The 114,883-nt window shown below is 67.9% G+C and carries 99 protein-coding genes (2 of these 99 cut by a window edge); 59 read left to right on the plus strand and 40 right to left on the minus strand.

The features are described 5' to 3' along the window. Together E5P2_RS04370 and E5P2_RS04375 are read left to right on the plus strand one after the other, a co-directional pair. A protein-coding gene (locus tag E5P2_RS04370; RefSeq protein ID WP_162565933.1) for an HpcH/HpaI aldolase family protein crosses the window boundary here: on the plus strand, nt 1-123 show its final stretch. It extends 567 nt beyond the left edge of the window; the window shows 123 of its 690 coding nt (coding positions 568-690); its start codon lies off the left edge, out of view; it ends in the stop codon at nt 121-123. After that, nucleotides 120-1,097 (plus strand): Bug family tripartite tricarboxylate transporter substrate binding protein, encoded by a 978-nt coding sequence (locus E5P2_RS04375; RefSeq protein WP_162565934.1) that lies wholly within the window; start codon nt 120-122, stop codon nt 1,095-1,097. Before E5P2_RS04370 ends, E5P2_RS04375 begins: the two co-directional genes overlap by 4 nt. Here E5P2_RS04375 and E5P2_RS04380 read toward each other — a convergent pair. Together E5P2_RS04380 and E5P2_RS04385 are read right to left on the minus strand one after the other, a co-directional pair. Beyond that, nucleotides 1,069-2,484, minus strand: a complete 1,416-nt coding sequence (locus E5P2_RS04380) for a sensor histidine kinase (RefSeq protein ID WP_162565935.1) — start codon at nt 2,482-2,484, stop codon at nt 1,069-1,071. The genes E5P2_RS04375 and E5P2_RS04380 overlap by 29 nt on opposite strands. Nucleotides 2,485-2,496: 12 nt before the next feature. Then, nucleotides 2,497-3,171 carry a response regulator transcription factor gene (locus E5P2_RS04385; protein WP_162565936.1) on the minus strand — a complete coding sequence of 225 codons (675 nt, stop codon included), beginning with the start codon at nt 3,169-3,171 and terminating at the stop codon, nt 2,497-2,499. Between the two features lie 110 nt (nt 3,172-3,281). On the opposite strand from E5P2_RS04385, the gene E5P2_RS04390 reads away from it, so the two are divergent. The 3 genes from E5P2_RS04390 (at nt 3,282) to E5P2_RS04400 (ending at nt 5,693) form a co-directional block, all read left to right on the plus strand. Then, nucleotides 3,282-4,373, plus strand: coding sequence for an LLM class flavin-dependent oxidoreductase (locus tag E5P2_RS04390; RefSeq protein ID WP_162565937.1), 1,092 nt, complete (start codon nt 3,282-3,284; stop codon nt 4,371-4,373). After that, nucleotides 4,370-4,984 carry an NADPH-dependent FMN reductase gene (locus E5P2_RS04395; protein WP_162565938.1) on the plus strand — a complete coding sequence of 205 codons (615 nt, stop codon included), beginning with the start codon at nt 4,370-4,372 and terminating at the stop codon, nt 4,982-4,984. Before E5P2_RS04390 ends, E5P2_RS04395 begins: the two co-directional genes overlap by 4 nt. A 130-nt stretch (nt 4,985-5,114) precedes the next feature. After that, nucleotides 5,115-5,693, plus strand: coding sequence for a MarR family winged helix-turn-helix transcriptional regulator (locus E5P2_RS04400; RefSeq protein WP_162565939.1), 579 nt, complete (start codon nt 5,115-5,117; stop codon nt 5,691-5,693). A gap of 18 nt (nt 5,694-5,711) precedes the next feature. Here E5P2_RS04400 and E5P2_RS04405 read toward each other — a convergent pair whose 3' ends face one another. The 3 genes from E5P2_RS04405 to E5P2_RS04415 all read right to left on the minus strand — a co-directional run bounded on the left by E5P2_RS04405 (nt 5,712) and on the right by E5P2_RS04415 (nt 8,883). Next, entirely contained in the window at nt 5,712-7,046 is a 1,335-nt protein-coding gene (locus E5P2_RS04405) for an MFS transporter (RefSeq protein WP_162565940.1), read from the minus strand. Further along, nucleotides 7,043-7,858, minus strand: a complete 816-nt coding sequence (locus tag E5P2_RS04410) for an alpha/beta fold hydrolase (protein ID WP_162565941.1) — start codon at nt 7,856-7,858, stop codon at nt 7,043-7,045. Before E5P2_RS04410 ends, E5P2_RS04405 begins: the two co-directional genes overlap by 4 nt. 179 nt (nt 7,859-8,037) lie before the next feature. Continuing rightward, on the minus strand, nt 8,038-8,883 hold the full coding sequence (locus tag E5P2_RS04415; protein ID WP_162565942.1) for a transporter substrate-binding domain-containing protein: 846 nt from the start codon (nt 8,881-8,883) through the stop codon (nt 8,038-8,040). Nucleotides 8,884-9,108: 225 nt separating this feature from the next. Between E5P2_RS04415 and E5P2_RS04420 the strand changes: the two genes are divergently transcribed. From E5P2_RS04420 to E5P2_RS04570, 31 genes are all read left to right on the plus strand, one after another. Then, nucleotides 9,109-10,119 carry an ABC transporter substrate-binding protein gene (locus E5P2_RS04420; protein WP_162565943.1) on the plus strand — a complete coding sequence of 337 codons (1,011 nt, stop codon included), beginning with the start codon at nt 9,109-9,111 and terminating at the stop codon, nt 10,117-10,119. After that, entirely contained in the window at nt 10,116-10,901 is a 786-nt protein-coding gene (locus E5P2_RS04425; RefSeq protein ID WP_162565944.1) for an ABC transporter ATP-binding protein, read from the plus strand. Before E5P2_RS04420 ends, E5P2_RS04425 begins: the two co-directional genes overlap by 4 nt. A 34-nt stretch (nt 10,902-10,935) precedes the next feature. Further along, entirely contained in the window at nt 10,936-11,790 is an 855-nt protein-coding gene (locus E5P2_RS04430; protein WP_162565945.1) for an ABC transporter permease, read from the plus strand. Between the two features lie 33 nt (nt 11,791-11,823). Next, nucleotides 11,824-12,459 (plus strand): 2-hydroxychromene-2-carboxylate isomerase, encoded by a 636-nt coding sequence (locus tag E5P2_RS04435; RefSeq protein ID WP_162565946.1) that lies wholly within the window; start codon nt 11,824-11,826, stop codon nt 12,457-12,459. Nucleotides 12,460-12,600: 141 nt separating this feature from the next. Continuing rightward, a complete protein-coding gene (gene dapF / locus E5P2_RS04440; RefSeq protein ID WP_162565947.1) occupies nt 12,601-13,476 on the plus strand; it encodes a diaminopimelate epimerase in 876 nt (291 codons plus the stop codon). Further along, entirely contained in the window at nt 13,473-14,162 is a 690-nt protein-coding gene (locus E5P2_RS04445; protein WP_162565948.1) for a DUF484 family protein, read from the plus strand. The genes dapF and E5P2_RS04445 overlap by 4 nt, the downstream gene beginning before the upstream one ends. Then, complete coding sequence (locus tag E5P2_RS04450; RefSeq protein ID WP_162565949.1) at nt 14,159-14,776, plus strand: YdcF family protein; 618 nt, start codon at nt 14,159-14,161, stop codon at nt 14,774-14,776. Before E5P2_RS04445 ends, E5P2_RS04450 begins: the two co-directional genes overlap by 4 nt. Then, entirely contained in the window at nt 14,760-15,776 is a 1,017-nt protein-coding gene (locus E5P2_RS04455; protein ID WP_162565950.1) for a tyrosine recombinase XerC, read from the plus strand. Before E5P2_RS04450 ends, E5P2_RS04455 begins: the two co-directional genes overlap by 17 nt. Then, nucleotides 15,773-16,975, plus strand: coding sequence for a class I SAM-dependent rRNA methyltransferase (locus E5P2_RS04460; RefSeq protein ID WP_162565951.1), 1,203 nt, complete (start codon nt 15,773-15,775; stop codon nt 16,973-16,975). The genes E5P2_RS04455 and E5P2_RS04460 overlap by 4 nt, the downstream gene beginning before the upstream one ends. A gap of 74 nt (nt 16,976-17,049) precedes the next feature. Beyond that, nucleotides 17,050-18,102, plus strand: a complete 1,053-nt coding sequence (locus tag E5P2_RS04465) for a CobW family GTP-binding protein (protein ID WP_162565952.1) — start codon at nt 17,050-17,052, stop codon at nt 18,100-18,102. Nucleotides 18,103-18,387: 285 nt separating this feature from the next. Further along, nucleotides 18,388-19,290: an RNA polymerase-binding protein DksA gene (dksA, locus tag E5P2_RS04470; protein WP_232080575.1), complete on the plus strand. Its 903-nt coding sequence runs from the start codon at nt 18,388-18,390 to the stop codon at nt 19,288-19,290. Nucleotides 19,291-19,317: 27 nt separating this feature from the next. Then, entirely contained in the window at nt 19,318-20,889 is a 1,572-nt protein-coding gene (locus E5P2_RS04475; protein ID WP_162565953.1) for an STAS domain-containing protein, read from the plus strand. Nucleotides 20,890-21,003: 114 nt separating this feature from the next. Then, complete coding sequence (gene hslV, locus E5P2_RS04480) at nt 21,004-21,549, plus strand: ATP-dependent protease subunit HslV (protein ID WP_162565954.1); 546 nt, start codon at nt 21,004-21,006, stop codon at nt 21,547-21,549. 4 nt (nt 21,550-21,553) lie between these two features. Beyond that, a complete protein-coding gene (gene hslU / locus E5P2_RS04485; protein ID WP_162565955.1) occupies nt 21,554-22,876 on the plus strand; it encodes an ATP-dependent protease ATPase subunit HslU in 1,323 nt (440 codons plus the stop codon). A 374-nt stretch (nt 22,877-23,250) separates the two neighbouring features. Further along, the gene (mraZ, locus tag E5P2_RS04490; RefSeq protein ID WP_162570338.1) at nt 23,251-23,679 is read left to right on the plus strand and encodes a division/cell wall cluster transcriptional repressor MraZ; all 429 of its coding nucleotides are present in this window, start codon (nt 23,251-23,253) and stop codon (nt 23,677-23,679) included. An 8-nt stretch (nt 23,680-23,687) separates the two neighbouring features. Next, entirely contained in the window at nt 23,688-24,611 is a 924-nt protein-coding gene (rsmH, locus tag E5P2_RS04495; RefSeq protein ID WP_162565956.1) for a 16S rRNA (cytosine(1402)-N(4))-methyltransferase RsmH, read from the plus strand. A gap of 5 nt (nt 24,612-24,616) precedes the next feature. After that, the gene (gene ftsL, locus E5P2_RS04500; RefSeq protein ID WP_162565957.1) at nt 24,617-24,964 is read left to right on the plus strand and encodes a cell division protein FtsL; all 348 of its coding nucleotides are present in this window, start codon (nt 24,617-24,619) and stop codon (nt 24,962-24,964) included. After that, complete coding sequence (locus E5P2_RS04505) at nt 24,961-26,715, plus strand: peptidoglycan D,D-transpeptidase FtsI family protein (protein WP_162565958.1); 1,755 nt, start codon at nt 24,961-24,963, stop codon at nt 26,713-26,715. Before ftsL ends, E5P2_RS04505 begins: the two co-directional genes overlap by 4 nt. Next, the gene (locus E5P2_RS04510) at nt 26,715-28,214 is read left to right on the plus strand and encodes a UDP-N-acetylmuramoyl-L-alanyl-D-glutamate--2,6-diaminopimelate ligase (RefSeq protein ID WP_162565959.1); all 1,500 of its coding nucleotides are present in this window, start codon (nt 26,715-26,717) and stop codon (nt 28,212-28,214) included. Before E5P2_RS04505 ends, E5P2_RS04510 begins: the two co-directional genes overlap by 1 nt. Then, nucleotides 28,211-29,680 carry a UDP-N-acetylmuramoyl-tripeptide--D-alanyl-D-alanine ligase gene (locus E5P2_RS04515; RefSeq protein ID WP_162565960.1) on the plus strand — a complete coding sequence of 490 codons (1,470 nt, stop codon included), beginning with the start codon at nt 28,211-28,213 and terminating at the stop codon, nt 29,678-29,680. Before E5P2_RS04510 ends, E5P2_RS04515 begins: the two co-directional genes overlap by 4 nt. 18 nt (nt 29,681-29,698) lie before the next feature. After that, nucleotides 29,699-30,877, plus strand: coding sequence for a phospho-N-acetylmuramoyl-pentapeptide-transferase (gene mraY / locus E5P2_RS04520; RefSeq protein ID WP_162565961.1), 1,179 nt, complete (start codon nt 29,699-29,701; stop codon nt 30,875-30,877). A 5-nt stretch (nt 30,878-30,882) separates the two neighbouring features. Continuing rightward, nucleotides 30,883-32,604 carry a UDP-N-acetylmuramoyl-L-alanine--D-glutamate ligase gene (gene murD, locus E5P2_RS04525; RefSeq protein ID WP_162565962.1) on the plus strand — a complete coding sequence of 574 codons (1,722 nt, stop codon included), beginning with the start codon at nt 30,883-30,885 and terminating at the stop codon, nt 32,602-32,604. Further along, nucleotides 32,601-33,899, plus strand: coding sequence for a putative lipid II flippase FtsW (ftsW, locus tag E5P2_RS04530; protein ID WP_162565963.1), 1,299 nt, complete (start codon nt 32,601-32,603; stop codon nt 33,897-33,899). The genes murD and ftsW overlap by 4 nt, the downstream gene beginning before the upstream one ends. After that, a complete protein-coding gene (murG, locus tag E5P2_RS04535) occupies nt 33,896-34,957 on the plus strand; it encodes an undecaprenyldiphospho-muramoylpentapeptide beta-N-acetylglucosaminyltransferase (RefSeq protein WP_162565964.1) in 1,062 nt (353 codons plus the stop codon). The genes ftsW and murG overlap by 4 nt, the downstream gene beginning before the upstream one ends. Then, nucleotides 34,954-36,408, plus strand: a complete 1,455-nt coding sequence (murC, locus tag E5P2_RS04540) for a UDP-N-acetylmuramate--L-alanine ligase (protein WP_162565965.1) — start codon at nt 34,954-34,956, stop codon at nt 36,406-36,408. Before murG ends, murC begins: the two co-directional genes overlap by 4 nt. A 20-nt stretch (nt 36,409-36,428) precedes the next feature. After that, nucleotides 36,429-37,376 (plus strand): D-alanine--D-alanine ligase, encoded by a 948-nt coding sequence (locus E5P2_RS04545; RefSeq protein ID WP_174262711.1) that lies wholly within the window; start codon nt 36,429-36,431, stop codon nt 37,374-37,376. 91 nt (nt 37,377-37,467) lie between these two features. Continuing rightward, nucleotides 37,468-38,250, plus strand: a complete 783-nt coding sequence (locus E5P2_RS04550; protein ID WP_162565967.1) for a cell division protein FtsQ/DivIB — start codon at nt 37,468-37,470, stop codon at nt 38,248-38,250. A 17-nt stretch (nt 38,251-38,267) separates the two neighbouring features. Beyond that, nucleotides 38,268-39,497, plus strand: coding sequence for a cell division protein FtsA (gene ftsA / locus E5P2_RS04555; protein ID WP_162565968.1), 1,230 nt, complete (start codon nt 38,268-38,270; stop codon nt 39,495-39,497). 246 nt (nt 39,498-39,743) lie between these two features. Continuing rightward, entirely contained in the window at nt 39,744-40,946 is a 1,203-nt protein-coding gene (ftsZ, locus tag E5P2_RS04560; RefSeq protein WP_162565969.1) for a cell division protein FtsZ, read from the plus strand. 85 nt (nt 40,947-41,031) lie between these two features. After that, entirely contained in the window at nt 41,032-41,955 is a 924-nt protein-coding gene (gene lpxC / locus E5P2_RS04565) for a UDP-3-O-acyl-N-acetylglucosamine deacetylase (RefSeq protein WP_162565970.1), read from the plus strand. Nucleotides 41,956-41,967: 12 nt separating this feature from the next. After that, nucleotides 41,968-42,144 (plus strand): hypothetical protein, encoded by a 177-nt coding sequence (locus tag E5P2_RS04570; protein WP_174262638.1) that lies wholly within the window; start codon nt 41,968-41,970, stop codon nt 42,142-42,144. Between the two features lie 3 nt (nt 42,145-42,147). On the opposite strand, the gene ruvC is transcribed toward E5P2_RS04570, so the two are convergent. From ruvC to E5P2_RS04610, 8 genes are all read right to left on the minus strand, one after another. Beyond that, nucleotides 42,148-42,696, minus strand: coding sequence for a crossover junction endodeoxyribonuclease RuvC (ruvC, locus tag E5P2_RS04575; RefSeq protein ID WP_162565971.1), 549 nt, complete (start codon nt 42,694-42,696; stop codon nt 42,148-42,150). A gap of 7 nt (nt 42,697-42,703) precedes the next feature. Then, entirely contained in the window at nt 42,704-43,780 is a 1,077-nt protein-coding gene (locus E5P2_RS04580) for a phosphatidate cytidylyltransferase (RefSeq protein WP_162565972.1), read from the minus strand. A gap of 6 nt (nt 43,781-43,786) precedes the next feature. Continuing rightward, nucleotides 43,787-44,431 (minus strand): lysophospholipid acyltransferase family protein, encoded by a 645-nt coding sequence (locus E5P2_RS04585; protein WP_162565973.1) that lies wholly within the window; start codon nt 44,429-44,431, stop codon nt 43,787-43,789. 25 nt (nt 44,432-44,456) lie between these two features. Further along, on the minus strand, nt 44,457-45,206 hold the full coding sequence (locus E5P2_RS04590; RefSeq protein ID WP_162565974.1) for a transglycosylase domain-containing protein: 750 nt from the start codon (nt 45,204-45,206) through the stop codon (nt 44,457-44,459). Then, entirely contained in the window at nt 45,203-46,048 is an 846-nt protein-coding gene (gene aroE / locus E5P2_RS04595; protein WP_162565975.1) for a shikimate dehydrogenase, read from the minus strand. Before aroE ends, E5P2_RS04590 begins: the two co-directional genes overlap by 4 nt. Before the next feature lie 10 nt (nt 46,049-46,058). Further along, entirely contained in the window at nt 46,059-46,916 is an 858-nt protein-coding gene (locus E5P2_RS04600) for an energy transducer TonB (protein ID WP_162565976.1), read from the minus strand. Continuing rightward, nucleotides 46,913-48,973 (minus strand): ribonuclease catalytic domain-containing protein, encoded by a 2,061-nt coding sequence (locus E5P2_RS04605; protein WP_162565977.1) that lies wholly within the window; start codon nt 48,971-48,973, stop codon nt 46,913-46,915. Before E5P2_RS04605 ends, E5P2_RS04600 begins: the two co-directional genes overlap by 4 nt. Nucleotides 48,974-49,133: 160 nt before the next feature. Then, nucleotides 49,134-49,724, minus strand: coding sequence for a YqiA/YcfP family alpha/beta fold hydrolase (locus E5P2_RS04610; RefSeq protein WP_162565978.1), 591 nt, complete (start codon nt 49,722-49,724; stop codon nt 49,134-49,136). A gap of 142 nt (nt 49,725-49,866) precedes the next feature. Here E5P2_RS04610 and E5P2_RS04615 point away from each other — a divergent pair, with 142 nt between their 5' ends. The 5 genes from E5P2_RS04615 to E5P2_RS04635 all read left to right on the plus strand — a co-directional run bounded on the left by E5P2_RS04615 (nt 49,867) and on the right by E5P2_RS04635 (nt 56,451). Continuing rightward, a complete protein-coding gene (locus E5P2_RS04615) occupies nt 49,867-50,598 on the plus strand; it encodes a response regulator transcription factor (RefSeq protein ID WP_232080576.1) in 732 nt (243 codons plus the stop codon). 8 nt (nt 50,599-50,606) lie between these two features. After that, nucleotides 50,607-52,442: a sensor histidine kinase gene (locus E5P2_RS04620; protein ID WP_162565980.1), complete on the plus strand. Its 1,836-nt coding sequence runs from the start codon at nt 50,607-50,609 to the stop codon at nt 52,440-52,442. Nucleotides 52,443-52,474: 32 nt separating this feature from the next. Continuing rightward, nucleotides 52,475-53,629 carry a rod shape-determining protein RodA gene (gene rodA / locus E5P2_RS04625; RefSeq protein WP_162565981.1) on the plus strand — a complete coding sequence of 385 codons (1,155 nt, stop codon included), beginning with the start codon at nt 52,475-52,477 and terminating at the stop codon, nt 53,627-53,629. Between the two features lie 44 nt (nt 53,630-53,673). Next, a complete protein-coding gene (gene tldD, locus E5P2_RS04630; protein ID WP_162565982.1) occupies nt 53,674-55,134 on the plus strand; it encodes a metalloprotease TldD in 1,461 nt (486 codons plus the stop codon). A 198-nt stretch (nt 55,135-55,332) separates the two neighbouring features. After that, a complete protein-coding gene (locus E5P2_RS04635) occupies nt 55,333-56,451 on the plus strand; it encodes a 3-deoxy-7-phosphoheptulonate synthase (RefSeq protein WP_162565983.1) in 1,119 nt (372 codons plus the stop codon). A 128-nt stretch (nt 56,452-56,579) separates the two neighbouring features. Here E5P2_RS04635 and E5P2_RS04640 read toward each other — a convergent pair whose 3' ends face one another. Together E5P2_RS04640 and mpl are read right to left on the minus strand one after the other, a co-directional pair. After that, nucleotides 56,580-57,089 (minus strand): cupin domain-containing protein, encoded by a 510-nt coding sequence (locus tag E5P2_RS04640; RefSeq protein WP_162570339.1) that lies wholly within the window; start codon nt 57,087-57,089, stop codon nt 56,580-56,582. Next, on the minus strand, nt 57,086-58,489 hold the full coding sequence (mpl, locus tag E5P2_RS04645; RefSeq protein ID WP_162565984.1) for a UDP-N-acetylmuramate:L-alanyl-gamma-D-glutamyl-meso-diaminopimelate ligase: 1,404 nt from the start codon (nt 58,487-58,489) through the stop codon (nt 57,086-57,088). The genes E5P2_RS04640 and mpl overlap by 4 nt, the downstream gene beginning before the upstream one ends. Before the next feature lie 66 nt (nt 58,490-58,555). Here mpl and E5P2_RS04650 point away from each other — a divergent pair, with 66 nt between their 5' ends. The 7 genes from E5P2_RS04650 (at nt 58,556) to E5P2_RS04680 (ending at nt 64,791) form a co-directional block, all read left to right on the plus strand. Beyond that, entirely contained in the window at nt 58,556-59,149 is a 594-nt protein-coding gene (locus E5P2_RS04650; RefSeq protein ID WP_162565985.1) for a hypothetical protein, read from the plus strand. Beyond that, a complete protein-coding gene (locus E5P2_RS04655; protein WP_162565986.1) occupies nt 59,146-59,679 on the plus strand; it encodes a TlpA family protein disulfide reductase in 534 nt (177 codons plus the stop codon). Before E5P2_RS04650 ends, E5P2_RS04655 begins: the two co-directional genes overlap by 4 nt. Nucleotides 59,680-59,793: 114 nt before the next feature. Then, nucleotides 59,794-60,258, plus strand: a complete 465-nt coding sequence (accB, locus tag E5P2_RS04660; RefSeq protein WP_162565987.1) for an acetyl-CoA carboxylase biotin carboxyl carrier protein — start codon at nt 59,794-59,796, stop codon at nt 60,256-60,258. A 2-nt stretch (nt 60,259-60,260) separates the two neighbouring features. Beyond that, nucleotides 60,261-61,610, plus strand: coding sequence for an acetyl-CoA carboxylase biotin carboxylase subunit (gene accC / locus E5P2_RS04665; RefSeq protein WP_162565988.1), 1,350 nt, complete (start codon nt 60,261-60,263; stop codon nt 61,608-61,610). A gap of 12 nt (nt 61,611-61,622) precedes the next feature. Continuing rightward, the gene (gene prmA, locus E5P2_RS04670; protein WP_162565989.1) at nt 61,623-62,507 is read left to right on the plus strand and encodes a 50S ribosomal protein L11 methyltransferase; all 885 of its coding nucleotides are present in this window, start codon (nt 61,623-61,625) and stop codon (nt 62,505-62,507) included. Between the two features lie 42 nt (nt 62,508-62,549). Next, nucleotides 62,550-63,839, plus strand: a complete 1,290-nt coding sequence (locus E5P2_RS04675) for a zinc-ribbon and DUF3426 domain-containing protein (RefSeq protein ID WP_162565990.1) — start codon at nt 62,550-62,552, stop codon at nt 63,837-63,839. A 49-nt stretch (nt 63,840-63,888) separates the two neighbouring features. Further along, on the plus strand, nt 63,889-64,791 hold the full coding sequence (locus E5P2_RS04680) for a carbohydrate kinase family protein (protein ID WP_162565991.1): 903 nt from the start codon (nt 63,889-63,891) through the stop codon (nt 64,789-64,791). Between the two features lie 67 nt (nt 64,792-64,858). Here the strand turns inward: E5P2_RS04680 and E5P2_RS04685 are convergent, their stop codons facing one another. The 8 genes from E5P2_RS04685 to E5P2_RS04720 form a co-directional block, all read right to left on the minus strand. Next, nucleotides 64,859-65,323 (minus strand): histone H1-like DNA-binding protein, encoded by a 465-nt coding sequence (locus tag E5P2_RS04685; RefSeq protein ID WP_162565992.1) that lies wholly within the window; start codon nt 65,321-65,323, stop codon nt 64,859-64,861. Between the two features lie 196 nt (nt 65,324-65,519). Continuing rightward, nucleotides 65,520-66,746 carry a ribonucleotide-diphosphate reductase subunit beta gene (locus E5P2_RS04690; protein ID WP_162565993.1) on the minus strand — a complete coding sequence of 409 codons (1,227 nt, stop codon included), beginning with the start codon at nt 66,744-66,746 and terminating at the stop codon, nt 65,520-65,522. Nucleotides 66,747-66,896: 150 nt separating this feature from the next. Then, nucleotides 66,897-69,812 carry a ribonucleoside-diphosphate reductase subunit alpha gene (locus E5P2_RS04695; RefSeq protein WP_162565994.1) on the minus strand — a complete coding sequence of 972 codons (2,916 nt, stop codon included), beginning with the start codon at nt 69,810-69,812 and terminating at the stop codon, nt 66,897-66,899. 349 nt (nt 69,813-70,161) lie between these two features. After that, nucleotides 70,162-70,758, minus strand: coding sequence for a 1,6-anhydro-N-acetylmuramyl-L-alanine amidase AmpD (gene ampD / locus E5P2_RS04700; protein WP_162570340.1), 597 nt, complete (start codon nt 70,756-70,758; stop codon nt 70,162-70,164). Next, nucleotides 70,745-72,256, minus strand: coding sequence for a sigma-54-dependent transcriptional regulator (locus E5P2_RS04705; RefSeq protein ID WP_162565995.1), 1,512 nt, complete (start codon nt 72,254-72,256; stop codon nt 70,745-70,747). The genes ampD and E5P2_RS04705 overlap by 14 nt, the downstream gene beginning before the upstream one ends. Before the next feature lie 4 nt (nt 72,257-72,260). Continuing rightward, the gene (locus tag E5P2_RS04710) at nt 72,261-73,952 is read right to left on the minus strand and encodes a sensor histidine kinase (RefSeq protein WP_162565996.1); all 1,692 of its coding nucleotides are present in this window, start codon (nt 73,950-73,952) and stop codon (nt 72,261-72,263) included. 11 nt (nt 73,953-73,963) lie between these two features. After that, on the minus strand, nt 73,964-74,206 hold the full coding sequence (locus E5P2_RS04715) for a PP0621 family protein (protein WP_162565997.1): 243 nt from the start codon (nt 74,204-74,206) through the stop codon (nt 73,964-73,966). After that, nucleotides 74,203-75,009 (minus strand): cytochrome C assembly family protein, encoded by an 807-nt coding sequence (locus E5P2_RS04720; protein ID WP_162565998.1) that lies wholly within the window; start codon nt 75,007-75,009, stop codon nt 74,203-74,205. Before E5P2_RS04720 ends, E5P2_RS04715 begins: the two co-directional genes overlap by 4 nt. A 195-nt stretch (nt 75,010-75,204) precedes the next feature. Between E5P2_RS04720 and ffh the strand changes: the two genes are divergently transcribed. Continuing rightward, nucleotides 75,205-76,590 carry a signal recognition particle protein gene (gene ffh / locus E5P2_RS04725; protein WP_162565999.1) on the plus strand — a complete coding sequence of 462 codons (1,386 nt, stop codon included), beginning with the start codon at nt 75,205-75,207 and terminating at the stop codon, nt 76,588-76,590. Between the two features lie 143 nt (nt 76,591-76,733). On the opposite strand, the gene mdoH is transcribed toward ffh, so the two are convergent. From mdoH to E5P2_RS04755, 6 genes are all read right to left on the minus strand, one after another. Further along, a complete protein-coding gene (gene mdoH, locus E5P2_RS04730; RefSeq protein ID WP_162566000.1) occupies nt 76,734-78,731 on the minus strand; it encodes a glucans biosynthesis glucosyltransferase MdoH in 1,998 nt (665 codons plus the stop codon). A 379-nt stretch (nt 78,732-79,110) separates the two neighbouring features. Further along, complete coding sequence (locus E5P2_RS04735) at nt 79,111-80,580, minus strand: sigma 54-interacting transcriptional regulator (RefSeq protein WP_162566002.1); 1,470 nt, start codon at nt 80,578-80,580, stop codon at nt 79,111-79,113. Nucleotides 80,581-80,641: 61 nt separating this feature from the next. Further along, a complete protein-coding gene (locus E5P2_RS04740) occupies nt 80,642-81,268 on the minus strand; it encodes a hypothetical protein (protein ID WP_232080577.1) in 627 nt (208 codons plus the stop codon). Between the two features lie 66 nt (nt 81,269-81,334). Then, nucleotides 81,335-82,762, minus strand: coding sequence for a sensor histidine kinase (locus E5P2_RS04745; protein WP_162566004.1), 1,428 nt, complete (start codon nt 82,760-82,762; stop codon nt 81,335-81,337). Further along, nucleotides 82,762-84,138, minus strand: a complete 1,377-nt coding sequence (miaB, locus tag E5P2_RS04750) for a tRNA (N6-isopentenyl adenosine(37)-C2)-methylthiotransferase MiaB (protein ID WP_162566005.1) — start codon at nt 84,136-84,138, stop codon at nt 82,762-82,764. The genes E5P2_RS04745 and miaB overlap by 1 nt, the downstream gene beginning before the upstream one ends. A 155-nt stretch (nt 84,139-84,293) precedes the next feature. Next, nucleotides 84,294-84,767 (minus strand): hypothetical protein, encoded by a 474-nt coding sequence (locus tag E5P2_RS04755; protein WP_232080578.1) that lies wholly within the window; start codon nt 84,765-84,767, stop codon nt 84,294-84,296. A gap of 221 nt (nt 84,768-84,988) precedes the next feature. Here E5P2_RS04755 and E5P2_RS04760 point away from each other — a divergent pair, with 221 nt between their 5' ends. Then, nucleotides 84,989-86,224: an efflux RND transporter periplasmic adaptor subunit gene (locus E5P2_RS04760; RefSeq protein WP_162566006.1), complete on the plus strand. Its 1,236-nt coding sequence runs from the start codon at nt 84,989-84,991 to the stop codon at nt 86,222-86,224. After that, nucleotides 86,221-89,385 carry an efflux RND transporter permease subunit gene (locus E5P2_RS04765; protein WP_162566007.1) on the plus strand — a complete coding sequence of 1,055 codons (3,165 nt, stop codon included), beginning with the start codon at nt 86,221-86,223 and terminating at the stop codon, nt 89,383-89,385. The genes E5P2_RS04760 and E5P2_RS04765 overlap by 4 nt, the downstream gene beginning before the upstream one ends. Before the next feature lie 12 nt (nt 89,386-89,397). Here the strand turns inward: E5P2_RS04765 and E5P2_RS04770 are convergent, their stop codons facing one another. The 9 genes from E5P2_RS04770 to E5P2_RS04810 form a co-directional block, all read right to left on the minus strand. Beyond that, entirely contained in the window at nt 89,398-90,327 is a 930-nt protein-coding gene (locus E5P2_RS04770) for an alpha/beta hydrolase family protein (RefSeq protein ID WP_162566008.1), read from the minus strand. After that, entirely contained in the window at nt 90,314-91,129 is an 816-nt protein-coding gene (locus E5P2_RS04775; protein WP_162566009.1) for a serine aminopeptidase domain-containing protein, read from the minus strand. The genes E5P2_RS04770 and E5P2_RS04775 overlap by 14 nt, the downstream gene beginning before the upstream one ends. Before the next feature lie 8 nt (nt 91,130-91,137). Then, nucleotides 91,138-91,851 carry a 4'-phosphopantetheinyl transferase family protein gene (locus E5P2_RS04780; RefSeq protein ID WP_162566010.1) on the minus strand — a complete coding sequence of 238 codons (714 nt, stop codon included), beginning with the start codon at nt 91,849-91,851 and terminating at the stop codon, nt 91,138-91,140. 4 nt (nt 91,852-91,855) lie between these two features. After that, entirely contained in the window at nt 91,856-96,871 is a 5,016-nt protein-coding gene (locus tag E5P2_RS04785) for a non-ribosomal peptide synthetase (protein ID WP_162566011.1), read from the minus strand. Next, nucleotides 96,868-103,572, minus strand: coding sequence for a polyketide synthase (locus tag E5P2_RS04790; protein ID WP_232080579.1), 6,705 nt, complete (start codon nt 103,570-103,572; stop codon nt 96,868-96,870). The genes E5P2_RS04785 and E5P2_RS04790 overlap by 4 nt, the downstream gene beginning before the upstream one ends. A gap of 343 nt (nt 103,573-103,915) precedes the next feature. Continuing rightward, nucleotides 103,916-104,554, minus strand: a complete 639-nt coding sequence (locus E5P2_RS04795; RefSeq protein WP_162566013.1) for a histidine phosphatase family protein — start codon at nt 104,552-104,554, stop codon at nt 103,916-103,918. Between the two features lie 41 nt (nt 104,555-104,595). After that, nucleotides 104,596-105,507, minus strand: a complete 912-nt coding sequence (ttcA, locus tag E5P2_RS04800) for a tRNA 2-thiocytidine(32) synthetase TtcA (protein WP_162566014.1) — start codon at nt 105,505-105,507, stop codon at nt 104,596-104,598. Continuing rightward, entirely contained in the window at nt 105,507-105,896 is a 390-nt protein-coding gene (locus E5P2_RS04805) for a dihydroneopterin aldolase (RefSeq protein WP_162566015.1), read from the minus strand. The genes ttcA and E5P2_RS04805 overlap by 1 nt, the downstream gene beginning before the upstream one ends. Continuing rightward, nucleotides 105,893-106,690 carry an SDR family oxidoreductase gene (locus tag E5P2_RS04810; RefSeq protein WP_162566016.1) on the minus strand — a complete coding sequence of 266 codons (798 nt, stop codon included), beginning with the start codon at nt 106,688-106,690 and terminating at the stop codon, nt 105,893-105,895. Before E5P2_RS04810 ends, E5P2_RS04805 begins: the two co-directional genes overlap by 4 nt. 23 nt (nt 106,691-106,713) lie before the next feature. Between E5P2_RS04810 and E5P2_RS04815 the strand changes: the two genes are divergently transcribed. The 5 genes from E5P2_RS04815 to E5P2_RS04835 all read left to right on the plus strand — a co-directional run bounded on the left by E5P2_RS04815 (nt 106,714) and on the right by E5P2_RS04835 (nt 111,617). Next, nucleotides 106,714-107,805, plus strand: coding sequence for a class I SAM-dependent methyltransferase (locus tag E5P2_RS04815; protein ID WP_443083545.1), 1,092 nt, complete (start codon nt 106,714-106,716; stop codon nt 107,803-107,805). A gap of 112 nt (nt 107,806-107,917) precedes the next feature. Further along, complete coding sequence (locus E5P2_RS04820) at nt 107,918-108,820, plus strand: TauD/TfdA dioxygenase family protein (protein WP_162566018.1); 903 nt, start codon at nt 107,918-107,920, stop codon at nt 108,818-108,820. Nucleotides 108,821-108,845: 25 nt separating this feature from the next. Beyond that, nucleotides 108,846-109,856 carry an ABC transporter substrate-binding protein gene (locus E5P2_RS04825; protein WP_162566019.1) on the plus strand — a complete coding sequence of 337 codons (1,011 nt, stop codon included), beginning with the start codon at nt 108,846-108,848 and terminating at the stop codon, nt 109,854-109,856. Nucleotide 109,857: 1 nt separating this feature from the next. Then, nucleotides 109,858-110,751: an ABC transporter ATP-binding protein gene (locus E5P2_RS04830; protein WP_162566020.1), complete on the plus strand. Its 894-nt coding sequence runs from the start codon at nt 109,858-109,860 to the stop codon at nt 110,749-110,751. Continuing rightward, nucleotides 110,748-111,617, plus strand: coding sequence for an ABC transporter permease (locus tag E5P2_RS04835; RefSeq protein WP_162566021.1), 870 nt, complete (start codon nt 110,748-110,750; stop codon nt 111,615-111,617). Before E5P2_RS04830 ends, E5P2_RS04835 begins: the two co-directional genes overlap by 4 nt. Here the strand turns inward: E5P2_RS04835 and E5P2_RS04840 are convergent. Further along, nucleotides 111,614-111,991 (minus strand): DUF5329 family protein, encoded by a 378-nt coding sequence (locus E5P2_RS04840; protein WP_162566022.1) that lies wholly within the window; start codon nt 111,989-111,991, stop codon nt 111,614-111,616. The genes E5P2_RS04835 and E5P2_RS04840 overlap by 4 nt on opposite strands. Before the next feature lie 103 nt (nt 111,992-112,094). Here E5P2_RS04840 and hisN point away from each other — a divergent pair, with 103 nt between their 5' ends. From hisN to E5P2_RS04855, 3 genes are read left to right on the plus strand one after another with little or no spacing between them, the layout of a single operon-like run. Beyond that, nucleotides 112,095-112,871, plus strand: coding sequence for a histidinol-phosphatase (gene hisN / locus E5P2_RS04845; protein ID WP_162566023.1), 777 nt, complete (start codon nt 112,095-112,097; stop codon nt 112,869-112,871). Nucleotides 112,872-112,880: 9 nt separating this feature from the next. After that, nucleotides 112,881-113,075 (plus strand): DUF2905 domain-containing protein, encoded by a 195-nt coding sequence (locus E5P2_RS04850; protein WP_162566024.1) that lies wholly within the window; start codon nt 112,881-112,883, stop codon nt 113,073-113,075. Between the two features lie 4 nt (nt 113,076-113,079). Then, nucleotides 113,080-114,006 (plus strand): ROK family protein, encoded by a 927-nt coding sequence (locus E5P2_RS04855; RefSeq protein WP_162566025.1) that lies wholly within the window; start codon nt 113,080-113,082, stop codon nt 114,004-114,006. 19 nt (nt 114,007-114,025) lie between these two features. Here E5P2_RS04855 and otsA read toward each other — a convergent pair whose 3' ends face one another. Then, on the minus strand, nt 114,026-114,883 hold the 3' portion of the coding sequence (otsA, locus tag E5P2_RS04860; RefSeq protein ID WP_162566026.1) for an alpha,alpha-trehalose-phosphate synthase (UDP-forming). It continues 528 nt past the right edge of the window; the window shows 858 of its 1,386 coding nt (coding positions 529-1,386); its start codon lies off the right edge, out of view; it ends in the stop codon at nt 114,026-114,028.

Genomic DNA, 114,883 nt, shown 5'->3' on the forward strand with positions numbered 1-114,883 from the left:
GTCACGCCGCAGACGGTGGGCGCGCTGGTCGATGCCGGCGCGCGGCTGCTGATGACGCGGGTGTCCGATCTGCTGGCGATCGGCGCCGAGACCTTTCATCGCGCCAACGAAAGGCGACCATGATGCGCTTCAAGTTTCTTGCGCTGGCGGCGGCCGCTGCCGTGCTCGCGTGGTGGGCCGGGCCGGCGGCCGCCGACTATCCGGACAAGCCGATCCGCATGGTCGTGCCCTATGTGGCGGGCGGCAATCTCGACGTCATCGGCCGCCTGTTCGCGCAGGCGCTGACCGAGGAACTCGGGCAGGCGGTGGTCGTCGACAACCGGCCCGGCGCGAATGGCAACACCGGCACGGAAACCGTGGTGCGCTCGCCGGCGGACGGCTACACGCTGGCCATGGTTTCGGCCGGAACGATGGCCATCAATCCCTCGCTCTATCGCGGCAGCATGCCCTTCGATCCCGAGAAGGACCTGGTGGCGGTGTCGCTGGTGGCTTCGGGGCCGATGGTGCTCGAGGTCAATGCCGCGCTGCCCGTGCACGACGTGGGCGAGCTGATCGCGTACGCCAAGGCGAATCCGGGCAAGCTCAACTTCGGCAGCGGCGGCAACGGCACGCTGTCGCACCTGTCGCTCGAGATGCTGCGCGCGCGGGCCGGCATCGACATCGTGCACGTGCCTTACAAGGGCACCTCGCTGGCGGTGAACGATCTGCTGGCCGGCCATATCCAGGGCATGTTCGACACGCTCAGCACGGCGGCGCCGCTGATCAAGGAAGGCCGCATCCGCGGCATCGCGGTGACCTCGGTGAAGCGTTCGCAGGCGATGCCGCAGCTGCCGACCGTCGGCGAGACCGGCGTCAAGGACTACTCGGCCGATGCCTGGTCCGGCCTCGTCGCGCCGGCGGGCACGCCGCGCGAGGTCGTCAGGAAGCTGCAGGCCGCGGTGGCGAAGGTCGCTGCCCAGGAACAGACGCAGAAGCGCCTCGCGCTGGTCGGCAGCGAAGCGGTCGGCAGCACGCCGGAGCAGTTCGCTTCCATCGTCCACGCGGAGCGCGCGCGCTGGGCCGAGATCGTCAAGGTGTCGGGCGCACACGTCGATTGAAGCGCACCGTCACCCGCAGGCCCTGCGCCTCGTTCGGATTCGACGCCAGCTCGACCGTGGCGCCGAAGCCGCGCGCGATCTCGCGCACGATCGCCAGGCCGAGGCCCGTGCCCTCGGTGCCTTGCGAGACGCGGTAGAAGCGCTCGAACACGCGCTCGCGCGCCTCGGGCGGAATGCCGGGGCCGTTGTCTTCCACCGAGAGTTCGACCTCGTCGCCGATCGTGCGCACGCCGACGGTCACGCGGCCTTCCTCGGGCGTGTAGCGCAGCGCGTTGTCCAGCAGGTTGACCACCAGCGCGTCGAGCAGCGCCGGCTGTGCCTGCACCCAGGCCGGCGCGGGCGCCTCCATGCCGAGGTCGATGCGGCGGCGGTCGGCCAGCGCGGCCAGTTGCTCGATGCTGCGCAGCGCGGCCGCGGCGAGGTCGACGCGCTCGAGTCCGCTGTAGGCATCGCGGTGCTCGGCCTGCGCGAGCAGCAGCAGCTTGTTGGTGACGTCGACCAGGCGGCGGTTGCTGGTCTGCATCGCCAGCCACAGCGCATCCATGTCGGCGCGGCGCGTGTCCCACTGCTGGCGATGCTGGCGCGTGTAGCGCGCGAACTCGATCTGCGAGGCCTGTAGCGCCAGCGGCGTGCGCAGCTGGTGCGCGGCATCGGCGACGAAGCGGCGCTGCGCCTCGGAGTGCGAGCGCAACTCGCGCACGAAGCGGTTGATGGTGTCGGCCACAGGGCGCAGCTCGGTGTGCAGCGCGTGCGCATCGACCGCGAAATCCAGGTGCAGCGGATCGTGCTGCGCGAGCTGGCGGCTCAGGCGCACCACCGGCCGCAGCTCCCAGGTCAGCGCCAGCGTGGTCAGCACGATCGCCAGCAGCAGCGCGATCAGCAGGTATTCGATCGAGGGCAGCCACAGCGCGCGCAGCATGTGGTCGCGGCTGCGCGTGGTCTTGCCGACCGCGATGGTGATGTCCTCGGCGCCGCCGACGTCGTACATCGAGCGCGTGGTCAGCACGGCGCGCAGCGCCAGACCGTCGAATTCGGCGTCGTACCACTGCGCGCGGTCAACACCCTCGGGCCTTCGCACCCGCGGCAGCGGGAAGTCCGGCGAGCCTGCCAGCAGCGCACCGCTGGTGTTGGTGACGCTGATGAAGACGCGATCGCGGTCCGGCGAGACGAACAGGCTCAGCGCGGACGGCGGCACGCTGGCCTGGACATCGTCGCCTTCCCAGATCAGCCGGTCCGACAGCACCTTGGCCGAGGACAGCAGGTCGTGGTCCTGCACGTAGTCGGCCACCGCCGCCGCATTGAGCCAGCTCAGGTAGCCGCACACGCCCACGAACACCGACAGCGGCAGCAGCAGCCAGGCTACCAGGCGCAGGCGAAGGCTGGCCATGCGATGCGGCGCCTAGGCCTCTTCGCGCGTTCGAAGCAGGTAGCCGACGCCGCGCAAGGTGATGATGGTGGCCTGCGCGCCCTCGAGCTTCTTGCGCAACCGGTGCATGTAGAGATCGATCGCATCGGCGCTGGGTTCGTCGTCGAGGCCGAAGATGCTGTCGATCAGCGCCTGCTTGGAAACCGTGCTGCCGGCCTTGCGCATCAGCGTCTCCAGCAGCGTGCGCTCGCGCGGCGGCAGCGCGAGCGCCTGGCCTGCGAGCGCGAACTGCCGCGTGCGCAGGTCGTAGTGGAGGTCGCCGCAGACGATGTCGTTGGCCTTGCCCGGCACCTGGCGGCGCAGCAGCGCCTGGACGCGCGCCACCAGCTCGCGGATCTCGACCGGCTTCACGAGGTAGTCGTCGGCACCGATCTCCAGGCACAGCACCTTCTGGTCGAGCGAGGCGGCGGCGGTGAGGATGATCACCGGCACGTCGTCGCGGCGTTCCCGCAGCCGCCGCAGCACGCCCTTGCCCGAGAGGCCGGGGATGTTGAGGTCCAGCAGCACGATGTCGTAGCGCGCCTGGCGCAGCAGCGCGTCGGCAGCGTCGCCGTCCTCCACATGATCGACCACGAAGTCCTGCGCGCGCAGCAGGCTGGACAGCCAGAGGGCGAGCTGCGGGTTGTCTTCGATCAGCAGGAGCTTCATGGGGCGGCGGGACGGGTCCCGTGATTCTAGGGAACGCGTCCGGGGTGCTTGACATCGGCTTTCATCGCTATAACATATGTTTTTACATGTTTTTTTCAGCGGGAGCCCCGATGGCAGCGCAACAGCAGGTTTCGTTCGGATTCATGATCGCCGCCGTGGACAAGGCCGGCACCTCCGATGCCGATCTTTACAAGGGAATGGTCGAGGACGCGCAGTTCGGCCACGCACTCGGCTATGAAACCGTCTGGACGGTGGAGCATCATTTCTCGGACTACTTCCCGACGCCGAGCCCGCTGCTTCTCTTCTCGCACATCGCGGCGCTGTGCCCGGGCCTCGGCCTCGGAACGATGGTGCTGGTGACGCCGTGGCACAACCCGGTGCGGCTCGCGGGCGAGATCGCGATGCTGAGCCTGCTGTCGAAGGGCCCGCTGCACCTGGGCCTCGGGCGCGGCGCGGCGCCGCTCGAATACGACGCCTTCGATCTGAAGCTGGAGAACGCCAAGCAATTGTTCGAGGAGGCCTGGAAGATCCTGGACCTGGCGCTGAAAGGCAAGCCCTTCAGTTTCGAAGGCAAGCATTTCAAGGTGCCGCTCGACATCCGCCTGCGTCCCGATGCGAAGCGCGACAACATCCACTTCTACGGCGCGATCGGCAGTCCGGACAGCGCCACCAAGATCGCCGAACTCGACCTGCCGCCGATCTGCAACGGCACTTTGCCGTTCGAAGTGCAATCCAAGGTGCTTGCAACCTGGGCCGAGGTCACGCGCCAGCGCGGCGGCAACACCGACGTGACCAAGCCGGTGGCGATCAGCTGCATCATCGCCGACAGCGACGACGAGGCCGAGGCGCTTGCGCGCCAGTACATGCCGCGCTGGTTCCAACTGCAGGTCGAGCACTACAAGCCCGACGCCAACGGTTTTCCCGAGATCGCCGACTACCAGTCCTTCGCCAAGGTCCACGAGCGGCGCAAGTCGATGTCGAACCCCGACAACCTCGGCCCCTTCTCCCAGGTCCAGCTCTTCGGCTCGCCGAAGACGGTGCGCGAGCGCGTGCAGAAGTACATCGACGTCGGCTTCAACAACCTGATCGTCATGACCGCGACGCCGGACATCCCGCAGGCCATGCGCAGGCGCTGGCTGAGCCGCTTCGCCACGGAAGTGGCGCCGCATTTCTCGCCGTCGTTCGGCACGGCCCGGCCATGAATGCCGGAGCTCGCGCCGGGGCGCCGCTGATCGTCGGCATCGGCGGCACGATCCGGGAGCGATCGAGCTCGGAGATGGCGCTGCGCCATGCGCTGGCCGTGGCGCGCAGGCGCGGCGCCGAGACCGTGCTCATCGCCGGCCCGTCGCTCGTGTTCCCGATGTATTCGCCGGAGTCCGCGGCACGCGGCGCCGAACTGCGCGGCTTCATCGACGCACTGCGGCGCAGCGACGGCATCGTCATCTCGTCCCCCGGCTACCACGGATCGATCTCGGGCCTGCTGAAGAACGCGATCGACTATGTCGAGGACATGCGCGGCGATGCGCGGCCGTACTTCGAGGGCCGCCCGGTCGGGTGCATCGCCTGCGCAGCCGGGCACCAGGGGGCGGGCACCACGCTGTCCGCGCTGCGCGACATCGTCCATGCGCTGCGCGGCATGCCGACGCCGATGGGGGTCACGATCAACACGGCCGCGCGCGTCTTCGACGAGGACGGCATCTGCCTGGACGCCGGCGCCGCGCGGCAACTCGAACTGATGGCCGCGCAGGTGGTCGATTTCACCGGCCTGCTCGCGTCGGCCGGGCAGCGCACGGGGGCCGCGGCCTTCGCCTGAGGATCGTGCGCGCCACGCGTGCGCAGGAGCGAATCCGTGGCCCCGTGCCTCGGGCCATCGCGCGCTCGCTCGCCACGTCGATCCATTACCATCGATGCCGGCTAACACAACGCGAAACCCGAACGATCCCATGGCCAAGACATCGGCGGCATCCGCCGGCAAGCCCGCCGCCAAGAACGGCAAGAACGCCAAGCCCGCCAAGGCCGGCAAGAACGCCAAGGCCGCGAGCAGCGACGCCACCGCCGGCGTGCCCGGGAGCCAGCCGCACGACGCGAACGACCGCTACTTCGTCGAGCAATTCATTCCCTACCTGCTGAACCAGACGGCCACGCTGTTCAACCAGAAGTTCAAGCGCGATCTCAAGGCGCGCGACATGAGCGTGCTGCAGTGGCGCGTGCTCGCGGTGCTCAAGGGCGCGCCCGAGGCCTCCCTCACCGTGATCTCGCAAGAGGCCGCGATCGACCAGCCCACGCTGAGCCGGCTGGTCGACCAGATGGTCGAGCGGCAATTGCTGAAGCGTTCCCAGAGCACGGCCGATGCGCGCTTCCTGGCCATCACGCTGACGGCCCAGGGCGAACAGCTGTTCGACGACATGTGGCCGCTCGCCTGGAAGCACTACCAGCGCGGCATGCACGAGCTCAGCGAGGACGAAGCGACGACGCTCGTCGGCCTGCTGCAGAAGGTCCTGTCGAGCCTGCGGACCTTCTGAAGCGGTCTGTGCGGCCGTTCAGCCCGCGGCGGTCGCGGGTCCGGTGGCCTGGGCCGTCGCCGGCCGCTTGATCGCCAGACAGGTGAGCGTCGTGACCGCCCCGAGGAAGATCAGGTACAGCGACACCGGCGCCGAGGAGTGATAGGCGCCGAGCAGCGCCGTGGCGATGAAAGGCGACAGCCCGCCGCTGAACACCGCCGCGATCTCGTGGCCCAGCGCGAGGCCGGAATAGCGGATGTTGGTGCCGAAGAAGCTGCTGAACAGCATCGGCTGCGTGGCGCACATGGCCGAGTAGCTGACCGTGTTCGCGAGCATGAACGCGAGGAAGATGTAGGTCGGGTCCTTGGTCCCGATCAGGGAGAAGAACGGAAACGCCATCAGCATCAGCGTGATCGAGCCGAACATGTAGATCGGCTTGGTGCCGATGCGGTCGGCCAGCGCGCCGAAGGCGATCAGCACCGGCATCTGGATCACGAAGGACACGATCATCGCCAGCAGGATCACGTCGGCCGGCGCGCCGACGAACTTGCCGAAGCCGAGCGAGAAGGCGACGAAGATGTAGGAACTGCCGTTCTCCGCGACGCGCAGGCCCATGGCGATCAGGACTTCGCGCGGATGGCGCTTCAGGACTTCGAGCGCCGGCACCTTCGCTACCGTTTGGCCGGTGGCCTGCGCCTCGACGAAGGCCCGGGTCTCGGGCACCCTGGAGCGGATGTAGACGCCGACCGCGAAGACCACGATGCTCACGAGGAAGGGCAGCCGCCATCCCCAGCCCATGAAGTCCTCGGCCGGCAGTCGCTGCGCCAGGTAGAAGGCCAGCGCCGAAAGCAGGAAGCCGAGGCTCAGGCCGGCCTGGCCGAAGGAGGAGTAGAAGCCGATCTTGCCCTTGGGCGCGCTCTCGGTGAGCATGAGGACGGCGCCGCCCCATTCGCCGCCGGCGGCCAGACCCTGCAGGATGCGCAGCAGCACCAGCAGCACCGGCGCCCAGATGCCGATCTGTGCATAGGTCGGCATCAGGCCCATCAGGAAGGTCGCGGCGCCCATCAGGACCAGCGTGGAGACCAGCGCGCGCTTGCGGCCGTAGCGGTCGCCGATGTGGGAGAACAGCAGGCCGCCGAAGGGGCGCGCCAGGAAGCCGATCGCGAAGCCGGCGAAGGCGCCGAGCGTGCCGACCAGCGGGTCGGTGCCGGCCGGGAAGAAGAGCTTGCCGAACACCAGCGCCGCCGCGGTGCCGTAAAGGAAGAAGTCGTACCACTCGAGCGCGTTGCCGATCACGGACGACAGCAGCACACGGCGTGTCGCGGCGGCGCTGAGGGTACGCGCCGATGCGCCGTCGTCATGGGTTGCGGTCATTCGGTCCTCCGATGGAGTTGGGGAAGCAGGAACTCGGCCAGGCAGGCGTTGAATGCCTCTGGTTGTTCGATGTTCGTCAGGTGGCCTGCATCGGCAATCACCTGCAGGCGGGCGCCCGGAATGAGTCCGACCAGTTCCTGCGAATGGCGCAGCGGCGTGGTCGTGTCGTGCTCGCCGACGAGCACCAGCGTGGGCGCGCGGATCTTGCCGAGATCGCCGGCGAAGTCGTCGCAGACGTTGGCCTCGATCGTCTTCAGGTAGCTGTCGGTTCGAAGGCTGGCGATGCTTTGCGTCAGCTCCGCGACCACGGCCGGCGAGGCGTTGGGCCCGACCAGGCTCTTCACCACCGCCGGGGCGATGTCAGAGGGGGTCTTGCCGCTTTGCAGCGGCTTCGAGCGCGCGCCGAGGAAGGCTTCGCGTTCCGCCGGCGTGCGCGTGTCGCGCGCGTCCGAACGCGCGTCGACCAGGGCGAGGGAGGCGATCAGGTCCGGATGCAGCAGCGCCAGCCGCTGCGCGACGCGTCCGCCGAGCGAGAGTCCGACCACATGCGCGCGTGCGGCGCCGAAATGGCGGATCACCCGTGCGACGTCGTCCGCGAATTGCGAGATGCCTGCGGCCCCTTCGTAGTCGTCGCTCTCGCCGTAGCCGCGGAAATCCACGGCCACCGCCTGCGCGTGCGCGCCGAAGCGGGCAAGCTGGCGATCCCAGTTCGACTTGTTGCCGCCGATGCCGTGCAGGAACACGAGCAATTCGCCGCTTCCGCGCCAGCGGACCGCGATCGCGGGATGGGATCCGATCCGTTCCGTCTTCACGACGGATGCTCCTGCCTCATTCATCGTCACGTCCCAGGGGTGAGGGCCGGTTCAGCCCGCCGATCGATTTCCATCGATATGCAATTGTATTTACATATGCCTATGAAATGAATGTAGCAGTCGACCCCGGGGGTGTCAACGGCATCGTGACAGGGCCGCGAAGGCCCGCGCGGCGCCGCTCAGCGGACGGTGAAGGGCACGTCCGCCAGCTCGGTCGGCAGCGCCGGCAGGTCGCCGCCGACCCACTTGCGGTTGATCGCGTTCAGCTTGCCGTTGGCCATGTTGCGGTCGACGAAGGCATTGAGCCAGGCATTGAATTCTTTCTCGCCGAGTCGCGTCGCCAGGCCGTTGTACTGCCGCGCGAACTGGAACTTCTGCTCGAACTGCGCGCCGGCCGGCGATCTGGCGAGCACGACGGCGATCAGGTTGGTGCTGCCGATGGCATCCACCTGTCCCGACAGCAGCGCCTGGATCGGCACCGCGTCGTCGTCGAAGCGTCGCACGTCCGTGCCTGGTGGCATGCCTTTGGTCAGCGCCACATCGGCAGCGCTGCCGCGCGCGGTGCCGACGCGCAGTTGCGCGAGGTCGTTCCAGTCGCGCACGGTGTCGGTCTTCTTGCCGTAGATCACCCCATCGAGCGTGGCGTAGGGCTTGGAGAATTGCACGGCCTTGGCGCGGTCCGGGTACATGCCGATCGCGGCGGCCAGCACGTCGACCTTGCCGGTGGTGAGGTAGCCCACGCGATTGCCCGCGGTGACGGGCACCAGCGCCAGCTTCACGCCCAGGTCGTCGGCCATCAGCTTGGCGACATCGATGTCGTAGCCGACATTCGCGCCGCTGGCATCGATGGAGCCCCATGGCGGAAATTCGGCCTGCACGCCGACCGTCAGCGTGCCCTTGCGCTTGATGCTGTCGATCGATTGCGCGCCGGCGTTCGCGCAGAAACAGAACGCCGCCGCCGCGCACAGCCAGAGGCCGATGGCAGCCGATCTGGAACGTCCGCCGATCGTGGATGCGAATCTCATGTCGAGCCTTTGGGTCTTTAACGAAATGGACGAGCCGATGCGAAGGGCGGCACGGCGACGCGAGTGTAGGTGGATGGCGGCAGGGAAGCTTAGGGATAACCACGAGCGATCCGGACCGGTACCGAAAGCTGGCCGAAAGACCGCGCTGCCTAGACTGGCTGCGCCCCGCGGCTGGCCTCGTCCCGCCCGCGGTCTTCCCACACTGCATCCAGGAGACCTCTCACCATGCCTGCCTTCCACCGCACCCTGCTCGCCGCCGCCCTGTGCACCACCTTCGCCGCCGCCGCGCCGCTGGCCCAGGCCGCCGAGCCGATCACCATCATGGTGGGCGGCATCAACAAGATCATCTACCTGCCGGCCAAGCTGACCGAGGCACTGGGCTACTTCAAGGACGAAGGCCTGACGGTGGAGCTGCAATCGCAGCCGGCCGGCGTCGATGCCGAGAACCAGCTGATCGCCGGTGCGGTGCAGGGCGTGGTGGGCTTCTACGACCACACCATCGACCTGCAGAGCAAGGGCAAGGAGATCGAGGCGATCGCAGTGTTCTGCAAGGTGCCGGGCGAGGTCGAGATGGTCTCCAGCAAGGCGGCGCCGACTTTCAAGACCATGGCCGATGCCAAGGGCAAGACGCTGGGCGTGACCGGCCTCGGCTCGTCGACCGACTTCCTCACGCGCTACCTGGCAGACCGCCAGGGCGTGGCCTCCAAGGACTACTCGTTGCTGCCCGTCGGCGCCGGCAACACCTTCATTGCGGCGATGAAGCAGGACCGCATCCAGGCCGGCATGACCACCGAGCCCACGATCTCGGAAATGCTCAAGACCGGCGATGCCAAGGTGCTGGTGGACCTGCGCACCGAGAAGGATACGAGCGCTGCACTGGGCGGTCTCTATCCCGCCGCGAGCTTCTACGTGCAGAACAGCTGGGCCGAGTCGCACAAGGAGCAGGCCACCAAGCTGGCCCACGCCTTTGCCCGCACGATGGAATACATCCACACCCATTCGGCGGCCGAGATCGCCGACAAGGTGCCGCGCGACTACTACGGCAATGACAAGGAACTGTACGTGAAGGCACTCGAATCGTCGTTGCCGATGTTCACCACCGACGCGAAGATGCCGGCCGGCGGCCCGGAGACCGTGCTCAAGGTGCTGGCCACCTACAAGCCGCTCGTCAAGAGCAAGAACATCGACCTGTCCAAGACGTACAGCAACGCGTACCTGGCGGCGGGGGCCAAGTGAGCGACAGCACGCCGGCCATCGATTTCCGCGGCGTCTCGCTGCGCTTCATCTCCGCCGACGGCAATGCCACGGTGGCGCTGCGCAACTTCAACATGGCGGTGGCGCGCGGCGAGTTCGTCGCCATCGTCGGCCCGACGGGCTGCGGCAAGTCGACCACGCTCAACATGATCACGGGCCTCTTGAAGCCCACGGTCGGGGAGGTGCACGTGATGGGCAAGCCCGTCCAGGGCATCGATCCGCGCATCGGCTTCGTGTTCCAGGCCGACGCGGTGTTCCCATGGCGCAGCGTGATCGACAACGTCGCGGCCGGCCCGATGTTCCGCGGCAAGCCGAAGCAGGAGGCCTACGCCATGGCCGAGGACTGGATCCAGCGCGTGGGCCTCGGCAAGTTCGGCCAGCACTACCCGCACCAGCTCTCGGGCGGCATGCGCAAGCGGGTGGCGCTGGCGCAGACCTTCATCAACAACCCCGAGATCCTGCTGATGGACGAGCCCTTCTCGGCGCTCGACATGCAGACCCGCACGCTGATGCAGGACGAGCTGCTCAAGATCTGGTCGGGCACCGGCGGCTCGGTGGTGTTCGTCACGCACGACCTCGAGGAAGCGATCGCGCTGGCCGACCGCGTGTTCGTGCTGTCGGCGCGGCCCGGCACGCTCAAGCGCGTCTACGAGATCGATCTGCCGCGTCCGCGCGTGACCTCGACGGTGCGCTACGAGCCGAAGTTCATCGAGCTCTCCAAGCACATCTGGGATGACCTTCGCGAAGAAGTCACGCTCGCATGAACCCCACCGAATCCCGACCTTCCGGAGCCTCTTCATGACCGACCTTGCCTTGCCCGCCGTCCTGAGCGACGAAGCGCTGGCCCGCGAGTCCGAAATCGCCCAGGCGCGCATCCGCCGACGCCGCCAGATGATCATCACGCTGCGCGTGCTGGTGCTGGTGGTGGTGCTCGGCGGCTGGGAGCTGGCTGCGCGCCGCAAGTGGATCGACCCCTTCTTCTATTCGATGCCCTCGCTGATCTACGACCAGATCGTCGAGTGGATCCGCGACGGCACCTCGCAGGGTTCGCTGTGGATGCAGGTCGCGGTGACGCTGGAGGAAACCGTGATCGGCTTCCTGATCGGCGCCATCGCGGGCGTCATCTGCGGCATCCTGCTCGGGCGCAACAAGCTGCTGTCGGACGTCTTCAGCCTCTACATCCAGATCGCCAACTCGATCCCGCGCGTGGTGCTGGGCTCGATCTTCGTGATCGCGCTCGGGCTGGGGATGGCGTCCAAGGTCGCGCTCGCAGTCGTCATGGTCTTCTTCGTCGTCTTCGGCAATGCCTTCCAGGGCGTGCGCGAGGCCGACAAGTACATGATCGCCAATGCGCAGATCCTCGGCGCCTCGCCGCGCCAGGTGACGATGTCGGTCGTGATCCCGTCGGCCATGTCGTGGATCCTGGCCAGCCTGCACGTGAGCTTCGGCTTCGCGCTGGTCGGTGCCGTGGTCGGCGAATTCCTCGGCGCGAAAGAAGGCATCGGCCTGCTGATCTCGACCGCGCAGGGTGCGTTCAATGCCAGCGGCGTGTTCGCCGCGATGATCGTGCTGGCGGTGGTGGCGCTGCTCGCCGACTTCCTGTTGACCTCGCTGGAGAAGCGGCTGCTCAAGTGGAGGCCGGCCGCGTTCTGAGAACGGTCATGGCGGGCTGAAGATAATCCCGCCATGATCGCCCTCGACTGCTATTACAGCCTGTCCTCGCCCTGGGCCTACTTCGGCGGCCCGCAGCTGCAGGACATCGTGCGCCGCCACCATTTGCAGCTCACGCTCAAGCCCTACGACTTCCAGGCGGTGGTGCCGCAGACCGGCGGCATTCCGCTGAAGACGCGGCCCGAGCCGCGCCGCAGCTACCACGCGCTCGAGCTCGCGCGCTGGCGCGCGCATCTGGGCATGCCGCTGCATCTCGAGCCCGCGCACTATCCCAAGGGCGCGCCGGCCGATCCGGACTGGAACAAGTACCCGGGCTGGATGGTGATCGCCGCGCAGCTGCAGGGGCTGGATGCGCAGCCGCTCTCGCATGCACTCCTGCGCGCGCTGTGGGCCGAGCAGCGCGACACCTCGCAGGCCGAGGTGCGCATCACGGTGGCGGAGGAAAACGGCTACGACGGCGCGGCGCTGCAGGCGCTGGAGCAGACACCGGAGACGCAGGCGATCTACCGCGCCAACAGCGCCGAGGCGGTAGAGATCGGCGTGTTCGGCGCACCCACCTACGTGCTCGCCGGCGAGCGCTTCTGGGGCCAGGACCGGCTGCCCTTTCTCGATCGCGCGCTGGACCGGCTGCGGGCCGGACGCCCGGATTGATCCGGCGCGCTTCAACGGGCGCGACGGGGTGCCGGTGGGCGCGGTGCCTGGTGCATGCGCCGCCCGGCCGTTCCGAAGGCGAATACCGAAGCGCTGATGCGCGAAGGTATTCCAGTGCGCGGGGCAGCAGATAATCCGCGGATGCGAATCCGCTTCACCAAGATGCAGGGCGCCGGCAACGACTTCGTCGTGCTGGACGAAACCCGCGGCACGCTCGGCCTGAGCGCGGCGCAGTACCGCTTCCTGGCCGATCGTCATTTCGGCGTCGGCGCCGACCAGGTCCTGAGCGTGCGGCCCGCGCCGTCGCCGGACATCGATTTCCAGTACGTGATCCACAACGCCGACGGCGGCGAGGTCGAGCAGTGCGGCAATGGTGCGCGCTGCTTCATGCGCTTCGTGCGCGAGCGCGGCCTGACGGCCAAGGACACGGTGCGCGTGCAGACGCTGTCGGGCGTGATCGAGCCGCGCATGGGCGCGGACGGCCGCGTCACGGTCGACATGGGCGCGCCGGTCTTCGAACCGGCGCAGGTGCCCTTCGACACCGCCGGCCTCGACCCGCAGCCCGAAGGCGGCTGGCAGCTCTGGCATCTGGCGCTCGGCACCCGGGCCGGCAGCGACCTCGTCGCGGTGGCCGTGCTGTCGATGGGCAATCCGCATGCGGTGCAGATCGTCGACGACGTCGAGACCGCGCCGGTCGCCGTGCAGGGCCCGCTGATCGAGCACCATCCGCGCTTTCCGCAGCGCGTCAACGCCGGCTTCATGCAGGTGGTCGACCGCACGCACCTGCGGCTGCGCGTGTTCGAGCGCGGTGCCGGCGAAACGCTGGCCTGCGGCACCGGCGCCTGCGCCGCGGTGGTCGCGGGCATCCGGCTCGGCCTGCTCGATGCGCGCGTCGATGTCGAGACACGCGGCGGAACGCTGACCATCGAATGGGCCGGCGATGGCGCACCGGTCCTGATGACCGGACCCGCCGTCACCGTGTTCGAAGGCGACATCGAGGTGCCGGAGCAGCCATGAATCATTTCAACCAGGACGCCATGAACCCGATCACCGAAGACGACATCGCCAACTACCTGGCGAACACGCCGGATTTCTTCGAGCGCCATGCGCAGCTGCTGGCGCAGGTGCAGCTCACCAGCCCGCACGGCAACCGCGCCGTCAGCCTGCAGGAACGCCAGGCCGAGATGCTGCGCGAGAAGATCAAGGCGCTGGAGCATCGCGTGATGGACATGGTGCGCCACGGCACCGAGAACGTGGTCACGGCCGATCGCCTGCAGCGCTGGACCAGCGGCCTGCTCGCCACCCGCGATCCGCGCGGGCTGCCGACGCAGATCGCCGGCGAGCTGCAGTCGCTCTTCATGGTGCCGCAGACCGCGATCAAGGTCTGGGACTGCGACAGCAACTATCTCAATGAACCCTATGCGCAGTGGGTCAGCGACGACGTCAAGGCGCTCGCGACCTCGCTGACGGCGCCGTATTGCGGGCTGAATGCGGGCTTCGAGGCCGCCAACTGGCTGCCCGAGGCGCATGCCGCGGTGTCGATCGCGCTGATCCCGCTGCGGCCCGAGGCCGCGATGCCGGCCTTCGGCATGCTGGTGCTGGCGTCGCCCGATGCGCAGCGCTTCAATGCCGAGATGGGCACCGATTTCCTGGAGCGCATCGCCGAGCTCGCCTCGGGCGCGCTGTCGCGGCTGCGGCCTTGAGGCCATCGCTCTGGCGCGTGGTGCTGGGCGCGCTCGGGGTTCTCGCGGCGGGCTATGCGGCGATCGCCATCATGGTCTGGCTGCATGCCCTCGATCTGCTCGGTCATCCGCCGCAGCGGCCGGCCGATGCGGCGCTGGTCCTCGGCAATCGCGCGTACTGGGAGGGCCAGCCCAATCCCTGTCTCACCGGCCGCGTCGATGCCGGCATCGCACTGGCCAGGGAAGGCCTGGTGCGCGAACTCGTCATGAGCGGCGGCGTGGACAAGGAAGACGGGCGCATCGAGGCCGAAGTGATGCAGGCCCACGCGCGGCTGTCGGGCTATGCGGGGCCGCTGCTGCTGGAGCCGGTGTCGGCGTCCACGCGCGAGAACCTGTCGATGTCGCGCAGCCTGTTGCAGGCGGCGGGCGTGAAGCGCGTGATCATCGTTTCCGAGCCGTACCATCTGTGGCGTGCCGAACGCCTTGCGCATGCGAGCGGCTTCGATCGGCTGTTCGATGTGCAGTACACCGCGGCGCCGACCTCGTGCTGGCGCCGCTGGGGCATGCTTTTCAAGGGCGCGCTGCGCGAGCCGCTGGCGATCGTGAACAATGGCATGAATGGCTACCTCCACTGACGCGCCGACCGTGGTGATTCCCGTCCTGATCGAGAAATATCTCGAGCATGTGCGGGTCGAGCGCCGCCTGGCGACGCGCACGGTCGAGCTCTATGCGATCCATCTGAAGTCACTGGCCGAGAAGACCGCTGCCGCGGGGATCGCGCTCGACAAGGTCCAGACCGCGCACGTGCGCCGCTGGATGGCGCAGTTGCACGGCGCAGGGCGCGAGTCGCGCGGCATCGCGCTGGTGTTGTCGTGCTGGCGCAGCTTCTACCGCTGGCTCGGCAACGAGGGGCTGGTGGGTGCGAACCCGGTCCAGGACGTTCATGCGCCCAAGGCCGCCCGGCCGCTGCCGAAGGCGCTCGCGGTTGACGAGGCGGTGCAGCTCGCGGATCTGCACGATGCCGAGGCCGATCCCTGGGCCGAGGCGCGTGACCACGCGATCGTCGAACTGCTCTATGGCTGCGGGCTGCGCGTCGGTGAACTGACCGGGCTCGATGCGCGGCCGAGCAACACGGCCCGCGGCTGGATCGATCTCGAGGCGACCGAAGCCAACGTGCTCGGCAAGGGCAGCAAGCGCCGCCTCGTGCCGGTGGGCGCCAAGGCGGCCGAAGCCTTGCGCGCGTGGCTCGCGGTGCGCGAGGACTGCGCGGCGCTGCCGGCGGCGCTCCTGCGCGATCCGGCGAGCGCTGCGGCGCTTTTCATCGGCCGCAATGGACTGCGCTTCTCGGCCCATTCCGTGTGGAAGCAATTGCGCCAGCGAAGCCTCAAGGCCGGGCTGTCGGCGCCGGTACATCCGCACATGCTGCGCCATTCGTTCGCGAGCCATCTGCTGCAGTCCAGCAGCGATCTGCGCGCGGTGCAGGAACTGCTGGGGCATGCCAACATCGCGACCACCCAGGTCTACACGCGGCTCGACTTCCAGCATCTGGCCAAGGCCTACGACGCCGCGCACCCGCGGGCGCAGGCGCGGGACGAGGGTCGCCAGAAGACGCCCAGCGCAAAGGCACGGAAATGAAGCTGCTTCGCCTGCGACCCGGCAAGGAGCGCTCGCTGCTGCGGCGCCATCCCTGGGTGTTCGAATCGGCGATCGCCAAGGGCGGCGGCGATGCCGGCGAGACGGTGCGCATCGAGTCGGACGATGGCCGCTTCCTTGCCTGGGCGGCGTTCAGCCCGCATTCGAAGATACGGGCACGCGCCTGGAGCTTCGACGAGACGCAGCGCATCGATGCGGCCTTTCTCGCGGCGCGGGTCGCGGCGGCCGTCGAGGCGAGGCATCTGTTCGACCTGCGAAGCGATGGCGTGCGGCTGGTCCATGGCGAGGCCGACGGTCTGCCGGGGCTGATCGTCGACCGTTATGGCGACACGCTGGTGGCGCAATTCCTGTCGGCCGGCGTGGAGCGATGGAAAGCGCCACTGGCCGACGCACTGCTCGCGGCGACCGGACTCGCAAGGCTCTACGAGCGCTCCGATGCCAGCAGTCGCGAACGCGAGGGCCTTGCGCCCGTGACGGGCTGGCTGCGCGGCAGCGGCCCGACGGAACTCACGATCCGCGAGCACGACTGGCATCTCACGCTCGATGTGGCGAGCGGCCACAAGACCGGCTTCTACCTCGACCAGCGCGACAGCCGCCATCGCTTTGCCGAGCTGGCGGCGCATCGGCGCTTTCGGCGCGTGCTCAATTGTTTCTGTTACACCGGCGGCTTCACGGTCGCCGCGCTGGCCGGCCTGAGGAGCGCGGGCGCGCTCGAGGGCGCCGAGCTGATCTCGATCGATTCTTCGCAGCCGGCGCTGGAGTGTGCACGGGCGCACCTGGCGCTGAACGGCTTCGAGGACGCTTCGGCCGAGTTTCTCGACGCCGACGTCAACGCCACGCTGCGCCGCTTCATCGAGGAGGGCAGGGCGTTCGACGCCATCGTGCTCGATCCGCCCAAGTTCGCGCCGACGGTGGCGCATGCCGAGCGCGCCGCGCGCGCCTACAAGGACATCAACCGGCTGGCCCTCAAGTTGCTGGCGCCGGGCGGGGTGCTCATGACCTTCTCGTGCTCGGGCGGCATCGGCGCCGACCTGTTCCACAAGATCGTGGCCTCGGCCGGCATCGACGCCGGGGTCGACGGCTACATCACCGAACGCCTCGGCGCGGCACCCGACCATCCGATGACCATCGAGTTTCCCGAAGGGGAATACTTGAAAGGCCTGGTGGTGGTGCGCAAGTAGGCTTTGACCTTGCGGCCGCATGGCGCGGGCCCCGTCGCTAAACTTTCCGCCTTTCCCGATTTCCGGAGCATTCCATGGCCCTCATCCCCGCCACCATCCTGACCGGCTTTCTCGGCTCCGGCAAGACCACGCTGCTCAAGCGCATCCTGAGCGAGGCGCATGGCCAGAAGATCGCCGTGATCGAGAACGAATTCGGCGAGGAGAACATCGACACCGACATCCTCGTCACCGAGTCGAAGGAGCAGATCGTGCAGATGAGCAACGGCTGCATCTGCTGCACCATCCGCGAGGATCTGCGCGAGGCGCTGCAATTGCTGGCCGCCAAGAAGCGCAAGGGCCTGCTGGACTTCGACCGCGTGGTGATCGAGACCACCGGCCTCGCCGACCCCGGCCCGGTGGCGCAGACCTTCTTCATGGACGACGAGATCGCCGAGAGCTACCTGCTGGACTCGATCCTCACGCTGGTCGACGCCAAGCATGCGCCGCAGCAACTCAACGACCGCCAGGAAGCCCGCCGCCAGGTCGGTTTCGCCGACCAGATCTTCATCAGCAAGAGCGAGCTGGTCGCGGAGGAAGAGACCGAGGCGCTGATCCATCGCCTGAAGCACATGAATCCGCGCGCGCCGCAGCAGAAGGTGCATTTCGGCGAGGTACCGCTCGAAAGCGTGTTCGACCTGCGCGGCTTCAACCTCAATGCCAAGCTCGACATCGACCCGGACTTCCTCAAGGAAGACGAGCACGACCACCACGACCATGACCACGCGGAGGGCGAGCATTGCGACCATCCCTCGCATGCGCACGAAGGCCATGGCCACCACCATCACCACGACGACGATGTCAAGAGCTTCGTCTACCGCTCCGACCGCGCCTTCGATCCGGCGCGCCTGGAGGATTTCCTGGGCGCGATCGTCAACATCTACGGTCCGCGCATGCTGCGCTACAAGGGCGTGCTCCACATGCAGGGCACCGAACGCAAGGTGATCTTCCAGGGCGTGCACCAGCTCATGGGCAGCGACCTCGGCCCGGCCTGGGGGCCGGACGAGAAGCGCAACAGCCGGATGGTCTTCATCGGCATCGAATTGCCGCGCGAGATCCTGGAGCAGGGCCTGGACCAGTGCCTGGTCTGAGCCGGTCACGCAGAAAAGGGTAGCCGGCTGTCGTCGGGCCGCCCGATCTCTCTATACAATCGCGCGCCTGTTCCGGGGTCGCACCGAGCTTTCCTGAAGCGATGTGTGACTTTCGGCATAGGAATGCGCGCGGTTTTGGCTTACTTTCGGGGGTATAACCCCGGGGTTCGCCACTGGCGAGCACCCTGACAGACGCGGAGTCTGCGCGCCCATCCGCACGCAGCGTTCCGCGGGAGGAGACAACCGTTGAAAACGCGTTCCAGTTCGTCGAAGGAGCCAGTCACCGTGAAGAAGCCCGCTGCCAAGGCCAAGCCCGCTGCCAAGCCGGCCGTCAAGAAGACGCCGGCGGCCAAGCAGGCCGCGCCCGCCGCGAAGAAGGTTTCTGCCGCCAAGTCCGCCAAGCCCGCCGCGCCGTCCAAGGCTCCTGCCAAGAGCAAGACAGTTGGTGCGAGCGCCCCTTCATCCAAACCGGCCGACCTCCGCGCCGCGCCACCTGTACCACCGACTCCCATGAAAAAAACGGCTGCCGCCTCTGCCTCCTCTTCCGCCACGGCGACACCTTCGATATCCGCACCGACCGCCACCCCGGCCCCCGCGCGGGGCGGGCGCGTCTCGCGGCTGTCGCAGCTCACCGTGCCCTCCATGCCGCAATCGGTGGCCTCCACCGCGGCCAAGTCCAGCTTCGTGCAGATCACGTCGAACGCGCTGGTGCCGCCGCCGCCGGTCGCGGTCAAGAAAGACCCCAAGCTCGCCAACAACTGGAAGGCCAAGTCGGCCGAAGAGCTCAGCGACGCCGAAGTGATCGCGATGCCGGACTCGGAGTACATGAACGAGAAGCAGATGGCGTTCTTCCGCCTGAAGCTGCAGGAACTCAAGCGCGGCATTCTCGAGAACGCGGGCGAAACGACCGAGCATCTGCGTGAAGACACGGTGGTCGTTCCGGACCCGGCGGATCGCGCGACCATCGAGGAAGAGCACGCGCTGGAACTGCGCACGCGCGACCGGGAGCGCAAGCTGCTCAAGAAGATCGAGCAGTCGATCCAGCGCATCGATGCCGGCGACTATGGCTATTGCGACGAGACCGGCGAGCCGATCGGCGTCGGCCGCCTGCTGGCCCGTCCGACGGCCACGCTGTCGCTCGAGGCGCAGCAGCGCCGCGAGCTCAAGCAGAAGATGTTCGGCGACTAGGAACATTCAACATTCGCTGAGTCCGATATGCCCAAGGAAGAACCCAGCCGCTTGCTGTCGAAGGTGGCGAAGTTCGTCCGCAATCCTCTCAAGGACTGGTCCGAACTCGACGCCGACGAGGCGTCGTCGCTCGAAAACGGCTACAGCCGCGAAATGCTCAAGGAGATGATCGAGCGACGGCAGCGCAACGACTTCGTGCGCCGCCGCGAGTTCGACATGCTGCGCAAGCTGCGCCAGCGGGAAGCCGCAGGCGGACGGGATCCGTCCGCCACGCCGTCGTCCTTCAATGTCAGCAGCACCTCCGGCAAGACCGAGGGACGCGCGCTCACGCTCAAGAAGATCGACGAGATCGAAGAGCAGATGTCGCAGCAATGGTGGAAGAGCCGCGGCCCCCAGCAGGCGCACGCATCGGGCGGCGATGCGGCGAATGCCGAAGGCCCGCGGATGGCGGAGCAGCATGCGCGTGCCTACGCCGACACCGTGCCGGGCGTGCCGCGGGTCGGCGCCGGGAACTCTGCGTTGCCGGGTGCGGGCGACGAAGGCGGCATCGAGGAGGCGGCGATCCGCTTTGCCCATGGCGACGATGCGGGCGCCGAGGCGATCCTGCTCCAGACGCTCGCGCCGGACAGCCCGAGCGCCGATCACGATGACAGCTGGCGCGCCCTGTTCGACCTGTATCGCGCGACCGGCGACGCCGAAAAATTCGAGGCCACGGCCACGCGCTATGCGCAGCGTACGAAACGCAGCGCGCCGGAGTGGATTTCGCTGCGCGCGCTGGCTGCCAGCGTGCAGGCCTCGGCAGCCGCAAGCGGCGAATCGAGGCCTGTGCCGGGCGGTGATGCCGACTGGTCGAGCCCGCCGCGGCTGGCGCGGGAAGGCCTGATGGGCCTCACGCGCGCGCTCGGCGCGGCGGGTCCGTCCTGGAAGCTCGACTGGGGTTCGCTCGACGCCATCGAACCCGATGCCGCCGGGCCGCTGCGTGCGCTGTTCACCCATTGGGCCGATTCGGCGGTGCAACTGCGCTTTTCCGACGAGGATCGCCTGCTGAGGGTGCTCGCCGAAGCCACGCCCGCCAACGACCGGCGCATCGACGCCGTCTGGTGGCAGTTGCACATGGCGGCGCTGCGCGTGATGCATCGGCCCGACGAATTTGAGCTGCTGGCGCTCAACTACTGCATCACCTACGAGGTGTCCCCGCCGCCGTGGGAAGACCCCAAGGGCGCGTACGCCACGCTCGAGGCGGCGCCGGCGCCGGCATCGACGTCTTCCGGCTTTTCGCGCGCCTCGCACGGCGCCGAGCCGGCCCCGGCCGCAGCCGCCGTCGGTCACGCCGTGCTCGTCGGCGAATTGACCGGCGAGTCGCTGGCCACCTGGGAGCGGCTGGATGCCGAACTGGTCGATGCGCCGTCGCCGACGATTTCCTGCGCGGCCCTGGTGCGTCTCGACTTCGCGGCTGCCGGGACGCTGCTGAACTGGGTCACGGCCCACAGCGCACGCGGCCGCCCGGTGCAGTTCGTCGATGCGCACCGGCTCATCGGGGCCTTTTTCGGCGTGATCGGCATTGCAGATCACGCCGGCGTGGCGGCGCGCCAGAACTGAACCCGGGCGTATTTTTCGCCTCGCGCGTCCTGCGTCCCTGAAGCGGCTGCGAAAGTCGGCCGGACCGTGCGGCGTTAAGCTTGCATCCCCGCAATCCGCCCTCACATCCGCTCGATGGAACAGTTTCACGGAACCACGATCATCAGCGTGCGCCGCAAGACCTCCGCTGGCGACCAGGTCGCGATCGGCGGCGATGGCCAGGTCACGCTCGGCAACATCGTCATCAAGGGCAGCGCGCGCAAGGTGCGCCGGCTCCATCACGGCAAGGTGCTGGCGGGTTTTGCCGGCGCCACGGCCGATGCCTTCACCCTGTTCGAGCGCTTCGAAGCCAAGCTCGAAAAGCACCAGGGCCACCTGGCGCGCGCGGCCATCGAACTCACCAAGGACTGGCGCACCGATCGCGTGCTGCGCCGCCTCGAAGCGATGCTGGCCGTGGCCGATGCGACCACCTCGCTGATCATCACCGGCAACGGCGATGTGCTGGAACCCGAGAACGGCATCATCGCGATCGGCTCCGGCGGCGCCTATGCGCAGGCCGCGGCCAAGGCGCTGCTCGATCACACCGAGCTGCCGGCCGACCAGATCGTCAAGAAGGCGCTCGAGATCGCGGGTGAACTCTGCATCTACACCAACATGCACCACACCATCGAATCGCTCTGACACCATGCCGATGACGCCCCAGGAAATCGTTTCCGAGCTCGACAACCACATCGTCGGCCAGCCCGATGCCAAGCGTGCGGTGGCGATCGCGCTGCGCAATCGCTGGCGCCGCCAGCAGGTCGACGACAAGCTGCGCGCCGAGATCACGCCCAAGAACATCCTCATGATCGGCCCGACGGGCGTGGGCAAGACCGAGATCGCGCGCCGGCTGGCGCGCCTGGCCGATGCGCCCTTCATCAAGGTCGAAGCCACCAAGTTCACCGAGGTGGGCTATGTCGGCAAGGATGTCGATTCGATCATCCGCGACCTGGCCGAGATCGCGGTCAAGCAGACGCGCGAGGGCGAAAGCGCCAAGGTGCGCATGCGCGCCGAAGACGCGGCCGAGGAGCGCATCCTCGACGTGCTGCTGCCGCCGGCGCGCACCGCCGAGGGCGCCGTGCACGACAGCGGCAACGCGACGCGCCAGGCCTTTCGCAAGAAGCTGCGCGAGCACGAGCTCGACGACAAGGAGATCGAGATCGATCTGGCCGAAGCGCGCGCGCCGCTCGAGATCATGGGCCCGGCCGGCATGGAGGAAATGACCGAGCAGCTGCGCGGCATGTTCGGCCAGCTCGGCCAGGCCAAGCGCAAGACGCGCAAGCTCAAGATCGCCGAGGCGATGCGCCTCCTGATCGACGAGGAGGCGGCCAAGCTGGTCAACGAGGACGAGATCCGCGCGCAGGCGATCCACAACGCCGAGCAGAACGGCATCGTCTTCATCGACGAAATCGACAAGGTCGCGACCCGCAGCGAAACGCAGGGCACGGATGTCTCGCGCCAGGGCGTGCAGCGGGACCTGCTGCCGCTGGTCGAAGGCACGGCGGTGAGCACCAAGTACGGCGTGGTGCGCACCGACCACATCCTCTTCATTGCCAGCGGCGCGTTCCATCTGAGCAAACCCAGCGACCTGATTCCCGAATTGCAGGGCCGGTTTCCGATCCGCGTCGAGCTGCAATCGCTGTCGGTGGCGGACTTCGAAAGCATCCTGACCCAGACGCGCGCGTCCCTGGTCAAGCAGTACCAGGCGCTGCTGGCCACCGAAGGCGTCACGCTCGAATTCACGCCCGAAGGCATCACGCGGCTGGCCAGCATCGCCTTCGAGGTCAATGAGCGCACCGAGAACATCGGTGCGCGGCGGCTGTCCACCGTGATGGAGCGGCTGCTCGACGAAGTGAGCTTCGACGCGACCAAGCTCGGCGGGCAGACGGTGCACATCGATGCCGCGTACGTCGATGCGCGCCTCGAGGCACTAAGTCACGACGAAGACCTCTCCCGATTTATTCTCTAGGCGCGCCCCCAGGCTGCGCGCACTTCGTGTCGTTTCGCCCACCCCCTGCCGGGGGCGCAGCCAGCGGCCCGGCGAAGCCGGTCCCGCGGCTGCCCAAGAACTGGTGCGTGGCGCGGCTCGAACAATGAGCGAGTGATGATCCATCACATTCATTGCGTGAGCTAAGTACTTCATTTGCAACGAAATTCGGCATTCTTGCACTCGCAAAAATGCCGCTAAGTCGTTGATTCCATTACAAAAAATACCCGCGACGCACCATTGCGCAGGAGGCGTTTCCTGCTACAGTGCAAAAAAGTGCAGTTAAGTGGGAAATAGTGTCGAGCGATGCCTTCGTCAAGGCATCCGGCCTCTCTCATCACCGGGGTTTCGTGGTCGTGTTTCAAGGCGCTTCATCGCTCAGTCTGGATGCCAAGGGGCGGCTTTCCGTGCCGACCCGGCATCGCGACGTCCTGAGCGCGACGGCGGCCGGACATCTCACCATCACCAAGCATCCCCACGGCTGCCTGATGGTGTTTCCGCGGCCCGAATGGGAGAAATTCCGCGAGCGCATCGCCGCGTTGCCGATGTCTGCCCAGTGGTGGAAGCGCGTCTTCCTGGGCAATGCGATGGACGTGGAAATGGACGGTACCGGCCGCGTGCTGGTGTCGCCCGAATTGCGCGCCGCCGCCGGCATCACGCGCGACGTGCTGCTGCTGGGCATGGGCAACAACTTCGAGCTCTGGGACAAGGCGACCTACGAGGCCAAGGAGGCCGAGGCCACCCAGGGCGAGATGCCCGACGTGTTCCAGGACTTCTCGTTCTGAGGGTCGAAGTGGATCACCCATGGACCCATACGACCGTCTTGTTGAGGGAAGCGGTGGAAGCCCTCCTTGCCGACGCGTCGCCAGCTTCCGGGACGTACGTGGACGCGACCTTCGGGCGCGGCGGCCATGCGCGGGCCATCCTGGCGAGGCTGGGGCCGTCGGGCCGGCTGATCGCGTTCGACAAGGACGCGGAAGCGGTGGCCGAAGCAGCGCGCATCCAGGATGCGCGTTTTTCCATCCGGCACCAGGGTTTCCGGGATCTCGGGGAATTGCCGCCGGCCAGCGTGGCCGGCGTGCTGATGGACCTGGGTGTCAGCTCGCCCCAGATCGACAACCCCGCACGGGGTTTTTCTTTTCGTTTCGACGGCCCGCTCGACATGCGCATGGATACCACGCGCGGCGAGAGCGTGGCCGAGTGGCTGGCGACAGCCGAAGCACAGCAGATTGCGGAGGTGATTCGTGACTATGGCGAGGAACGGTTTGCTGTTCAGATTGCAAAGGCGATTGTTGCTCGCCGACAAGAACGGGGCGCAGTTTCAACCACCACCGAACTGGCCGAGCTCGTGGCTGGCACGGTCAAAACCCGCGAGCCGGGCCAGAACCCTGCAACGCGCACATTTCAGGCTCTTCGGATTTTCATCAACGCCGAGCTTGAAGAGCTGCAACAGGCGCTAGAAGCGAGTCTGGCCGTGTTGCAACCCCAGGGCCGGCTCGCAGTGATCAGCTTCCATTCGCTGGAGGATCGCATCGTGAAGCAGTTCATCGCGAAGCACTCGCGCCAGGTCTACGACCGGCGCGCGCCGTTCGCGGCGCCGCGGGCGATGAAGCTGCGCGCCCTGGGGCGCATCAGGCCTTCGCAGGCCGAGGTGGACGGCAACCCGCGCGCGCGCAGCGCGATCCTGCGCGTCGCCGAGCGCACGGCGGAGCACTGACCGGGATGGCGCGCCTCAACTTCCTGCTGCTGATCGCCGTGCTGGGCTCGGCGATCTACCTCGTGCACACGCAGTACCTGTCGCGCCAGCTCTTCACCGAGTTCCACCGCGTCGAGCTCGAAGCCCGCCGGCTGGAACTGGACCGTGATCGCCTGGAAGTCGAGAAGCGCGCCCAGGCCACGCCGCTGCGCGTCGAGAAGCTGGCCAAGGAGCAGCTCAAGATGCGCACGACCACGCCGGCCATCACGCAGTACGTGCGCCAGGACGGGACCGTGATCCCGGCAGTGGCCGCTGCGCCCGCGGCCTCCGCGCCCCGGGCTGCGCCGAAGCTGGCGCCGAAGGGGCACCCATGATCCGGCGCAGCCGCAGCGTGCGATACACGACCAGTCCGCTGCTCGCCAGCAAGACGCCGGTCTGGCGCAGCAAGTTCATCGTTGCCGGCATCGCGCTCGGCTTCCTGATGCTGGCCGGCCGCGCGGCCTATGTGCAGGTGTTCGGCAATGCCTTCTTCCAGCGCCAGGGCGAGGTGCGCTTCACGCGCACGCTGGAACTGCCCGCCAACCGCGGCCGCATCCTCGACCGCAACGGCCTCCTGTTGGCGTCCAGCGTGGTCGCTCCGAGCATCTGGGCCATCCCCGAGGACATCGAGCGCGACGATCCCGAGGTCAAGGCCAAGCTCAGGCAGGTGGCACAGCTGCTGGGCATGGCGCAGAAGGACTTCGACAGGAAGCTCGAGGACGAGGACCGAACCTTCGTCTGGATCCGGCGCCAGGTCGACGAGCCGATCGCCAAGCAGATCGCTGCGCTCAACATCAAGGGCATCTACCAGCGCAAGGAATACAAGCGCCAGTATCCGGAAGGCGAGGCCGCGGCCCATGTGGTCGGCTTCACCAATGTCGAGGACAACGGCCAGGAAGGCATCGAACTCGCATTCAACAAGGAGCTTGCCGGCAAGGCCGGTTCGCGCCGCGTGATCAAGGACCGCCTCGGCCGCGTGGTCGAAGGCGTCGGCGAGCAGGTGCCGCCGGCCGAAGGCCGGGACATCCAGCTCAGCGTCGACAGCAAGGTGCAATTCTTCGCCTACCAGAAGCTGCGCGATGCCGTGACGGCCCACAAGGCCCGGGCCGGCAGCGTGGTCGTGCTCGACGCCATCACCGGCGAAGTGCTGGCGCTGGCCAACTACCCGAGTTACGTGCCCGACAAGCGGCAGAATCTCACCGGCGAACAGTTGCGCAACCGCGCGCTGACCGACACCTTCGAGCCCGGCTCGACCATGAAGCCGATCACCATCGGCATGGCGCTCGAGGCCGGCCGCGTGAAGCCGTCGACCCTGGTCGACACCGCGCCCGGCCGCTTCCAGATCGGCGGCTTCACCATCAGCGACACGCACAACTACGGGATGCTGACGGTCGAGGGCGTGATCCAGAAGTCCAGCAACATCGGCGCGCTCAAGATCGCGCAGAAGATGACGCCGCGCGAGATGTGGGACACCTATACCGCGCTCGGCTATGGCCAGAAGCCGCAGATCCAGTTCCCCGGCGCGGTGACCGGCCGGCTGCGGCCCTGGAAGAACTGGCGGCCGGTCGAGCAGGCGACCATGGCCTACGGCTACGGCCTCTCGGCCTCGCTGTTCCAGATGGCGCATTCGTACACCTCGTTCGCGCACGACGGCGACATCATCCCGGTCACCATCCTCAAGAGCCCGGAGCCGGCCGTCGGCGTGAAGGTGTTCTCGGCGCAGAACGCGCTGGCCGTGCGCAAGATGCTGCAGATGGCCGCCGGCCCCGGCGGCACGGGGCCGCTGGCGCAAACCATCGGCTATTCGGTCGGCGGCAAGTCGGGCACGGCGCACAAGCAGGAAGGCCGCGGCTACGCGGGCCACAAATACCGTTCCTGGTTCACGGGCATGGCACCGATCGAGAAGCCGCGCATCATCGTCGCGGTGATGATCGACGAGCCGAGCGACGGCCAGTATTTCGGCGGCATCGTGGCCGCGCCCGTGTTCAGCGAAGTCGTGCAGCAGACGCTGCGCATGATGAACGTGCCGCCCGACCTGGCCGTCAAGCCGCTGGTGGTGACCAGCGGCGTGGAGGAGAGCTTCTGATGCTGACGCTCCACACTCCCGACGAAGCCGCGCGCTGGCTCAAGTCGCGCGTGCGCGGCGTGCTGCATGCCGACAGCCGGCCGGTGGCCGCGGGCGACGGCTTCATCGCCTGGCCGGGCGCAGCGACCGACGGCCGCCGCCATGTCGCGGCCGCGCTGGCGCAGGGCGCCGCGGCCTGCCTGGTCGAGCGCGAGGGCGTCGAGCCGTTCGGCTTCGACGGCGATGCGATCGCCGGCTATGCGGGCCTGAAGGCCGCGACCGGCCCCATCGCCGCCGCGTACCACGACATGCCTTCCGAACGGCTCGATGTGCTCGCCGTCACCGGCACCAATGGCAAGACCTCCACCGCATGGTGGCTGGGCCAGGCGCTGTCGAACGCGGCCAGGCCGGGGACCGGCCCCTGCGGCGTGATCGGCACGCTCGGCATCGGCGTGCCGCCGGAGCTCAGCTACACCGGCCTCACCACGCCCGATCCGGTGATGCTGCAGCGCGAGCTGCGCAGCTTTGCCGATCGCGGCTTCGGCGCCTGCGCGATCGAGGCATCGTCGATCGGCATCGCCGAACGCCGCCTGGACGGCACGCGCATCGCCCTCGCGGTGTTCACCAATTTCACGCAGGACCATCTCGACTACCACGGCAGCATGGACGCCTACTGGCAGGCCAAGGCCGAGCTGTTCCGCTGGCCCGGCCTGCACGCCGCGGTGGTCAACATCGACGACCTGCATGGCGCCTCGCTGGTGGCGAGCCTGATGGAAAAGGGCGTCGGCGCGCTCGACGTCTGGACCGTGTCGGCCAGCGGCGCGCCGGCCCGGCTCGCGGCCGAGGACATCGGCTATGACGCGCAGGGCCTGCAGTTCTCGGTGGTGGAGCGGGGCGCCGCGCGCCAGCGCCTGTCGACGCAGCTGATCGGCCAGTACAACGTCGCCAACCTGCTGGGCGTGCTGGGCACGCTGCGCGCGCTCGGCCTGTCGCTCGAAGACGCGGTGCAGGCCTGCGGCCGGCTCGACAGCGTGCCCGGCCGCATGGAGCGCATCAGCGTGCCGGGCCAGCCGCTGGCCGTGGTTGACTATGCGCACACGCCCGACGCGCTCGACAAGGCGCTCGCCGGCCTGCGGCCGCTGGCGCAGCAGCGCGGCGGGGTGCTGTGGTGCGTCTTCGGCTGCGGCGGCGACCGCGACACGGCCAAGCGGCCCATGATGGCCGCGGTGGCCGAGAAGCAGGCCGATCGCGTGGTCGTCACCAGCGACAACCCGCGCAGCGAGACACCGTCGGCGATCGTCAGCCAGATCCTGCTCGGCCTGGCGAACCCCGAGGCCGCGCAGGTCGAGCCCGATCGTGCGAAGGCGATCGCCGACACGCTGGCGCAGGCGGCGCCCGAGGACGTGGTGCTGCTCGCCGGCAAGGGCCACGAGGCGTGGCAGGAGATCGCCGGCGAACGCATCGCCTTTTCGGATCGCACGCATGCGATCGATGCACTGACGCGAAGGACAGCTGGATGAACGACGCGCTCGCGACCGCGCCGATGATGACCCTGGGTCAGGCCCTGCCGTGGATTCCCGGCGCACGCCTGGTCGGCGGCGCTGCCACGCCGATCCTGCGCGTGCACACCGACACGCGCACGCTCGCGCCCGGCGACCTGTTCGTGGCGCTGAAGGGCGAACGCTTCGATGCCAACGCCTACCTCGACGACGCCCGCACGCGCGGCGCGGCCGCGGCGATCGCGCATGGCGGCCTCGAAGCCGCGGGCCTCGCGGGCCTCGAAGTGCCCGACACGCTGGCCGCGCTCGGCGCGCTGGCCACTGGCTGGCGTTCGCAGTTCGAGCTGCCGATGGTGGCCGTCACCGGCAGCAACGGCAAGACCACCGTCACGCAGATGATCGCGGCGATTCTGCGCGTGGCCTGCGGCGATCGCGCACTCGCCACCGCGGGCAACTTCAACAACGAGATCGGCGTGCCGCTGACGCTGCTGCGGCTGCGCGCGCACCACCAGCTGGCCGTGGTCGAGCTGGGGATGAACCATCCGGGCGAGATCGCGCGTCTGGCCGCGATGGCGCGCCCCTCCATCGCGCTGGTGAACAACGCGCAGCGCGAGCACCAGGAATTCATGACCAGCGTCGAGGCCGTGGCGCGCGAGAACGGCGCGGCCTTCATCACGCTGCCGGGCAACGGCACCGCGGTGTTCCCCTATGGCGACGAATTCACGCCGCTGTGGGACGAGCTCGCGCACAAGGGCGCGCCGCGCCGCTGCCTGACCTTCGGCGAACATGCCGATGCGGACATCACGCTGCTGGCGGCCGACTGGCAGCGCGGCGCCTGGCAGTTCGAAGCCCGCACGCCGGTCGGCGATCTGCGCTGCGCGCTGCGCATCGCGGGCCGCCACAACGTGGTCAACGCGCTGGCGGCGATCGCCTGTTCGCTCGCCAGCGGCGTGTCGCTCGACAAGATCGCCGAAGGGCTGGCCGCGTTCGAGCCGGTCAAGGGACGTTCGCGCGCCGCCGAGCTGCTGCTGCCGGGCGGCCGCGCGATCACGCTGATCGACGACAGCTACAACGCCAATCCCGACTCGGTGCGCGCCGCCATCGACGTGCTCGCCAGCCTGCCCGGTCCGCGCGTGCTGGTGCTGGGTGACATGGGCGAGGTCGGCGACCGCGGTCCGCAGTTCCATGCCGAGGTCGGCGCCTGGGCGCGCGAGCGCGGCATCGAGACCCTGTTCGCACTGGGCCAGGAATCGGCGCACAGCATCGCGGCCTTCAGGGCGTCCGCGGCTTCACGCGTTGCCGAAGGCAGGCACTTCGACGACATCGAGACGCTCAAGGACGCGGTGCTCGCACGCTTGCCGGAGACCGCCAGCGTGCTGGTCAAGGGATCGCGATTCATGCGGATGGAGCGCGTGGTCCAGACCATCGCCGCGGCCGGCACGCCACGACAACAACAACAAAACAAGGAGGCCGGCCATGTCGAATGAGCCGCGCTTGGCAATCTCATGCTGATGAGCCTGGCCCAATGGCTGCAGACGGTGTCGCCCGACTTCGGGTTCCTGCGCATCTTCCAGTACCTCACCTTCCGCGCGCTGATGGCGGCGCTGACGGCGCTGCTGGTCGGGCTGATCGCCGGGCCGTACGTGATCCGCCGGCTCACTGCGCTCAAGATCGGCCAGCCGGTGCGCGGCTACGGCATGGAGAGCCATCTGACCAAGAGCGGCACGCCCACGATGGGCGGCGTCCTCGTGCTGTTCGCGATCGCGTTCGCCACGCTGCTGTGGTTCGACATGTCGAACCGCTTCGTGTGGATCGTGCTGTGGGTCACGCTCGGCTTCGGCGCCATCGGCTGGGTCGACGACTGGCGCAAGGTGGTGCGCAAGGATCCGGAGGGCATGCGCTCGCGCGAGAAATACTTCTGGCAGTCGGTGGTCGGCCTGGTGGCCGGCTTCTACCTGCTGTTCAGCATTTCAGAGAGCTCCAACTGGCGCGTGCTCGAGCTGTTTTCCAGCTGGGTGAGCTCGGGCTTCGACCTGAGCTTCCCGCCCAAGATCAACCTGCTGGTGCCTTTCTTCAAGGAAGTGAGCTATCCGCTGGGCGGCATCGGCTTCGTGATCCTCACCTACCTGGTGATCGTCGGCGCGAGCAATGCGGTCAACCTCACCGATGGCCTCGACGGCCTGGCGATCATGCCGGTCGTGATGGTCGGCTCCGCGCTGGGCGTGTTCGCCTACGTCACGGGCAGCGCCGTGTATTCGCGCTACCTGCTGTTCCCGCACATCCCGGGCTCGGGCGAGCTGCTGGTGTTCTGCTCGGCGATGGCGGGCGCCGGCCTGGCCTTCCTCTGGTTCAACACCCATCCGGCGCAGGTCTTCATGGGCGACGTGGGCGCGCTCGCGCTCGGCGGCGCGCTCGGCACCATCGCGGTGATCGTGCGGCAGGAGATCGTCTTCTTCATCATGGGCGGCATCTTCGTGGTCGAGGCGATCTCGGTGATGGCGCAGGTCACCTACTTCAAGTACACCAAGAAGCGCTTCGGCGAAGGCCGCCGCGTGCTCAAGATGGCGCCGCTGCACCATCACTTCGAGAAGAGCGGCTGGCGCGAGACGCAGGTCGTGGTGCGCTTCTGGATCATCACCATGCTGTTGTGCCTGGTGGGCCTGTCGACGTTGAAGCTGCGGTGAAGCCCATGCGACATCTGCAAGACCTTCACGTGCTCGTCCTGGGCCTCGGTGCGTCCGGCCTGGCGATGGCGCGCTGGTGTGCGCGCCACGGCGCGATGGTGACGGTGGCCGACACGCGCGAGGCGCCGCCGCAGCGCGATGCGCTCAGGCAGGCGGTGCCCGGCGCAGTCTTCGTCGGCGGCCCGTTCACGGCTGCGCTGGTCGAAGGCACGTCGGTGCGCGCGGTCCATGTGTCGCCGGGCCTGTCGCCGGCCTCGGTCGCCGTGGTGACCGGCGCGGCGCGGGCGATCGGCCTGCCGGTGGGTGGCGAGCTCGAGCTGTTCGCGCAGGCGCTGGCGGATCTGCGCACGGTCGACGTCGTCGATGCGCCGACGGTCGAGGACACGCCGCTCGCGGCACCGGTCCTCGAACCCGAGGCGACGCCGCCCGAGGCCGTCGAGCAAGCCGAGCCCACGCAAGGCCAGCCGGCCGCGGAATCCGCCGAGGACGAAGACGACGACATCGCCGCCGAATCGCCGGCGCCGGTCATCGAGCCGCCTGCGCCCGCGCCGCAGGGCTATGCGCCCGCGGTGCTGGCCATCACCGGCACCAATGGCAAGACGACCGTCACCGCGCTCACCGGTCAACTGGTGGCGCGTGCCGGCAAGAGCGTCGCGGTCGCCGGCAACATCGGCCCGACCTTGCTGGACACCCTGGCCGCGCACCTCGACGCCGGCACGCTGCCCGAGGTCTGGGTGCTCGAGCTCTCGAGCTTCCAGCTCGAAGGCGTGCAGGGCTTCGAGCCCACGGCCGCCACGGTGCTCAACTTGTCGCAGGACCATCTCGACTGGCACGGCGACATGGCCGCGTATGCGGCGGCCAAGGCGCGCGTTTTCGGCACGCGCGGCGTGATGGTGCTCAACCGGGAAGACGACGCCGTCATGGCCATGCGGCCTGCGCCGGTCAAGCTCCCCAAGGGGCAGGTCGCGCGCAGCATCGTCACCTTCGGCGCCGGCCTGCCGCAGCGGCCGGGCGACTACGGCATCGAGCGAATCAACGGCATGGGCTGGCTGGTGCGCGCGCTCGAGGCCGACGAGACGCAGAAGCGCAAGCGCGGCGCGGCCATCGAGGAAGAAGAGATCCACATCCAGCGCCTGATGCCCGCCGACGCACTGCGCATCCGCGGCCGGCACAACGCGCTCAACGCGCTGGCGGCGCTCGCGCTCGCCACGGCTGCCGGCTGCCAGCTCGGCCCGATGCTCTACGGCCTGCGCGAGTACCACGGCGAGCCGCATCGCGTCGAGCCGGTGGCGATCGTGGACGAGGTCGAGTACTTCGACGACAGCAAGGGCACCAACGTCGGCGCGACGGTCGCTGCACTCGGCAGCCTGGGCGAGGAGCGGCGGGTCGTCGTGATCCTCGGCGGCGAAGGCAAGGGCCAGGACTTCGCGCCGCTGGCCGCGCCGGTGCGCCAGTACGCGCGTGCCGTCGTGCTGATCGGCCGCGATGCACCGCTGATCGAAGCCGCACTGGCGTCCACCGGCGTCACGATGCAGGCCGCTGCGTCGCTGTCCGAAGCCGTCCAGGCCGCGGCCGGCCGCGCCCATCCGGGCGACGCCGTGCTGCTGTCGCCGGCCTGCGCGAGCTTCGACATGTTCAAGGACTACGCGCACCGCGCCGCCGTCTTCTGCGAGGCCGTGCAGGCGCTCGCCGATGCACCGCGCGACGCCGGCGGGGAGATCGCATGAACACCGCCACCGCCGCCGCTGCGACGCCCAACAAGACCGGCCGCTTCAACGGCTGGTTCAGCCGCGCCAAGAGCAGCATCGATGCGCTGCCCATGCACCTGCCCGTGCGCCTCGGCAACGCCGGCATGACGCAGACCAAGGCGGCGCCGATGCGCGTGCTCGGCTTCGATCAGGCACTCGTTTGGGTCACGGTCGCGCTCCTGGCCTGGGGCCTCGTGATGGTGTACTCGGCCTCGATCGCGCTGCCGGACAACCCGCGCTTCGCGCGCGCCGGCTACGGCCCCGCCTTCTTCCTCACGCGGCACCTGGCGTCGATCGTGATCGCCTTCATCGCCGGCCTTTTGACCTTCCAGATCCCGATGAAGACCTGGGAACGCGCCGCGCCCTGGCTCTTCGTCGCGTCGCTGCTGCTGCTGGTGGTGGTGCTGATTCCGCACATCGGCATCAACGTCAACGGCGCGCGCCGCTGGCTGCCGCTCGGCTTCATGCGCTTCCAGCCGTCGGAGCTGGCCAAGCTGGCGATGATTCTCTACGCCGCCAGCTACATGGTGCGCAAGATGGAAATCAAGGAGCGCTTCTTCCGCGCCGTGCTGCCGATGGGCATCGCGGTCGTGGTGGTCGGCATGCTGGTGATGGCGGAGCCCGACATGGGCGCCTTCATGGTGATCGCGGTGATCGCCATGGGCATCCTGTTCCTCGGCGGTGTGAACGCGCGCATGTTCTTCGTCATCGCGACGCTGGTGGTGGTCGCCTTCGCCTCGATCGTGGCGTCGAGCTCTTGGCGGCGCGAGCGGATCTTCGCCTACCTCGACCCGTGGACCGAGGAGCATGCGCTCGGCAAGGGCTACCAGCTGTCGCACTCGCTGATCGCGATCGGCCGCGGCGAGATCTTCGGCGTCGGCCTCGGCGGCAGCGTCGAGAAGCTGCACTGGCTGCCCGAGGCGCACACCGACTTCCTGCTTGCCGTGATCGGCGAGGAATTCGGCCTCGTCGGCGTGCTGCTCGCGATCGGCCTGTTCCTCTGGCTCACGCGCCGCATCATGCACATCGGCCGCCAGGCGATCGCGCTCGACCGCGTGTTCTCCGGCCTCGTGGCGCAGGGCGTCGGCGTGTGGATGGGCTTCCAGGCCTTCATCAACATGGGCGTCAACCTGGGTGCCTTGCCGACCAAGGGCCTGACCCTGCCGCTGATGAGCTTCGGCGGTTCGGCGATCCTGATGAACGTGATCGCGCTGGCGATCGTGCTGCGCATCGACTACGAGAACCGCGTGCTGATGCGTGGGGGCCGGCTATGAGCAGGACAGCACTGGTCATGGCGGGTGGCACGGGCGGGCACATCTTCCCGGGTCTCGCCGTGGCCGAGGCCTTGCGCGAACGCGGCTGGCGCGTGCACTGGCTGGGCGCGCCCGGCAGCATGGAGGAAAAGCTGGTGCCGCCGCGGGGCTTCGCCTTCGAGCCGGTGCAGTTCGGCGGCCTGCGCGGCAAGGGCCTCGTGACCTTCGCCTTGCTGCCGCTGCGCCTCTTGCGCGCCTTTCTGCAGAGCCTGCGCGTCGTGCGCCGGGTGCAGCCCGACGTCGTCGTCGGCCTGGGCGGCTACATCACCTTTCCGGGCGGCATGATGAGCGTGCTGCTGCGCAAGCCGCTGGTGCTGCACGAGCAGAACTCGGTCGCGGGCCTGGCCAACCGCGTGCTCGCGAGCGTCGCGGACCGCGCCTTCACGGCCTTCCCCAACGTGATCAAGACCGCGCACTGGGTCGGTAATCCCTTGCGCGGCGCGTTCATGCAGCAGCCCGATCCGGCGGTGCGCTTCGCCGGCCGCAGCGGTCCGCTCCGGCTGCTGGTGGTGGGCGGCAGCCTCGGCGCGCGCGCGCTCAATGCGGTGGTGCCGAAGGCGCTCGCGCTGATCGCGCCGCAGCAGCGCCCGCACGTCATCCACCAGAGCGGCGCGAAGCAGATCGACGAGCTGCGCGCCAACTACGCGGCCGCCGGCGTCGAGGGCGAGCTCACCCCCTTCATCGAAGACACCGCCAGCGCGTACGCCGATGCCGACCTGATCGTCGCGCGTGCCGGCGCCAGCACCGTCACCGAGATCGCGGCCGTCGGCGCAGCAGCGCTGTTCGTGCCTTTCCCTTCCGCCGTGGACGACCACCAGACCACCAACGCGCGCTTCCTCGTCGACGCGGGCGGCGGCTGGCTCGTTCAACAGACCGAACTCACACCCGAATTGCTGGCCGACTTGCTACAGAAAACCGACCGCCCCGCGCTGCTGGAGCGCGCCATCAAGGCCAAGACGATGCGCAAGACCGAAGCGGTCGATGCAGTCGTCCGCGCCTGCGAGGAGCTTGCCCTATGAAGCATGCGATCCGTCACATCCACTTCGTCGGCCTCGGCGGCGCCGGCATGAGCGGCATCGCCGAGATCCTGTTCAACCTCGGCTACAGGATCTCCGGCTCCGACCTGGCCGACAGCGCGACGCTCAAGCGGCTCGCCGGCCTCGGTATCGCGACCTTCGTCGGCCACGATGCGGCGAACATCGCCGGTGCCGATGCGGTCGTCACCTCGACCGCCGTGCATGCCGACAATCCCGAGGTCGTGGCGGCGCGCGAGAAGCGCATCCCGGTGGTGCCGCGCGCCCTGATGCTGGCCGAGCTGATGCGCCTCAAGCAGGGCATCGCGATCGCCGGTACCCACGGCAAGACCACCACCACCAGCCTGGTCGCGAGCGTGCTCGCCGCCGCCGGGCTCGACCCGACCTTCGTCATCGGTGGCCGGCTCAACAGCGCGGGCGCCAATGCCCAGCTCGGCAGCGGCGACTACATCGTGGTGGAGGCCGACGAATCGGATGCCTCGTTCCTGAACCTGCTGCCGATCATGGCCGTGGTCACGAACATCGACGCCGACCACATGGAGACCTATGGCCACGACTTCGCGCGCCTGCAGAAGGCCTTCGTCGACTTCCTGCACCGCATGCCGTTCTACGGCGTCGCGATCCTGTGCACCGACGACGCGGCGGTGCGCGCGATCGTGACCGAGGTGTCCTGCCCGGTCACCAGCTACGGCTTCAACGAGGAGGCCCAGGTGCGCGCGGTCAACGTGCGCGCCGTCGGTGCCCAGATGCATTTCACCGCCCAGCGGCGCAACGGCGTCACGCTGCCGGACCTGGACATCGTGCTGAACCTGCCGGGCGAGCACAACGTGCTGAATGCGCTGTCGGTGATCGCGGTGGCGGTCGAGCTCAACGTGCCCGACGAGGCGGTGCAGCGCGGCCTGGCCGACTTCAAGGGCGTGGGCCGGCGCTTCCAGCGCTATGGCGAGGTGCGTCTCAAGACCGCGAGCGTGCAGGACAGCTTCACGCTGATCGACGACTATGGCCATCATCCGGTCGAGATGGCCGCCACCATCGCCGCGGCGCGCGGCGCCTTCCCGGGCCGGCGGCTGGTGCTGGCCTTCCAGCCGCACCGCTTCACGCGCACGCGCGATTGCTTCGAGGATTTCGTCAAGGTCATCGGCCAGGCCGACGCGGTGCTGCTGGGCGAGGTCTATGCGGCCGGCGAGGCGCCGATCGTGGCCGCGGACGGCCGTTCGCTGGCGCGCGCGCTGCGCGTGGCGGGCAAGGTCGAGCCGGTGTTCGTCGACGAGATCGCCGCGATGCCGCAGGCCATCCTCGACAACGCACGCGACGGCGACGTCGTGATCTGCATGGGCGCGGGTTCGATCGGCGCCGTGCCGGCCAAGGTGGTCGAACTCGGCGGCGCCGCATCGCCGAAGTCGGAGCGCCTCACGCGCGAAGGGAGGGCACTGTGAAACCGATCGATCCGAAGGCCATGGGCAAAGTCGCGGTGCTGTTCGGCGGCAGCTCGGCCGAACGCGAGATCTCGATCATGTCGGGCACCGGCGTGCTTGCCGCGCTGCGCTCGCGCGGCGTCGATGCGCACGCCTTCGATCCGGCCGAGCGCGAATTGTGGGAACTCCGGCGCGACGGCTTCGCGCGCTGCTTCGTCGTGCTGCATGGCCGCCACGGCGAGGACGGCACGGTGCAGGGTGCGCTCGAATTGCTCGGCATTCCCTACACCGGCTCCGGCGTGATGGCCTCCAGCGTGGCGATGGACAAGGTCATGACCAAGCGCATCTGGCAGGCCGACGGCCTGCCGACGCCGCGCTACGTGCGCCTGGCCTTCGACCAGCAGAGCCGCGAGCAGGTGCTGGCGGTGCCCGACGTGCTGGGCCTGCCGGTGATCGTGAAGCCGCCGCGCGAGGGCTCCTCGATCGGCGTGACCAAGGTCGAGGGCTATTCGCAGATGCAGGATGCCGTCGCGCTCGCGGTGCGCTACGACCACGATGTGCTGTGCGAGGAATTCATCGAAGGCGAGGAAGTCACCTGCCCGGTGCTGGGCAGCGGGCTCGGCGCCGAGGCGCTGCCGGTGGTGCGCATCGCTGCGCCCGAAGGTGCCTACGACTACCAGAACAAGTACTTCACCGACGAGGTCAAGTACCACTGCCCGAGCGGCCTGCCGCCGGCGGAAGAACAGGAGATCCGGCGCATCACGCTGGCGGCCTACCACCAGCTCGGCTGCCGCGGCTGGGGCCGCGCCGACCTGATGATCCGCGCCAGCGACCGCAAGCCCTTCCTGCTGGAGATGAACACCTCGCCCGGCATGACCACCCATTCGCTGGTGCCGATGTCGGCCCGCGCGGCGGGCATCGCCTACGAAGACCTGTGCCTGCGCGTGCTGGCCTCGGCCACGCTCGATTCGAAGGCGGAGGAACGATGAGCACCGCACGGCCGCCCGAAGGTGCTCGCCCCCTCGCTTGCGAGGGGGTTGGCGCAGCCGCGCAGCGGCGCAGCCTGGGGGAGTTCTCTGTATGACCGACAGCATCCCCGTGCCCTTCGACGTCAAGCTCATGAACGCGACCGCGGCGCTGGTGTTCGCGTCGTTCGTGCTCGTGCTGCTGGCCGCGGGCGCGTGGTGGGTGCTGCGCCAGCCCTTCTTTCCGATCGCCGGCATCAAGGTCGACGGCGACATCACGCACAACAACGCCGTCACCCTGCGCGCCAACGTGACGCCGCAGCTGTCGGGCAACTTCTTCACCATCGATCTGACGCGCGCACGCACCGCCTTCGAGTCGGTGCCCTGGGTGCGCAAGGCGGTGGTGCGGCGCGAGTTTCCGAACAAGCTGCGCGCGACGCTGACCGAGCAGGTGCCGGTCGCGCACTGGGGCGACGACGCCGACTCGAAGCTGATCAACGGCTTCGGCGAGGTGTTCGAGGCCAACGTGGCCGAGGTCGACGACGGCTTGCCGCGCCTGGACGGGCCGGTCGAACAGGCCGGCCAGGTGCTGGGCATGTACCGCGTGTTGCAGCCGCTGTTCCAGCCCTACGACCTGACGATCGACGATCTCTCGCTGTCGAGCCGCGGCAGCTGGCGCGTCGTGCTGGAGACCGGTGCGGTGATCGAACTCGGCCGCGGGTCGGGCGATGAAGTGGTGGCCCGTACGCAGCGTTTCCTGCGCACGGTGACGCCGGTGGCAAGCCGCTACGGGCGCACGCTCGCTGCGGTGGAGGGCGCCGATCTGCGGCACAACGATGGCTACGCATTGCGCTTGCACGGCGTGACCACGGTCGCACCGGACGCGAAGAAAAAATAGCGAACAGAGGAAGTTTCATGTCCAAGGAATACAAAGACCTGGTTGTCGGCCTCGACATCGGTACCGCCAAGGTGATGGCGGTGGTGGCCGAGGTGCTGCCCAACGGCGAGCTCAAGCTCGCCGGCCTCGGCATCGCGCCCAGCAACGGGCTCAAGCGCGGCGTGGTGGTGAACATCGACGCCACGGTGCAGAGCATCCAGCAGGCGCTCAAGGAAGCGGAGCTGATGGCCGACTGCAAGATCGGCCGCGTCTACACCGGCATCACCGGCAGCCACATCCGCGGCATCAACTCGAGCGGCATGGTCGCGGTCAAGGACAAGGAAGTCACGCAGGCCGACGTGGCCCGCGTGGTGGAGACGGCGCGCGCCATCAACATCTCCAGCGACCAGCGCCTGCTCCTGGTCGAGCCGCAGGAATTCGTGATCGACGGCCAGGACGTCAAGGAGCCGATCGGCATGAGCGGCATGCGGCTCGAAGCGAAGGTGCACATCGTGACCGGCGCACAGAGCGCGGCCGAGAACATCATCAAGTGCGTGCGCCGCTGCGGCCTCGAGGTCGACCAGCTGATGCTCAACCCGCTGGCCTCCAGCCTCGCGGTGCTGACCGAGGACGAGCGCGAGCTCGGCGTGGTGCTGGTCGACATCGGCGCCGGCACTACCGACGTCGCGATCTTCACCAACGGCGCGATCCGCCACACCGCGGTGATCCCGATCGCCGGCGACCTGATCACCAGCGACATCGCGATGGCGCTGCGCACGCCGACCAAGGACGCCGAGGACATCAAGGTCGAGAACGGCTACGCCAAGCAGCTGCTGGCCGACCCCGAGACCCAGGTCGAGGTGCCGGGCCTCGGCGACCGCGGCCCGCGCATGCTGAGCAAGCAGGCGCTGGCCGGCGTGATCGAGCCGCGCGTGGAGGAGATCTTCTCGCTGGTGCAGCAGGTGGTGCGCGAGTCGGGCTACGAAGAGGTGCTGTCCTCGGGCGTGGTGCTGACCGGCGGCAGCGCGGTGATGCCCGGGATGATCGAGCTCGGCGAGGACATCTTCCTCAAGCCGGTGCGCCGAGGGATTCCGAAGTATTCGAGCGCGCTGTCCGACATGGTCGCGCAGCCGCGCGCCGCGACCGTGATGGGCCTGCTCGAGGAAGCGCGTTATGCGCGGCTGCGCGGCTTCAAGGTGGCGCAGAAGAACGGCTCCGTGAAGACGGCCTTCGGCCGCTTCAAGGATTTCATCGTGGGGAACTTTTGATGCACCCCCAGTCTTCGCGCACTTCGTGTCGCTCCGCCAACCCCCTTGCAGGGGGCAACACCGGCGGACCGGCAGAGCCGGCTCCGCGGTGTTCCTGGAACAAGGGCGCGGTCGTTCGCGCCAGCCCTTCGCGGCATTTCAACGAGCGATGGCGACGAACCGGGCCACCATCCTGAGAACCCTTCCGGTCAGCTAGAAGAACATTCAATTCATATACACGGCAACTGCAAATTTAGGAGTCAGAAAATGGCCATCGAAATGATCGAAGTCGAAGAATTCAACCAGGGCACGCAGATCAAGGTGATCGGTGTCGGCGGCGGCGGCGGCAACGCGGTCGCGCACATGATCGAGCGCAGGGTGCAGGGCGTGGAGTTCGTCTGCGCCAACACCGACGCGCAGGCGCTCAACCGCAGCAACGCGCACAAGACCATCCAGCTCGGCCTCACGGGCCGCGGCGCAGGCAGCAAGCCCGAGATCGGCCGCGAGGCCGCCGAGGTCGCGGTGGACGACATCCGCGGCGCCATCCAGGGCGCGCACATGCTGTTCATCACCGCCGGCATGGGCGGCGGCACCGGCACCGGCGCGGCGCCGGTGATCGCGCGCGTGGCCAAGGAGATGGGCATCCTCACCGTCGGCGTGGTGACCAAGCCCTTCGACTGGGAAGGCGGCAAGCGCATGACCAATGCCGATGCCGGCCTGGCCGAGCTCGAAGCCAACGTCGATTCGCTGATCGTGATCCTGAACGAGAAGCTGCTCGAAGTGCTGGGCGACGAGGTCACGCAGGACGAGGCCTTTGCGCATGCCAACGACGTGCTCAAGAATGCCGTCGGCGGCATCGCCGAGATCATCAACGAGTACGGCAACGTCAACGTCGACTTCGAGGACGTGCGCACCGTGATGGGTGAACCCGGCAAGGCCATGATGGGCACGGCCGCGGCCAGCGGCCCGGACCGCGCGCGCATCGCCGCCGAGCAGGCCGTGGCCTGCCCGCTGCTCGAAGGCATCGACCTCTCGGGTGCCAAGGGCGTGCTGGTGCTGGTGACGGCCTCGAAGGGTTCGCTCAAGCTGAGCGAATCGAAGCTGGCGATGAACACCATCCGCGCCTACGCTTCGCCCGATGCGCATGTGATCTACGGCGCGGCCTACGACGAAAGCCTCGGCGACGAGATGCGCGTGACCGTGGTCGCGACCGGCCTCTCGCGCCAGGACGCGCGCCGCCAGGCGCCGACGCTGGAAGTGATCCGCACCGGCACGGACAACATTCCGTTCCACGTGCCGACGCTGGGCGGCGGCGCGCATCCGAGCGGCCAGCCCAACTACGAAGGCATGGCGGTGCCCAGCGTGTGGCGCACCAACCGCACGATGGCCGCGGCCAAGGTGGATGCGCTGTCGTCGGGTGGCATGGACGACTTCGAGATTCCGGCCTTCCTGCGCAGGCAGGCGGATTGAGCACGCCCGGGCGGATATGGCGGCTATCGCGGACATAGCGAGGCGGACGGTACGCCGGACACCTCGCGCTCCTAAAATCGGTGCCGTGCTTGCCCAACGAACCCTCAAATCCATCACCCGTGCCGTCGGCGTGGGCCTGCACAGCGGCCAGCGGGTCGAGCTGACGCTGCGGCCGGCGCCGGTCGATTTCGGCATCGTGTTCCGCCGCGTCGATCTGCCCGAGCCGGTGTCGATCGCGATGACGGCCGAGGCCGTGACCGACACGCGGCTCGCGTCGACCGTGTCCTCGGGCGGTGCCAAGGTGCAGACCGTCGAGCACCTGATGTCGGCCTGCGCCGGCCTGGGCATCGACAACCTGCAGATCGACATCACGGCCGACGAGGTGCCGATCCTCGACGGCTCGGCATCGTCCTTCGTGTTCCTGCTGCAAAGCGCGGGCATCGAGCTGCAGAAGGCCGCGCGCCGCTTCATCCGCGTCACGCGGCCGGTCGAGGTGCGCGAAGGCGAGGGCGCCGAGGGCAAGTGGGCGCGCCTCGCGCCTTACCACGGCTACAAGCTCAGCTTCGAGATCGACTTCGACCACCGCGTGGTCAATTCGACCGGCCAGCGCGTCGAGTTCGACCTCGGCAGCGGTTCGTACAGTCGCGACATCGCGCGCGCGCGCACCTTCGGCTTCACCAAGGAGGTCGAGTACATGCGCTCGAAGGGGCTCGCGCTCGGCGGCGGGCTCGACAACGCGATCGTGATGGACGATACCAAGGTGCTCAATGCAGGCGGGCTGCGCTACGACGACGAGTTCGTCAAGCACAAGATCCTCGATGCGATGGGCGATCTCTACGTGATCGGCCGGCCTCTGCTGGCCGCCTACAGCGCCTACCGTTCCGGCCACGCGCTCAACAACAAGCTGCTGCGCGAACTGCTGGCGCACGAAGACGCCTACGAGGTCGTGACCTTCGACGACGAGAAGCGCGCGCCGGCCGGCTTCGCCGAAGTCGCGCGGGCCTGGTAGGCACGCCGGTCGATGCTGCTGTTCCGCTGGGCCATCCTGCTGCTGTTGCTGGTGGCCGGGGCGTCGTTCGCGTTCTATGCGGGGACGGGGCGGCTCAAGTACCGGCGCTTCGGGTGGGTCGTGCTGAAGTGGACGCTGCTGGCGGCGTTCGGGTTCTTTGCGGTGTTGATCGCAGAACGAGTCGCCTGATTTTCAGCGCGTACGCCCCTGCCGGTACACGCCGTTGGTGCTGCGCCCCAGCGTCGTTGCCTGGCTGAGCCGCGCCATCGAGGCGCCCACATGCGCATGCGTGATCGCGATCCCCAGCGCGTCGGCCGCGTCGCTGCCCGGCACGCCCGGCAGGTGCAGCAGGCGCTTGACCATCTCCTGGACCTGCGCCTTCGCGGCGCGACCGTGGCCGGCGACGGCTTGCTTCATCTGCAGCGCGGTGTATTCGGCGACCGTGAGATTGCTCGTGACCAGTGCCGTCAGGCAGGCGCCGCGCGCCTGGCCGAGCAGCAGCGTCGATTGCGGATTGACGTTGACGAACACGATCTCCACCGCCGCCGCATCGGGCTTGTAGCGCTCTGCGATCTCGCCGATACCATCGAACAGCACCTTGAGCCGCGCAGGCAATTCGCCGGTGCCGAGGTGGCGGGTGGTGATCGTGCCGCTGGCGACATAGCGCAGCGCATGGCCGTCCACATCGACCACGCCGAAGCCGGTGGTCTGCAGGCCGGGGTCGATGCCTAGGATTCGCATGGCACCTTCATACGCCGAAGTACCAACGGACTGAATGGAAGAAGATCGGTGCCGCGAAGCACAGCGCATCGACGCGGTCCAGCAGCCCGTTGGCGCCCGTGATGCCGACGCCGCGCTGGCCCCAGTTGGGAATGCCGCGGTCGCGCTTCAGCGCCTTCATCACCAGGTGCCCCATCGAGCCCGCGACGCAGGCGATCAGCGACATCGCCAGTGCCTGTCCGAAGCCGAAGGGCGTGATGAACGAGAACAGCGCGCCGACCAGACTCGCGATCACCATGCCGATCGCCCAGCTGGTCCAGTTGAAGCTGCGGCTCACGTGCGGCGCGAAGGGCGCCTGGCGGAACAGGCGTTGCCAGATCGCGCCGAGACCGCGTTCGGGCGCTTCGGGCACTGCAGGCGTTTCGGCGTCGGGCTCCGCGGGCAAGCTGCTGCGGCGCGATATCAGATGCTGGGTCAGCATGCAGGTCTGCACCACGAACACCAGGAAGAACACGAGGAAGGCGCTCTTGCCTTCATAGCCCGGAAAGGACAGCAGCAGCAGCGCCGGCACATGGCTCATACCGTAGACGCAGACCATGATGCCCCACTGCAGCTTGGCATTGCGTTCGAGAAACTGGTTCGGGTCATCGGCCAGTGCGCTCACGACCGGGATCGCGAGAAAGGCGTAGACCGGAATGAACACGGTGAACAGGTCGAAGCGCGCCGTCGCAACCAGCCAGAACTGGATCGGCAGCACCACGAAGAAAGCCAGGATCAGGCTGCGGTGATCGCCGCGCCGTGTCGGCGACAGCGTGATGAACTCGCGCAGCGCGAAGAATGCGATGAGTGCAAACAGCACGGTCGCGACCGTTTCGCCGAGCGCCCAGCCGATCCAGAACACCACCACCATGAACCAGCTGGTGCGAAGCAGGGCGCGAAAGTGCAGCAGCTCGGCCTGCCACAGTGCATCGTGCCGAGGATTGCGGCGCTCCTTGAAGGTCAGCAGGAAGGCGATGGTGCTGACCGTCACCAGCAGGCCGAAGACGATCAGGAACAGCGCTGCGACCTGGTGCGTCGGCGCGAGATGGCGAAGGTAGTCGTTCATCCGGGCCTACACGTAGCGCAGTGCGATCACCGCGTCGCGCGCGCGGTCCAGGAAAGGGCGGCGCTCTTCGCCCGGCTCGACGCAGATCGGCGCGCCGAAGGTGACCGAGCAAAGGATCGGCACCGGCACGATCTCGCCCTTGGGCATCACGCGCTGCACGTTGTCGATCCAGGCCGGCACCAGCACCACCTCGGGAAACAGCGTGGCCAACGTGAACAGGCCCGACTTGAATTTCTGCGGCTCGCCGGTGTGGCCGCGGGTGCCCTCGGGGAAGATGATGATCGAGTCGCCGCTTCGCAGCGCCTCGACCAGCGGTTCGAGCGGATCGGGGCCCGGCGCTGCGGGACCCTCCGTCGATGCGGTCGATGCCGCACCGCCGCGTTCCACGTACACCGCGTTGAACACCTCGGTGGTGATCCAGCGCTTGAACGGCGTGTTGGCCCAGTAGTCGCGCGCCGCGATCGGGCGCGTGATGCTGCGCAGCTCCTCGGGCAGCGCGGCCCAGATCATCACCAGGTCGACATGGCTCTGGTGGTTGGCGAAGTAGATCCGCTGTTCGGCCTTGGGCGGGCAGCCATACCAGCGCGCCTGCGCACCGGTCAGCAACCGGATCGCCCCCAGCAACAACCATCCCATGAGCTTCGCCAACATGCGCGCGATGATACGGGGCGATGCCTCAGGGCAGTTCGGCGGCCGGCATGCGCGCGACGATGGTGGCCGATCGATGGGCCAGGTAGGCGGAGCCGGGATGGTGCTCGAAGAACTTGGGGCTCGGCAGCATCACCGCGAGCCGTGCTGCCTCGGCGGCGCTCAGGCGCGAGGCCGGCTTCCGGAAATAGCGCTCGGCCGCGGCCTCGGCGCCGAACACGCCTTCGCCCCACTCGACGTTGTTGAGATAGATCTCGAGGATGCGCTCTTTGCTCAGCATGATCTCGAGCGTGGTGGCCAGGACCAGCTCCTGGCCCTTGCGCAGCAGCGTGCGCTCACCGGAGAGCAGCAGGTTCTTGGCCAGTTGCTGGGTGATGGTCGAGCCGCCGCGCAGCTGCGGCGGGCGTGGTTCCTTGCCGCGTGCGCGCATCTGGGCAGCGCGCCGCGCGGCGAACTCCTCGGCACGGGCGTTGCGCTGGCGCGCGCGCTCGATGGCTTCCCATTCGACGCCCTGGTGGTAGATGAATTCGCTGTCCTCGCTCGCGATCACGGCGCGCTTGAGGTTGTCCGAGATCTGCGCATAAGGCACCCAGCGCTGCTGCCAGTCGCGATCGCCGTTGCCGCGCCCCTGCGTGGCGATCAGCCACGCTTCGGAGCGCTGGAAGGCGGTCGATTGCGGATCGATGGCCGCCATCGTCGCGATGCGCAGCACGAAGAAGAGTTCGAGCGCGAGGCCCGCGATCAGCAGGCACAGCAGCCAGCGAAGGATCGCCTTCACGCCGAGTCGACGATGGTGCGCAGTTCGGCCAGCACCTGCGCGGACGGCGGCCGCACGCCGCGCCAGGTCGCGAAGGCTTGCGCGGCCTGCTCGATCAGCATGCCGAGGCCGTCGCGCGGCACGGCGCCGTTCTCGCGCGCCCACTGGATGAAGCCGGCGGCGGCCGGCCCGTACATCATGTCGATCGCCAGTGCGCCGGGCGCGAGCACGCCGGCCGCCACCGGTACCTCGCCGCCGGCCAGGCTGGAGGCGGTGGCGTTGACCACCACGCCGAAACGGCCCGGCACCGCGTCGAGCGCCTGCGCCTCGAGCGTGACACGGTGCTGCAGCGCGAGCGGCGCATGGCGCTGCACCAGCGCGATCGCGCGGGCCAGCGTGCGGTTGGCGACCACCAGCCGGCGTGGCCCGGCTTCGAGCAGCGGGCCCAGCACGCCGGCCGCGGCGCCGCCGGCGCCGAGCAGCAGCACGTCGCTGCCCGCGAGCGCCACGCCCGCATGGGCCGTGATGTCGTGGACCAGCCCGACGCCGTCGCTGTTGTCGCCGTGGATGCCGTCCTCGCGGAAACTCAGCACGTTGACCGCTTGCGCCAGCGCGGCGCGCGGACTGAGGTGCTGCGCCAGCGCGGCTGCATCGAACTTGAAGGGCACGGTGACGTTGCAGCCGCGCGCCGTGCCTTCGGTCTCGTCGGCGCGGAATGCGGCCACGCCGTCGGCAAAGCCGCCGAGCGCGACCAGGCGGCGGCCGTAGCGCATCGTCTGTCCGGTGAGTTCGGCGAAGCGCGCATGAATCCACGGCGAGCGGCTGTGCTCGACCGGGTTGCCCATCACGCAGTACAAGTCCATGGCGTTGCGCTCATTGCTTTGACGAAAGCTGCGTCTCGAGCGTCTCGTCGTGGGTGAACTTGAAGCGCGAGGGCAGCACGATCTGGTCGGTCTGGCGGCGCATCGCGTCGGTGAACTTGCCGAAGTTGCCGATGCTGCGCACGATGGCCTGCGCGCGCCGGTCCAGCAGGCGGTCACCCGAGCTTTCGACGATGTCGGTGCCGAGGATCGAGCCGTCGTAGTTGACGGTCACCATCATCGTGAGCTCGCCGTAGAGCTTCTTGCCGGCGATCTCGGGGAAGTTCTCGGTGCCGCGCATCTCGACGCGCCGGCGCAGTGCGTCGACGTAGGCCGCGTAGGCGGCCTCGCGGGTGGCAGGGCTCAGGTAGCGCTTGCGCGGCCGGGCGTTCTCTTCGTTGACGCGGCGCTCGATCTCGGCCAGCAGCTCGACCAGCTGGCGGCGTTTCTCCTCGCGCGCGGCGGCTTCGTTCGGGTTGCCCTGGGTGCGCGGATCCGGCACCGGCATCGCGGCGAGTTGCTGCTTGATCTGGGCCAGCATCATCATCTGCTGAGCCTGCATGGCTTCGACCTGGCGCTGCGCATCGTCCATCGAGTCGCCGACCGCGGTGAAGGTGGAAGGCGGCAGCGGGCTGGTGGCGCGGCCCTTGTCGAGATCGCCGCCACCGGCCAGCGACGCCTGGGCGATGGCCATGGCCTTGTCGGGCCGCTCGTTGCTCCTGGCGTTGACCAGGATGACTTCGAGCGGCGTTTCCTTGAAGACGCGGTTGAAGGATTCGGGATCGATGAAGCGCACCGAGAGCAGCACCGCATGCGCCAGGACCGACAGGCCGAGCGCAATCTGCAGCGTGCTCAGGTCGCGCAGGTTCATGCAGGCGCGCTTTCCGGTGCGGCCGCCTCGCTGTCGGCGAGGTCGACAGCGATCGCAATGGGACCGGCGACTTCTTCGTCGTCGCCGCTTTCGTCCTCGGCCGCGACTTGCGCCGGCGCGGTGTCGAGGCGCTCGACGACCGTGCCGTGGATGTCGAGCGCGATCTCGTCGATGTCGCCGAGCTTGACGCGCACGCGGGCGCCGCGCATCAGCCCTTGCGTGCCCGTGACCGGGAACACCAGCGGCAGCGTGTCGGCCCGCACCAGGGCGCCGTTCGGCAGGTCCTTGATCAAGGTCGCGTCGAGTTCGGTGATGGCCTGCTGCCGCAGGTATTCGAGCGTCCAGAAGCGTTCCATGCCGCCCTGGTGCGCGTTGTAGGTCGCGTAGGCGGCGTCGAAGCCCGAGAGGATGGAGAACAGCTCGGCGTCCTTCGGCTTGAACGGCGCCGCGAGCGCGGCGGTCTTGCCGTGGCGCGCCGCGGCGATGATCTGCCACTGGTTCACGAGGTCGGTGTAGCGGCGCAGCGGCGAAGTGCTCCACGCATAGCTCTTCACGCCGAGGCCGGCATGCGGCAAGGCCCGCGTGCCCATGCGCACCTTGATGCCCGGCGCCAGGCTGGCCTGGCTGCGGTAGAGGCCGGGCACACCGAGCTCGCCGAGCCAGCCACCCCAGCTGCTGTTGGCCAGGATCATCGCTTCGGAGACGATCAGGTCGAGCGGCGCACCGCGCTGGCGGGTGCTGATCTGGACCTGCTCGTTGCCGGTGGGCTCGCCGTCGTTGCCGACCAGGCGGAAGTTGTAGTCGGGCCGGTTGAAGTTCTCGGGCTTGCCGCGCACCACCTCGCGCTGCGCCTTCAGATGCTTTGCGAGGCGGAACAGGAAGGACAGCGGTTCGCGCAGCCGCCGTGCGGCTTCGGGCGCGTCGCTGTCGGCCACCGAGGCATCCTCGAGCCAGGGCTGCGTGACGAAGCCGTCGAGCTGGTCATGGCGCAGGTTGGCGACGATCGGCACGCGCTCCAGCCTGGTCTCGGTGGATTTCAGTTCCAGCGTGGCCGTGTCGAAGCTCGCGTAAAGCGAGACGGCGGGGCAGTCGCGCCCTTCCTGCAGGGTGTAGGTCTCGACCACCTCGTCGGGCAGCATCGTGATCTTGTGGCCCGGCATGTAGACGGTCGACATGCGCGCACGCGCCACCTGGTCGATCGGGCTGCCCGGCACCAGCGCCAGGCCCGGCGCCGCGATGTGGACTCCGACGACCACCGTGTCCTGGCCCAGGCCGCGGACCGAGAGCGCGTCGTCGATCTCGGTGGTCTGCGAATCGTCGATCGAGAAGGCCTGCACGTCGGCGAGCGGCAGGTCATCGGTGATGGCCGGCGCGCTGAGGGCCGGAAAGCCGGTGCCCTTGGGAAAGTTCTCGAACAGGAAGCGGCGCCAGTGGAACTGGTAGGCCGAGTCGATCGCGCCGGCGCGCTGCAGCAGATCGAGCGGCGGCCGCTGCGTGGCGCGGGCCGCTTCGACCACGGCCTTGTATTCGGGCGCGTTCTTGTCGGGGCGGAACAGGATCTTGTAGAGCTGCTCGCGCACCGGCGCCGGGCAGAGGCCGTCGGCCAGTTCGGCCGCCCACTGCGTGATCTGCGCCTGGACGGCTTTCTTCTTTTCGATGGCGGCCAGGGCCTGCTGCAGGATCTCGGCCGGCGCCTTCTTGAAGCGCCCCTTGCCGGCGCGGCGGAAGTAGTGCGGCGCCTCGAACAGCGCCAGCAGCGCCGCGGCCTGCTGCGTCAGCGTGGGATGGGCCTGGAAGTAGTCGACCGCCAGTTCGCCGAAGCCGAACTCGCCTTCGGGCGCGAATTCCCAGGCCAGGTCCAGATCCATCGCGGCCGCGAGTTCGCGGGCCTCGGCGATCAGCGCGGCCGGTGCCGGCTTCTCGAAGCGCAGCACGATGTGGGCGCTCTTGACCTTGACGCGCTTGCCGCTGTCGAGCTCGACCTGCGCCGAGGCCTCCGCTTCCGACAGGATGCGGCCGCCGAGGTATTTGCCGGCTTCTTCGAACAATACAAACATGGGTTGGATTGTCCCATGAGCCTTTGCTCGCCCCCAGGCTGCGCGCACTTCGTGTCGCTACGCCAACCCCCTGCCGGGGGCAACACCAGCGGCCCGGCGAAGCCGGTTCCGCGGTGTTCCTGGAAGGAGGCAGGGCCGCCCGGGGGGCCGTTCTCTTTCGCTATTTGAGGTCGAGAAAGGCCATCACGTCGTCGAGGTGGTGGCGCTCGAAGTCGGACAGCGCATGGTCGCCGCCTTCGAGCAGCTTGACGCGGCTGCCGGGGTAGCGGGCCGACATCTCGCGCCAATCCAGCACTTCGTCGCCCTTGGCGACGATCGCGAGGACGCGTTCGGGCCGGGTCAGCGGGCCGACGTCGAGGGTGCGCAACTGGTCGATGTACTCGGGGCGGAAATAAAAGTGCTCCGCGGGGTCATGCCACAGGGTCTGGTCGCCGATGTGGCGGGCCAGGTCCCGCGCGGGGTGCACGGCGGGGTTCAGCAGCACGGCGCGGCAGCGGGTCATGCCGGTCACGTAGGTGGCATAGAAGCCGCCGAGTGAGGAGCCGACCACGGCCATGGATGCGCGCGGCCAGCCCGCGATGCCGCGCATCACCAGGTCGATGGCATCGCGCGGCGAGGGCGGCAGCTGGGGGCACCACCATTCGACGCCGGGATGCCGCTCGGCCACGCGCCGTGCCATCTGGCTGGCCTTGGCCGACTGCGGAGAAGAGCGGAAGCCGTGGAGGTAGAGCAGGTGGGTCGCGGGAGGCATGGAGAGGCAATCGGGTTCGGTCGGGAAGCGGCGCAGCAGAGTGTGGAGGGGCCGAGTTGCGCCCGAATCCCATGAATCAGGTAATTTTCGGAGTTTCCGTCCGTCGACGGGCTTTATGCTCATCGTGATGCAACAAAACGAAATGCCCGACGACGGCGCGACCCTGCCGTGGGGCGTGGTGATCGTCGAAGACGACGGGCCGACCCGCGCCTTTTTCGAGGAGAGCATCGGTCGTTGCACGAAGCTCCGGTGGCTCGCCAGCGCAGGGACGGTGCACGACGCGCTGTCGCTGCTGGAAGGCCTAGCCCCGGCGCCGGACGTGCTGCTGGTCGATCTGGGTCTGCCGGATGGCAGCGGGCTGCGGGTGATCCAGGAGGCCGTGGCCCGCTACCCGCAGTGCGAGCCGCTGGTGATCTCCGTGTTCGGCGACGAGGACAACGTGCTGGCCAGCATCGAGGCCGGTGCGGTCGGCTACATCCACAAGGACGATGCGCCGGAGAGCATTGCCTGCACCATTCTCGACATGAAGGCGGGCGGTTCGCCGATCTCGCCGATGGTCGCGCGCCGCGTGCTGGCCAAGTACCGCAGCCTGCAGGACGAGAACCGTCCGGCGGATGCTGCGCCAGCGCCCGAGGCCGTTGACGCGGCGGCCGCGATCCTGCCCGGGCGCCCGCTGCTGTCCAAGCGCGAGCAGGAGGTGCTGGCGCTGATCGCGCGCGGTTTCTCCTATGCCGAAATCGCGCGGCTGCACGCGCTGAGTGTGCACACGGTGCAGACGCATATCAAGAATCTCTACGGCAAGCTGGCGGTGCATTCCAAGAACGAAGCGGTGTTCGAGGCGATGCGCCTGGGGCTGCTGCGCCACCCGGGCTGAGGCGCGCCATGCAGGCCTGGCTCCGCAGCGGTTTCCGGGCGGGCACGGCACTGCTGCTCTGGTGCGCGCTGGCAGGCGCGTGGGCGGGCTCCGACCTGCAAGTGCTGAACGCGGCGACGGTCACCACCACGGTCGCGGGCCGCACGCAGACCGAGGCGGTCGATCTGCCCTATCACTGGGACCGGCACCAGGCGGCTCAGCCCGGCGTGGCGAGCTTCGATCTGCCCTTCTCGCTGGAGCGGCAGCCCGATGTGCCGTGGGGCATCTACCTGGCGCGCGTCGGCACTTCCTTCTCGGTCGAGCTCAACGGGGAACTGGTGGAGGCCAACGGCAGCCTGGCGTACAGCGACGGTGGCGACTACGCCAAGATCCCGCGCTTCATCGCCGTGCCCGCCAGGCTGCTGCGGCCCGGCGACAACCTGTTGCGGATCCGGATCCGCGCCGACACGGGCCGCCGTGCGGGCCTGTCGGCGCCCGTGCTCGGGCCCGCGAGCACGGTGAGCGCCGATCTGTTCGCGAGCGCGTATGCGTGGCGCTTCTCGGGATCCGTGCTGCTGGCGGCCTTCAGCCTGGTCGTCAGTGTCACGGCCTTCGCGCTCTGGCTCACGCAGCTCGACACCAGCGCTGCCGACGGTCGGCGGCGCGAGGGCGTGTACCTCTGGGCGGCGCTGGCGGAGTTCTGCTGGGCGCTGCGCGTGGCCGACGGCGCGATCGCGAATCCACCGCTGCCCTGGGTGGCGTGGGGCGTGTTGATGACCGCCTGCTATTCGGGCTGGGTGGTGTCGGCCGTGCTGTTCTGCCACCACGTCGCCGGCTGGCATCGGCATGCCAGCGTGCGATGGATGCGATGGGCCATGGCCGTGATGTTCGTGGGCGCAGTGTCCTCGACGTGGTTGTCCCTCGCGCGCGCCGAGCCCCAGTGGCTGACCGGCTGGCTCGGGTTCGAGATCGCCGGCATCGCCGTCTATATCGGCGGTTTCGTGCTGGCGACGGTGCTGCGGCCGAACATCGCGCGGGTGCTGCTGTCCAGCGTGGCCGTGCTCACCGTGCTGATCGGGCTGCGCGACTGGGTGGTGATCCGGGTCAGCGATTCCTACGGCGATACCACCTGGGTGCGCTACACCTCGGTCTTCTTCGGCATCGCGCTGCTCACGATCGTGGTGACGCGCTTTCGCACCGCCAGCCAGCAGGCGCGCGAACTGCTCGCCACGCTCACCGCCAAGGTGGCGGATCGCGAACGCGAACTGGCCGCGACCTACGGGCGGCTCGAACGGGCCGCACGCGAACAGGCCACGGCGCTGGAGCGGCAGCGGATCCTGCGCGACATGCACGACGGCGTGGGCTCGCACATCAGCGCGGCCATTCGCCAACTGCAATCGGGCGACGCGAAGCCCGAGGAATTGCTGCGCACCCTGCGCGATTCGCTCGACCAGTTGAAGCTCTCGATCGATTCGATCCAGCTGCCGCCCGGCGACGTCGGCGCGCTGCTGGCCGCGCTGCGCTATCGGCTCGGGTCGCGCTTTGCGGCCTCGAACATCGAGCTGCAATGGGCCGTGGACGAGCTGTCGCCGGTCGAGCGCCTCGACGCGCAGGCGATGCGGCAGCTGCAGTTCCTGCTGTTCGAGGCGATTTCCAACGTGCTGCAGCACGCGCAGGCCACGGTGCTGCGCATCGAGGCGGCGATGGCGGGGCCGGCGCTGCGCCTGTGCGTGATCGACAACGGCCGCGGCTACGACGCCTCGAGCATGCCGCGCGCGATCTGCGAGCGCGCCGCCGCGATCGGGGCGTGGCTGGCGGTCGAAAGCCGACCCGGCCGCACGGTCGTTCGGCTCGATATCGATTGAACGGGCCGCGCCGGCGCGGATAATTCGCGTCCATGTCGGCCGTCCTCCATCAACCCTCGCTCGTGCGGCGCGTGCTGCCCATCTTCCAGGGTTTCGACGGCTTCATCGCGTTCGCGGTCTTCCTGCTCGCCTGCGCCGGCATGCTGACGATGTACTCGTCGGGCTACGACCATGGCAGCCGCTTCGTGGACCATGGGCGCAACATGCTGATCGCAGGCTTCATCATGTTCGTGGTGGCGCAGATCCCGCCGCAGCGGCTCATGGTGTTCGCCGTGCCGCTCTATACGCTGGGCGTGGCGCTGCTGATCGCGGTGGCGCTCTTCGGCCTGACCAAGAAGGGGGCCAGGCGCTGGATCAACGTCGGTGTCGTGATCCAGCCGAGCGAGATCCTGAAGATCGCGATGCCGCTGATGCTGGCCTGGTGGTTCCAGCGCCGCGAGGGGCAGTTGCGGCCGCTCGACTTCGTGGTGGCCACGGTGCTGCTGGCGGTGCCGATCGGCCTGATCATGAAGCAGCCCGACCTCGGCACGGCGCTGCTGGTGCTCGCAGCCGGCATGTCGGTGATCTTCTTTGCCGGTCTGTCGTGGAAGCTGATCGTGCCGCCGGTGGTGATCGGCCTGGTCGCGATCTCGCTGATCGTGGGTTTCGAGTCGCAGCTGTGCGCCGACGGCGTCGACTGGAAGGTGTTGCACGACTACCAGAAGCAGCGCGTCTGCACGCTGCTCGACCCGAGCAAGGATCCGCTGGGCAAGGGCTTCCACATCATCCAGGGGATGATCGCGATCGGCTCCGGCGGCGTCGGCGGCAAGGGCTTCATGCAGGGCACGCAGACGCACCTCGAATTCATCCCCGAACGCACCACCGATTTCATCTTCGCGGCCTATGCCGAGGAGTTCGGCCTGGTGGGCAACCTGGCGCTGATCGCCGCCTTCATCCTGCTGATCCTGCGCGGACTGGCGATCGCATCGGATGCGCCGACGCTGTTCTCCCGTCTGCTGGCCGGCGCGGTGACGATGATCTTCTTCACCTATGCCTTCGTGAACATGGGGATGGTGAGCGGCATCCTGCCTGTGGTGGGTGTGCCGTTGCCTTTCATCAGCTATGGCGGTACCGCGATGGTGACGCTGGGGCTTGGTCTGGGCATCCTCATGTCCATCTCCCGCGCCAAGCGCCTCATTCAGACCTGACCCTGCGGCCGGCGCAGCCAGGGGTGCCGCCCTAGAATGGTTTCATGATCAGTCGCGAACCCACCATCGAGCGCCTCGCCACGGCGCAACAACTCCTGCTCACGCCCTTCGGTCTCGACGAGTCGCATCTGTCGCGCGCACTCGCCGAAATCACGGCGCACAAGGTCGACGATGCCGACCTGTACTTCCAGTACACCCGCAGCGAGGGCTGGAGCCTGGAGGAGGGCATCGTCAAGACCGGCAGCTTCAGCATCGACCAGGGCGTGGGCGTGCGCGCAGTGAGCGGCGAGAAGACGGCGTTCGCCTATTCGGACGACATCTCCGAAGCCTCGCTGCTCGATGCGGCGCGCACGGTTCGCGCCATTTCGTCCGCGGGCCGCACGGCGCGCGTGAAGACGCCGGCGCGCAGGATAGCGAGCAGCCGTTCGCTCTACGACGGCATCGATCCGATCTCCACGCTCGACAGCACGGCCAAGGTCGAGCTGCTCGGAAAGGTCGAAAAGCTGGCCCGCTCGCGCGATCCGCGCGTGGCGCAGGTGATGGCCGGCCTCGCGAGCGAATACGACGTGGTGCTGGTCGCGCGCGCCGACGGCACGCTGGCCGCCGACGTGCGGCCGCTGGTGCGGCTCTCGGTCACGGTGATCGCCGAGCAGAACGGCCGCCGCGAAATGGGTTCGGGCGGCGGCGGCGGCCGCTTCGGCCTGGCCTATTTCGACGACGCGCACATCGCCGAGTATGTGGATCAGGCGGTCAAGTCGGCATTGACCAACCTCGATTCGCGGCCCGCGCCGGCCGGCGAGATGACGGTGGTGCTCGGCCCGGGCTGGCCGGGCATCCTGCTGCACGAGGCCATCGGCCACGGCCTGGAAGGCGACTTCAACCGCAAGGGTTCGAGTGCGTTCTCGGGCCGCATCGGGCAACGCGTCGCGGCCAAGGGCGTGACAGTATTGGACGACGGCACGATCGCCGATCGCCGCGGTTCACTCAACGTCGACGACGAAGGCAACGCGACGCAACGCAACGTGCTGATCGAGGACGGCATCCTGAAGGGCTACATCCAGGACTCGCTCAATGCACGGCTGATGAAGTCCAAGCCGACCGGCAACGGCCGGCGCGAGAGCTATGCGCACGTGCCGATGCCGCGCATGACCAACACCTACATGCTGGGCGGCGACCGGGTGCCGGCGGAAATCGTGGCCAGCATCAAGAAGGGCCTCTATGCCACCAATTTCGGCGGCGGCCAGGTCGACATCACGAGCGGCAAGTTCGTGTTCTCGGCCAGCGAAGCCTACTGGGTCGAGAACGGGAAGATCCAATATCCGGTCAAGGGCGCGACCCTGGTCGGCAACGGTCCGGATGCGCTGACCCGCGTCACGATGATCGGCAACGACATGGCGCTCGATTCGGGCGTCGGCACCTGCGGCAAGGAAGGCCAGAGCGTGCCGGTCGGCGTCGGCCAGCCGACGCTGCGAATCGACGGATTGACCGTAGGCGGCACGGCTTGAGGCTATACTCCGCACCCATGTCCGCTCTTCGCGTTTATTTCTTTGCCTACTTTTGGTTCCCGGTTTCCGGCGGACGAGAGGCGCGTGCGTAGAGCAAGCAGACAGCAGAACCCCTCTCAGAACCGCCGGTGCCAAAAGCCCGGCGGTTTTTCTTTGGCCGAACGAATTTCAAGACCCCCCGAAAGAAGGAACGACAGCATGAGCACGAAAGCCGCCCCGTCCAGCGACGCCTGGTACGCGAACGTCGAGAAAACCAGCCAGACCGACGACGAACGCATCAAGGACATCACCGTGCTGCCTCCTCCCGAACACCTGATCCGCTTCTTCCCGATCCGTGGGACGGGCATCGAATCCCTGATCAGCGGCACGCGCCGTGCCATCCACGACATCATGGCCGGCAAGGATGACCGGCTGCTGGTGGTCATGGGGCCATGCTCGATCCACGACCCCGCCGCTGCGCTCGAGTACGCCCGGCGCCTGAAGGCGGAACGCCAGAAGTACGCGGACACGCTCGAGATCGTGATGCGCGTGTACTTCGAAAAGCCACGCACCACCGTGGGCTGGAAGGGGCTCATCAACGATCCGTACCTCGACCAGACCTTTCGGATCGACGAGGGCCTGCGGATCGCGCGCCAGTTGCTGATCGACATCAATCGCCTGGGGCTGCCGGCCGGCAGCGAGTTCCTCGACGTGATCTCGCCCCAGTACATCGGCGACCTGATCGCCTGGGGCGCGATCGGTGCGCGCACGACCGAGAGCCAGGTGCACCGCGAGCTTGCCTCGGGGCTGTCGGCGCCGATCGGCTTCAAGAACGGCACCGACGGCAACATCCGTATCGCGACCGACGCGATCCAGGCCGCGGCGCGCGGCCATCATTTTCTTTCTGTCCACAAGAACGGCCAGGTCGCGATCGTGCAGACCAACGGCAACAAGGACTGCCATGTGATCCTGCGCGGCGGCAAGGCGCCCAACTACGACGCACAGAGCGTAGCGGCGGCCTGCAAGGATCTCGAGGCCGCCAAGCTGCCCGCCACGCTGATGGTCGATTGCAGCCATGCCAACAGCAGCAAGCAGCATCAGAAGCAGGTCGACGTCGCGAAGGACATTGCGGCCCAGGTCGCGGGTGGCAGCCGGAGCGTGTTCGGCTTGATGGTCGAGAGCCATCTGCATGCCGGCGCGCAGAAGTTCACGCCGGGCAAGGACCGGGTCGACGGCCTCGAATACGGCAAGAGCATCACCGACGCCTGCCTGGGCTGGGACGATTCGGTGCAGGTGCTGGAAGCGCTGTCGCAGGCCGTCAAGCAGCGGCGCGGGTAGCTGTGAGCCCCCGGCTTTTCACTTCACTTCACTTCGCTTCGCTGCGTGTAATTCGCCACCCCCGAGGGGGAGGCTCGGCCGCCTTGGGGCGGCCCGGCGGCGGCCGACTCGCGGCGCTTGAATTTCAGTCAGATCAGCGCGGCCAGGTCCGGCCAGTGATGGCGCAGCAAGGCCGCTTCGTCGCTGTCCGGGCGCATGAATGAAAAGTCGGTGAAGTCGAAGCCTGGCCCCACGGTGCAACCGACCAGCGTGTAGTCGTCAGAGGGCTTCGTCGCGATGGGCCGGGCCGCTTGCCATTGGCCGGCCGGTACGGTGTGCTGAGGCCGTGTGCCATGAACGTCGACCGGGCCGAGCCGCACATGGGCTGGTGCCGTGCGAAGCGCCGCGTCGCAGGTCCAGAGTGCCAGCGGCACGCCTTCCAGATGAATCCACACTTCGTCGGATCGCACGGTGTGCCAGCGGGAGTGCTGGTGGGCTTCGAGCAGAAAGTAGATGGTCGTGAGCGCCTGGCGCGCGGGGCGGCCGTCGGCGGGCACGACCTGGGCCGTCGAGCGGAACACCTCGCGAAACCAGCCGCCCTCGGGATGGGGCTGCAACTGGAGGGTCTCGATGAGCTGCCGGGCGCGCATGGGATCTATTTTGCCGCGCGCAACGCGGAAAGCAGCTTGTCGTGCACGCCGCCGAAGCCCCCGTTGCTCATGCAGACGATGTGATCGCCGGGACGCGCGGCGGCGACGATCCCGGCCACCAGCGGCTCGATCGCTCCGGCCACCTGCGCCCGCGAACCCAGGGGGGCGAGGGCGGCGGCGGCGTCCCAGTCCAATCCGCCGCTGTGACAGAAGGCGAGATCGGCCGCCTCCAGGCTCCATGGCAGTTGTGCCGCCATGGTGCCGAGCTTCATGGTGTTGCTGCGCGGTTCGAACGCCGCCAGGATGCGTTCGCCTTGCCTGCCGCTCGCATCGAGCTTCTGGCGCAGGCCGTCGAGCGTGGTGCGGATCGCCGTTGGGTGATGCGCGAAATCGTCGTAGACGGCGATGGTTCCCTCGCTGCGCTCCACCGATCCGCGCAGCTCCATGCGCCGGCGCACATTGCGGAAACTGCCGAGCGCGGCCGCCGCTGCGGCCGGGTCGACGCCGACGTGATCCGCCGCGGCGATCGCCGCGAGCCCGTTCATCTGGTTGTGCAGGCCCGACAACGGCCATTCGACACGCCCGACCCGGACGCCAGCGCGCAGCACGTCGAAGGCGTCATGCGATCCGTCGGCCCGCCATTCGCCGCCGGCTCCGAAGCGGGCGACTTCGCTCCAACAGCCTTGTGCGAGCACGCGTTGCAGGCTTTCCTCGGTGGCGTTGACGACGACGCGGCCTCGGCGGGGCACCGTGCGCACGAGATGATGGAATTGCCTTTCGATCGCCGCGAGGTCGTCGAAGATGTCCGCGTGATCGAATTCCAGGTTGTTAAGGATCGCGGTCCGCGGGCGGTAGTGGACGAACTTGCTGCGCTTGTCGAAGAACGCCGTGTCGTACTCGTCGGCCTCGATCACGAAAGGGGATTCGGCGCTTCGCCCGAGCCGGGCGGAGATGCCGAAGTCGAGCGGCACCCCACCCACCAGAAAGCCCGGTGCCAGTCCTGCCTGCTCGAGAATCCAGGCCAGCATGGAGGTCGTGGTCGTCTTGCCGTGCGTGCCGGCGACCGCCATCACGTGGCGCCCTTGCAAGACGTGTTCGGCCAGCCATTGGGGCCCACTGGTGTAGTGAGCGCCGGCATCGAGAATGGCTTCCATGAGCGGAAACTTGGGCGAACCATCACCCAGCCGAATCCGCGACACCACGTTGCCGACGACGAAGACATCCGGCCGCAGGGCCAGTTGGTCTTCGCCAAAGCCTTCGATGAGCTCGATGCCGAGGGCTCGCAACTGGTCGCTCATCGGCGGATAGACGCCGGCATCGCAGCCTGTCACCCGATGGCCGGCTTCGCGCGCCAGGGCGGCGACGCCGCCCATGAAAGTGCCGCAGATGCCGAGAATGTGAATATGCATTGGGCGATTCTAGGGATGCATTCGCGCGGCCTTCTGTGACCGTCGTACTGCGGGCAAAATGGCCGGATGGACATGTCCAAGCAGGAAATTGCCGCTGCCGCGGCCCGCCTCGTCGTCGAGGAAGGGCTGGAGTACGGCCCGGCGAAGCGCCGTGCACTGCGCGATCTGGGTTTGCCCGCGCGCACCGCGCTGCCCAACAATGACGAGGTCGAGGTCGAGGTCCGGGATTACATCCAGCTGTACTGCGCCGACACGCAACCCAAGGAACTGTATGCGTTGCGGCTGCTCGCGCTCGAATGGATGGAGCGGATGGCGCAGTTCCGGCCTCACGTTGGCGGCGCCGTGTGGCACGGCACGGCCACGCGGCTGTCGGACATCTACATCCAGCTCTTTTGCGACGATTCGAAATCGGCGGAGATCGCGCTGATCGATCACCATGTCGACTACGAGCCGCGCATGGTCACCGGCTTCCATGGCGAGCAGGTTGAGGCGCTCAGCGTCCATGCCGCAAGTCGTACGCTGGGCGAGGAGATCGGCGTTCACTTGCTCGTGTACGACCTCGACGACCTGCGCGGTGCGCTCAAGCCCGATGCACAAGGCCGCGTGCCCCGCGGAAATCTGGCCGCGCTGCGACGGCTGATAGAAAAGGATACGGAATGACTTCTTCGCCAACGCGCCGAGGCCTGATTTATGGCGGCGTCGCGGCCATTGCGGCTGCGGCTGGCCTGGGCGGCGCGCTCTGGCGCCACGACGCTGGCGCCAGCGGTGGCGAGAAGCTCGGCGCGGACTTCTGGTCCCGCCGCTTCGATCGTCCGGAGGGCGGCGAATTGCTGCTCGCAAACCTCCGCGGCAAGCCCTTGCTGGTCAACTTCTGGGCGACCTGGTGTCCTCCTTGTGTGGAGGAAATGCCAATGATCGACGCCTTCTTCCGCGAAAATAGTGTCAACGGATGGCAAGTGATCGGATTGGCAATCGATCAACCGAGTGCTGTGCGCAAGTTCCTGGTCAAGACGCCGGTCACCTATCCCATCGGTCTGGCGGGTCTGGATGGCACGGAACTGGTCAAGCAATTGGGCAACAGCGCCGGGGGATTGCCCTTCTCGTTCGTGGTGGCGGCCGACGGCTCCGTCTCGGCGCGTAAAATGGGAAAGCTTGAGCCGAGCGACTTCCAGGCATGGCACCGCGTCTAGTTCAGAGCTAGAATCCGGGCCCACGAATCCGGCAGTTGGCGCTGAAACGCCGAAATAAGCCGATTTTCAGGCGATTTAAGTTCTAATAACCGGCAAAGCCGGCGCTGGAGTCCCATGGATCTACGCAAACTGAAGACACTCATCGATCTGGTGTCCGAATCGAATATTTCCGAACTGGAAATCACCGAAACCGAAGGCAAGGTCCGTATCGTCAAGGGCGGCGTGGCTGCCCCCGTTCAATATGTTCAGACGCTCGCTGCACCAGCCCCGGCCGGTGCAACTGCCGTGTCTGGCGCCATCGCCGCCGCACCCGCTGGCGCGCCTGCGGAGGCCGCAGTGCCGGCCGGTCATGCCATCAAGTCGCCGATGGTGGGGACCTTCTACCGATCTTCGAGCCCGGGTGCACCGGCCTTCGTCGAGATCGGCAGCCAGGTCAAGGAGGGCGACACGGTCTGCATCATCGAAGCGATGAAGATCCTCAATGAAATCGAGGCGGACAAATCCGGGACCGTGACCCAGATCCTCGGCGAGAACGGCCAGGCGGTCGAATACGGCCAGCCGCTGTTCATCATCGAGTGACCATGTTCAAGAAGATTTTGGTCGCCAATCGCGGCGAGATCGCGCTGCGCATCCAGCGCGCCTGCAGCGAACTCGGCATTAAGGCGGTCATGGTGTATTCCGAGGCCGACCGCGAGGCCAAGTACGTGAAGCTCGCGCAGGAAGCGGTGTGCATCGGTCCCGCGCCTTCCTCGCAGAGCTATCTGAACATGCCGGCCATCATCTCGGCAGCCGAGGTGACGGACTCCGAGGCGATTCACCCGGGTTACGGCTTCCTGAGCGAGAACGCCAATTTCGCCGAGCGCGTCGAGCAAAGCGGATTCCAGTTCATCGGCCCGACCCCGGAATCGATCCGCATCATGGGCGACAAGGTGTCGGCCAAGCAGACGATGATCAAGGCTGGCGTGCCCTGCGTGCCCGGGTCCGAGGGTGAACTGTCGGACGATGCGGCCACCAACAAGCGCATTGCGCGTGCGATCGGCTATCCGATCATCGTCAAGGCGGCGGGCGGCGGTGGCGGACGCGGCATGCGTGTGGTGCACACGGAGGCGGCATTGGTCAATGCCATCCAGATGACCAAGGCGGAAGCCGGCGCGGCGTTCAACAATCCGGCCGTCTACATGGAGAAGTTCCTCCAGAACCCGCGCCACATCGAGATCCAGATCCTCGCCGACAAGCACAAGAATGCCGTCTACCTCGGCGAGCGCGATTGCTCCATGCAGCGGCGCCACCAGAAGGTGATCGAGGAATCGCCCGCGCCCGGCATTCCGCGCAAACTGATCGAGAAGATCGGCGACCGCTGCGCCGCCGCTTGCAAGAAGATCGGCTACCGCGGCGCCGGCACCTTCGAGTTCCTCTACGAAAACGGCGAGTTCTATTTCATAGAGATGAACACCCGCGTCCAGGTGGAGCATCCGGTCACCGAGTTCACCACGGGCATCGACATCGTCAAGATGCAGATCATGGTGGCGGCGGGCGAGAAGCTCCCCTTCACGCAGCGCCAGATCGAGATGCGCGGCCATGCGATCGAATGCCGGATCAACGCCGAGGATCCGTACAACTTCACGCCGTCGCCGGGTCGCATCACGATGTGGCATCCGCCGGGCGGCCCCGGGGTTCGTGTGGATTCGCATGTCTACACCAACTACTTCGTGCCCCCGAACTACGATTCGATGATCGGCAAGATCATCGTGCATGGCGACACGCGAGATCAGGCCCTCGCGCGCATGCGCACGGCGCTGAACGAAACAGTGATCGAAGGCATCCAGACCAACATTCCGCTGCATCGCGAACTGATGGTCGACGCCAAATTCATGAGCGGCGGCACCAACATCCACTATCTCGAAGAGTGGCTCGCGGCGCACAAGCGCTGAACGGAGTCGGCCTTGTTCGAACTCCGCCTCCTCGCGCCAGAAGACCGGGTCGAGACTGTCAGCGATGCCCTCGAGGCGCTCGATGCGCTGAGCGTTTCCGTCGAGGATGCGGATGCGCAAACTGACGCGGAGCAGGCCTTGTTCGGCGAGCCGGGCATGCCACCGCCCAAGGAGGGGTGGCAGCGCTCCCGGGTGATCGCGCTGTTCGCCGAGGAGCGCCTGGCAAGAGAAGCGGCCGCTGTGCTGGTCGCACAGGACTTCTTTGCCGATTGCAGAATGCTCGGCTTGGCCGACGTGCCCGATCAGGACTGGGTGCGGTTGACGCAGTCGCAGTTCTCTCCGGTCGAGGTCACGCCCGAGTTCTGGATCGTTCCGAGTTGGCATGAGCCGCCGCCGCAGGCGCGTCAGGTGATTCGGCTCGATCCGGGGCTTGCCTTCGGCACCGGCACGCACCCGACGACACGCATGTGCCTGCGCTGGATCGCGTCGCAGGGCCGGGTGGATGGCCGGCGCGTGCTGGACTACGGTTGCGGCTCCGGCATTCTCGCGATCGGCGCCGCAAAATTCGGTGCACCGGAGATCGATGCGGTCGACATCGACGAAGCTGCGGTGGCATCGACGCGACTCAATGCCGAAGCGAATGGCGTGCATCTGAACGCCGGGTTGCCGGAAACCGCGCAGGGGCGCTACGGCATCGTGCTCGCGAACATCCTCGCCACGCCGCTCAAGGTGCTTGCTCCCTTGCTCTGTGAGCACGTGGCGCCGGGCGGCGCGCTGGTGCTGGCCGGCATCCTCGAACGGCAGGCCGATGAATTGACGCTCGCCTATGCACCTCATGCGGCCCTGGAAGTGAGCGACAACGAGGATGGCTGGATTCTGATGACGGCACGCCTCTGAGCGACCGTTGCCGCCGGAGGTCGCTCCTACAATCGGCATCTGATGAGCCTGGTCACCCACTGTCCTGCCTGTGCCACCACTTTCAAGGTGGTGAGGGACCAGCTTCGCATTTCCGACGGATGGGTGCGTTGCGGCCGTTGCAGCGAAGTGTTCGACGCGACTGCCGATCTCCAGGAAGTACCGGAGTCCGGCGCTCCCTCTGTGTCGGCGACGCCTTCGGCGGGGAATGTCCCCGGCCCGGCATCCGATGCCGATCCTCCGATAGAACCCGGGCTCGAAACGTCGGCGCCGGCAAGCACGCAGAACGCGTCGACGAGCGAATCACCGGTGCAGGATTTCGAGGAAGCAGACTTTTTCGAAGAGGAGCAGGAAGAGATCCAGCTTCCCTCATCGGCGCCGGACACAGCGGCGGCATCGAGACCGGATCCCGATCCTGCGTCGGCTGCGCGGTCGCCCGAGGACGCCGCGTCGTCGGCGCCGCTGCGCTTCATCGGCATTGTTCCCGATGCGCCTTGGACCGTCGTCGAGCCGCCTGTAGTGCCCGTGCCGCCCAAGGCCGCCTATCCGCCATTTCCCAAGATCGATCTGACGCTGCCTTCAAACCGTCCTGTCGGACGGGATCCGATCCCCGACATGGGCGATTCGGGGAATGCACAGTTTCAGAAAGCCTTGCGGCGCGCGCGCGAGAAGGCCGCCAAGGCGAAGGCGCGCGAAGAGAAGGTGGCGGTGCGCGAATCGGCGCCGATCATGCAGATGGCCAGTGAGCCGGAGTGGCCGTTGAATGGTGCGACCGGGGGATTTACACCTTCTTCGGAGTCCGAAGATGCAGCGCCAGGCTTCTGGCGGCGTCCGACAGCGCACCGCTCGCTCTATTCGATCGCCATCCTGGCTGGCTTGCTGGCGCTTGCTGCACAGGCAGTGCATGAGCGGCGCGATGCCATCGCGGCGCGGAGCCCTTCCTTGCGTCCTGCGCTCACGGCGCTGTGCCGTCTGACCGGATGCGAGATTTCCGCGCTGCGCCGGAAGAACGACATCGTGATCGAGGGTGCCTCGTTCTCACGCGCAAAAAACGGCGATGCCTATCGGCTCGACTTCAGCTTGCGCAATGGGGCGAGCGTGCCGCTGGCGATGCCGGCGGTGGAATTGTCCTTGCGCGACACGCAGGATCGGACGGTCGTGCGACGAGTTCTGATGCCTGCCGAATTCGGCGCGCCTGCCGTGCTCTCGGCTCGCGGCGAGCGCGCAGCGTCGCTGCCGATCACGCTCGTCGGTGCCGAGGCGGCAGCGCTGCCGCCGGTCGCGGGCTTTGTCGTCGAGGCGTTCTACCCTTGAATATCCGGCGATTCTTCCTTTTCCATTCTTTTCAACCAATGGCGTATCCATGGCAGCAGTGATTTGCGGTTCCCTCGCGTTCGACACCATCATGACCTTCGAAGGCCGGTTTGCCGATCAGATTCTTCCGGATCAGTTGCACATCCTCAACGTGTCCTTCCTCGTGCCCGGCCTGCGGCGTGACTTCGGCGGCTGCGCCGGCAACATCGCCTACAGCCTCCGCGCGCTCGGCGGCACTGCATTGCCGATGGCGACGGTCGGAAGCGACGGTGGTGATTACCTGGAGCGCCTGCGTGCGCTCGGCATCAGCACCGAGTTCGTGCGGCAGGTGGACGACAGCTTCACCGCCCAGGCCATGATCATGAACGACCGCGACAACAACCAGATCACGGCATTCCATCCGGGCGCGATGCAGCAGGCGCACATCACGCGTGTGGTCGCGCGCGAGGACATTCGACTCGGCATCGTTGCGCCGGATGGCCGCGAGGCGATGCTGCAGCACGCGGAGCAGTTCAAGGCGGCGGGCATTCCTTTCGTGTTCGATCCGGGCCAGGGCTTGCCGATGTTCGACGGCAAGGAGCTCGCGCACTTCGTCGACCTGGCCAGCTGGGTAGTGGTCAACGACTACGAGGGAAAGATGCTGTCGCAGCGCACCGGGTGGAGCCTTGCAGACATCTCGAAGCGCGTACGCGGATTGGTGGTGACCCTGGCGGCCGAAGGCTGCGAGGTGTGGACCCACGGCGAGCGCGAGCATGTTCCCGGCGTGACGCCTGCCGCCGTGGTCGAGCCCACCGGCTGCGGTGATGCCTGGCGCGGTGCGCTGCTCTTCGGTCTCGAGCAGGACTGGCCGCTTGCGCGCTGCGCAGCGCTGGGCAATCGCATCGGTGCGCTCAAGATCGCGCAGCGAGGCCCTCAGAACTACCAAGTCGATCTCAAAGCACTCGGCCTTTGAAGTAGCCGCATAAAAAAGCCCGACACCGCGAGGTGCCGGGCTTTTGCCTTCAAGGCCGCTGAAAGACTCAGGGCTTGCTGGCCGTCGGAAACGGCCATGCTGCCTGTGGGTTCAGCGTTGTTTGCGCCGCAGGAGCAGGCGCTACGGCGGCCTTGGCGGGCGCTTTCGCGGCCTTCTTGGCAGCAGGCTTCTTCGCTGCTTTCTTGGCAGCAGGCTTTTTGGCTGCAGCCTTTTTCGCAGGGGCCTTCTTGGCAGCGGCCTTTTTCGCCGGTGCCTTCTTGGCTACAGCCTTCTTGGCCGGCGCCTTCTTTGCAGCGGCTTTCTTCGCCGGCGCCTTCTTGGCCGGAGCCTTCTTCGCAGCAGCCTTCTTCGCCGGTGCCTTCTTGGCGGCTACCTTCTTGGCCGGAGCCTTCTTGGCAGCGACCTTCTTCGCCGGCGCCTTCTTGGCGGCTACCTTCTTCGCTGGTGCCTTCTTGGCCGGGGCCTTCTTTGCAGCGGCTTTCTTAGCCGGCGCTTTCTTTGCAGTTGCCATTTCTATTTCTCCTGATCAAGTTGAAAAATCAACCTTTTGAAGCACTCCACGCATGTTGGTCAGCGTGAAGCGATTCATGGCGTTGGATCAAGATCCAGCACCATGAACACCTGAGCCTTCGTCGGCGCCGCACTCTTCGGTGCGATCGGCGGCAAGGGCAATTCCTGAATTCACCTTATTGTTCTGTCGCAAAAATTCAATCCCAGGAGAGCGCACCACCCGACTGATACTCGATCACACGGGTTTCGAAGAAGTTGCGCTCCTTCTTCAGGTCGATCATTTCGCTCATCCAGGGGAATGGGTTTTCTTCGTTCGGGAAGAGCGTCTCAAGGCCGATCTGCTGCGCGCGCCGGTTGGCGATGTAGCGCAGGTAGCCTTTGAACATGGAGGCGTTCATGCCGAGCACGCCGCGCGGCATGGTGTCTTCGGCATATTTGTATTCGAGCTCGACGGCCTTCATGAAGAGCGCCTTGATCTCTGCCTTGAACTCGGCGGTCCAGAGGTTCGGATTCTCGAGCTTCAGCTGGTTGATCAGGTCGATGCCGAAATTGCAGTGCATCGACTCATCGCGCAGGATGTACTGGTACTGCTCGGCGGCACCGGTCATCTTGTTCTGGCGGCCGAGCGCAAGGATCTGCGTGAAGCCGACGTAGAAGAACAGGCCTTCCATCAGGCAGGCGAAGACGATCAGCGACTTGAGCAGCGTCTGGTCGCTTTCATGCGTGCCGGTGTGGAAGTGCGGGTCGCTGATGGCCTCGATGAACGGGATCAGGAACTGGTCCTTCTCGCGGATCGAAGGCACCTCGTTGTAGGCGTTGAAGATCTCGCTCTCGTCAAGGCCGAGCGATTCGACGATGTACTGGTAGGCGTGGGTGTGGATCGCCTCTTCGAAAGCCTGACGCAGCAGGAACTGGCGGCACTCCGGCGCCGTGATGTGGCGGTAGGTGCCCAGCACGATGTTGTTGGCGGCCAGCGAATCGGCGGTCACGAAGAAGCCGAGATTGCGCTTGACGATGCGGCGCTCGTCCTCGGTGAGGCCGTTCGGGTCTTTCCAGAGCGCGATGTCGCGCGTCATGTTCACTTCCTGCGGCATCCAGTGATTGGCGCAGGTGGCAAGGTACTTCTCCCAGGCCCACTTGTACTTGAACGGAACCAACTGGTTGACGTCGGTCTGGCCATTGATGATGCGCTTGTCCGCGGCCTTGACGCGGCGTGCGGCAGGTACGGCGGGTGCTTGAGGTGCGAGAGTTCGGGGTGTCGGCACCGCGGCGCCGTCATCGAGGGTGCGCGAGGCCGGAGCGATTTGCGAAGTCGGAAGCTCCGCCGAGCGGCTGGCTTGCGCGCCGCTGTTCGATGAGTGCCGCAATCCTTGTGGCAGATCCTTTGGCAAGGAGGGCTTGACTTCTTCGTCCCAGGTCAACATAGAAAAATCCAATGCTCAAATTATGTGAGCAACGATGTGAGTTGCAAAGTGCTCCTTCACATCGCGCTCCAATTATGTTGTCGTTATGTTGTTCGCATGCATCGCAATTTGTCAGGCGATGCCGCGAATCGCGGCCTCCTCATGCCGACGTCACTGACAGGCTTCGCACGTCGGATCGTCCACGCCGCAGAACGCGATGTCGGTTGCAGGCATCGCGCTCATCTGTGCTTGCGCTGCGAGCGCCGCCGCTTCGAGTGCGCTCATGCCCGGCGATGCATCGCCGCTGCCCGACGACACGGCGTTGAGTCGGCCCGATTGAACGGTGGATTTCTCGGCGTGCGTCGCGCTCTGCGTGCGCAGGTAGTAGGTGGTCTTCAGGCCGCGCAGCCAGGCGAGCTTGTAGGTGTCGTCGAGCTTCTTGCCCGAGGCGCCGGCCATGTAGATGTTGAGCGACTGTGCCTGGTCGATCCACTTCTGGCGACGTGCGGCCGCCTCGACCAGCCAGGTGGTCTCGACCTCGAACGCGGTCGCGTAGAGCGCCTTGACATCCTGCGGCACGCGGTCGATGGGACGCAGCGAACCATCGAAGTGCTTGAGGTCCATCACCATCACGTCGTCCCACAGGCCCAGGCGCTTGAGGTCGCGCACCAGGTAGTGGTTGATGACGGTGAACTCGCCGGAGAGATTCGACTTGACCGAGAGATTGCCGAAGCAGGGCTCGATCGACGCGTCGACGCCGATGATGTTGGAGATGGTTGCGGTCGGTGCGATGGCGACGCAGTTGGAATTGCGCATGCCGTCGGTCTTGATCTTCTGGCGCAGCGCATTCCAGTCGAGCGTGGACGAGCGGTCCACCTCGACATAGCCGCCGCGCGCCTTCTCCAGCAGGTCGAGCGTGTCGGGAGGCAGGATTCCCTTGTCCCACAGCGAACCCTTGTAGCTCGAGTACTTGCCGCGTTCGCGGGCCAGATCGGTCGAGGCCCAGTAGGCGTGGTAGCAGATCGCTTCCATCGATTCGTCGGCGAACTGCACCGCCTCCTGTGAGGCGTAGGGGATGCGCAACTCGTACAACGCGTCCTGGAAACCCATCACGCCGAGGCCGACCGGGCGGTGGCGCAGGTTGGAATCGCGCGCCTTCTTGACCGCGTAGTAGTTGATGTCGATCACGTTGTCGAGCATGCGCATCGCGGTCGAAATCGTCCGCTTGAGCTTTTCCTGGTCGACCGCGCCGTCCTTCAGGTGCTGCAGCAGGTTGACCGAGCCGAGGTTGCAGACTGCGGTTTCGGTGTCGCTGGTGTTGAGCGTGATCTCCGTGCACAGGTTCGAGGAATGGACCACGCCGGCGTGCTGCTGGGGCGAGCGCACGTTGCAGGCGTCCTTGAACGTGATCCACGGATGCCCGGTCTCGAACAGCATCGTGAGCATCTTGCGCCACAGATCGGTCGCCTGGACCGTGCGGCTCGGCTTGATCTCGCCGCGCGCAGCCTTTTCTTCGTAGGCGACGTAGGCGGTTTCGAAGTCGATGCCGAACTTGTCGTGCAGGTCGGGCACGTTGGAGGGCGAGAACAGCGTCCAGTTGCCCTTCTCCATCACGCGGCGCATGAACAGATCGGGAATCCAGTTCGCCGTGTTCATGTCGTGGGTGCGGCGGCGGTCGTCGCCGGTGTTCTTGCGCAGTTCGAGGAATTCCTCGATGTCGAGGTGCCAACTTTCCAGGTAGGTGCAGACCGCGCCCTTGCGCTTGCCGCCCTGGTTGACCGCCACGGCCGTGTCGTTCACGACCTTGAGGAAGGGAACGACGCCCTGCGATTCGCCGTTGGTGCCCTTGATGTGGCTGCCGAGCGCACGCACGCGCGTCCAGTCGTTGCCCAGGCCGCCGGCGAACTTGGACAGCAGGGCGTTTTCCTTGATCGACTCGTAGATGCCGTCGAGGTCATCCGGCACCGTGGTCAGGTAGCAGCTCGACAGCTGCGAGCGCAGGGTGCCGCTGTTGAAGAGCGTCGGCGTGCTCGACATGAAGTCGAAGGATGAGAGCACTTCGTAGAACTCGATCGCGCGCGCTTCGCGGTCGATTTCGTTCAGCGCGAGGCCCATCGAGACGCGCATGAAGAAAGCCTGCGGCAGTTCGATGCGGGTCTTGCGCACGTGCAGGAAGTAGCGGTCGTAGAGCGTCTGCAGGCCGAGGTAGTCGAACTGCAGATCGCGTTCGGGCTTGAGCGCGGCACCCAGGCGGCTCAGGTCGTACTGCAGCAGCTTCTCGTCGAGCAGTTCGTTGTCGACGCCCTTCTTGATGAACTGCGGGAAGTAGTCGGCATAGGCCTGCGCGCGTTCTGCGGGCATCACCTCCCGGCCGATGATCTCCTTGAAGATCGTGTGCAGGAGCAGGCGAGCGGTGGCGAAGGTGTAGTCGGGATCCTTCTCGATCAGCGTGCGCGCGGCGAGGATCGAGGCCTTGTAGACCTCGTCGAGCGGCACGCCGTCGTAGAGATTGCGCATCGTCTCGGCCTGGATCGGCGCGGCCGTGATGCTGTCGCCCAGGCCTTCGCAGGCGGACTCGATCAGGCCACGGAGTTCGTTGAGGTCAAGCGCGACGCGTTCGCCGCGGTCCAGCACGTGCAGCGTGGGCGCTGCCGCCTGCGCATGTTGCTCGCCTGCCTTCGAACGTTCCTGCGAACGGCGTTCGCGGTACAGCACGTAGGCGCGGGCGATTTCGTGGTGGCCGCCGCGCATCAGGCCGAGTTCGACCTGATCCTGCACGTCCTCGATGTGGAAGGTACCGCCGCCCGGACGCGAACGGACCATCGCGCGCACCACGGCCTGGGTCAGGGTATCGACCGTTTCGCGAACGCTTGCCGAGGCCGCGCCCTGCGTGCCGTGCACGGCAAGAAAGGCCTTCATCATGGCGATCGCGATCTTGTTGGGCTCGAAGGGCACGACCGCGCCGTTGCGGCGAATGATCTGGTAGTGCGCGAGCGCGTTGCCGGCGGTCGAGCCTGCAACGTCACGATTTTGCGGCGTCGAGGGAACGGCGCGAGAGATGGATGGGGTGTTCAGGGCGGTTTGCATTCAGTCCTCGGTTGGCAATTCTTGTTGGGCCGGCGGTGCCGAGACGGCCGGGGCCCCCGGCTTCGAGCGCGGGGCAGTACACACTATATCTAGGGTCTGAGGGGTCTACAACCCACTAGATATAGTGTTTTTCACCGACTTCAACGGATGAATACATTGTGGGTATAGGCCGAGTGGTCACGCAGACCGCATCGATACTGGACCACCGTAGCGCAGGCCGCGACATGCGGTCGTTTCCAGCGCTTTTGAACCTGAAAGGCGCATGGTTGCTGCACTCTCGGTTTCGCACCAAGGCTGTTGCCGTGCCGCGTCAGTTCTGCATGAGCCGCAGCCGCGCGATTGAAAAAATTCAGCGCATCGGAATGCCATCGGGGAACATCGCGCGGTCCCAGCCGAGCTGTCGCTGCAGAAGGGCCCAGTCGAAGCCGCTGCCGGGATCTTGCTTCCGGCCCGCCGCGATGTGTTCGTGGCCTGCGATGAACGCGATCGCGTGGCGCTGCGCGATCGCGGGGCACAGGCTGGCGAGCGTTTCGTACTGGGCGTCCTCGAAGGTCTCGCCTTCCAGTCCCTCGAGCTCGATGCCGATCGAATCGTCGTTGCAGTTCGGTCGTCCGCGCCACGACGAGGCGCCGGCGTGCCATGCGCGGTCGTCGCAGCTCACGAACTGCCACAGTTCGCCGTTGCGCCGAACATAGAAATGCGCCGACACCTCGAGGCCGCGAATCGTGCCGAAGTAGGGATGCGCATCCCAGTCCAGCCGGTTGGTGAAGAGCTGCTGCACTTCGTCGCCGCCATAGCGGCCGGGCGGCAAGCTGATCGAATGCAGCACGATCAGATCGACCTGCGCGCCGGCGGGCCGTGGTCCGAAATTCGGAGAACGCAACGGCCTGGCAAAGCGATACCAACCCGCGCGCCAGAGGTCGGCGCCGGCTTCACTCATCGGCATTGGCGCCATGCGGCTCTTCGCCGTTCGGTGTCGCGATGCCCAGCCGGGCGATCCGGTATCGGATCTGTCTCAGACTCAGGCCGAGCCGGGCTGCCGCTGCCGTCCGGTTGAACCCGCTGTCCTGCAGTGCGCGGACCAGGATCTCGCGCTCCTGCTGATCGAGGTAGGTCTGGAGATCGTTCGGGACGGCCGACTGCGGCTTCGCTTCCGGAATCGGCGCGGCTTCGGCTGGCTTCGACGCGGCAACCGGCGCTTCGGGTGCCAGCGCGATCGGCGCCGCCGTGCTGTCCACGAAATCGAGGTGAAGCACGTCGCCGTCGCTCAGCGCCACCGCGCGGTGCAGCAGGTTCTCGAGTTCGCGGACGTTGCCATGCAAGGGATGCTCCGCCAGGTGCTGGAGCACGTCGGCCGACAGCGTCGGTGCCGGCATCTGGGCATCCCGCGCAATGCGCTCGAGCAGCGCATGGCAGAGCGCGGGCAGGTCCTCGCGGCGCTCGCGCAGCGCGGGCACGGCGATCTCGATCACGTTGAGGCGATAGAAAAGATCCTGCCGAAATCGCCCCGCCTGAACTTCGGCGTGCAGGTCCTTGTGCGTGGCGCTCACGACGCGAACGTCGACCGCGTCTTCCTGGGTCGAGCCGATCGGACGCACGCTGCGCTCCTGGATGGCGCGCAGCAATTTCGATTGCATGGCCAGCGGCAGGTCGCCGATCTCGTCGAGGAACAAGGTGCCCCCGCGTGCGGCCTGGAAGTAGCCGTCGCGGTCCTGGGAGGAGCCGGTGTAGGAGCCCTTCAGCGCGCCGAAGAACTCGGCTTCGAGCAGGTTCTCGGGGATGGCGCCGCAATTGACGGCGACGAAGGGCCCGTCGCTGCGCTGGCTGCAGGCATGCACGGCGCGGGCCGCGAGTTCCTTGCCGGTGCCGGATTCGCCGCGAACCAGCACCGGGGCCATGCCGCGCGCGACCTTGGCAATGCGGGACTTGACCAGACGCATCGCCTCGGAGTCTCCGACCAGCCGGTCGAGTGCCGCGACGCCGCTGCTGCCGATTGTGGCCACCTTCGTTTCATCGTCCGTCGGACGCACCGGCCGGCCCGCCGCCGACTGTATCGGGGTCTGCACGGCCGACGCCACCACGGCGCGGAACTGCTTCAGGTCGACCGGTTTGGTGAGGTAGTCGAAGGCGCCGGCCTTGAGCGCCTCGACGGCGTTCTCGGCTGAGCCGTAGGCCGTCATCACGATGCATCGCTCGCCGCGCTGCTCCTGCTGTACGCGCTGCAGGATCTCGAGCCCGAGGCCGTCGGGCAGCCGCATGTCGGTGATCACGGCATCGAAGCGACCCGCGTCCAGCTGCTGCCGGGCCTCCGAGACGCTGCCCGCCGACTCGACGCCGTAGCCCTCGCGCAGCAGCGTGAGTTCGTAGAGCGTGCGCAGATCGGGCTCGTCGTCGACCACCAGAATCTGGGCGGCACGAGGCGCTGACGGATGGGAGGTGCTCACGCCGCTATTGTGTCAGCCGCGTTTCGGCCGCAGCGAATGTGATGAAGAATTCATTGCCTTCGGGCCCGGCCGCGGTCAGGGCGCGGCGTTCATAGCCGATCGTTGCGCCATGCCGCTCGCAGAGTTCGCGGCACAGGAAAAGCCCGAGCCCGCTGGAACGGCTTTCGGAGGAAAAGAAAGGCTCGAACAAGTGGCGCTGCACCGCCGGCTCGAGCGGCGCGCCGTCGCTCCAGATCTGCAGACTGGCGCGGCCGGCGGCGTTGAAGCCGGTCGCCACCTGGATCGCGCCGTCGCGGTCGCTGGCATAGCGCGCGGCGTTGTCGAGCAGGTTCACGAGGATGCGACGCAGATGCTCGACATCGAAGCGCACGTCGCTCGGGCTCGCGTCGAGCGTCAGCCGCACGCCCTGATGCTGCGCATGGTGAATCCATTCTTCCGCCAGTGCGCGCACGGTCGGGTCGAGCGCCACCTGCTCGCCGAGCGGCAACACGCGCTGCTGGCGCACCCGCGCGACATCGAGGACGTCGTCCACGATGCGCGAAAGGCGCTGCGCGTTCTGCTGCACCATCGTCGTCAGCTGGCGGTGAGCGGGATCGACCAGGTCTTCGCCCAGGAGCGCGCTGGCCTGGGTGATGGCGGCCAGCGGATTGCGGATCTCGTGCGCGACGGCCGCCGACATGCGGCCCATGGCGGCCAGCTTCTCGGTGCGGATGCGCGCCTCGAGTTCGCGCAGGTCCTGCAGGAACATGACGCAGAGGCTTTCGGCCTGGGGATCCCGGGTCGGCGTCAGCCGGGTGCGCACGCGGACTTCCCGCGCGGCACCGTGCGGCTGCGCGATCGGCGTCTCCTTCGATTGCGGCGTGCGCCGCACGAAGGTCTGGTGGGCGAGGTCGGCGAGCGCGTTCCAGGCCGGGTGGGCATTCAGCGCGAACGGCAGCGACAGCCCCGCGAGACCCTGGCCGAGGATCGCATCTGCGGCGGGATTGGCGGCATGCACGTCGCCCTGCGCATCGATCACCAGCACACCTTCACTCAGCGTCTCGATCACCAGGTCATTGACCTGTGCATGCATCTGCGCGTTGCTCCGGTTGCGCTGCGCCAGCGCTTCCTCGCGCGCGAGCCGGCGCGCGAGTTCGTGCGCGAGCAAGGCCACGACGAACAGGCCGGTGCCCGTCAGCGCGGCCTGCACGAAGCGCGGCGACGCATCCGCTGCCTCCCACAGCCAGAACCATCCCGCGTGTCCCAGCAGCAGCAGCGTCACTGCAGCGGTCGTCCCGAGGCCGACCATTTCGGTGCCCAGTACCGCACCCATCAGCACCGGCAAGGCGAACAGCGGCGTGTAGTTGATGCTGCCCACTTGCAGCACCTGCAGCGCGGTGAAGACGAGCAGGTCGATTCCAATGGTGGCCAGCCACGCTGCTCCGAAGCCGCGGATCGGAGGTTGCAGCGGCGCATAGCGCGCGGCCAGCAGGGTGGCGACCAGGTAGCCGGTCGACAAACCCACCGCCGCCATCTGCAGGGGCTGCCGCAGCGCGAAGGCCACGGCCTGAAGCAGCAGCAGCACCACGGCGACGAAGCAGCGTGCGGTCATGAAGCCGCGCCACAGCCGCAGCAACGCGGAGCTTTTCCGGTGGAAGTGCTCGAGCGGGCTCCAGTCCGTCGCCGGCTCGCCGCGCGACCAGAGAAAGGTGGCCATGGCGGGGTGTCTCAGTGACCAGCGGCCTGTCGGTGCGCAACGCTGCAATAGGCGATGCCACCCGGTCCGCCGATGGCGTCCGCCGCAGGCAGATGAAGTCCGCAGTGCGCGCAGCGCAGCATGGCCTGGGGTGCGGCGACCGCGGGCGTCGTCGCGCGTTTCGGCGGTTGGCGTTCGCGCATGTCGTCGCGCCGGTTCTTGCGCCAGATCCAGATCGCCACGAAGACCACGGCCAAGACGAGAAGGAATTTCATGATCCGCGCGCCAGCACGACCTCGAGCACGAAGCGCGAACCCACATAGGCCAGCAACAGCAGCGCCGAGCCTGCGTAGAGCACTCGCCGCGCGGTCCGACCACGCCAGCCGAAGCGCGTGCGTCCAATCAGCAGGATCGCGAAGGTGATCCATGCGAGCACCGAGAACACGGTCTTGTGATCCCACTTCCAGTTCCGGGCCGATGCACCATAGAGCGTCTCGCCGAACAACAGTCCGGCCAGCAAGGTGGCCGAGAGCAGCACGAAGCCGGCGGTCACGAAGCGGAACGCGAGCCGTTCCAGCGTCAACAGGGGCACGCCGCTTGGCGGCTCGGTCGCCAGGCGGATCTGCTTTTCCGTGCGCGTGATCAGCCAGGCGTGCACCACGGCAGCGCCGAACAATCCATACGAAGCGATGCCAAGCGCCAGATGCAGCGGCAACCAGGGCGAGGCCGACACGTGCAGCGGCGTGCCCGGGAACTCGGCCGCCAGCAATGCGGCGACCGCGCCGAGCGCCGCCAGCACGCGCCGCACCGTGAGTTGCGGGTACATGCGGCTTTCGATGCCATACACCGTCAGCACGAGCCAGGCCGTGACGGAAATCGCCGGCGCGAAGCCGAAGCGCGGAGTACCGCCGGCAAGCCCCCAGCCCAGCGCGCAGGCGTGCAGCAACCAAGCCACGACCAGGATCGATCGCGTGGACGAACGGGCGAGTCCCGAGGAGACAGCGGCGGCAATGCCATAGGCGGCGGCGGTGGCGATGCCCAGCGCCACGCCGAGCGGGGAGGGGATCGCTAAAATCATCCGGTTGAGTATATGTACTCCCCCAGGCTTCGCGCACTGCGTGTCGCTTCGCCTTCCCCCCTGGCCGGGGCGATGCCTGCGGACCGGCGGAGCCGGATCTGCGGCATCCCTGAGCGAAGACCGGGCGGTACATACTTGAAGCGTTGCTCCTCTTTCGATCATTCATCGCCCGCTGCACGGGCAACTAGGCATCCCATGGCCACCGCTCTCTCCGAAAAATTCTCCCGCCTTGTCAAGCAGGTCAGCGGCCAGGCCCGCATCACCGAAACCAACGTGCAGGACATGCTGCGCGAGGTGCGCATGGCCTTGCTCGAGGCCGACGTCGCGCTGCCCGTGGTGCGCGATTTCGTCGCCCGCGTGAAGGAGAAGGCGCTCGGCCAGGAGGTGCTGGGCTCCCTGAAACCGGGCCAGGCGCTGGTCGGCATTGTCAACCGCGAGCTGGCCGCGACCATGGGTGAAGGCGTGGCGGACATCAATCTGGCCGCGCAGCCGCCGGCGGTGATCCTGATGGCGGGCTTGCAAGGCGCCGGCAAGACCACGACCACCGCCAAGCTGGCCAAGCACCTGATCGAAAAGCGCAAGAAGAAGGTGCTGACCGTGTCGGGCGACGTCTACCGGCCCGCGGCCATCGAGCAGCTCAAGACCGTGACGAAGCAGGCCGGCGCCGAATGGTTTCCGAGCAGCCCCGACCAGAAGCCGCTCGACATCGCCCGCGCTGCGCTCGACCATGCCAAGCGCCATTTCTTCGACGTGCTGCTGGTCGACACGGCCGGTCGGCTGGCGATCGACGAAGTCCTGATGACCGAGATCCAGCAACTGCACGCTGCGCTCGATCCGGTCGAGACGCTGTTCGTGGTCGATGCCATGCAGGGCCAAGATGCGATCAATACCGCCAAGGCCTTCAAGGACGCGCTGCCGCTGACCGGCATCATCCTCACCAAGACCGACGGCGATTCGCGCGGTGGTGCGGCGCTGTCGGTGCGGCAGGTCACCGGCGTGCCGATCAAGTTCGCCGGCGTGAGCGAGAAGATCGACGGCCTGGAGGTGTTCGATGCCGAGCGCCATGCCGGACGCATCCTCGGCATGGGCGACATCGTGGCGCTGGTCGAGCAGGTCACGGCGGGTGTCGACGTCGCGGCGGCGCAGAAGCTCGCGGCCAAGGTCAAGAGCGGCGCCGGCTTCGATCTCAATGATTTTCTGGGCCAACTGCAGCAGATGAAGCAGATGGGCGGCCTCTCCAGCATCATGGACAAGCTGCCCGCGCAAATGGCCGCCAAGGCCACCGAAGCCGACATGACCCGCGCGGAACGCGACATCCGCCGCAAGGAAGGCATCATCAACAGCATGACCCCGCTGGAGCGACGCAAGCCCGAGTTGCTCAAGGCCACGCGCAAGCGCCGTATCGCGGCGGGCGCCGGCGTGCAGGTTCAGGAAGTCAACCGGCTGCTCAACGAGTTCGAGCAGATGCAGGGCATGATGAAGAAGATGAAGGGCGGCGGCCTCATGAAGATGATGAAGCGCATGGGCGGCATGAAGGGAATGTCCGGCATGGGCGGCGGCGGTGGAATGCCGAGATTCTGACCCCGAGCGCCAATAGAAAAAGCCCGCAGAGCGGGCTTTTAAATTCCAGAGATGCCACGGATCCGGGACTCCGCCGGTCCGCAGGCATCGCCCCCTGCAAGGGGGTGGGCGGCCACACGAAGTGGGCAAGCCTGGGGGTGAGCTTACCTCGCCAGTCGAATCGCATGCATCCAGGCCCTGCGCAGCACGGCCGGTGAACGCGATTCTTCGGGAATCAGCAGGAAGCCCTTGTCGCGAAGCGAATTGCCCAGCGCGATCTGGCTGGTCAGCACCGTCAGCGGGATGGCCAGCAGCAACGGCAGGCCGACAGGCATCAACCACGCGAGCGCGCTGGCATCGATCAACGCGATGCCGACGGCCAGCGCCGCGATCACCAGCGTCATCGGCGCAAGCTGCGCAATCGCGATGCGCCACGGCACGGCGGCCGCTTCGCGCGGGGGCGACTTCCAGTCCAGCTTGAGGCCGGTGAGCGCAACGACCACGAACAGCGAATGCGCCAGCATGCGAACGGGCGCCTGCACGATGGCCAGCAGGCTTTCGAGCGCCGCGCTTTTCAGCAGGCCGCCGACACCGCCGAACTGGCGCTGCTCGCCGCGCATGAGCACTGCCACCAGGCCCAGCACGCGCGGCAGGAACAGCAGGCACAGCGTCCACACCCAGAGGCCCGCCAGTTCCATCGGCATCGCGAGCCAATGCTCGACCACGCTCGAACCGGTCAGCCAGAGCGCCGTGCCCAGCGTCAGGAATGCAAGCCACAGCGGCGCGGACACATAGGCCATGGTGCCGGTGACGAACATCGCGCGGTGCACGGAATGCAGACCCGGCTCGGCCATCAGGCGGGCATTCTGCAGATTGCCCTGGCACCAGCGGCGGTCGCGCTGGAGTTCGGCAAGCAGGTCCGGCGGCTGCTGTTCGTAGCTGCCCACCAGGTCGGCCACCAGCCAGACGTGGTACCCGGCGCGGCGCATCAGCGCCGCCTCGACGAAGTCGTGCGACATGATGCCGCCCGACATGCCGCCGGTGCCCTTGATCGGCGCCAGCGCGCAATGGGTCATGAAGGGTTCGACGCGGATGATGGCGTTGTGACCCCAGTAGTGGGATTCGCCGAGCTGCCAGAACTGCATGCCCAGCGTGAACAGGCGGCCCGTCATCCGCGAGGCGAACTGCTGCGCGCGTGCGTGCAGCGTCACGTGGCCGATGGCCTGGGTCGCGGTCTGGATGATGCCGGCGGTCGGGTTGGCTTCCATGAGCTTGACCATCGCGGTCAGACAGTCGCCGCTCATCACGCTGTCGGCGTCCAGCACCACCATGTAGCGGTAGTCCTTGCCCCAGCGGCGGCAGAAGTCGGCCACGTTGCCGGCCTTGCGGTGCGTGCGCCGGGTGCGCAGGCGGTAGTAGACCTCGACCTGAGGTTGGTTCACGCCGGTGGCCAGCGCGGCGCGCAGATCTTCCCAGGCTGCGCGCTCGGCGGCCGCGATCTCGGGGGTGTAGCTGTCGGACAGCACGAACACGTCGAACTGCTTTGCATGGCCGGTGGCGGCGACCGATTCGCATGTCGCCCGAAGGCCAGCGAACACCGTGGCCACGTCTTCGTTGCAGATCGGCATGATGATCGCCGTGCGCGCTTCGGGGTTCATCGGATGCCCCGCGACCTGGGCGGCCGACAGCGCATGCTTGTCGCCGCGCACGGAAACGTAGAAACCCATGAGCGCGGTCACGAAGCCGGTCACGACCCAGCCGGACAACAGGCCGTAGAGCGCGATCTGGCCGTATTCGAGCCAGGCATTGTCGTAATCGGGTTGCACGCGGGCGAACAGCGTCGAGGCGATCACCGTGCTGAACAGCGTCAGCGCAATGAAGGCAAGGCGGCGGCGCGTCGCCGCGCGCTGCCACGGCTGGACCGCCGCATCCGGCGTGCCGGCCCGGTCCGCCGATGCGCGTGCACCGCCGGCGCCCAGCTTCACCAGGAGCGCCGTGCCGATGCTGTTCCAGAACCCACGCCAGGGGCGTGGTGCCATCGAGCCGCGGTTGATCGGGGGCGCCGTCACCGAATTGGGATGGCGCTCTTCGCGGAACGGGCTGCGCAGCGACAGGTCGTCGTCGGTCAGCACGCGGAGTTGGGAGAAATCGTTGGGTTTCATCGGCGCTTCACCCGCGTTGCTTCAGGAGGGAGGGCGTGTCGCCGATTGCCGGAAAGCGCTTGAAGACGCAATCCGGCGCCGCGCCGCTGGCGTGATCGAGTGCTGCCAGTGAATGACCCGCGGCACGGGGCCGCGAGAGGGAAAACTGCTTTTGACGCAGGCCGTCGCGCTGCGGACGCAGTGCGAAAGAGGGGCTGGTATGGGCTGTCATGCCTCTATAGGGGCAATCCCTGTGCCAGCGCCGAAAACCCCTTTCAGATCAACCGCTTGGCTCGATCTCGAGGCGTCCGGCTCGCGGGCTGGCGCTGTCGGACCCTGAAATGCCCCTCTTTTGTCGCCGAATCCCGACAGGGACTCTGGAAAGCCTAAGAAAAATCAATCAAATCAATGGCTTAGGGCTGTCGCCGCCGAGCGACCCGCCGCCGTTGCCTGGCGGCACGGCATCGGCCTTGAAGTGCCCCGGCGTGAGCTCATGCTTCTGCAGGAGCCGGTAGAACTCGGTCCGGTTCCGGTCGGCCAGCCGGGCCGCATCGGCCACGTTGCCGTCCGTCAGCTTCAGCAGTCCGACCAGGTAGTCGCGTTCGAAGCGCTGTTTGGCCTCGGCGTAGGTCTGCACTTCCACGCTCGGCACGCGCAGCGCGCGCTGCACCAGCGCGAGCGGAATCAGCGGCGAACTGGACAGTGCGCACACCTGCTCGACCACGTTGAACAGTTGCCGGACATTGCCCGGCCACGAAGCGGTGGTCAGTGCCTTCAGCGCCTCGGGCGCGAAACCCGACAGGCGCTTGCCGTACTTGGTCGACAGCCGCTGCAGGAAGTGATTGGCCAGAAGCGGAATGTCCTCGCGTCGCGCCGACAGCGGCGGCAGGCTCAAGGTGACCACGTTGAGCCGGTAATACAGGTCTTCGCGGAACTGTCCCGCCTCCATCGCGGCATCCAGATCGCGATGGGTGGCCGAGATGATCCGTACGTCGACGGCGATCGACTGGCTGCCGCCCAGCGGCCGCACCGCGCGCTCCTGCAACACCCGCAGCAGCTTCACCTGCAGGGCGGGCGGCATGTCGCCGATCTCGTCGAGCAGCAGCGTGCCGCCGTCGGCCTGCTGGAAGAGGCCCTTGTGATTGGCCACGGCGTCGGTGAAGGCGCCCTTCATGTGGCCGAACAGTTCCGACTCCAGCAGCGCCTCGGGAATGGCGCCGCAGTTGACGGCGACGAAAGGCTTGTCGGCACGCGCGCTGGCCCGGTGAATGGCGCGCGCCAGCAGTTCCTTGCCGGCGCCGCTGTCCCCGCGCAGCAGCACGCTGGCGTCCGACTTGGCCACCATGCGCGCCTCGGCCAGCAGTTCCGCCATGCGGTTGCTCCTGCTCACGATCTCCGCGCGCCAGCTCTCGTCGCCGCCCTTGCCCGGCGTGGTTGCCGGCGCGCCGAGCGCGAGGGCTTGGGCGATCTTGTCGAGCAGCTCGCGGCCGTCGTAGGGCTTGGTCAGGTAGGTGAAGACGCCGCGCGCGGTCGCTTCCACGGCATCGGGAATGGTGCCGTGGGCGGTCAGCAGGATCACCGGCAGGGTCGGATGGCGCTTGCGTATCTCGTCGAACAGCGCGAGCCCGTCCCGGCCCGGCAGCCGCACGTCGCTGAGGACCAGCTGCGGGTGCTCGATTTCGAGCTGCGTCAGTGCCGATTCGGCCGAGGTCACGGCGGTCACCTGGTAGCCGGAGGAGGACAGCCGCATCGACAGCAGCCGCAGCATGTCCGGGTCGTCGTCGACCACCAGGAGGCGGGCGCCGTTCGCAGTCTGCGCGGCGGGCGCAGCGGATCCCTTGGCGGGCTGGGGTGGTCCCGCGTTGCTCATAAGACAACCTCCGCCCCGCGGGCTGCGGTGCGAGCTTGCTTGGGGCGGCCCGGCGCTGCGCTCATGGCGTCGGCTTCGGGCTGCTGGCCGGGGGCACCGCTGCCGGTGCGGCCGGTGCCGGGGTATTGGGCCGCGCGAAGCTGCGCTCGATGGCGCGCAGCGCTTCGATGCGATCGTTCAGCTGTTCGATGCGTCGCTGGCTGTCGCGCAACTGCTGTGCCTGCCGGTCCCGGTCGTCCTCGACGCGGCGCTGCTCGGTGTAGCGAGCCGCGAGCGCGCGCGCCAGCGGCTGCAGCGGCTGCGCATCGGACGACGGATTCGCGATCACCCGCTGCATGAGCCCCAGGGCGCGTGCGAGATCGGCCGGAACACGGGTCTGTGCGAGCACCAGTGCCGTCTGCATCTGCGCCATCGGTGCGTCACCTGGATCGCCCAGCCGGCCTAGCTCCGCCGCGAGTTCGTTGCTGCCGAGCGGCCGCACCCGGTCGGCATAGGCCAGGATGGCTGCCACCGGGCCCTGTGTGAGCTGCGTGAAGACCAGCGCCGGCTGGGTCGCCGGTGCCACCGGCTCCGCCTCCACCGGCGAGACACGCGGCGGCGGTGGAGCGGCGGGAACGGCAACGGACTCGGCAGGCGGTTGGGTCGGGGCCGCACAAGCGACGAGCAACGCCGATACGACGATCGTCATGGCCAAAGCGGATCTGCGAGCGATCGAAAGAGACATGGGTTGGAATTGCGCGTGAAGGCGTGGTTGTCAGGCGGAGCGCGGCAGCTCGATGCGAAAGCGCGCGCCAGGGCCGCCGGGGAGCAGCGTGATGCGGCCACCATGGGCTGCAATGTACTCCTGCACGATCGAAAGCCCGATGCCAGTTCCCTTGACCGCGTGCTGGGGTTGCCGCGCGCCGCGGTAGAAGGGCTCGAAGATGCGGTCGCGATCGCCTTCTTCGATGCCAGGACCGGCATCGCCGATGTCGATGCGCGCCGTCTCCGGCGTGCTCGAGACCACGAACTCGATGGTGCCGCCGCGCTCCGAATAGCGGATCGCGTTCGACAGCAGATTGGCCAGTGCGGTGCCGAGCTTGACCGGGTCCACGACCACCGCGAGCGGCTCGCCCTCGGCGCGCACCGTGAGCCCGCCGGCCTGCCACTGCAGCCGCTGCGACTCGATCTGCTCCTCGATCAGCGGCAGCAAGGCCGTGCGCTGGCGCCGCAGCTCGCGCGCCTCGAACGCTGCGGCATTGAAGCGCAGCAAGGCCTCGATCTGCCCCTGCAGCGCCACCGTGTTCTGCTGCAGGATCTGCGCGACCTCGCGCTGTGCCGGGTTCAGCGCACCCGTCACGCCGTCTTCCAGCAGCGAGACCCCTTCGCGCAACGCGGCCAGCGGCGTCTTGAGTTCATGCGAGACGTGACGCAGGAAGCGTGCCTTGTCGGCATCCAGTTCGGTGAGCCGCAGCCGCAGCCATTCGAGCTGCTGCGAGACGCGCCGGACGTCGGCCGGGCCGCGGATGTCGATCGGCTCGTCGAGCCGGTTCTGCCCCAGTCCGACGATGGCGCGTTCGAGCCGCTTGAACGGCCGCGCCAGCCAGACGCCGAAGGCCAGCGCCAGCACGGCCGCCAGCGCGCTCGCGGCCACCACCAGCCGCATCAGCCGCGTGCGGGCGCTCTCGATGCGTTGTGCGAGCGCGTTGTTCTGCGTCTCGATCAGGAACTGGGCCTGCTGCGCGATCTGGGTGTTCAGCACGTCCAGATCGCGGAACTGCATCGCCATCGAGTTCTCGCGCGCGAGTGCGGTCTCGGGCGGCCCGCTCATCAGCCCCTCGATGACGTCGAGCTGGGCCCGCCACTGGTCGGGTCCGGTGGAAGGCAGGCCGCTCGCGCCCAGGCGATCCAGCACCGTGTGCGCGTCGCGCGCCGCATCGTCGAAGCGGCGGCGCAGCACCGCGTCGTTGAGCACCAGCGACTGGCGTCCCGCGCGCTCCATCGCCGCGCTGCGCTCCGCCAGCGACTGCGCCGCGCCGGACAGCGTGAGCGCGCGCGCCGCCGCGTCGCGGCTCTGTGTCATCAGCAGGTCGTACTGGAACACCGCGCGCAACGCGACGCCCACCAGCAGCGCCGTGATCAGGAGGAATGCGAACAGCAGCAGCTGCTGGAACGAGCCGCGCGCCGAGGGCAGCTTCGCCATCAGGCGGCCGCGGCCGCAGCCGATGCTTCAGCCGCCGGTACCCGTACCGATTCGGCCGTGACGACCTCGCCGCGCAGGGTATAGGCCAGGGAACGCGTGATGCGCAGGTCGACCATCTGTCCGACCAGCCGCGCGTCGCCCTCGAAGTTGACGACCCGGTTGCACTCGGTACGGCCCATCAACTCGTGCGCGTCCTTGCGCGACGCACCTTCGACCAGCACGCGTTGCACGGTGCCGACGCGGCTTTCGCCGAAGCGCTTGACGTTGCCGTCGATCACCGCCTGCAGCTGCTGCAGGCGCGCCAGCTTGACCGCATGCGGCGTCTCGTCGTGCAGCGCCGCGGCTGGCGTGCCGGGGCGCGGGCTGAAGATGAAGCTGAAGCTCGCATCGAAAGCCATGTCGTCGATCAGCTTCATCATGCGGGCGAAGTCCTCGTCGGTCTCGCCGGGGAAGCCGACGATGAAGTCGCTGCTGAGCGCGAGTTCGGGCCGGATCGCGCGCAGCTTGCGCACCGTGCTCTTGTATTCCATCGCGGTGTAGCCGCGTTTCATCGCCATCAGGATGCGGTCGCTGCCGTGCTGCACCGGCAGGTGCAGATGGCTCGCGAGCTTCGGCACCCTGGCATAGGCCTCGATCAGCCGTGGCGTGAATTCGTTCGGATGGCTGGTGGTGTAGCGGATGCGTTCGATGCCCGGGATCTCGGCGATGTATTCGAGCAGCAGCGCGAAGTCGGCGATCTCGGCGGTGTCGCCCATCTTCCCGCGATAGGCATTGACGTTCTGGCCCAGCAGCGTGACCTCGCGCACGCCCTGGTCCGCGAGGCCCGCCACCTCGACCAGCACGTCGTCCAGCGGGCGGTTCACTTCCTCGCCGCGCGTGTAGGGCACGACACAATAGCTGCAGTACTTGGAGCAGCCTTCCATGATCGAGACGAAGGCCGTGACGCCCTCGACCCGCGCCGCCGGCAGGTGATCGAACTTCTCGATCTCCGGGAAGCTGATGTCCACTTGCGGCCGGCCGATGCGCGCACGCTGCGCCAGCAGCTCGGGCAGACGATGCAGCGTCTGCGGCCCGAACACCACGTCGACGTAGGGCGCACGCGCGATGATCGCCTCGCCTTCCTGGCTCGCGACGCAGCCGCCGACACCGATCTTCACGCCCTTCGCTTTCAGGTGCTTGACGCGGCCGAGGTCGGAGAACACCTTTTCCTGTGCCTTCTCGCGCACCGAGCAGGTGTTGAAGAGGATCAGGTCGGCCTCCTCGACATCCGAGGTCTGCTCGTAGCCCTCGGCGGCATGCAGCACGTCGGCCATCTTGTCCGAGTCGTACTCGTTCATCTGGCAGCCGAAGGTCTTGATAAAAACTTTGGGGTTCATGTGGTTTTCTCCCGCGAGCTTCGAAGCTCACTCGCTGCGCAATACTCAGCGCTGGTTTGTTCGAGAGACACCGCGGATCTGGCTCTGCCAGTCCGCAGGTGTCGCCTCCGGCAGGGGGGTGGCGGCTACACGAAGTGAGCAAGCCTGGGGGCCGGCTACCGGTCCCCGTATTTGGGCAATTGGTCGAACGGCGTCTTGCCGTCGTCGTGCGGGCCGGTGTTGGCCACGAAGGGCCAGAAATTGAGGATCGGATGGTCGGCCCTCGCCCGCTTGGCCTGCGCTTCGCCGGGCGTGAGGATCCACACCTCGCGCACCAGGCCTGCGGCGTCACGTGTGTAGTTGACCAGCAGTTTCTGGCCGGTGATCGAGGCCGGCATCACGAGCATGCGATCGGCGCTCATGATCCGTGCGCCGGGCGAAAGCCGCTCGGGCTGTCCGTCGAGCTCGATGTTGGGCCAGTTCACGATCAGGAACTTGCCGCGCAAGGTGCCGGCGGGAAAGTTGCGTCCGCCCAAGGCGGCTTCGTTCTGTGTCTGCGAGGGGTCCACGAGCTGCGCCGCGGCGGGCATCAGCACCGTGCCCGTGGCGAACAGCAGCAGCGCGTTCAAGAGGATTCGGCAGCGGTTCATGGGGTATATCCAGAGGCTGTGGGAGCGGGGATTCTAGCGGGCGGCCCCTGTCGCCGCGGCCCGCCGGCGGCCCGCGACGTGCGATGGTGCATGAAGGCGCGATGTATCGCGATGTTGCGGATGGACGCCCGAGCCCGGCCCTGATCCAATATGACAGTAGTTAAAAAGTTAAACATGCGCCCGCATGCCGCGGCGCGCTTCCGGAGACAACCCAGGCCGTCATGAAGAAGAACCTCGTCCTCAGCGCCGTCGCCGTGCTGATCGTTGCCGCAGCGGCGGGCAGTTGGTGGTGGTCGGGTGCCGGTGCGCGGCGCGTCGCGCACAGCGGCGTGCCGGCTTCCGCCAACGCGGCCGGCGGCGCACCGGCGCTCGTCACGCTGGCGGCCGCGCAGCGTCAGAACGTGCCGGTCACCGTCCAGGTCAATGGCAGTGTGGTACCGCTCAACAGCGTCGACCTGCGGCCGCAAATCACGAACACCGTGCGCGAGGTGCACGTGAAGGAAGGTCAGTTCGTCAAGACGGGCCAGTTGCTGTTCACCCTCGACGATCGCCCCGACCAGGCCAACCTTGCGAAGGCGCGCGCGCAGCAGCAGAAGGACGAGGCCACGCTGGCCGACCTCGAGCGCCAGTACAAACGCAGCCAGGACCTGGTGGCGCAGAACTTCATCGCCAAGAGCGCCGTCGATGCGACCCTGTCGCAGCTCGACGCGCAGCGCGCCGCGGTCGCCGCCGACCGCGCCGCGGTCCAGTCGGCCCAGGTCGCGCTCGGCTACAACACGCTGCGCGCGCCGATCGCCGGGCGCATCGGCGCCGTCAACATCTATCCGGGCACGCTGGTGCAGAGCAGCCTGTCGCTGGTCACCATCACGCAGCTCGATCCGATCGCGGTGAGCTTTCCGGTGCCCGAGGGAAAGCTGCAGGATCTGCTCGAGGCCTCGCGCACCCGCACCCGGGTCGAAGCCGTGGTGGCCGGACGCAAGCTGCCCTTGCAAGGCGCGCTCAGCTTCGTCGACAACACGGTCGATCCGCTGATCGGCACGGTGCGCGCCAAGGCCGTGTTCGACAACGCCGACCAGAGCCTCTGGCCCGGCCAGTTCGTCGAGACGCGGGTGATCGTGCGCACCATCGCCGATGCGACCGTGCTGCCGGCTTCCGCGCTGATGATGCTGGCCGAGGGCAGCTCGGTCTACGTGGTCGATGCCGGCCAGAAGGCCGCGCGCCGCAAGGTCCAGTCGCTCTACACCTTCGGCACGCAGGTGGTGGTGCGCGGCGTCGAGCCGGGCGAACGGGTGGTCATCGAAGGCAAGCAGAACGTGCGGAACGGCGGCATGGTGCGGGTCGAGGCTGCCTCGCAGTCGCCGCCGCCCGCCGATGCGGCGCCCGGGCGCGATGCCGGCAGCGCGGCCCGTGCGGCACCTCCCGGCGCCGGCCTCGTCGCCGAGCGGGAACGCACGTGAACATCTCCGAGCTGTGCATCCGTCGTCCCGCGATGACGGTGCTGCTCTCCGCCGCGGTGGTGGTGATCGGCATCTTTGCCTATTTCCAGATCCCGGTGGCGGCGCTGCCGAGCTACAACACGCCCGTCATCAACGTCAACGCGCAGCTGCCCGGCGCCAGTCCGGACACGATGGCCTCGTCGGTCGCGCTGCCGCTCGAAAAGCAGTTCTCGACCATCCCCGGCCTGCAGACCATCAGCTCGGTCAACACGCAGGGCGTGAGCTCGATCACGCTCGAGTTCGTGAGCAGCCGCGACATCGATGCCGCCGCGGTCGACGTGCAGGCGGCCCTGCTGCGCGCCCAGCGCCAGCTGCCGGTCGAACTCACGCAGCTGCCTTCGTACCGCAAGGTCAATCCGGCCGACGCGCCGGTGCTGTTCATCGCGATGGTGTCGGAGTCGATGAACCCGGCGGAGCTCAACGACTACGCGGAGAACCTGGTCTCGCCGACGCTGTCGACCATCGACGGCGTGGCCCAGGTCGGCGTCTACGGCCGCAAGGCCTTCGCGGTGCGCATCAAGGCCGATGCCGACCTGCTCAATGCGCGCAACATCACGCTCGACGAACTGGCCAACGCCGTGCGCCTGGCCAACGCCAACACGCCGGTCGGCGTGCTCGACGGCCCGCGCCAGACGCTCACCATCCAGGCCAACGAGCAGATGCTCAGGGCCGCGGACTTCGCCAAGGTCATCGTCGGTCAGCGCAACGGCGCGGCGGTGCGTCTCGATGAGGTCGCGACCATCGAGGACAGCTTCGAATCGGTCAAGACCGCCAGCAGCTACAACGGCCAGAGTTCGATCTCGCTGGCAGTGCAGCGCCAGCCCAACGCCAACACGGTGCAGGTGGTCGATGCGGTGCGCGCGCTGATGCCGCGCTTCCGGCAGGAGTTGCCGCAGTCGATCGAGATCAACGTGCTCAACGACCGCTCGCTGTCGATCCGCGAGGCGGTGCACGACGTCCAGCTCACGCTGCTCGGAACCATCCTGCTGGTGGTGCTGGTGATCTTCCTGTTCCTGCACCGGCTGGTGGCCACGCTGATCCCGGCGCTGACGATCCCGATCTCGCTGGTCGGCGCGGTCGCGCTGCTCTATGCCTTCGGCTACAGCCTGGACAACGTCTCGCTGCTGGGCATCACACTGGCGGTCGGGCTGGTGGTGGACGACGCCATCGTCGTGCTCGAGAACATCATGCGCTACGTCGAGAAGGGCATGGAGCCCTTCGCCGCCGCGCTGCGCGGTGCGCGCGAGGTCGGCTTCACCATCGTCTCGATCTCGATCTCGCTGATCGCGGTGTTCATCCCGATCTTCTTCATGCCGGGCGTGATCGGCCTCCTGTTCCACGAGTTCGCGGTCGTCGTCGGCCTCGCGGTGGCGGTCTCGGCCGTGGTCTCGCTGACGCTGGTGCCGATGCTCGCGAGCCGGCTGCTCAAGCACACGCCGAAGGCCGAGGGCGTGCTCGACCACGAGGAAAGCCATCCCGAGCCCGGCACCGCGATCGGCCGCGCCTTCGAGCGCCTGTACCGCAGCGTGCATGGCGGCTACCTGCGCTCGCTCGACTGGACGCTGCAGCACCGGCCGCTCATGCTGCTGCTCGCGGCATCGACCTTCGCGCTCACGGCCTGGATGTTCGTCACCATCCCCAAGGGCTTCTTCCCGGAAGAGGACATCGGCCAGATCCAGATCACCACCGAGGCGGCCGAAGACATTTCCTTCCCCGCGATGCAGGCGCTGCAGGCGCGCGTCGCCGAGGCGCTGCAGGCCGACCCGAGCGTCGACTACGTCAACTCCTTCATCGGCGTCGGCGGACCGACCGCGACGCAGAATTCGGGCCGGCTGTTCGCGGTGCTCAAGCCGCGCAGCCAGCGGCCGCGCATGGCCCAGGTGCTGGAGGCGCTGCGCAAGCGCTTTCGCGAGATCCCGGGCATCGCGGTCTACATGCAGCCGGTGCAGAACCTGCGCCTGGGCGGGCGGCAGAGCAAGGCGCGCTTCCAGTACACGCTGCAGAGCGTCAATGCCGGCACCATGGGAGCCTGGGCCGATCGGCTGATGGAGCGCATGCGCGCCGACCCGGTCTTCCGCGACGTCACCAGCGATTCGCAGAACCGCGGCCTGCAGGCTACGCTGGACATCGATCGCGACAAGGCCGGCGTGCTCGGCGTTGCGGTCGGCGACCTGCGCACCGCGCTCTACAACGCCTACGGCGACCGCCAGATCGGCAGCATCTACGCGGCCAGCAACACCTACCAGGTGATCCTCTCGGCGGCCGACAACGACCGCCAGTTCGAGGACGACATGACGCGCCTGTCGGTGCGCAACCGCGCCGGCCAGCTGGTGCCGCTGTCGGCCTTCTCGAGCGTGCGGCGCACCATCGGTCCGACCTCGATCAACCACCAGGGCCAGCTGCAGGCCGTGACCGTGTCCTTCAACCTCGCGCCCGACGTGCCGCTGGGCAATGCGACGGCGAAGATCGACCAGTTCAAGAGCGAGCTGAAGATGCCGCCCTCGATCATCACCAACTACGGCGGCGACGCGGCGGTGTTCCAGAGCTCGCAATCGAGCCAGGCGGTGCTGCTGATCCTCGCGGTGCTGGTGATCTACGTGCTGCTCGGCGTGCTCTATGAGAGCTACATCCATCCGCTCACCATCCTGGCCGGCCTGCCATCGGCGGCGGTGGGTGCGCTGCTCTCGCTCAAGCTGTTCGGCTTCGACCTGACGCTGATCGCGACCATCGGCATCCTGCTCCTGATCGGCATCGTCAAGAAGAACGCGATCATGCTGATCGACTTCGCGCTCGAAGCGCAGCGCAGCGAGGGCCTGGCGCCGGTCGACGCGATCCGCGAGGCCTGCCGGCTGCGCTTTCGACCGATCCTGATGACCACGCTGGCCGCGATGATGGGCGCGTTGCCGCTCGCGCTCGGGCTGGGGGCCGGCGCCGAGCTGCGCCAGCCGCTTGGCGTGGCCGTGGTCGGCGGGCTGATCTTCTCGCAGGTGATCACGCTCTACATCACGCCGGCGATCTACCTTGCGCTCGACCGCTACAGCGGCAGCGGTCCGATGGTGCGGCTGCCGGGCGAAGCCGAAGCCGCGGCACCGGCCGCGGACCCTGCTGCGTCGCACGCCTGAGCGTGCCGCGCTTCAGGCCGCCAGCGAGTGCACCAGGCCTGCGCCTGCGCCGGGACTCTGCGTGCCGCGCCGCGCATCGGCTGCAGCCGGCGGCAGCGCCGCGGCGCCGCGCGACACGCGCTGCGTGATCTCCTCCACCCAGCTGCATGCGGCATCGCTGAAGAAGCGCTGGCTCGACAGCAGCGTGAACGAGTGGTCGACCGCGGGCATGAATTCGTAGCGCACCTTCTCAAGGAAGGGCGCGCCGCGCAGCTCGAGCATCTGGTCCTTGTTGCGGTCCTGCGGCTGGTGGCTTGCGGAATAGACCAGATAGACCGACACCTCGCGTGCCACCAGCGTCTCCATGCTGCGTGCGAAATCCGCCGCGGTGACCGTGGATTCCGGCTCGCGGCTTTCCAGCAGGTTGTCCTTCTGGCGCGAGGCGCCCGCCAGACGCTTGGCCCAATGCACGCTCTGCGCGACCGGGTATTTCAGGAAGCGCCGCCAGAGTCGCAGCAGCTCCGCCCGGCGCCCCGGAAAGCGGTAGCCGTCGAAGGCCAGCAGGCCGGTCACCCGCGTGTCCGCGACCGCGATGCGCAGGCCGTGTGCCACGCCGGAACACAGGCCGAAGATCACGACCTTCTTCACACCGAGCTTCGACTCCAGATAGTCGATGGCGGCGCGGAGGTCGTCCTGTGCCTGCGATTCGAAATTCTTCGCCGTGCCCGAGGCCGGACTGTCGCCGATGCCGGTGAGGTCGAAGCGCAGGGTCGCGATGCCTTGCGCGGCGAGCTGGCGCGCCAGCTTCACCTGGATGCGGTGCGGACCGATGTGATGCGTCACCCCGAAGTTCGACATCAGGCAGGCGACCGGCGCGCTCGCGCCCGATGCCGGACGCGTCAACACGCCGAACAGCGCCGACGCGGGGCCGAAGAGGACGGGTTCTTCTTTAGGTGGGTTCATTGAACAGGGCTGACAAACGTTGGGTCACCTCCGCCGGCACGATCGCGCTGTCGGCCAGCGGGTCCGAAGTCCAGACGATCGGATGCACGAGCGCTTCGAGACGAACCGGCTGCGCTGCGCGCTGCTGGCGCCCGCACCAGCCGGCGGCGAGCAGATCCGCCGGATTGGCGAACACCACCGCCGCCGCATGGGCGGGGACATCCAATGCATCGGCGCGCACGGCCGGCAATTGTGCAGCGAGTTTGCCATTGATGCCGAAGCCGATGGCCTCGGTCAACGGCGCGGTGTCGCGTTCCGGATGGGCGCGAAACCACGACTTGTCCTTGGCATAGAAGCTCAGCTCGAGCGCCCCCATGTGTTCGACCTTGAGTTCCTTCACGTAAGCGGGGCCGTCGACGATCGGATCCCACAGGATCAGGCGGTCGAGGTCGGCCGCATCGCCCGCGGCCTGCACCGCCAGGGCGGCGCCGAGTCGCGATGCGAGCCAGTGGATGCTACGCACCTCGGCCAGGCGCTTCAACTCCGCATGCGCCTGCAGGATGTCGCCGCGCCAGCCTTCCATGTCGCCATCGAGATCGCCGCCGGGTGAATCGCCGGTGCCGAAGTAGTCGAAGCGCAGCACCGCGACACCCTGGCGCGCCAGGCGTTCGGCCAGCACGCGGTAGAGGCGGTGCGCGCGCGTCGCTTCGTGGCCGAAGGGATAGCACATCACCAGGCCGGCGCGTGCCGGCGTCGTCTTCTGCGGCGCGTGGAAGAACCCGAACAGCCGTCGCTGCAGGGGCCCGAAGACGATCGGTCTCATGCTCATCGTCATGCACAGGCCTCCGCGGTGCAGCATTGCGCTTCGGTGGATGCGGCAGGGAGACCGGCGACGCGGGCCACGCAGGCGATCGCCTCGGCGCCGAGGTCGAAGGACGATGCGCTCAATGCGCCGTGCGCACCGGCATCGATCGGGGCCGAGGCGCCCGCCGTGGCAGCGGCGCCGACATGGATCGTGCGGGTGTCGATCGACAGTCCGGCGCCGAGCGCCTTGAGGCAGCCTTCCTTGCGCGTCCAGATTTCGAGGAACACGCGTGCTTGCCGGGCCGCTTCGGCGCTCGCCAGCGCCTGCTGCTCTGCATCGGTGAAATGCGCCGCGGCGAGCGCCGGCATGTCGTCCATCGGCCGCAGCACTTCGACATCGACGCCGATCGCGCCCTCGCCGATGGCGACCAGGCCGATCGCCTGGCTGTGGCTCAGGTTGAACGCGATACCGGGCCGGTCGCGCAGGAAGGGCTTGCCGAACGGCCCCTCGGCAAATTGCAGCGCCTGCCCATCGGTGCCGGCGCGCAGGCCGAGCAGATGGCGCAGCGCGCCGTGCGCCGCGAGGTAGCGGCGCCGATCGCGTTCGAAGACGAAGCGGGCCGCGCGCGCGCGCTCCCCGGCGGACAGGAGCGTCTGCCATGGAAGCGCGTCCGGCGCGTCGAGATCCACGCGCCACAGCGCGCAGCCTTCGATGCATCCGATCGACGTGATGGCGTTCACGGTCTCAACCCTTTCGGCCGAAGCGGCCCAGCATACGCGTGAACGCGTTGCCGCGCGGTGCCTGTGCCGGCGCGCTTTCGTCGACAGCCTGCGCCTGCACGGGGGCGCCGGTGGGCACGGCCAGCTGTCCCAGGCTCTCGAACACGTAACGGCGCGGCTCGACGCGAAAGCCCAGTGCCTGCTCGGCCTGCTGGAGCACCCGCATCGTCAGCAGCGAGTCGCCGCCGAGGTCGAAGAAGTTGTCGCTGGTGCGCAGGTCGTTCACGTCGATGCCGAGCACGCTGGCCCAGACCTGCGCCAACTGCGCCTGTTCGGGCAGCAGCAGTTGCTGCGGCTGGGCCTGGCGCGCGGCCTGCACCGTGGCGGCCGCCTCGGCCTGCTCCGGCGTTTCGGTGGCGGCCAGATGCTGCAGATAGGCGGCGCTCGCCGATCCCATCGGTGCCACGATGGCCTCGACGCTGTCGTCGGGCCGCTGCGCCACGGTCTGGAGCAATTCGATGAAGCGCTCCTTGAAAGCCGCACCCGTTTCCGCCTTGTAGATGTCGGCGTTGTAGGTGACCGCGCCTTCGATGCCGGTCGGCTTGTCCATCAGCCAGAGGCCGAGATCGTCGGTCGCGCCCTGCTGCAGCAGGTGCATCTGGCGGTCGCGCAGGTTCCCGATGGCGGAGGGCCGCTCGCGCGCATCCTGGAACGAGAACAGCGCCTGGTAGAGGCCGACGCCCTGGGCACGCTCGACGAAGGCCGGCTCGGTGGCCAGGCGCTCGAAGGGCACCTGCTGGTAGTTCATGATCGACAGCAGTTCCTGCTTGAGATAGTGCATGAACTCGCCGAAGCGCAGCGAGCGGTCGATCTGGAAGGACAGCGGCAGGATGTTGTTGAAGAAGCCCATCACCGACTCGGTCTCCGGCGCCTCGCGGCCGCGCACCGGTGTCGCGATGACGATGGCGCGCGTCTCGATGACGCTGCCCATCATCAGCGTGTAGACGCCGAGCGTCAGCATGTTCAGCGTGACGTCGTGGCCGCGCGCGACCTCGCGCAGCCGTTCGGCCAGCGTCTTGTCGATCTCGATGCGGTGCGTGCCGCCCTGGCCGCTCATGCCGGCGCGGCGCGGCATGTCGGTGCGCGGCGCCTTGGCCGGCGGTGCATGGGCGAAGCGATCGTTCCAGTAGCGCAGCTGTTCCTGGTATTCCGGCGACTCGAGCCAGCGGGCATACCACTCGGCGTAGTCGCCATGGCTCACCGCCGGCTCGGGCAGTCCGTGCGGCTCGCCGCGCACCAGCGCGCCGTAGATCACCGACAGCTCGCTCTGCAGCAGGTCGAAGGACCAGCCGTCCCAGATCAGGTGGTGCGGCACGAAGACGAAGGCATGGTCGTCGTCCGCGACCTTGAACAGCGCCGCATGGAACAGCGGCCCGCGATGGATGTCGATCGGCCGGTCGGCCACCTCCTGCATCTGCTGTTGCAGCGCGGCCTCGCGCTCGCCGGCCGGGATGCCGCTGAGGTCGATCAGCGGCATGTCGAGCACGACCTGGTCGCTGATCAGCGCGGCGGGTTCGCCGGTGGCCGGGTCGGTGCCGAAGAAGGTGCGCAGGGCGCTCTGGCGGCGGATGATCTCGCGCAGCGCTTCCTCGAACTTCGGCAGGTCCAGCGAGCCGCCGAGCCGGTGCGCGGAGGGCGCGTTGTAGACCGGCCGTCCCGGGTGCAGCTCCTCGATGAAGCGGATGCGCTCCTGCATCGGCGTGAGCGGCGCGCTGCGCCGATCGGCGCGATGCGGGATCGCTTCGGCGCGCGGCGCGTTGCTGCGCTGCAGGCCTTCGATGGCCGCGGCCAGCCGTTCGGCGGTGGGTGCCTCGAACAGCACGCGCAGCGGCAGCTTGATCTCGAAGGCGCCGCCGAGCTGTGTCGCCAGCCGCGCCGCCAGCAGCGAATGGCCGCCGAGCGCGAAGAAATCGTCGCGGATGCCGAGGCCCGGCAGGTTGAGCACGCGCTCCATGGTCTCCAGCACGATGCGCTCGCGATCGTCGCGCGGCGCCAGGCGTTCCGCCGCCTCCTGCCGCGTCGCGTTCGGCTTGGGCAGCGCCTTGCGGTCGATCTTGCCGTTGGGCAGCTGCGGCAGCGCGTCGAGCACGACCACGTGCTGCGGCACCATGTACTGCGGCAGCCGCGCGCGCAGACGGCGATCCAGTTCGGCCAGATCGATCGTCGCGCCGGCCACCGGCGCCACATAGGCCACCAGGCGCACATCGCCCGGCTGGTCCTCGCGCGTGACGACCACGCTGCGCGCCACGCCGGGCGCTTCGTTGCAGCCGGCCTCGATCTCGCCGAGCTCGATGCGGTAGCCGCGAACCTTGACCTGGAAGTCGAGCCGGCCCATGTGTTCCAGCAGGCCGTCGTTGCGCCAGCGGCCGCGGTCGCCGGTGCGATACAGCAGCGCGCCCTGGCCGCCCCACGGATCGGCGATGAAGCGTTCCGCCGTCAGCTCGGGCCGTTCGAGGTAGCCGAGCGTCACGCCCTGGCCGCCGATGCAGATCTCGCCGGGCACGCCGACCGGGCAGCGCTGGCCCTGCTCGTCGAGGATCCAGACGGTGGTGTTGGCGATCGGTCGGCCGATCGAGACGCCGCGCCGCGCCACCTGGGTCGCGTCGACGCGCCACAGCGTCGACCAGATGGTGGTCTCGGTCGGACCGTACATGTTCCACACTTCGCCGCAGCGGCCGAGCAGCAGCTGCGCGAGGTCGGCGGGCAGGCTCTCGCCGCCCACCAGCGCCTTGAAGCCGAAGGTGCCGCGCCATTGCGCGTCGAGCAGCAGGCGCCAGGCGCCCGGCGTGGCCTGCATCATGGTCACGCCGCAGCCTTCGACCAGGCTGCGCAGCGCATCGCCGTCCATGGTGGTCTCGCGCGGCACCAGCACTACTTGCGCGCCGACTGTCAGCGGCAGCATCAGCTCGAGCACGGCGATGTCGAAGGACAGCGTCGTCACCGCGGCGAGGCGGTCGTCGATCTCGATGCCGGGTTCCGCGCGCATGCTCTGCAGGAAGTTCGCGACCGCGCGATGCGGCACGCAGACGCCCTTGGGCTTGCCGGTCGAGCCGGAGGTGTAGATCACGTAGGCGCTGTCCTCGGGCTGCGCATCCTGCGCGCCGGGTGCGGGCGGGGTCGCGGGCTGCGCGAGCCAGTCGGCGTCCAGGTCCAGGCGCAGCACGCGTTCGGCCGCATCGGCGCGCCAGCCGACGGGTGCGGCGGCGATCGTCGAGGTGGTCAGCAGCAGGCCCAGCTTCGCATCCTCGGCGTAGTAGTCGAGGCGTGCCTGCGGGAACGCGGGGTCGAGCGGCACGTAGGCTGCGCCGCTCTTCAGCACCGCCAGCAGCGCGACCATCATGTCCAGGCCGCGGTCCAGGCACAGGCCGACCAGCTCGCCGCGGCCCATGCCGCGCGCGCGCAGGGCGTGGGCCAGGCGGTTGGAACGCTCGTCGAGTTCGCGATAGCTCAGGCGCTCGTCGCCGTGGCGCAATGCGATGCGCTCGGGCTGCGCGGCGGCGCAGGCGACGAAGCCCGCGTGCATCAGCGCGTCGCCGTCCAGCGGCGTGGCGGCCGGCTGCAGGGCAGCGACGGCGAGCGCTTCGCGCTCCGGCAGCACGTCGAGCCGGCCGACGCCTTGGGCCGGATCGCGCACCGCGGCGCGCAACAGGCTTTCGTACATGCCGAGCCAGCGCCTGACCGTGGCGTCGTCGAACAGGTCGGTGTTGTACTGGGCCTCGATGCGCATGCCATCGGCCACCGGCGTGATGTTGAGGAAGAGTTCGAAGTTCTCGTAGCGCCGTCCGATGCTGCTTTGCTCGACGTCCAGATCGGGGAAGGTGCTGGCGTTCGCCGAGGTCGAGCTGTCGACGTTGAACAGCACGCTCACCAGCGGCAGTCGGCTGGGATCGCGCGCCACCGGCAGCTTCTTGAGCAGCGAGCCGTAGGTCAGCGTCTGATGCTCGAAGGCGTCGAGCAAGAGACTGCCGGCCTGCCGCGAGAGCGCGTCGAAGGGGGTCTGCGGATCGACCGCCACGCGGATCGGCAGCAGGTTGACGCAATGGCCCACGAGGCTCGGCATGTCGCTCGGCATCTGGCCGGCGGCCGCGATGCCGATCACCAGCTCGTCCTGCGCGGTCAGGCGGTGCAGGGTCGCGGCGAAGCCGCTGAACAAGGCGGCGAACAGGCTGGTGCCGGATGCAGCGCCGACCTTGCGCAGCCCGTCGACCAGCTCGCGGTCCAGCAGATGATCGATGCGCAACGAGTTGAAGGTGCGCACTGGCGGACGCGGATGATCGACCGGCAGTTCCATCACCGGCAGGCTGCCGCCCGCGAAGCGCGACAGCCAGTAGTCGGTATGCGCCTGCATCGCGGGGCCGGAGGCTTCCTCCGCCTCCCACGCCGCGTAGTCCGAATACTGCGCCGCCGGCTCGAGGCCCGGCCCGGCACCGATCTGCTCGGCGTAGAGCTGTCCCAGGTCCTGGCTGACAACGCCCCACGACCAGCCGTCGCAGACGGCATGGTGGGCGGTCATCACGAGCAGGTAGTCGATGCTCGACAACTGATAGAGGCTGGCACGAAAGAGCGGACCCTGTTCGAGCAGGAAAGGGTTCTGCACCGCAGCCACGCTGTCCTCGTCGAGCCGGCGCTTCTGCGCGGCCGGATCGAGCGCGCGCAGATCGTGCTCGATCAGCTGCAGCGGCGTGGCTTCGCCGATCAGGAATTGCGTGCCGTCCGGCGAGATGGTGGAGCGCAGCGATTCATGGCGTTCGATCAGGCGATCGAGCGCGTTGGCCAGCGCGCGCGTGTCCAGCGTGCCGCGCAGACGCAGCTGCAGCGACTCGTTGTAGGCGAGCGATGCTTCCGGGCTCAGGCGGTCGCCGAGCCAGACTTCGCGCTGCGCTTCGGTCGTCGAGACGATCCGCTCGATCGCGCCCGACTCGAACGGGTCGAACGCGTCGTTGGCTTGCTCGGCAGGAGAAATGGCGACGGCTTCGGTCATGCTTGGTACTTGGTGAATTTACCCTGTGCCTTGGGGTCCGGTACGAACCAGGCGGGCTGGCCATCCCGATCGCGGCCCAGCCGCGCGTCGGGCGCCGGCGGATGAGAGGCATCGAAGGCCGGCTGGGTCACGGCACGGCGCGGCAGCAGCTCGGCTTCCTGCATCTCGGCCACCGATTCCTTGAAGGCCGACTTGATGGTCGCGATGTCCTGCTGCGTGTGCGCCGTCGTCATGAAGCAGGGGAAGTTGTCCAGGATGTGCACGCCGCGGCTGCGCATCATGGCGAACAGCAGATCCTGCAGCGGATGGTCCTCGAGCCAGGTCACGCGCCACAGCGACGAGAAGTAGCGGATCTCGAGCGGCGCACCGACCTCGCGGCAGAAGGCGGTCAGTTCGTCGGCCATCGCCGCGGTGTGCAGGTTCAGCGTCTGCTGCAGCGCGCCGTTGTCGCGCTTGAGGTGTTCGAGCGAGGCCTTGGCGGCCGACAGGGCCAGCGGATGGCGAACGAAGGTGCCGGCGAAATAGGTCACGCCCACCGTCGGCATCGAGTCGTCGCCGTACTGCCAGGCGCCGCCGTCCAGCGCGTCCATGTAGGCGCGCTTGCCGGCGACCACGCCGACCGGAAAGCCGCCGCCGATCACCTTGCCGTAGCAGGCCAGGTCGGCGCGGATGCCGAACAGCGCCTGGGCACCGCCGAGGTCGCAGCGAAAGCCGGTGATGACCTCGTCGAAGATCAGGCAGGTGTCGGATTTCTCGGTGATGGCGCGCAGCTCGCGCAGGAATTCGCGCGGCTGGAAATCGGGGCGGCGGCTCTGCACCGGCTCGACCAGCACCGCAGCCAGGTCGTCGGCGTGGTCGCGGATGAACTGCAGCGATTCCGGCGTGCCGTAATCGAGCACGCGGATCTCGCCGAACATGCCCTGCAGCACGCCCGGCGCGGCCGACATGCCCTTGCCGCCGCGGCCGGCGCGCACCAGCACCTCGTCGAAGGTGCCGTGGTAGGAACCGGTGAACATGATGACGGTGCTGCGACCGGTGACGGTGCGGGCGATGCGCATCGCCGCCATCACTGCCTCGGAGCCGGTGTTGCACAGGCCGACGCGGTCGAAGCCGGTGATGTCGCAGACCAGCTCCGAAACGTCGGCGGCGAGCGGATGCATCGGGCCGATCTCGTAGCCGCGGTCGAGCTGGGCGCGCACCGCCTCGTTGACGAAGTCGGGCTGCCAGCCGAACAGGTTCATGCCGAAGCCGTTGAGCACGTCGACGTACTCGTTGCCGTCGATGTCCCAGAGCCTCGAACCCTTGGAGCGCTCGACCACGATCTGGTAGGTGATTTCCTTGGTCGCGGGGCGGAAGCCGTTGACCACGCGCGGGTCGGCCATCTGCGGGCGATGCTTCTCGGTGAAGGCCTTGCTGGCAGCAGTGCGCTCGGTGTAGCGGCGAATGAAGGCCGCGAGCCGCGCCTTCTGGCGTTCGGTCGGTTCCTTGCTCTGCGTGTGGATGCGCGCGATGGCGCCGAAGGCCTTCTTGACGTCGTACTTCGGCGCTGCGACCGGTGGCTCCTCGGCGGCCGGTGCGGGGGATGTGGACGCCGTGGCCGCGGCGGTGGCCATGGGCGTGGGTTGCTCCACCGCCGGCGCCGGCAGCACGGGGCTGACCGGTACCGTCGGCACCGCCGACAGCAATGCGAGTTGCTGCTGCATCAATTGCATCTGTTGTGCGATCACCTGCTGCACCAGGCTGCCGTTGGCCGGCGCGATCGCCGCCATGGGCTGGACCGTCGCGAGCGGTGCCGAGACGGCGACTTGCGGCGCGGCGGCCATCGGCGCGGCGACGGCCATCGCGACAGGCGCCGGTACTGCGGCGGGCACTGCTGCGATCGGGTCCGGCGGCAAGGTGGCATCGAGGAATTCCGCCAGCGCGTCGAAGCTGCGGTAGCTTTCCATCAGCTGCCGGAAGCTCAGGTTGACCTTGAAGTGCTTCTTGACCTGGATCGCGGCCTGGGTGAGGGTGAGCGAGTCGAGTCCGATCTCGACGAAGGGCGATGCGCCGCCGACGCCGGCCATGTCGATGCCCGAGAGGTTCTCGAACAGATCGCGCAGGCGGTTGACGAGCGAGGCGCGGCGCGCGGGCAGTGCACCCGGTGCAGGGGCGGCGGAAACGGCGGCAGTCATTGTCAACTCCGGAATCGATGGGGACGAGGGCATGGAAGTGGCAGGCGCGGGAGCGGCAGGCTGCGCCGGGGCCGACGCGATGTCGACCCAGAAGCGCTTGCGCTCGAAGGGGTAGGTGGGCAGTTGCAGGCGGTGCTTGCGTGCGCGCACGTCGAGCAGCGAAAGGTCCGGGTCCAGCCCGAGCGTCCAGAGGCGGCCCGCGGCAAGACGCCAGGCGGCGCGCTCCTGGTCGGGGCGATCGCCCAGCAGCGACACGGCGCTGATGGTGCGCTGCCTCGATGCGTGCTGGCGCACCAGCGTCGCGAGCGTGTTGCGCGGACCCAGTTCGATGAACAGCGGATGATCGATTTCGCCGAGCACGCTCTGCACCGCCGGCGCGAAACGCACCGTCTCGCGCAGATGGCGCGACCAATAGGCCGGGTCGATGGCCTCGTCAGCGCTGAGCAGCCGACCGGTCAAGGTCGAGAAGATCGGCAGCGCCGGCGCCGACAGCGGCACCTGGCGGACCAGCGCTTCGAAGGGCGCCACGGCGCCGTCCATCATCACGGAATGGAAGGCGTGCGAGGTCTGCAGCAGCTTGGCGGCGACGCCCGCCGCTTCGAGCTGCTGGCGGAACTGCTCGATCAGCGGCGCCGGGCCGGCGGCCACGCAGGCGCTCGGTCCGTTCTCCGCCGCGAGGGAGATGCCGTCGGGCAGCTGCTTGGCGAGCTCGGCTGCCGGCATCCGGACCGACAGCATGTCGCCCTCGGGCATGGCCTGCATCAGGGCGCCGCGTTGGGCCACCAGCCGGGCGGCATCGCGCAGGCCCATCACGCCGGCCAGCACCGCGGCGGCGAACTCGCCCACGCTGTGGCCGACCAGCGCTGCCGGCTGGATGCCGAGCGCTTGCAGCTGGCGCGCGAGCGCGTACTCGATCGCGAAGGTGGCGGGCTGGGTGACCGAGGTCGGCTTGAGCGCGCCGTCGTCGTCCGAGAACATGCGCTCGCGCAGGTCGAAGGGCAGCACGCCGTCGAAGGCCTGCAGGCACTCGTCGAAGGCCTGGCGGAACACGGCCTCGTTCGCGTACAGCGCGCGACCCATGCCGGCGTACTGCGCGCCCTGGCCGGGGAACATGAAGACCGCGCGCGGCACCCAGGCCGCGATCTCGCCGGCGGCGCGCATCGGATGGCCGTCGGCGCGCAGCGCCTGCACGGCCTCGTCGACGCTGCCGGCGACGACGCAGGCACGGTGTGCGAAGGACTTGCGCCCGACGCGCAGCGTGTGCGCGACGTCCGCGAGCGAGACATCGGGCCACGCCTGCAGATGCCCGGCCAGGCGCGACGCGGCGGCCGACAGCGCCGTGGTCGTGCGCGCCGAGAGTTGCAGCAGCTGCGGTCCCGCACCGGCATCCGACGGCGCGATCAGCGGCGCTTCCTCGACGATGACGTGCGCATTGGTGCCGCCGACGCCGAAGGAGCTCACGCCGGCGCGGCGCGGTGCCGCGGCGCGCGGCCAGCTTTGCAGCCGGTCGTTGACGCGGAACGGGGTCGACGCGAAATCGATCGCCGGATTGGGCGCGCTGAAATTCACCGACGGCGGAATCGCCTGTTCGCGCAGCGCGAACGCGGTCTTGATGAGGCCGGTGGCGCCCGAGGCCGCCACGAGGTGGCCGATGTTGCTCTTGACCGAGCCGATGGCGCAGAAGCCGGTGTCGCGGGTCTGGGCCGCATAGGCCTTGGTCAGCGCCGCGATCTCGATCGGATCGCCCATCGGCGTCGCGGTGCCGTGCGTCTCGACGTAGGAGATGCTGCGCGCGTCGACGCCCGCCGAGGCCAGCGCCGCGGTGACCACGCGCGCCTGGCCGTCGATGCTGGGTGCGGTGAAGCTGGCCTTGACGGCGCCGTCGTTGTTGATCGCGGCACCGCGCAACACCGCGTGGATCGGATCGCCATCGGCGATCGCGGCCGACAGGCGCTTGAGCAGCACGACGGCCGCGCCGTCGCTGAAGACCGTGCCTTGCGCGCCGGCATCGAAGGCGCGCGTGTGGCCGTCGGGCGAGAGCATGGCGCCCTCTTCGTAGAGGTAGCCGCTGCGCGGCGGGCAGGTCACCGAGGCCGCGCCGGCGAGCGCCATGTCGCATTCGCCGTGGCGGATCGCCGCGAAGGCCTGCGCCACCGCCACCAGCGAGGTCGAGCAGGCCGTGTGCACGCTGATCGCGGGGCCGGTCAGGTTCAGCCGGTGGGCCACGCGGGTGGCGATGAAGTCCTTGTCGTTGGCCAGGTTGACGGGCAGCTCGCCCAGCTGCTCGATCAGGTCGGCGCGGGGCAGCAGATGGCGATGCAGGTAGGTGCTGCCGTACATGCCGGCATAGACGCCGACCGGACCCGGGGTCGCGTCCGGTACGTAGCCGCCGCGTTCGAGGCATTCCCAGCAGAGCTCGAGAAACAGGCGCTGCTGCGGATCCATGACCTCGGCCTCCCGGGGGCCGATGCCGAAGTGCGCGGCATCGAACATCTCGATGCCGTCCACCACGCCGCGTGCCCGCACATAGGCGGGATCGGCGCGCAGCGCGGCGCTGACCGAGGGGTCGAGCGCATCGTCCGAGAAGAAGGTGATGGACTCGCGGCCTGCGCGCAGGTTGTCCCAGAACTGTTCCACGTCCGCGGCGCCCGGAAAGCGACCGGCCATCGCGATGATGGCCACCGGCTCCAGCGCATCGGCTGGCGAAGCCTTCGTGCGCGCGGCCGTGGCGGGCTCGACCGGCTCGCCGAGCGCTTGCGCCAGCGCCCTGGGGGTGGGCTCGTGGAAGAAATCGATCACGCCCAGCTTGCGCGAGCCCGCGTGGGCGAGCTTCTCCAGCGCGCGGATCACGGCCAGCGAGGTGCCGCCCAATTCGAAGAAGTTGTCGAACACGCCGGCACGGTCGATGTCCAGCACGTCGGCGAATACCTGGCACACCTGCGTTTCGAGCGGCGTCGAGGGTTCTTGAAACGGCGCAGCCAGTTCGGGCCGCTCGCGCGGCGGCGCCGGCAGCGCGCGGCGGTCGAGCTTGCCGTTTTCGGTGAGCGGCAAGGCCGGCAGGTCGACGAAGGCGGCCGGGAGCATGAACTGCGGCAGGTCCCGCGCCAGGTGGGCGCGCAGCGCCGGGCCGGCGATGCGCGCCGAGCTCGGCACGACATAGGCCACGAGTCGTGCCTCGCCGCCGCCGTGATCGGTGCGCGCGATCACCGCGCATTCGCGCACGCCGGGATGCCGCAGCAGCAGGTTCTCGATCTCGTCGGTCTCGATGCGAAAGCCGCGGATCTTGACCTGATGGTCCATCCGGCCCAGGCATTCGATGTCGCCGTCCGCATCGGCCCGGCCGAGATCGCCTGAGCGGTAGGCGCGCAGCGTTTCGCCGGTGGCCGGATCGGTCCAGTCGATGAAGCGTTGCGCACTCAGTTCGGGACGCCGCAGATAGCCGTTGCTCACGCCGGCGCCGCTGACGACGATCTCGCCCGTTTCGCCCGCGGCCACCGGCTTCAGGTCTTCGCCCAGCAGGTGGATGCGCAGGTCCGGGATCGGTCGGCCGATCATGCTGCCGCGACGTTGCTCCAGGTCCTGCAGCGACACCGGGCGATAGGTCACGTGGACCGTCGTTTCCGTGATCCCGTACATGTTGATCAACTGCGGCCGGACATCGCCATGACGCTCGTACCAGGGGCGAAGCATCTCGAAGGCGAGCGCCTCGCCGCCGAAGATCACGTAGCGCAGGCTGAGCGCGTCGGATGCCAGCGCCGAGCGGCGGTCGGCGTCGATCAGGGACCGGAAGGCGGAAGGCGTCTGGTTGAGGACCGTGACCTTTTCGCGCACCAGCAGATCGAGGAAGTCGGCGGGCGAGCGCGTGGTCGCATAGGGCACCACCGCGACCCGGCCGCCATAGGCCAGCGCACCCCAGATTTCCCAGACCGAGAAATCGAAGGCATGCGAATGGAAGAAGGTCCAGACATCGTCCGGCCCGAAGCCGTACCAGGCATCCGTCGCATCGAACAGGCGCGCCACATTGGCATGCGTGACGAGGCAGCCCTTGGGCCGGCCGGTGGAGCCCGAGGTGTAGATCACGTAGGCGATGGCCTCGGGGTCGGCGCTGCCGATATCCGCCGAGTCTTCGCTGGCGAGCGTTTCGTCATCGACCCGCAGCACGGGCAGGTTCGCCGCCGGAATGGCCGCCGCATTGGCGGAGTGCGTCAGCATCGCGACCGGGCGAGCGTCTTCCAGTGTGAATTCGATCCGCTCCGCGGGGTACTCGAGGTCGATGGGGAGATAGGCGCTTCCCGACTTGAGGATGGCGAGCAGGCCCACCACCATCTCGATGGACCGGTCCATGCCGATGGCGATCAGCCGATCCCGGCCGGCGCCGGCGCGCTGCAGACGCCGCGCCAGCTGGTTGGCACGGCGGTTCAGCTGCTGGTAGGTGATCGAAATGTCGTTGCAGGAGACGGCGATGGCATTCGGGGTCGCCGCCGCGCGAAGCGCAACGCGTTGGTGTATGGGTATGAATGCAGTCACCACGAGATCCCTTTCACCACCAGCACCCATTGACGCAACATGATGTGTCCATGTGCGAATTTAATAACAAAGCAGTCACCCAGCCATCCCGCTTGGATATTGCTCAATGACCCCTCGAAACGCCACCTGCCGAAAGTCATGCCGGCAGGCATATATCCCACGATCGGGCCGGCAACATCAGATGCACTTGGTTGCGATTGCGTGCTTGACAAAGCCGGCGGCGAAGACTTGATTGTGCCTAGATTTTTGAAATTTGAATACAAAAAGCTGACATTGATTGTGAGTTTGAGCGCAGAACTTCATTGAAAAAGTTCCATCTTCCGCCGCAGTCGAGCAGAGGCGCTCAGGCCGTGGCTTCGTCGAGCGCGTCGCCGCCGAGATGACCGGTGTCGGCCCAGCCCACCAGGGTGAGCCCTTGCGGCGTCCAGAGCAGGCGGTTGATGGCCGCGTTGCCCAGATCCCAGGTGCGAGGCGCCTGGAGTTCCTGTCCTGTCGCGGCGCGGTAGAGCACGTCCATCACGCCGCCGTGGGCGACCAGGACCACCAGCGCGCCGGCATGGCGGGCGGCGAGTTGCGCGGCGATCGATGTCACGCGGTCCCGAAATACCAGCAGGGACTCGCCGCCTGCCGGCGTGAACTCGGGGTCGCGGGTTCGCCAGAGCCGGGCCTGGGCCGGCAGGTTGGCATCGATGTCGGCGAAGGTGCGGCCCTCGAACAGGCCGAAGGCCCGTTCCCGCAACCCCCGTTCGGCCACCACGTCGATGCGGTGGGGCCGGGCGATTTCGAGGGCGGTCTGCCAGGCGCGCGCGAGGTCGCTGGCGTAGATTGCGGCGATCGGTTCGTCTTCGAGGGCCTGCCCGACGCGCCGGGCCTGCCAGAGGCCGGTTTCATTGAGGCCGATGTCCAACTGCCCCTGGATGCGGGCGTCGACATTCCAGGCGGTTTCGCCGTGGCGCACGGCAATCAGTCGGGTGGCCTCCATCCGCGGGAATTCTAGGGCCCGGCCTGCACGTTGCGCCGGTCCTAGAGTTGCACGATGCGCAGCGCCGACGGCGCCGGGAACTCGGGCGCATCGAATGCCTTGTCGCCCTCGGCGTCGGCCACGCCCGTCGCCTTGAGACCCTTGAAATCGAAGGACGCTCCATCGAGCAGATGCGACGGCACCACGTTCTGCAGCGCATTGAACATGTTCTCGACGCGGCCCGGGTGCTTGCGCTCCCATTCGCGCAGCATCTCGCCGACCTGCTTGCGCTGCAGGTTCTCCTGGCTGCCGCAGAGCGTGCAGGGAATGATCGGGAATTCGCGGTGCTGCGCCCAGCGCACGAGGTCCTTCTCGGCCACGTAAGCCAAGGGCCGGATCACGATGTGCCGGCCGTCGTCGCTCACCAGCTTGGGCGGCATCGACTTCAGCTTGCCGGCGAAGAACATGTTGAGAAAGAAGGTCTGCAGCATGTCGTCGCGATGGTGGCCGAGCGCGACCTTGGTGGCGCCGAGTTCGTCCGCCACGCGGTACAGGATGCCGCGGCGCAGCCGGCTGCACAGGCCACAGGTGGTCTTGCCTTCGGGGATCACGCGCTTGACGATCGAGTAGGTGTCCTGCTCCTCGATGTGGAAGGGCACGCCGAGCGCGCGCAGGTAGCCGGGCAGCACGTCTTCCGGAAAGCCGGGCTGCTTCTGGTCGAGATTGACTGCCACGATGTCGAAGTGGATCGGCGCCCGCGCCCGCAGCTTCAGCAGGATGTCGAGCAGCGCATAGCTGTCCTTGCCGCCCGAGACGCAGACCATGACCTTGTCGCCGTCCTCGACCATGTTGTAGTCGACGATCGCGCGGCCGACCTCGCGGCACAGGCGCTTCTCGAGCTTGTGCGTCTCGCGCTCGATCTTCAGCTTGCCGTCCGCGGGCGCCGGCGGCTCGTCGATCCATACCGCACTCATCATTTGCTCCTGAAGACTTCGACGCCGACCGCTTCGCAGTCGGGATACACGTCCGGCTTGGCCGTCGACACCCGCGCCGCCTGCACCTTCGGATGCGCCAGCACCTGCGTGAGGATGTCGTCGCACAGCGTTTCCTGCAAGTGGATGTGGCCCTTGCTCAGGCGGGTCGCGACGGTGCGGCGGATGAAGTCGTAGTCGACCACTTCATCGAGTTCGTCGGCCTTCGGCGTCGAGATGTCGAGCGGCACGTAGAGATCGACGTTGATGATCACGCGCTGCTCCGCGCGCTTCTCGAATTCGTGCACGCCGATGTTGATCCAGACCTCGTAGTCGCGCAGGAACACGCGCCGGCAGGACAGCAGCAAGGGATCGAGGGCAGCAGTGGTCATGGGATGGATGCTTTCAACAGGTCGTCGACGACGAACATGACGTCGCGTTCGAGCGGCACCAGGTGCTGGCCGTTGTCGACGCAGAGGGTGGTCCCGGTCACGCTGGGCGTGCCGGCGAGGAAGACGCAGGTTCGCGCGACATCGGCCGGATCGATCGGCCGGCGCATCAGGTTGACGCGCGCCGCTTTCGCGAAGTTGGCTTCATTCTGCGGGCCGCTGGTGAAAAGGATGCCCGGTGCCACGCCGCACACGCGCACCGCCGGCGCCAGCGATTGCGCCTGCAGCGACACCGCGCGCTCGAGCGCCAGCTTGGACACCGTGTAGGAAAAGTAGTCCGGATTCAGGTTGTAGACCTTCTGGTCCAGGATGTGGATCGCCGAGCGGTCGATGCCGTCGCCCGCCGCCGCGCTGCGCGCGAGCAGCCGCGCGAACGAAAGCGGTGCCATCAGGTTCACGCCGAGCTGACGCAACGCGGCATCGGCATCGAAGTCCAGGCCGGTGTCGGGCTCGAAGGCCGAGGCGTTGTTGACGATGCATGCGAGCGCGCCGCCGGCCGTGGCCTGCGCCATCAACGCGCGCCGGCCTTCCTCGGTGCCGATGTCGGCTTCGACCGCGTTCGCGTCATGGCCTTCGCCGCGCAGGCGCTCGCACAGAGCCTCGGCCGGCGCACGCGAGGCGCGGTACTGGCACCACACGCGCCAGCCCGCGCGCGCGAAGGCCTCGCAGACCGCGGCGCCGAGCCGCTGGCCGCCGCCGGTCACGAGCACGCCGGGGCGTGGGGTCGATTCAGCCATCCTGATAGATTTCCGTCATGAACATGGAGCACGGCGCAACACGCGCCACCCCCTTGACCCGGATTATCGACGCCGCGCTGCAGCGCGACGGCGGGTGGATCTCTTTCGACCGCTTCATGGCGCTCGCGCTCTATGCGCCGGGTCTGGGCTATTACGCCAACGCAAGCCGCAAGTTCGGGCACATGCCGTCCTCCGGCAGCGACTTCGTGACCGCGCCCGAGCTCACGCCGCTGTTCGGCCGGACCCTGGCCGTGCAGGTGGCTGAGGCGCTGGACAAGACCGGCACCGATGAAGTCTGGGAGTTCGGCGCCGGTTCGGGCGCGCTGGCCCTGCAACTGCTCGATGCGCTCGGCGAACGCATCGCGCGCTATCGCATCGTCGATCTGTCGGGCTCGCTGCGCGAGCGGCAGCAGCAGACGCTCGCCGGGCATGCGGACAAGGTCGAATGGCTGGCCGAGCTGCCCGAGGCGATGCGCGGCGTGGTGGTCGGCAATGAGGTGCTCGATGCCATGCCGGTGCAACTGCTCGCACGCGCCGGCGGGCAATGGTTCGAGCGCGGCGTGATCCGGCAAGGCGACGGCTTCGCCTGGGAGGACCGTCCCACCGCGCTGCGCCCGCCGGTCGAGATCGAAGGCGCGCACGACTACCTGACCGAGATCCATCCGCAGGCCGAGGCTTTCATCGCCACGCTGGCGGATCGCCTGAAGCAGGGCGCGGCCTTCTTCATCGACTACGGTTTTCCGGAGGCCGAGTACTACCACCCGCAGCGCCACATGGGCACCGTGATGTGCCACCGCAGTCACGCGGCCGACGGCGATCCCCTGGCCGACGTCGGCGACAAGGACATCACGGCCCACGTGAACTTCACCGGCATCGCGCTCGAGGGCCAGAACGCCGGCTTCGAGGTGCTGGGCTACTGCAGCCAGGCGCGCTTCCTGCTCAATGCGGGGCTGCTGGAACCCATGGCGCAGGCCGCGCAGCCCGAGCGCATCTTGGCGGCGCGACTGGTGCACGAGCACGAGATGGGCGAGCTGTTCAAGGTGATCGGCTTCGCGGTCGGCGCGCCCTGGGACGCGGTCGGCTTTGCCGAGGGCGATCGCAGCCACACGCTGTGAAGCCCGAATAAGCTAGCAACGAACGGTTCGTTGGGAATCGGCGGCGCGCCTTCTACATTGTGCGGTTCGCCGCGTGCCCTTCGGGTGCGATGCGCCACGATGGACCGTCCGCATGCCCGCCCTTCTTTCTACAGATGCCCCGCCCCGCGCGTCGTCGCCGCAGCACTTCGAGCTGCGCCGCTTCGACGCGCCGGTCGGTGCCGAGGTCATCGGCCTCGACATCGCCAAGCCGATCGATGACGCCGAGTTCGCGCGCCTGCACCGCGCGCATCTCGATCACCACGTGCTGGTGTTCCGCGATCAGCGGATCACGCCGGCGCAGCACATCGCGTTCAGCCGGCGCTTCGGTCCGCTCGACATCCATGTGCTGCACCAGTTCCACCTCGAGGACCATCCCGAGATCCTGATCGTCTCCAACATCAAGAAGGACAACGGCGAGCCCCTCGGCCTCGGCGATGCCGGGGCCTACTGGCATTCGGACATCTCGTACAAGCCCGAGCCCAGCCTCGGCTCGCTGCTGCACGCGCAGGAGCTGCCGGGCGAAGGCGGCGACACGCTCTTTGCCGATCAGCATCTCGCGTGGGAGGCGCTCGCGCCCGCGCTGCAACAACGCATGCTGGGGCTCAAGGCCGAGCACAGCTATCTGGCCAAGTACGAAGCGCTGCGCGCGAAGAATCCATGGCGGCCGGCGCTCTCGCAGGCGCAGATCGACAAGGTCGCGCCGGCGGTGCATCCGGTCGTGCGCACCCATCCGGAAACGGGCCGCAAGGCGCTGTTCGTGAGCGAGCATTTCACGACCCGCATCCTTGGCCTGCCGCAGGACGAGGGCGATGCACTGCTGGCCGAGCTGTTCGCGCACAGCGTGAAGCCCGAGTTCGTGTACCGCCATCGGTGGGCGCCGCACGACCTCGTGTTCTGGGACAACCGCTCGCTCATGCACCTCGCGGCGGGCACGCCCGACGCACTGCGCCGCAAGCTCTACCGCACCACCGTCCGGGGCGATGCGCCCTTCTGATCGAACACCCCTCAAGCCAAGAACAATGAACCGTTTCACCCGCACCGCGAGCCTCTGGGTCGCCGCTGCCGCCCTGGCGCTCGGCACGCTCGCCGCCCATGCCGAAGGACGCATCCGCATTGCCGAGCAGTTCGGCGTCGTCTACCTGATGCTCAACGTCGCCCAGGACCAGAAGCTGATCGAGAAGCACGCCAAGGCGGCCGGCATCGACGCCCAGGTCGAATGGATCAAGCTGTCGGGCGGCTCCGCGGTCAACGATGCGCTGCTGTCGGGCAACATCGACATCGCGGGTGCCGGCGTCGGTCCGCTGCTCACGTTGTGGGACCGCACCCGCGGCAAGCAGAACGTGCGCGGCGTCGCTTCGCTGGGCAACTTTCCCTTCTACCTGGTGAGCACCAACCCGGCCGTGAAGAGCCTCGCCGACTTCGGCGACAAGGACCGCATTGCGCTGCCGGCCGTCGGCGTCTCGGTGCAGTCGCGCGTCCTGCAACTGGCGTCGGCCAGGCTCTGGGGTGACAAGGAATTCAACCGGCTCGACAGGATCAGCGTGACCCTGCCGCATCCCGACGCGGCGGCCGCCCTCATCAAGGGCGGCACCGAAATCAACGCGCATTTCGGCAACCCGCCGTTCCAGGAGCAGGAGCTTGCCGGCAACCCGAACGCGCACATCGTGCTCGACTCCTACCAGGTGCTCGGCGGCCCCGCGTCGGCGACCGTGCTGTATGCGGCCGAGAAGTTCCGCAACGAGAACCCCAAGACCTACCGCGCGTTCGTCGATGCGCTCGACGAGGCCGCGCAGTTCATTGCCGCGAATCCCGAGAAGGCGGCCGACCTCTACATCCGCACCAGCGACGCGAAGATCGATCGCACGCTGCTGCTCAGGATCATCAAGAACCCCCAAGTCCAGTTCAAGACGGCACCGCAGAACACCTACGCGCTGGCCGAGTTCATGCATCGCGTGGGCGCCATCCGCAACAAGCCGGCCTCGGTGAAGGACTATTTCTTCGACGACGTTCGCACCGCAGCAGGGAACTGAGATGTCGTCGCGACTGGCCCGCTTCGCAGGGCCGCCCACCGCGTTCCTGAAGGAGACTGCACCGGTGGGCCGGCAGAGCCGGACTCATGATGCGCGCGCGCTTGCGCCCGCCGCGGGCCCCGCGTTGCTGCAGGTCGATGGCGTGAGCCTCGAATACCGCACGCCCGAGCGCGTGGTGCGCGCGACCCACCGCGTGAGCTTCGACGTGCACGAAGCCGACCGCTTCGTGCTGCTCGGCCCCTCGGGTTGCGGCAAGTCGACGCTGCTGAAGGCGGTCGGCGGCTTCGTCCATCCGGTCGAAGGCGAGATCCGGCTCGACGGCCGGCGCGTGGCCGAGCCTGGGCCGGATCGCATCGTCGTGTTCCAGGAGTTCGATCAGCTGCCGCCGTGGAAGACGGTCCGGCAGAACGTCGTGTTCCCGCTGCGCGCATCCGGCGTGCTCGGTCGGCGCGAAGCCGAGGAGCGCGCGCTGCACTACCTCGACAAGGTCGGCCTCGCGAAATTCGCGGACGTGCATCCGCACCAGCTCTCGGGCGGCATGAAGCAGCGCGTTGCCATTGCGCGCGCATTGGCGATGCAGCCGCGCGTGCTGCTGATGGACGAGCCTTTCGCGGCGCTCGACGCGCTCACGCGTCGCAGGATGCAGGACGAACTGCTCGCGCTGTGGGACGAGGTCCGCTTCACGCTGCTGTTCGTCACGCATTCGATCGAAGAAGCCTTGCTGGTCGGCAACCGGGTCGCGCTGCTGTCGCCGCACCCGGGCCGCATGCGTGCGGAAATCAACAGCCATGCCTTCACCCAGGGCAGCCTCGGCGGCGCCGAGTTCCAGGCCGCGGCGCAGCGGATCCATCGGCTGCTCTTCGAAGAAGCCGCGCAGGAGGAGGCCGCCGCATGACGACCATCGATCCGCCCCTGCGTCCCGAATACGAATGGGTGCTCGAGCCCTTCGCCGAGGTGCCGGTCGAGCGCGCGCCGCCCGCGGCTTCGCGCCTGTGGGCGCAGGGCTGGCTGCGCAAGAGCCTGATCCTCTGCGTGCTCGCGCTGCTGTGGGAGCTGGCGGCCCGCTGGCAGGACAACGACCTGCTGCTGCCGACCTTCTCGGCCACGGCGGCCGCGCTGGTCCGCGGCGTGGCCAGCGGCGAACTGCTCGACAAGGTGCGCATCTCGCTGGCGGTGCTGGTGCAGGGCTATCTCGCGGGCGTGGTGCTGGCCTTCGCGCTGACCACGCTGGCCGTGTCGACGCGGCTCGGACGCGATCTGCTGGACACGCTGACCTCGATGTTCAATCCGCTGCCCGCCATCGCGCTGCTGCCGCTGGCGCTGCTGTGGTTCGGCCTCGGCCGCGGCAGCCTGGTCTTCGTGCTGATCCATTCGGTGCTGTGGCCGCTGGCGCTCAACACCTATGCCGGCTTCCAGGGCGTGCCCGACACGCTTCGCATGACCGGGCGCAACTACGGACTGCGGGGCCTGCGCTATGTGATGCAGATCCTCGTGCCGGCCGCGCTGCCTTCGATCCTCTCCGGGCTCAAGATCGGCTGGGCCTTCGCATGGCGCACGCTGATCGCGGCCGAGCTCGTGTTCGGCGCTTCGTCCGGGCAGGGCGGGCTGGGCTGGTACATCTTCCAGAACCGCAACGAGCTCTACACCGATCGCGTGTTCGCGGGCCTCGCGATGGTGGTGCTGATCGGCCTTTTGGTCGAAAACCTCGGCTTCGCGAGCCTGGAGCGGCTCACCGTGCGGCGCTGGGGCCAGCAGCGCTAGCGCATTTCCTGCCGTACCGCGCGCAGCTCGCGCCGCAGGAAGGCGTTGGCCTCGTGCTCCTGGCCGTCGGCAAGCTTCACCGTGTAGGGCCGGCCCGTGAGCTCGGAGCGCGTGGCGCAGCGCTCGATGAAGTCCTCCGCGGTGACGATCTTCTCCTTGAAGTACGCGTATTTCGCCTGCATGTGCTCGGCGGCCTCGGTGGATGAATGTTCGTCGCCGTTGCGCATGAACTTCATCGTCTTCATCCGGCCGACCCTTTCGATCAACGCGGTGATGACCTTGTTCTCCTGCTCCGAAGGCGTCGCCTGCGACACCGAAGCGGCACCGAGCCACAGCGCGAGGAGCGCCCACCGAAGCCAGCGAAATCGCCGCATGCCAATCCTTTCCGGGGAATGGTCCGATGCTAGGAGGGACCCGTGCAGCATGTCAAACCGGCCTCGGGTTTAATCGGAGTTTTTGGCCGCACCGTCATCGATCATGAGTTCATCCCCCGAAGACCTGCTGGGCATCGCCCATTCGCTCGCCGACGCTGCCGCGGCCGAGTCGCTTGCCCTGTTCCGCACGCAGCTGGAAGTCATCACCAAGGCCGACGAGAGCCCGGTCACGCGGGCCGACCGCGCGGCCGAGACGGCGATGCGCGACATCCTCGGCGCCGAGCTGCCGATGGACGGCATCTACGGCGAGGAGCACGGGCTCGAGCGGCTCGATGCCGGCCGCATCTGGGTGCTCGACCCGATCGACGGCACGCGCAGCTTCATCACCGGCTCGCCGCTGTGGGGCACGTTGATCGGTGTGCTGGAGGACGGGCGCATCACGATCGGCATGATCGACATGCCGGTGCTGCGCGAGCGCTGGGTCGGGCAGGCCGGTGCCGGCGCGGAGCGCAACGGCCAGGCGGTGCATGCGAGCGGCTGCAAGACGCTCGCCGAGGCGCGCATCGTCACCACCTCGCCCGACATCTTCGAGGCCGCCGACTGGCAGGCCTTCGACACGCTGAGCCGCCGCTGCGCCATGCGCCGCTTCGGCGGCGATTGCTATGGCTATGCGCAGCTTGCGGGCGGCACCATCGACCTGGTGGTCGAGAGCGGCCTCAAGCCCTACGACTACATGGGCCCGGCCGGGCTGATCGAGGCCGCCGGCGGCGTGATCACCGACTGGAAGGGCCAGCCGCTCGGCCTTGCGTCGGACGGGCGCGTGATCGCCGCGGCGACGCCCGAACTCCACCAGCAGGCGCTGGCGCTGCTCGGGGCCTAAACTGCACCGATGATTCGCTGGCTGATCGTCGTCGTCCTGGCGCTGCTGCTCGTGAGCGGCCTCACGCCCTGGCTGCGGCGCCTGGGCTTCGGGCGCCTGCCCGGCGACTTCGAGTTCCGCGCCTTCGGGCGCGAATGGCAACTGCCGATCGCCAGCACCGTGGTGCTCAGCATGATCGCGGCCTTGGTCGCACGATGGATTTGATTCGATGAGAGCCTGTGTAGACGTCGGCGGCACCAAGGTTGCCGTGAGCCTTTCCACGGACAGCGCGTCGCCGCTGATCGGCCGCCGCAGCGAGCCCACCGCCAAGACCGGCAACAACGATGCGCTCGCGCTGCAGATCCTTCGGCTGATCGACGAGGTCTGCGCCGCGCAGGGCATCGACGCCGCGACCATCGATGCCGTCGGCGTGTCGTCCTGCGGTCCCTTCGAACTGCGCGACGGCAAGGTCGAGCTTGCCGCGCCCAACATTTGCGGCGGCGCGGCCGGCCCGGCGCGCGGGCTGCCGAACCAGTGGATGACGGCGTTGCTGGAGGCACCGCTGGCCGCGCGCTTCGGCCGCGTGCGGGTCGAGAACGATGGCGTCGCCGCGCTGGAAGCCGAGCGCCGCTGGGGCGCGTTGAAAGGCCTGGACCATTGCGCCTACGTGACCTGGAGCACCGGCGTCGGCGTCGGGCTGTGCGTCGGCGGCCGGATCCTGCGCGGCAAGAACGGCAATGCGGGCCACGCGGGCCACAGCTTCGTGGTCGACGACGACGACCATGCGCTGTGCGGCTGCGGCAACCTCGGCGACGTCGAGTCGCTGATCGCGGGCAATGCCATCGCACGCCGCTTCGCGCGTCCGGCCGAAGAACTCTTCAAGGCGGCCGCGGCCGGCGAGGCGACCGCGCACCAGCGCGTCGATGAACTGTGCCGCGTGATGGGCCGCATGCTCTACAACCTGATCGCCACGCTCGACCTGCAGCGCATCAGCCTCGGCGGCAGCGTGTTCTGGAACAACCGCGATGTCCTGCTGCCGCACCTGCAGGCGCAGATCGACGGCAAGCTGGTGCCGCTGACGCGCGGCGTTCAGCTGGTTCCGGCCGGCCTGGGCGACAAGGTCGGCGACTACGCCGCGCTGGCGCTGCTCGACTGACGCCAGATCGGCGCCGAAACTAGCGTTCGCTGGCCGCCTCGCGCAGTGCATCGAGAAAGGTCTTGCGCCACCAGTGCACGTCGTGCTCGCGGATGCGCGCCAACAGCTTCTGATGGCGCTCGCGCCGTTCCTCGAGCGGCATCTGCAGCGCCTGCTGCACGGTCTCGGCGGTGCCGTGCGTGTCGTAGGGATTGACCAGCAGCGCTTCCTTGAGCTGCTCGGCCGCGCCGGCGAAGCGCGACAGCACCAGCACGCCGGGATCGGCCGGGTCCTGCGCCGCGATGTACTCCTTGGCCACCAGGTTCATGCCGTCGCGCAGCGGCGTCACGAGGCCGACGGCGGCTGCCCGGCACAGGCCCGGCACGCGCTTGCGCGCCACCATGCGGTGGATGTAGCGCACCGGCATCCAGTCGAGCTCGCCGTAGTCGCCGTTGATCGCGCCGCACAGCGACTCGAGCTCGCGCCGGATGTCGCCGTAGGCGTCGACCGTCTCGCGCGTGGGCGAGGCGATCTGGATCAGCGTCGCGCTGCGGCGATTCTCCGGATAGTTGGCCAGCAGCTCGCGAAAGGATCGCACCCGGTTCGGGATGCCCTTGGAATAGTCGAGCCGGTCGATGCCCAGCAGCAGCCGGCGGCTGGAGTATTCGCGCTTCATGGTCTCGTACATGTCGCGCGATTCCTTGGCATGCGTGAGCGCGGCGAACTCGTCGACGTCGATGCCGATCGGGAAGGCGCTGCAGCGCACTGTCTGGCCATAGGCGCGGTAGAGGTCGCGCCCCATGAACTCGCCGTTGGCCTCGTTGCGCACGTACTGCTCGAAGTGCTGCACGTCCTGCCGCGCCTGGAAGCCGATCAGGTCGTAGGCGAACAGCGAGCG

Source organism: Variovorax sp. SRS16, assembly GCF_901827165.1.
In the GTDB taxonomy this organism is placed as follows: domain Bacteria; phylum Pseudomonadota; class Gammaproteobacteria; order Burkholderiales; family Burkholderiaceae_C; genus Variovorax.

Coding starts and splice junctions, on each gene's coding strand:
- E5P2_RS04680 (WP_162565991.1), top strand. CDS start 63,889: ATGGCAGCAGTGATTTGCGGTTCCCTCGCGTTCGACACCATCATGACC.
- murG (WP_162565964.1), top strand. CDS start 33,896: ATGAGCAGGACAGCACTGGTCATGGCGGGTGGCACGGGCGGGCACATC.
- rodA (WP_162565981.1), top strand. CDS start 52,475: ATGTCGGCCGTCCTCCATCAACCCTCGCTCGTGCGGCGCGTGCTGCCC.
- E5P2_RS04460 (WP_162565951.1), top strand. CDS start 15,773: ATGAAGCTGCTTCGCCTGCGACCCGGCAAGGAGCGCTCGCTGCTGCGG.
- ftsA (WP_162565968.1), top strand. CDS start 38,268: ATGTCCAAGGAATACAAAGACCTGGTTGTCGGCCTCGACATCGGTACC.
- E5P2_RS04395 (WP_162565938.1), top strand. CDS start 4,370: ATGAATGCCGGAGCTCGCGCCGGGGCGCCGCTGATCGTCGGCATCGGC.
- E5P2_RS04685 (WP_162565992.1), bottom strand. CDS start 65,323: ATGGCAACTGCAAAGAAAGCGCCGGCTAAGAAAGCCGCTGCAAAGAAG.
- E5P2_RS04840 (WP_162566022.1), bottom strand. CDS start 111,991: ATGCGGCGATTTCGCTGGCTTCGGTGGGCGCTCCTCGCGCTGTGGCTC.
- E5P2_RS04635 (WP_162565983.1), top strand. CDS start 55,333: ATGAGCACGAAAGCCGCCCCGTCCAGCGACGCCTGGTACGCGAACGTC.
- E5P2_RS04570 (WP_174262638.1), top strand. CDS start 41,968: ATGCTGCTGTTCCGCTGGGCCATCCTGCTGCTGTTGCTGGTGGCCGGG.
- E5P2_RS04390 (WP_162565937.1), top strand. CDS start 3,282: ATGGCAGCGCAACAGCAGGTTTCGTTCGGATTCATGATCGCCGCCGTG.
- E5P2_RS04810 (WP_162566016.1), bottom strand. CDS start 106,690: ATGGCTGAATCGACCCCACGCCCCGGCGTGCTCGTGACCGGCGGCGGC.
- E5P2_RS04385 (WP_162565936.1), bottom strand. CDS start 3,171: ATGAAGCTCCTGCTGATCGAAGACAACCCGCAGCTCGCCCTCTGGCTG.
- E5P2_RS04825 (WP_162566019.1), top strand. CDS start 108,846: ATGAACCGTTTCACCCGCACCGCGAGCCTCTGGGTCGCCGCTGCCGCC.
- E5P2_RS04850 (WP_162566024.1), top strand. CDS start 112,881: ATGATTCGCTGGCTGATCGTCGTCGTCCTGGCGCTGCTGCTCGTGAGC.
- E5P2_RS04515 (WP_162565960.1), top strand. CDS start 28,211: ATGAACGACGCGCTCGCGACCGCGCCGATGATGACCCTGGGTCAGGCC.
- E5P2_RS04745 (WP_162566004.1), bottom strand. CDS start 82,762: ATGGCGAAGCTGCCCTCGGCGCGCGGCTCGTTCCAGCAGCTGCTGCTG.
- E5P2_RS04585 (WP_162565973.1), bottom strand. CDS start 44,431: ATGTTGGCGAAGCTCATGGGATGGTTGTTGCTGGGGGCGATCCGGTTG.
- E5P2_RS04455 (WP_162565950.1), top strand. CDS start 14,760: ATGGCTACCTCCACTGACGCGCCGACCGTGGTGATTCCCGTCCTGATC.
- E5P2_RS04430 (WP_162565945.1), top strand. CDS start 10,936: ATGACCGACCTTGCCTTGCCCGCCGTCCTGAGCGACGAAGCGCTGGCC.
- E5P2_RS04690 (WP_162565993.1), bottom strand. CDS start 66,746: ATGTTGACCTGGGACGAAGAAGTCAAGCCCTCCTTGCCAAAGGATCTG.
- hisN (WP_162566023.1), top strand. CDS start 112,095: ATGAGTTCATCCCCCGAAGACCTGCTGGGCATCGCCCATTCGCTCGCC.
- E5P2_RS04655 (WP_162565986.1), top strand. CDS start 59,146: ATGACTTCTTCGCCAACGCGCCGAGGCCTGATTTATGGCGGCGTCGCG.
- E5P2_RS04760 (WP_162566006.1), top strand. CDS start 84,989: ATGAAGAAGAACCTCGTCCTCAGCGCCGTCGCCGTGCTGATCGTTGCC.
- murD (WP_162565962.1), top strand. CDS start 30,883: ATGCGACATCTGCAAGACCTTCACGTGCTCGTCCTGGGCCTCGGTGCG.
- E5P2_RS04855 (WP_162566025.1), top strand. CDS start 113,080: ATGAGAGCCTGTGTAGACGTCGGCGGCACCAAGGTTGCCGTGAGCCTT.
- E5P2_RS04615 (WP_232080576.1), top strand. CDS start 49,867: ATGCCCGACGACGGCGCGACCCTGCCGTGGGGCGTGGTGATCGTCGAA.
- E5P2_RS04375 (WP_162565934.1), top strand. CDS start 120: ATGATGCGCTTCAAGTTTCTTGCGCTGGCGGCGGCCGCTGCCGTGCTC.
- mraY (WP_162565961.1), top strand. CDS start 29,699: ATGCTGATGAGCCTGGCCCAATGGCTGCAGACGGTGTCGCCCGACTTC.
- mpl (WP_162565984.1), bottom strand. CDS start 58,489: ATGCATATTCACATTCTCGGCATCTGCGGCACTTTCATGGGCGGCGTC.
- E5P2_RS04820 (WP_162566018.1), top strand. CDS start 107,918: ATGCCCGCCCTTCTTTCTACAGATGCCCCGCCCCGCGCGTCGTCGCCG.
- E5P2_RS04465 (WP_162565952.1), top strand. CDS start 17,050: ATGGCCCTCATCCCCGCCACCATCCTGACCGGCTTTCTCGGCTCCGGC.
- E5P2_RS04545 (WP_174262711.1), top strand. CDS start 36,429: ATGGGCAAAGTCGCGGTGCTGTTCGGCGGCAGCTCGGCCGAACGCGAG.
- E5P2_RS04610 (WP_162565978.1), bottom strand. CDS start 49,724: ATGCCTCCCGCGACCCACCTGCTCTACCTCCACGGCTTCCGCTCTTCT.
- E5P2_RS04550 (WP_162565967.1), top strand. CDS start 37,468: ATGACCGACAGCATCCCCGTGCCCTTCGACGTCAAGCTCATGAACGCG.
- E5P2_RS04775 (WP_162566009.1), bottom strand. CDS start 91,129: ATGAGACCGATCGTCTTCGGGCCCCTGCAGCGACGGCTGTTCGGGTTC.
- ttcA (WP_162566014.1), bottom strand. CDS start 105,507: ATGAGTGCGGTATGGATCGACGAGCCGCCGGCGCCCGCGGACGGCAAG.
- E5P2_RS04815 (WP_443083545.1), top strand. CDS start 106,714: ATGGAGCACGGCGCAACACGCGCCACCCCCTTGACCCGGATTATCGAC.
- E5P2_RS04830 (WP_162566020.1), top strand. CDS start 109,858: ATGTCGTCGCGACTGGCCCGCTTCGCAGGGCCGCCCACCGCGTTCCTG.
- E5P2_RS04420 (WP_162565943.1), top strand. CDS start 9,109: ATGCCTGCCTTCCACCGCACCCTGCTCGCCGCCGCCCTGTGCACCACC.
- hslU (WP_162565955.1), top strand. CDS start 21,554: ATGCCGATGACGCCCCAGGAAATCGTTTCCGAGCTCGACAACCACATC.
- E5P2_RS04435 (WP_162565946.1), top strand. CDS start 11,824: ATGATCGCCCTCGACTGCTATTACAGCCTGTCCTCGCCCTGGGCCTAC.
- E5P2_RS04475 (WP_162565953.1), top strand. CDS start 19,318: ATGCCCAAGGAAGAACCCAGCCGCTTGCTGTCGAAGGTGGCGAAGTTC.
- E5P2_RS04675 (WP_162565990.1), top strand. CDS start 62,550: ATGAGCCTGGTCACCCACTGTCCTGCCTGTGCCACCACTTTCAAGGTG.
- E5P2_RS04695 (WP_162565994.1), bottom strand. CDS start 69,812: ATGCAAACCGCCCTGAACACCCCATCCATCTCTCGCGCCGTTCCCTCG.
- ampD (WP_162570340.1), bottom strand. CDS start 70,758: ATGCCGATGAGTGAAGCCGGCGCCGACCTCTGGCGCGCGGGTTGGTAT.
- E5P2_RS04720 (WP_162565998.1), bottom strand. CDS start 75,009: ATGATTTTAGCGATCCCCTCCCCGCTCGGCGTGGCGCTGGGCATCGCC.
- E5P2_RS04795 (WP_162566013.1), bottom strand. CDS start 104,554: ATGGAGGCCACCCGACTGATTGCCGTGCGCCACGGCGAAACCGCCTGG.
- ruvC (WP_162565971.1), bottom strand. CDS start 42,696: ATGCGAATCCTAGGCATCGACCCCGGCCTGCAGACCACCGGCTTCGGC.
- dapF (WP_162565947.1), top strand. CDS start 12,601: ATGCGAATCCGCTTCACCAAGATGCAGGGCGCCGGCAACGACTTCGTC.
- E5P2_RS04445 (WP_162565948.1), top strand. CDS start 13,473: ATGAATCATTTCAACCAGGACGCCATGAACCCGATCACCGAAGACGAC.
- aroE (WP_162565975.1), bottom strand. CDS start 46,048: ATGGACTTGTACTGCGTGATGGGCAACCCGGTCGAGCACAGCCGCTCG.
- E5P2_RS04735 (WP_162566002.1), bottom strand. CDS start 80,580: ATGAGCAACGCGGGACCACCCCAGCCCGCCAAGGGATCCGCTGCGCCC.
- miaB (WP_162566005.1), bottom strand. CDS start 84,138: ATGAACCCCAAAGTTTTTATCAAGACCTTCGGCTGCCAGATGAACGAG.
- E5P2_RS04510 (WP_162565959.1), top strand. CDS start 26,715: ATGCTGACGCTCCACACTCCCGACGAAGCCGCGCGCTGGCTCAAGTCG.
- hslV (WP_162565954.1), top strand. CDS start 21,004: ATGGAACAGTTTCACGGAACCACGATCATCAGCGTGCGCCGCAAGACC.
- E5P2_RS04605 (WP_162565977.1), bottom strand. CDS start 48,973: ATGTTTGTATTGTTCGAAGAAGCCGGCAAATACCTCGGCGGCCGCATC.
- E5P2_RS04620 (WP_162565980.1), top strand. CDS start 50,607: ATGCAGGCCTGGCTCCGCAGCGGTTTCCGGGCGGGCACGGCACTGCTG.
- ftsZ (WP_162565969.1), top strand. CDS start 39,744: ATGGCCATCGAAATGATCGAAGTCGAAGAATTCAACCAGGGCACGCAG.
- E5P2_RS04505 (WP_162565958.1), top strand. CDS start 24,961: ATGATCCGGCGCAGCCGCAGCGTGCGATACACGACCAGTCCGCTGCTC.
- E5P2_RS04785 (WP_162566011.1), bottom strand. CDS start 96,871: ATGACCGAAGCCGTCGCCATTTCTCCTGCCGAGCAAGCCAACGACGCG.
- E5P2_RS04405 (WP_162565940.1), bottom strand. CDS start 7,046: ATGACCGCAACCCATGACGACGGCGCATCGGCGCGTACCCTCAGCGCC.
- E5P2_RS04710 (WP_162565996.1), bottom strand. CDS start 73,952: ATGGCCACCTTTCTCTGGTCGCGCGGCGAGCCGGCGACGGACTGGAGC.
- E5P2_RS04835 (WP_162566021.1), top strand. CDS start 110,748: ATGACGACCATCGATCCGCCCCTGCGTCCCGAATACGAATGGGTGCTC.
- E5P2_RS04770 (WP_162566008.1), bottom strand. CDS start 90,327: ATGAACCCACCTAAAGAAGAACCCGTCCTCTTCGGCCCCGCGTCGGCG.
- E5P2_RS04755 (WP_232080578.1), bottom strand. CDS start 84,767: ATGAACCGCTGCCGAATCCTCTTGAACGCGCTGCTGCTGTTCGCCACG.
- E5P2_RS04650 (WP_162565985.1), top strand. CDS start 58,556: ATGGACATGTCCAAGCAGGAAATTGCCGCTGCCGCGGCCCGCCTCGTC.
- E5P2_RS04380 (WP_162565935.1), bottom strand. CDS start 2,484: ATGGCCAGCCTTCGCCTGCGCCTGGTAGCCTGGCTGCTGCTGCCGCTG.
- E5P2_RS04715 (WP_162565997.1), bottom strand. CDS start 74,206: ATGAAATTCCTTCTCGTCTTGGCCGTGGTCTTCGTGGCGATCTGGATC.
- E5P2_RS04600 (WP_162565976.1), bottom strand. CDS start 46,916: ATGAACCTGCGCGACCTGAGCACGCTGCAGATTGCGCTCGGCCTGTCG.
- accC (WP_162565988.1), top strand. CDS start 60,261: ATGTTCAAGAAGATTTTGGTCGCCAATCGCGGCGAGATCGCGCTGCGC.
- murC (WP_162565965.1), top strand. CDS start 34,954: ATGAAGCATGCGATCCGTCACATCCACTTCGTCGGCCTCGGCGGCGCC.
- ftsW (WP_162565963.1), top strand. CDS start 32,601: ATGAACACCGCCACCGCCGCCGCTGCGACGCCCAACAAGACCGGCCGC.
- E5P2_RS04580 (WP_162565972.1), bottom strand. CDS start 43,780: ATGAACGACTACCTTCGCCATCTCGCGCCGACGCACCAGGTCGCAGCG.
- ftsL (WP_162565957.1), top strand. CDS start 24,617: ATGGCGCGCCTCAACTTCCTGCTGCTGATCGCCGTGCTGGGCTCGGCG.
- ffh (WP_162565999.1), top strand. CDS start 75,205: ATGGCCACCGCTCTCTCCGAAAAATTCTCCCGCCTTGTCAAGCAGGTC.
- E5P2_RS04740 (WP_232080577.1), bottom strand. CDS start 81,268: ATGACGATCGTCGTATCGGCGTTGCTCGTCGCTTGTGCGGCCCCGACC.
- E5P2_RS04805 (WP_162566015.1), bottom strand. CDS start 105,896: ATGACCACTGCTGCCCTCGATCCCTTGCTGCTGTCCTGCCGGCGCGTG.
- E5P2_RS04400 (WP_162565939.1), top strand. CDS start 5,115: ATGGCCAAGACATCGGCGGCATCCGCCGGCAAGCCCGCCGCCAAGAAC.
- tldD (WP_162565982.1), top strand. CDS start 53,674: ATGATCAGTCGCGAACCCACCATCGAGCGCCTCGCCACGGCGCAACAA.
- E5P2_RS04415 (WP_162565942.1), bottom strand. CDS start 8,883: ATGAGATTCGCATCCACGATCGGCGGACGTTCCAGATCGGCTGCCATC.
- accB (WP_162565987.1), top strand. CDS start 59,794: ATGGATCTACGCAAACTGAAGACACTCATCGATCTGGTGTCCGAATCG.
- mdoH (WP_162566000.1), bottom strand. CDS start 78,731: ATGAAACCCAACGATTTCTCCCAACTCCGCGTGCTGACCGACGACGAC.